This window comes from Pseudomonas sp. R3.Fl, from assembly GCF_023516765.1.
Classification (GTDB): Bacteria; Pseudomonadota; Gammaproteobacteria; order Pseudomonadales; family Pseudomonadaceae; genus Pseudomonas; species Pseudomonas citronellolis.
Genome location: NZ_JAMGSO010000001.1, coordinates 3,202,138 through 3,314,506, shown reverse-complemented (window position 1 = coordinate 3,314,506; position 112,369 = coordinate 3,202,138). Strand labels below are relative to the sequence as shown.

96 protein-coding genes, 1 tRNA gene and 2 pseudogenes (2 of these 99 running past the window's edge) are annotated in these 112,369 nt (G+C 68.2%); 53 read left to right on the top strand and 46 right to left on the bottom strand.

The annotated features are described in order from the left end of the window. A protein-coding gene (locus M8R19_RS14600; protein WP_074978175.1) for a CYTH domain-containing protein crosses the window boundary here: on the bottom strand, positions 1-957 show its 5' portion. Its footprint begins 405 nt before the window's first position; only the first 957 of its 1,362 coding nucleotides appear in the window; the start codon lies at positions 955-957; the stop codon falls past the left edge of the window. Positions 958-1,131: 174 nt separating this feature from the next. On the opposite strand from M8R19_RS14600, the gene argE reads away from it, so the two are divergent. Then, on the top strand, positions 1,132-2,271 hold the full coding sequence (gene argE, locus M8R19_RS14595) for an acetylornithine deacetylase (RefSeq protein ID WP_074978173.1): 1,140 nt from the start codon (positions 1,132-1,134) through the stop codon (positions 2,269-2,271). A gap of 122 nt (positions 2,272-2,393) precedes the next feature. Beyond that, positions 2,394-3,692 carry an amino-acid N-acetyltransferase gene (argA, locus tag M8R19_RS14590; RefSeq protein WP_069862634.1) on the top strand — a complete coding sequence of 433 codons (1,299 nt, stop codon included), beginning with the start codon at positions 2,394-2,396 and terminating at the stop codon, positions 3,690-3,692. A 523-nt stretch (positions 3,693-4,215) separates the two neighbouring features. Here the strand turns inward: argA and gshA are convergent. From gshA to M8R19_RS14575, 3 genes are all read right to left on the bottom strand, one after another. After that, the gene (gshA, locus tag M8R19_RS14585; protein ID WP_249918147.1) at positions 4,216-5,799 is read right to left on the bottom strand and encodes a glutamate--cysteine ligase; all 1,584 of its coding nucleotides are present in this window, start codon (positions 5,797-5,799) and stop codon (positions 4,216-4,218) included. A 163-nt stretch (positions 5,800-5,962) separates the two neighbouring features. Continuing rightward, the gene (locus tag M8R19_RS14580; protein ID WP_074978168.1) at positions 5,963-6,352 is read right to left on the bottom strand and encodes a PaaI family thioesterase; all 390 of its coding nucleotides are present in this window, start codon (positions 6,350-6,352) and stop codon (positions 5,963-5,965) included. Between the two features lie 9 nt (positions 6,353-6,361). After that, entirely contained in the window at positions 6,362-8,698 is a 2,337-nt protein-coding gene (locus tag M8R19_RS14575; RefSeq protein WP_249918146.1) for a Tex family protein, read from the bottom strand. 234 nt (positions 8,699-8,932) lie between these two features. On the opposite strand from M8R19_RS14575, the gene ompR reads away from it, so the two are divergent. Then, the gene (gene ompR / locus M8R19_RS14570) at positions 8,933-9,676 is read left to right on the top strand and encodes an osmolarity response regulator transcription factor OmpR (protein WP_109935050.1); all 744 of its coding nucleotides are present in this window, start codon (positions 8,933-8,935) and stop codon (positions 9,674-9,676) included. Between the two features lie 99 nt (positions 9,677-9,775). Next, on the top strand, positions 9,776-11,095 hold the full coding sequence (locus M8R19_RS14565; protein WP_074978160.1) for an ATP-binding protein: 1,320 nt from the start codon (positions 9,776-9,778) through the stop codon (positions 11,093-11,095). 246 nt (positions 11,096-11,341) lie between these two features. Here the strand turns inward: M8R19_RS14565 and M8R19_RS14560 are convergent, their stop codons facing one another. The 3 genes from M8R19_RS14560 to rimB form a co-directional block, all read right to left on the bottom strand. Next, positions 11,342-12,268, bottom strand: coding sequence for a S66 peptidase family protein (locus tag M8R19_RS14560; protein ID WP_249918145.1), 927 nt, complete (start codon positions 12,266-12,268; stop codon positions 11,342-11,344). Positions 12,269-12,421: 153 nt separating this feature from the next. Continuing rightward, positions 12,422-13,327 (bottom strand): 30S ribosomal protein S6--L-glutamate ligase, encoded by a 906-nt coding sequence (gene rimK / locus M8R19_RS14555; RefSeq protein ID WP_074978154.1) that lies wholly within the window; start codon positions 13,325-13,327, stop codon positions 12,422-12,424. Then, positions 13,324-13,800 carry a retropepsin-like aspartic endopeptidase RimB gene (gene rimB / locus M8R19_RS14550; RefSeq protein WP_261747173.1) on the bottom strand — a complete coding sequence of 159 codons (477 nt, stop codon included), beginning with the start codon at positions 13,798-13,800 and terminating at the stop codon, positions 13,324-13,326. The genes rimK and rimB overlap by 4 nt, the downstream gene beginning before the upstream one ends. A 118-nt stretch (positions 13,801-13,918) precedes the next feature. Between rimB and hslR the strand changes: the two genes are divergently transcribed. After that, complete coding sequence (gene hslR / locus M8R19_RS14545; protein WP_249918144.1) at positions 13,919-14,314, top strand: ribosome-associated heat shock protein Hsp15; 396 nt, start codon at positions 13,919-13,921, stop codon at positions 14,312-14,314. A 38-nt stretch (positions 14,315-14,352) separates the two neighbouring features. Here hslR and M8R19_RS14540 read toward each other — a convergent pair whose 3' ends face one another. After that, positions 14,353-15,153: a phosphatase PAP2 family protein gene (locus M8R19_RS14540; protein ID WP_249918143.1), complete on the bottom strand. Its 801-nt coding sequence runs from the start codon at positions 15,151-15,153 to the stop codon at positions 14,353-14,355. A 108-nt stretch (positions 15,154-15,261) separates the two neighbouring features. On the opposite strand from M8R19_RS14540, the gene hslO reads away from it, so the two are divergent. The 5 genes from hslO (at position 15,262) to M8R19_RS14515 (ending at position 22,575) form a co-directional block, all read left to right on the top strand. Beyond that, a complete protein-coding gene (gene hslO, locus M8R19_RS14535; protein WP_009614970.1) occupies positions 15,262-16,155 on the top strand; it encodes an Hsp33 family molecular chaperone HslO in 894 nt (297 codons plus the stop codon). Between the two features lie 168 nt (positions 16,156-16,323). Beyond that, entirely contained in the window at positions 16,324-17,865 is a 1,542-nt protein-coding gene (locus tag M8R19_RS14530; protein ID WP_249918142.1) for a phosphoenolpyruvate carboxykinase, read from the top strand. Positions 17,866-18,323: 458 nt separating this feature from the next. Next, positions 18,324-20,258: a RecQ family ATP-dependent DNA helicase gene (locus M8R19_RS14525; RefSeq protein ID WP_249918141.1), complete on the top strand. Its 1,935-nt coding sequence runs from the start codon at positions 18,324-18,326 to the stop codon at positions 20,256-20,258. Between the two features lie 125 nt (positions 20,259-20,383). Further along, positions 20,384-21,877, top strand: coding sequence for a flavin-containing monooxygenase (locus M8R19_RS14520; RefSeq protein WP_249918140.1), 1,494 nt, complete (start codon positions 20,384-20,386; stop codon positions 21,875-21,877). 95 nt (positions 21,878-21,972) lie between these two features. Beyond that, positions 21,973-22,575: a nitroreductase family protein gene (locus M8R19_RS14515; protein WP_249918139.1), complete on the top strand. Its 603-nt coding sequence runs from the start codon at positions 21,973-21,975 to the stop codon at positions 22,573-22,575. Between the two features lie 339 nt (positions 22,576-22,914). On the opposite strand, the gene M8R19_RS14510 is transcribed toward M8R19_RS14515, so the two are convergent. After that, on the bottom strand, positions 22,915-23,817 hold the full coding sequence (locus tag M8R19_RS14510) for a LysR family transcriptional regulator (RefSeq protein ID WP_249918138.1): 903 nt from the start codon (positions 23,815-23,817) through the stop codon (positions 22,915-22,917). A gap of 109 nt (positions 23,818-23,926) precedes the next feature. On the opposite strand from M8R19_RS14510, the gene M8R19_RS14505 reads away from it, so the two are divergent. From M8R19_RS14505 to M8R19_RS14495, 3 genes are all read left to right on the top strand, one after another. Then, positions 23,927-25,168, top strand: coding sequence for a 3-hydroxyacyl-CoA dehydrogenase (locus tag M8R19_RS14505; RefSeq protein ID WP_249918137.1), 1,242 nt, complete (start codon positions 23,927-23,929; stop codon positions 25,166-25,168). Further along, positions 25,165-26,955 carry an acyl-CoA dehydrogenase C-terminal domain-containing protein gene (locus M8R19_RS14500; protein WP_249918136.1) on the top strand — a complete coding sequence of 597 codons (1,791 nt, stop codon included), beginning with the start codon at positions 25,165-25,167 and terminating at the stop codon, positions 26,953-26,955. The genes M8R19_RS14505 and M8R19_RS14500 overlap by 4 nt, the downstream gene beginning before the upstream one ends. Positions 26,956-27,048: 93 nt before the next feature. Further along, a complete protein-coding gene (locus M8R19_RS14495; protein ID WP_249918135.1) occupies positions 27,049-27,999 on the top strand; it encodes an adenosine deaminase in 951 nt (316 codons plus the stop codon). Positions 28,000-28,138: 139 nt separating this feature from the next. On the opposite strand, the gene M8R19_RS14490 is transcribed toward M8R19_RS14495, so the two are convergent. Then, entirely contained in the window at positions 28,139-29,029 is an 891-nt protein-coding gene (locus M8R19_RS14490) for a LysR substrate-binding domain-containing protein (protein WP_249918134.1), read from the bottom strand. Positions 29,030-29,136: 107 nt separating this feature from the next. On the opposite strand from M8R19_RS14490, the gene M8R19_RS14485 reads away from it, so the two are divergent. Beyond that, the gene (locus M8R19_RS14485) at positions 29,137-30,066 is read left to right on the top strand and encodes an AEC family transporter (protein WP_249918133.1); all 930 of its coding nucleotides are present in this window, start codon (positions 29,137-29,139) and stop codon (positions 30,064-30,066) included. A 228-nt stretch (positions 30,067-30,294) separates the two neighbouring features. Here M8R19_RS14485 and M8R19_RS14480 read toward each other — a convergent pair whose 3' ends face one another. The 6 genes from M8R19_RS14480 to M8R19_RS14455 form a co-directional block, all read right to left on the bottom strand. Beyond that, entirely contained in the window at positions 30,295-31,827 is a 1,533-nt protein-coding gene (locus tag M8R19_RS14480) for an APC family permease (RefSeq protein ID WP_249918132.1), read from the bottom strand. 109 nt (positions 31,828-31,936) lie between these two features. Next, the gene (locus M8R19_RS14475; RefSeq protein WP_249918131.1) at positions 31,937-32,953 is read right to left on the bottom strand and encodes a heme-dependent oxidative N-demethylase family protein; all 1,017 of its coding nucleotides are present in this window, start codon (positions 32,951-32,953) and stop codon (positions 31,937-31,939) included. A gap of 14 nt (positions 32,954-32,967) precedes the next feature. Further along, positions 32,968-33,936, bottom strand: a complete 969-nt coding sequence (locus M8R19_RS14470; protein WP_116424662.1) for a PDR/VanB family oxidoreductase — start codon at positions 33,934-33,936, stop codon at positions 32,968-32,970. After that, positions 33,933-34,529 (bottom strand): dimethylamine monooxygenase subunit DmmA family protein, encoded by a 597-nt coding sequence (locus M8R19_RS14465; RefSeq protein WP_116424663.1) that lies wholly within the window; start codon positions 34,527-34,529, stop codon positions 33,933-33,935. The genes M8R19_RS14470 and M8R19_RS14465 overlap by 4 nt, the downstream gene beginning before the upstream one ends. Before the next feature lie 587 nt (positions 34,530-35,116). Then, complete coding sequence (locus tag M8R19_RS14460) at positions 35,117-36,541, bottom strand: sigma-54 interaction domain-containing protein (protein WP_249918130.1); 1,425 nt, start codon at positions 36,539-36,541, stop codon at positions 35,117-35,119. Further along, positions 36,538-37,668, bottom strand: coding sequence for a PAS domain-containing protein (locus M8R19_RS14455; protein WP_043269731.1), 1,131 nt, complete (start codon positions 37,666-37,668; stop codon positions 36,538-36,540). The genes M8R19_RS14460 and M8R19_RS14455 overlap by 4 nt, the downstream gene beginning before the upstream one ends. Before the next feature lie 282 nt (positions 37,669-37,950). Between M8R19_RS14455 and M8R19_RS14450 the strand changes: the two genes are divergently transcribed. Further along, positions 37,951-39,600, top strand: a complete 1,650-nt coding sequence (locus tag M8R19_RS14450; RefSeq protein ID WP_074978104.1) for a SulP family inorganic anion transporter — start codon at positions 37,951-37,953, stop codon at positions 39,598-39,600. 243 nt (positions 39,601-39,843) lie between these two features. Here M8R19_RS14450 and M8R19_RS14445 read toward each other — a convergent pair whose 3' ends face one another. Together M8R19_RS14445 and M8R19_RS14440 are read right to left on the bottom strand one after the other, a co-directional pair. Further along, positions 39,844-40,026: a ribbon-helix-helix protein gene (locus M8R19_RS14445; protein ID WP_009615001.1), complete on the bottom strand. Its 183-nt coding sequence runs from the start codon at positions 40,024-40,026 to the stop codon at positions 39,844-39,846. Between the two features lie 93 nt (positions 40,027-40,119). After that, positions 40,120-40,557: a CBS domain-containing protein gene (locus tag M8R19_RS14440; RefSeq protein WP_009615003.1), complete on the bottom strand. Its 438-nt coding sequence runs from the start codon at positions 40,555-40,557 to the stop codon at positions 40,120-40,122. Positions 40,558-40,793: 236 nt separating this feature from the next. Here M8R19_RS14440 and M8R19_RS14435 point away from each other — a divergent pair, with 236 nt between their 5' ends. Next, entirely contained in the window at positions 40,794-40,973 is a 180-nt protein-coding gene (locus tag M8R19_RS14435) for a hypothetical protein (protein ID WP_074978099.1), read from the top strand. A gap of 13 nt (positions 40,974-40,986) precedes the next feature. Here the strand turns inward: M8R19_RS14435 and M8R19_RS14430 are convergent, their stop codons facing one another. Further along, positions 40,987-41,715 (bottom strand): hypothetical protein, encoded by a 729-nt coding sequence (locus M8R19_RS14430; protein WP_249918129.1) that lies wholly within the window; start codon positions 41,713-41,715, stop codon positions 40,987-40,989. 283 nt (positions 41,716-41,998) lie between these two features. On the opposite strand from M8R19_RS14430, the gene sfnG reads away from it, so the two are divergent. The 6 genes from sfnG (at position 41,999) to M8R19_RS14400 (ending at position 48,510) form a co-directional block, all read left to right on the top strand. Further along, positions 41,999-43,090, top strand: a complete 1,092-nt coding sequence (sfnG, locus tag M8R19_RS14425) for a dimethylsulfone monooxygenase SfnG (RefSeq protein WP_058487773.1) — start codon at positions 41,999-42,001, stop codon at positions 43,088-43,090. 192 nt (positions 43,091-43,282) lie between these two features. Continuing rightward, positions 43,283-44,497 carry an SfnB family sulfur acquisition oxidoreductase gene (locus M8R19_RS14420; protein ID WP_249918128.1) on the top strand — a complete coding sequence of 405 codons (1,215 nt, stop codon included), beginning with the start codon at positions 43,283-43,285 and terminating at the stop codon, positions 44,495-44,497. Positions 44,498-44,506: 9 nt separating this feature from the next. Continuing rightward, positions 44,507-45,880: an LLM class flavin-dependent oxidoreductase gene (locus M8R19_RS14415; RefSeq protein WP_043314490.1), complete on the top strand. Its 1,374-nt coding sequence runs from the start codon at positions 44,507-44,509 to the stop codon at positions 45,878-45,880. Beyond that, positions 45,877-46,542 carry a methionine ABC transporter permease gene (locus tag M8R19_RS14410; RefSeq protein WP_009615009.1) on the top strand — a complete coding sequence of 222 codons (666 nt, stop codon included), beginning with the start codon at positions 45,877-45,879 and terminating at the stop codon, positions 46,540-46,542. The genes M8R19_RS14415 and M8R19_RS14410 overlap by 4 nt, the downstream gene beginning before the upstream one ends. Before the next feature lie 100 nt (positions 46,543-46,642). Beyond that, positions 46,643-47,413 (top strand): MetQ/NlpA family ABC transporter substrate-binding protein, encoded by a 771-nt coding sequence (locus M8R19_RS14405; protein WP_249918127.1) that lies wholly within the window; start codon positions 46,643-46,645, stop codon positions 47,411-47,413. Positions 47,414-47,466: 53 nt separating this feature from the next. Continuing rightward, positions 47,467-48,510 carry a methionine ABC transporter ATP-binding protein gene (locus M8R19_RS14400; RefSeq protein ID WP_249918126.1) on the top strand — a complete coding sequence of 348 codons (1,044 nt, stop codon included), beginning with the start codon at positions 47,467-47,469 and terminating at the stop codon, positions 48,508-48,510. Between the two features lie 6 nt (positions 48,511-48,516). Here M8R19_RS14400 and M8R19_RS14395 read toward each other — a convergent pair whose 3' ends face one another. The 5 genes and pseudogenes from M8R19_RS14395 to M8R19_RS14375 all read right to left on the bottom strand — a co-directional run bounded on the left by M8R19_RS14395 (position 48,517) and on the right by M8R19_RS14375 (position 53,056). Further along, positions 48,517-49,644, bottom strand: a complete 1,128-nt coding sequence (locus M8R19_RS14395; RefSeq protein ID WP_043269709.1) for a sigma-54 interaction domain-containing protein — start codon at positions 49,642-49,644, stop codon at positions 48,517-48,519. 9 nt (positions 49,645-49,653) lie between these two features. Further along, positions 49,654-50,841: an acyl-CoA dehydrogenase family protein gene (locus M8R19_RS14390; protein ID WP_074978086.1), complete on the bottom strand. Its 1,188-nt coding sequence runs from the start codon at positions 50,839-50,841 to the stop codon at positions 49,654-49,656. Positions 50,842-50,852: 11 nt separating this feature from the next. After that, complete coding sequence (gene msuE / locus M8R19_RS14385) at positions 50,853-51,413, bottom strand: FMN reductase (protein ID WP_069862595.1); 561 nt, start codon at positions 51,411-51,413, stop codon at positions 50,853-50,855. A 280-nt stretch (positions 51,414-51,693) separates the two neighbouring features. After that, a pseudogene (locus tag M8R19_RS14380) lies at positions 51,694-51,876 on the bottom strand (helix-turn-helix transcriptional regulator); the annotation flags it as partial. A 136-nt stretch (positions 51,877-52,012) separates the two neighbouring features. After that, on the bottom strand, positions 52,013-53,056 hold the full coding sequence (locus M8R19_RS14375; protein WP_249918125.1) for an LLM class flavin-dependent oxidoreductase: 1,044 nt from the start codon (positions 53,054-53,056) through the stop codon (positions 52,013-52,015). Between M8R19_RS14375 and M8R19_RS33440 the strand changes: the two are divergent. Further along, positions 53,031-54,347 (top strand): annotated as a pseudogene (locus tag M8R19_RS33440) (cache domain-containing protein); the annotation flags it as partial. The gene M8R19_RS14375 and the pseudogene M8R19_RS33440 overlap by 26 nt on opposite strands. A gap of 129 nt (positions 54,348-54,476) precedes the next feature. Continuing rightward, positions 54,477-55,205, top strand: a complete 729-nt coding sequence (locus tag M8R19_RS33435) for a methyl-accepting chemotaxis protein (protein WP_370686638.1) — start codon at positions 54,477-54,479, stop codon at positions 55,203-55,205. A 538-nt stretch (positions 55,206-55,743) separates the two neighbouring features. On the opposite strand, the gene M8R19_RS14365 is transcribed toward M8R19_RS33435, so the two are convergent. Beyond that, a complete protein-coding gene (locus tag M8R19_RS14365) occupies positions 55,744-56,229 on the bottom strand; it encodes a flavin reductase family protein (protein WP_074978078.1) in 486 nt (161 codons plus the stop codon). Positions 56,230-56,794: 565 nt separating this feature from the next. Here M8R19_RS14365 and M8R19_RS14360 point away from each other — a divergent pair. Further along, a complete protein-coding gene (locus M8R19_RS14360) occupies positions 56,795-58,201 on the top strand; it encodes a purine-cytosine permease family protein (protein WP_249918123.1) in 1,407 nt (468 codons plus the stop codon). Positions 58,202-58,927: 726 nt separating this feature from the next. On the opposite strand, the gene M8R19_RS14355 is transcribed toward M8R19_RS14360, so the two are convergent. The 5 genes from M8R19_RS14355 to ribBA all read right to left on the bottom strand — a co-directional run bounded on the left by M8R19_RS14355 (position 58,928) and on the right by ribBA (position 64,340). After that, positions 58,928-60,067 carry an ABC transporter ATP-binding protein gene (locus tag M8R19_RS14355; protein ID WP_249918122.1) on the bottom strand — a complete coding sequence of 380 codons (1,140 nt, stop codon included), beginning with the start codon at positions 60,065-60,067 and terminating at the stop codon, positions 58,928-58,930. Positions 60,068-60,084: 17 nt separating this feature from the next. Further along, positions 60,085-60,894: an ABC transporter permease gene (locus tag M8R19_RS14350; protein WP_043316323.1), complete on the bottom strand. Its 810-nt coding sequence runs from the start codon at positions 60,892-60,894 to the stop codon at positions 60,085-60,087. 6 nt (positions 60,895-60,900) lie between these two features. Then, positions 60,901-61,848, bottom strand: a complete 948-nt coding sequence (locus M8R19_RS14345; RefSeq protein ID WP_116424685.1) for an ABC transporter permease — start codon at positions 61,846-61,848, stop codon at positions 60,901-60,903. After that, the gene (locus M8R19_RS14340) at positions 61,833-62,858 is read right to left on the bottom strand and encodes an ABC transporter substrate-binding protein (protein ID WP_249918121.1); all 1,026 of its coding nucleotides are present in this window, start codon (positions 62,856-62,858) and stop codon (positions 61,833-61,835) included. Before M8R19_RS14340 ends, M8R19_RS14345 begins: the two co-directional genes overlap by 16 nt. Before the next feature lie 351 nt (positions 62,859-63,209). Further along, complete coding sequence (gene ribBA, locus M8R19_RS14335) at positions 63,210-64,340, bottom strand: bifunctional 3,4-dihydroxy-2-butanone-4-phosphate synthase/GTP cyclohydrolase II (protein WP_249918120.1); 1,131 nt, start codon at positions 64,338-64,340, stop codon at positions 63,210-63,212. Positions 64,341-64,417: 77 nt separating this feature from the next. Here ribBA and M8R19_RS14330 point away from each other — a divergent pair, with 77 nt between their 5' ends. Further along, positions 64,418-64,711 (top strand): DUF1330 domain-containing protein, encoded by a 294-nt coding sequence (locus M8R19_RS14330; RefSeq protein WP_009615027.1) that lies wholly within the window; start codon positions 64,418-64,420, stop codon positions 64,709-64,711. A 318-nt stretch (positions 64,712-65,029) separates the two neighbouring features. Here the strand turns inward: M8R19_RS14330 and M8R19_RS14325 are convergent, their stop codons facing one another. The 7 genes from M8R19_RS14325 to M8R19_RS14295 form a co-directional block, all read right to left on the bottom strand. Continuing rightward, positions 65,030-65,593 carry an NUDIX hydrolase gene (locus M8R19_RS14325; protein ID WP_074978065.1) on the bottom strand — a complete coding sequence of 188 codons (564 nt, stop codon included), beginning with the start codon at positions 65,591-65,593 and terminating at the stop codon, positions 65,030-65,032. A gap of 4 nt (positions 65,594-65,597) precedes the next feature. Then, positions 65,598-66,350: a GntR family transcriptional regulator gene (locus M8R19_RS14320; protein WP_089391079.1), complete on the bottom strand. Its 753-nt coding sequence runs from the start codon at positions 66,348-66,350 to the stop codon at positions 65,598-65,600. Between the two features lie 41 nt (positions 66,351-66,391). After that, the gene (locus M8R19_RS14315; RefSeq protein ID WP_249918119.1) at positions 66,392-66,781 is read right to left on the bottom strand and encodes a carboxymuconolactone decarboxylase family protein; all 390 of its coding nucleotides are present in this window, start codon (positions 66,779-66,781) and stop codon (positions 66,392-66,394) included. Between the two features lie 192 nt (positions 66,782-66,973). Further along, a complete protein-coding gene (locus M8R19_RS14310; protein WP_009615031.1) occupies positions 66,974-67,459 on the bottom strand; it encodes a flavin reductase family protein in 486 nt (161 codons plus the stop codon). A 10-nt stretch (positions 67,460-67,469) separates the two neighbouring features. After that, a complete protein-coding gene (locus tag M8R19_RS14305) occupies positions 67,470-68,951 on the bottom strand; it encodes an aldehyde dehydrogenase (protein WP_064581662.1) in 1,482 nt (493 codons plus the stop codon). Next, positions 68,948-69,781, bottom strand: coding sequence for an alpha/beta fold hydrolase (locus M8R19_RS14300; RefSeq protein WP_009615033.1), 834 nt, complete (start codon positions 69,779-69,781; stop codon positions 68,948-68,950). The genes M8R19_RS14305 and M8R19_RS14300 overlap by 4 nt, the downstream gene beginning before the upstream one ends. Before the next feature lie 26 nt (positions 69,782-69,807). Beyond that, positions 69,808-70,398: an amino acid synthesis family protein gene (locus tag M8R19_RS14295; RefSeq protein ID WP_043316353.1), complete on the bottom strand. Its 591-nt coding sequence runs from the start codon at positions 70,396-70,398 to the stop codon at positions 69,808-69,810. Between the two features lie 222 nt (positions 70,399-70,620). Between M8R19_RS14295 and yecR the strand changes: the two genes are divergently transcribed. Next, positions 70,621-71,112, top strand: coding sequence for a YecR family lipoprotein (gene yecR / locus M8R19_RS14290; protein WP_249918118.1), 492 nt, complete (start codon positions 70,621-70,623; stop codon positions 71,110-71,112). Between the two features lie 82 nt (positions 71,113-71,194). Here yecR and M8R19_RS14285 read toward each other — a convergent pair whose 3' ends face one another. Both M8R19_RS14285 and M8R19_RS14280 read right to left on the bottom strand, forming a co-directional pair. Then, a complete protein-coding gene (locus tag M8R19_RS14285; protein WP_249918117.1) occupies positions 71,195-72,697 on the bottom strand; it encodes a Fic family protein in 1,503 nt (500 codons plus the stop codon). 289 nt (positions 72,698-72,986) lie between these two features. After that, positions 72,987-73,063, bottom strand: a tRNA-Arg gene (locus M8R19_RS14280). Positions 73,064-73,672: 609 nt separating this feature from the next. Here M8R19_RS14280 and gabD point away from each other — a divergent pair. The 3 genes from gabD (at position 73,673) to M8R19_RS14265 (ending at position 78,054) form a co-directional block, all read left to right on the top strand. Next, positions 73,673-75,124 carry an NADP-dependent succinate-semialdehyde dehydrogenase gene (gene gabD, locus M8R19_RS14275; protein ID WP_009615037.1) on the top strand — a complete coding sequence of 484 codons (1,452 nt, stop codon included), beginning with the start codon at positions 73,673-73,675 and terminating at the stop codon, positions 75,122-75,124. Positions 75,125-75,320: 196 nt separating this feature from the next. Next, positions 75,321-76,601: a 4-aminobutyrate--2-oxoglutarate transaminase gene (gabT, locus tag M8R19_RS14270; protein ID WP_009615038.1), complete on the top strand. Its 1,281-nt coding sequence runs from the start codon at positions 75,321-75,323 to the stop codon at positions 76,599-76,601. Between the two features lie 223 nt (positions 76,602-76,824). After that, entirely contained in the window at positions 76,825-78,054 is a 1,230-nt protein-coding gene (locus M8R19_RS14265) for an HDOD domain-containing protein (RefSeq protein WP_249918116.1), read from the top strand. A 487-nt stretch (positions 78,055-78,541) separates the two neighbouring features. Here the strand turns inward: M8R19_RS14265 and argH are convergent, their stop codons facing one another. After that, positions 78,542-79,936: an argininosuccinate lyase gene (gene argH, locus M8R19_RS14260; protein ID WP_074978056.1), complete on the bottom strand. Its 1,395-nt coding sequence runs from the start codon at positions 79,934-79,936 to the stop codon at positions 78,542-78,544. 231 nt (positions 79,937-80,167) lie between these two features. On the opposite strand from argH, the gene M8R19_RS14255 reads away from it, so the two are divergent. The 6 genes from M8R19_RS14255 to M8R19_RS14230 all read left to right on the top strand — a co-directional run bounded on the left by M8R19_RS14255 (position 80,168) and on the right by M8R19_RS14230 (position 86,337). Further along, complete coding sequence (locus tag M8R19_RS14255) at positions 80,168-81,238, top strand: sensor histidine kinase (protein ID WP_009615041.1); 1,071 nt, start codon at positions 80,168-80,170, stop codon at positions 81,236-81,238. 4 nt (positions 81,239-81,242) lie between these two features. After that, complete coding sequence (algR, locus tag M8R19_RS14250; protein WP_074978054.1) at positions 81,243-81,989, top strand: alginate biosynthesis regulator AlgR; 747 nt, start codon at positions 81,243-81,245, stop codon at positions 81,987-81,989. 272 nt (positions 81,990-82,261) lie between these two features. Then, positions 82,262-83,203 carry a hydroxymethylbilane synthase gene (gene hemC / locus M8R19_RS14245; protein ID WP_074978052.1) on the top strand — a complete coding sequence of 314 codons (942 nt, stop codon included), beginning with the start codon at positions 82,262-82,264 and terminating at the stop codon, positions 83,201-83,203. Continuing rightward, positions 83,200-83,964, top strand: a complete 765-nt coding sequence (locus tag M8R19_RS14240; protein WP_249918115.1) for a uroporphyrinogen-III synthase — start codon at positions 83,200-83,202, stop codon at positions 83,962-83,964. Before hemC ends, M8R19_RS14240 begins: the two co-directional genes overlap by 4 nt. Positions 83,965-83,986: 22 nt before the next feature. Then, positions 83,987-85,102, top strand: a complete 1,116-nt coding sequence (locus M8R19_RS14235; protein WP_249918114.1) for a uroporphyrinogen-III C-methyltransferase — start codon at positions 83,987-83,989, stop codon at positions 85,100-85,102. Then, positions 85,099-86,337, top strand: a complete 1,239-nt coding sequence (locus tag M8R19_RS14230; protein ID WP_074978045.1) for a heme biosynthesis HemY N-terminal domain-containing protein — start codon at positions 85,099-85,101, stop codon at positions 86,335-86,337. Before M8R19_RS14235 ends, M8R19_RS14230 begins: the two co-directional genes overlap by 4 nt. 62 nt (positions 86,338-86,399) lie before the next feature. Here the strand turns inward: M8R19_RS14230 and M8R19_RS14225 are convergent, their stop codons facing one another. Then, a complete protein-coding gene (locus M8R19_RS14225) occupies positions 86,400-87,488 on the bottom strand; it encodes a PQQ-dependent sugar dehydrogenase (protein WP_074978041.1) in 1,089 nt (362 codons plus the stop codon). Positions 87,489-87,602: 114 nt separating this feature from the next. Between M8R19_RS14225 and M8R19_RS14220 the strand changes: the two genes are divergently transcribed. From M8R19_RS14220 to M8R19_RS14210, 3 genes are all read left to right on the top strand, one after another. Next, positions 87,603-88,085, top strand: a complete 483-nt coding sequence (locus tag M8R19_RS14220; protein WP_074978039.1) for a disulfide bond formation protein B — start codon at positions 87,603-87,605, stop codon at positions 88,083-88,085. A gap of 246 nt (positions 88,086-88,331) precedes the next feature. Further along, positions 88,332-88,799 (top strand): Rsd/AlgQ family anti-sigma factor, encoded by a 468-nt coding sequence (locus M8R19_RS14215; protein ID WP_074978036.1) that lies wholly within the window; start codon positions 88,332-88,334, stop codon positions 88,797-88,799. A 324-nt stretch (positions 88,800-89,123) separates the two neighbouring features. Beyond that, complete coding sequence (locus M8R19_RS14210) at positions 89,124-90,395, top strand: AlgP family protein (protein WP_249918113.1); 1,272 nt, start codon at positions 89,124-89,126, stop codon at positions 90,393-90,395. On the opposite strand, the gene M8R19_RS14205 is transcribed toward M8R19_RS14210, so the two are convergent. Beyond that, a complete protein-coding gene (locus M8R19_RS14205; protein WP_074978031.1) occupies positions 90,392-90,865 on the bottom strand; it encodes a TIGR02444 family protein in 474 nt (157 codons plus the stop codon). The genes M8R19_RS14210 and M8R19_RS14205 overlap by 4 nt on opposite strands. A 47-nt stretch (positions 90,866-90,912) precedes the next feature. Between M8R19_RS14205 and M8R19_RS14200 the strand changes: the two genes are divergently transcribed. The 6 genes from M8R19_RS14200 to M8R19_RS14175 all read left to right on the top strand — a co-directional run bounded on the left by M8R19_RS14200 (position 90,913) and on the right by M8R19_RS14175 (position 97,674). Continuing rightward, positions 90,913-92,826 (top strand): ATP-binding cassette domain-containing protein, encoded by a 1,914-nt coding sequence (locus M8R19_RS14200; RefSeq protein ID WP_249918112.1) that lies wholly within the window; start codon positions 90,913-90,915, stop codon positions 92,824-92,826. Next, on the top strand, positions 92,826-93,386 hold the full coding sequence (locus M8R19_RS14195) for a mechanosensitive ion channel family protein (protein ID WP_249918111.1): 561 nt from the start codon (positions 92,826-92,828) through the stop codon (positions 93,384-93,386). Before M8R19_RS14200 ends, M8R19_RS14195 begins: the two co-directional genes overlap by 1 nt. 39 nt (positions 93,387-93,425) lie before the next feature. After that, positions 93,426-94,184 (top strand): TerC family protein, encoded by a 759-nt coding sequence (locus M8R19_RS14190; RefSeq protein ID WP_074978023.1) that lies wholly within the window; start codon positions 93,426-93,428, stop codon positions 94,182-94,184. Positions 94,185-94,550: 366 nt separating this feature from the next. After that, on the top strand, positions 94,551-95,180 hold the full coding sequence (locus M8R19_RS14185) for a LysE family transporter (RefSeq protein ID WP_249918110.1): 630 nt from the start codon (positions 94,551-94,553) through the stop codon (positions 95,178-95,180). A gap of 77 nt (positions 95,181-95,257) precedes the next feature. Beyond that, positions 95,258-97,153, top strand: coding sequence for a cytochrome c/FTR1 family iron permease (locus M8R19_RS14180; RefSeq protein WP_249918109.1), 1,896 nt, complete (start codon positions 95,258-95,260; stop codon positions 97,151-97,153). 68 nt (positions 97,154-97,221) lie between these two features. Further along, positions 97,222-97,674, top strand: a complete 453-nt coding sequence (locus tag M8R19_RS14175; protein ID WP_249918108.1) for a YaiI/YqxD family protein — start codon at positions 97,222-97,224, stop codon at positions 97,672-97,674. A gap of 330 nt (positions 97,675-98,004) precedes the next feature. Here M8R19_RS14175 and elbB read toward each other — a convergent pair whose 3' ends face one another. Beyond that, complete coding sequence (gene elbB, locus M8R19_RS14170; RefSeq protein WP_249918107.1) at positions 98,005-98,658, bottom strand: isoprenoid biosynthesis glyoxalase ElbB; 654 nt, start codon at positions 98,656-98,658, stop codon at positions 98,005-98,007. 139 nt (positions 98,659-98,797) lie between these two features. Between elbB and M8R19_RS14165 the strand changes: the two genes are divergently transcribed. Continuing rightward, positions 98,798-100,036: a sterol desaturase family protein gene (locus M8R19_RS14165; protein WP_249918106.1), complete on the top strand. Its 1,239-nt coding sequence runs from the start codon at positions 98,798-98,800 to the stop codon at positions 100,034-100,036. Here the strand turns inward: M8R19_RS14165 and M8R19_RS14160 are convergent, their stop codons facing one another. After that, complete coding sequence (locus M8R19_RS14160) at positions 100,037-100,600, bottom strand: DedA family protein (RefSeq protein WP_099049022.1); 564 nt, start codon at positions 100,598-100,600, stop codon at positions 100,037-100,039. A gap of 244 nt (positions 100,601-100,844) precedes the next feature. Here M8R19_RS14160 and hemB point away from each other — a divergent pair, with 244 nt between their 5' ends. Together hemB and ppk1 are read left to right on the top strand one after the other, a co-directional pair. Then, on the top strand, positions 100,845-101,858 hold the full coding sequence (gene hemB / locus M8R19_RS14155; RefSeq protein WP_249918105.1) for a porphobilinogen synthase: 1,014 nt from the start codon (positions 100,845-100,847) through the stop codon (positions 101,856-101,858). A gap of 22 nt (positions 101,859-101,880) precedes the next feature. Further along, positions 101,881-104,091, top strand: coding sequence for a polyphosphate kinase 1 (gene ppk1, locus M8R19_RS14150; RefSeq protein ID WP_074978012.1), 2,211 nt, complete (start codon positions 101,881-101,883; stop codon positions 104,089-104,091). Positions 104,092-104,456: 365 nt separating this feature from the next. Here ppk1 and ppx read toward each other — a convergent pair whose 3' ends face one another. Next, positions 104,457-105,959, bottom strand: coding sequence for an exopolyphosphatase (ppx, locus tag M8R19_RS14145; RefSeq protein ID WP_058487743.1), 1,503 nt, complete (start codon positions 105,957-105,959; stop codon positions 104,457-104,459). A gap of 194 nt (positions 105,960-106,153) precedes the next feature. Between ppx and trxA the strand changes: the two genes are divergently transcribed. The 4 genes from trxA to M8R19_RS14125 all read left to right on the top strand — a co-directional run bounded on the left by trxA (position 106,154) and on the right by M8R19_RS14125 (position 110,621). Next, entirely contained in the window at positions 106,154-106,480 is a 327-nt protein-coding gene (trxA, locus tag M8R19_RS14140; RefSeq protein WP_009615069.1) for a thioredoxin TrxA, read from the top strand. Positions 106,481-106,726: 246 nt separating this feature from the next. Next, entirely contained in the window at positions 106,727-107,989 is a 1,263-nt protein-coding gene (gene rho, locus M8R19_RS14135; RefSeq protein WP_009615070.1) for a transcription termination factor Rho, read from the top strand. Positions 107,990-108,094: 105 nt separating this feature from the next. Beyond that, entirely contained in the window at positions 108,095-109,561 is a 1,467-nt protein-coding gene (gene ubiD, locus M8R19_RS14130) for a 4-hydroxy-3-polyprenylbenzoate decarboxylase (protein WP_249918104.1), read from the top strand. A 91-nt stretch (positions 109,562-109,652) separates the two neighbouring features. Beyond that, complete coding sequence (locus M8R19_RS14125) at positions 109,653-110,621, top strand: CDP-6-deoxy-delta-3,4-glucoseen reductase (RefSeq protein ID WP_024128814.1); 969 nt, start codon at positions 109,653-109,655, stop codon at positions 110,619-110,621. A gap of 397 nt (positions 110,622-111,018) precedes the next feature. Here the strand turns inward: M8R19_RS14125 and M8R19_RS14120 are convergent, their stop codons facing one another. Continuing rightward, positions 111,019-111,918, bottom strand: a complete 900-nt coding sequence (locus M8R19_RS14120; protein WP_249918103.1) for a LysR substrate-binding domain-containing protein — start codon at positions 111,916-111,918, stop codon at positions 111,019-111,021. A gap of 218 nt (positions 111,919-112,136) precedes the next feature. Between M8R19_RS14120 and M8R19_RS14115 the strand changes: the two genes are divergently transcribed. Continuing rightward, positions 112,137-112,369, top strand: the 5' end (the start) of a protein-coding gene (locus tag M8R19_RS14115; protein ID WP_249918102.1) for an ABC transporter ATP-binding protein. It continues 886 nt past the right edge of the window; 233 of the gene's 1,119 nt are visible here — the first part of the coding sequence; it begins with the start codon at positions 112,137-112,139; its stop codon lies off the right edge, out of view.

The following is a 112,369-nucleotide window of genomic DNA, read 5'->3' as shown; positions in this document are numbered from 1 at the left end:
TTCGGCGCGGAAGGCTTCCGGCGCCTGCTGGCGCGCGGTTTCGTCGGCCTCGCCCTGTTCGATGCGCGGGCGCCAGTCGCCGATCAGCGCGTCCAGCGCGGTGCGCAGCTCGCGGCTGCTGGCGCGCGGCGCGGCCTGGCCGAGGCTGCCGAGCAGGGCGCGCAGGTCCACCAGCTGCTGCAGCCATTCTTGCAGCAGGCGCCAGTGGCCGTTGAAGCGGTACTGCTCGGCCAGGCGCTGGCTGCTGCCCAGCAGCGACCAGGCGATGGCGGCGAAGGCGCCGTCCAGCGGGGTTTCCGCCAGCAGCTTCTGGGTGTCCGGGTGCACCGTGTAGCTGGCCGGGTCGAACAGCCGGTAGCCGCGTTCGGCCTTGCTGATGTCGCAGGGCATCAGCGGCAGGTCGGCGGCCAGCTCCGCGGCCAGTTCCAGCAGCGCCGCGGGCTCGCCCTGGCGCAGTTCCAGCTCCAGCTCGCAGATTTCCTCTTCCTGCTGGTCGGCGACGACCTTGCCCAGGTCGAGGGCGGCTTCGATCGCCACCTTGGTCTTGCCGCGGCCCCAGGCGATCTCGGCGCGCTGGCGGGTGAAATCGGTGCTGAAGATCGGCTGCAGCTGCTGCTTGTCGAGGTCGGCCAGGGCCGCCGGCCAGCAGCTGTCGTCGAGCTTGCCCAGGTCCAGCTCGGGCTTGTCCAGGTACCAGTCCCACTCGTTGCGCTCGGACAGCCCGGCGACGCTGTGGCCGCGGCTCTTCAGCGTCTGAATGTACTGCTCGCCGTCGCGGCGCAGGCGCAGCGCGACCTTGGCCCGGGCCAGGTCGCGGCCGGGGGTGTCGTAGTACTGGTTGTACAGCTCGCTCTGCTGCCAGCCGGACTTGTTGCGCTTCTTCAGCAGCGGGTGGTCGCGCAGCGCCTCGAGGGTCTCGCGGCTGGCGCGCAGCTTGATTTCGGTTTCTTTCTGCATGGCGGAGTCCGGGAAGGAAAGGGTAGACGGGCCCGCAGGGCCTGGCGCGGGGGCGTTCGTCGAAGCCCGTTAGTGTACAGGACAGCACCCCGTCGGCGCTGTTCCGGCGAAGGATGGCGGTTCAACTGACGGCCATCCTGGGCCATGATGGGCACAACGCTTCCGGAGACGCCCATGCCCCTGCCGAGCCTGAAAGACCGTTTCGCCCAGTTGCTCGCCCTGCCGTCGGTGAGCTGTACCCAGCCCGCCCTGGACCAGTCCAACCGCCCGGTGGTGGAGCTGCTGGCCACCTGGCTGGGCGACCTGGGTTTCGCCTGTGAACTGCAGGAGATCGCCCCGGGCAAGTTCAACCTGCTGGCGAGCCTGGGCAGCGGCCCTGGCGGCCTGGTGCTGGCCGGGCACACCGACACCGTGCCCTACGACGAGTCGCTGTGGAAAAGCGACCCGCTGCGCCTGGACGAGCGCGACGGCCGCTGGTACGGCCTGGGCAGCTGCGACATGAAGGGCTTCTTCGCCATCGCCATCGAGGCGTTGCTGCCGCTGCTGGAGAAGCCCCTGCGCCAGCCGCTGCTGATCCTCGCCACCTGCGACGAGGAAAGCTCCATGGCCGGCGCCCGCGCTCTGGCCGAAGCCGGCCGGCCCCTGGCGCGCGCCGCGGTGATCGGCGAGCCCACCGGGCTGCGGCCGATCCGCCTGCACAAGGGGGTGATGATGGAGCGCATCGACATCCTCGGGCAGAGCGGCCATTCCTCCGACCCGAGCCTCGGCCACAGCGCCCTGGAGGCCATGCACGCGGCCATCGGCGAGCTGCTGGCGCTGCGCGCGCAGTGGCAGAAGGAATTCAACAACCCGCAGTTCGGCGTACCGCAGCCGACGCTGAACCTGGGCTGCATCCACGGCGGCGACAACCCCAACCGCATCTGTGGCCAGTGCGCCCTGGAGTTCGACCTGCGGCCGCTGCCGGGGATGGACCCGCAGGCCCTGCGCCGGGCCATCGGCGAGCGCCTGCGGCCCCTGGCCGAGCGCTTCGCGGTGCGCCTGGACTACCAGCCGCTGTTCCCCGCCGTGCCGCCCTTCGAGCAGGCCGCGGACAGCGAGCTGGTGCGCCTGGCCGAGCGCCTCAGCGGGCATTCGGCGGAAGCGGTAGCCTTTGGCACCGAAGCACCGTATCTTCAGCAGCTTGGTTGCCAGACTCTGGTCCTGGGCCCCGGCGACATCGCCTGCGCCCACCAGCCGGACGAACATCTGGAACTCGCTCGCATCCCGCCGACCGTGGAACTGCTGCGCGGCTTGATCCAGCATTACTGCCTGTAACCGCCCTGAAGAGGAGAAACCCGTCGATGTGCATGCGACGACGATAACCGCCGCTCCCGCCGCCCTTGCCGGCCATTCGCACTCGACAACCCTTCATCGCCCGCTCACAGGCCATCTGGACAATGCAAGACTACGTCACCTGGTTACGTCACGCTTCTCCCTACATCAACGCCCACCGGGACTGCACCTTCGTGGTCATGCTGCCCGGCGAGGGCGTGGAAGACCCGAACTTTGGCAACATCGTCCATGACCTGGTGCTGCTGCACAGCCTGGGCGTGCGCCTGGTGCTGGTCCACGGCTCGCGCCCGCAGATCGAGGCGCGCCTGGCCCAGCGCGGCCTGGCGCCGCGCTTCCACCGCGACCTGCGGGTGACCGACGCGCCCACCCTGGAATGTGTGATCGACGCCGTGGGCAGCCTGCGCATCGCCATCGAGGCGCGGCTGTCCATGGACATGGCCGCCTCGCCCATGCAGGGCGCGCGCCTGCGCGTGGCGGCGGGCAACCTGGTCACGGCGCGGCCGATCGGCGTGGTCGAGGGCATCGACTACCACCACACCGGCGAGGTGCGGCGCATCGACCGCAAGGGCATCGGCCGCCTGCTCGACGAGCGCTCCATCGTGCTGCTCTCGCCGCTGGGCTACTCGCCCACCGGGGAAATCTTCAACCTCGCCTGCGAGGACGTGGCCATGCGCGCGGCCATCGAGCTGGACGCCGACAAGCTGATCCTGTTCGGCGGCGAGCGCGGCCTGCTCGACGAGGACGGCAAGCTGGTCCGCGAACTGCGCCCGCAACAGGTGCCGACGCACCTGCAGCGCCTGGGCAACAGCTACCAGGCCGAACTGCTCGACGCCGCCGCCCAGGCCTGCCGCGCCGGGGTGCGGCGCAGCCACATCGTCAGCTATACCGAGGATGGCGCGCTGCTCAGCGAGCTGTTCACCCGCACCGGCAACGGCACCCTGGTGGCCCAGGAGCAGTTCGAGCAACTGCGCGAGGCGGGCATCGAGGACGTCGGCGGCCTGCTGGAGCTGATCCGCCCGCTGGAAGAGCAGGGCATCCTGGTGCGCCGTTCGCGCGAGGTGCTGGAGCGCGAGATCGAGCAGTTCAGCATCGTCGAGCGCGAGGGGCTGATCATCGCCTGCGCGGCGCTGTACCCGATCGCCGATTCCGACGCCGCCGAGCTGGCCTGCCTGGCGGTGAACCCGGAATACCGCCACGGCGGGCGCGGCGACCAGTTGCTGGAACGCATCGAGAAGCGCGCCCGGGCCCTGGGCGTGAAGACCCTCTACGTGCTCACCACCCGCACCGCCCACTGGTTCCGCGAGCGCGGCTTCCAGCCCAGCAGCGTCGAACGCCTGCCGGCGGCGCGGGCGTCGCTGTACAACTACCAGCGCAATTCGCAGGTGTTCGAGAAGAGCCTGTAGTTCAGCGCCCTCTGCCTTTCGTAGGAGCGAGCTTGCTCGCGAATGAACCCCGCTGCGGAATCCGTTCGCGAGCAAGCTCGCTCCTACAGGGGAATGGCGCAGGTGGGGCAGCGTAGGAGCGGATCTTATCCGCGAACCGCGCCGGGGCATCCGGCTATCGCGGACAAGGTCCGCTCCTACGGGGGAGGAATACCGTGCCTCCCGGCAACCTGTAGGAGCGGGCCCTGCCCGCGAATCGCGCGCAGGGCGCGCTCCTACAGGGAATGACGCGGGTGGGGCGGCGTAGGAGCGGATCTTATCCGCGAATCGCGCCGGGGCGTCCGGCTATCGCGGACAAGGTCCGCTCCTACGGGGGAGGAATACCGTGCTTCCCGGCACAACCTGTAGGAGCGCGCCCTGCGCGCGATTCGCGGGCAGGGCCCGCTCCTACAGGGAATGACGCGGGTGGGGGGGTAGGAGCGGATCTTATCCGCGAATCGCGCCGGAGCGTCCGGCTATCGCGGGCAAGGTCCGCTCCGGGGGCTTAAACGCCGATCACCCCGAGGATGCTCGCCTGGTAGGCCGCCACGAAGGTGTCGAAATCCCCTTCCGGCTGGCGTTCCAGTTCCTCTTGTTCGGCCAGGGAGATCTTCGCCATGGCCTCGAAGGCTTCCTGCTCGATGGCCGGCAGCGGTTGGGCGAGGGTTTCCGCGTGTTCGCGGCTCTTGCGCAGGGCGAAGGCGGTGAAGCTTTCGCCGCGCTCGCGCATTTCCGCCAGGACCTGCGCGGACGGCGTGCGCTCCGGATCGGCCACCTTCTCGCGCTGCTGCGCCAGGCTCTGCGCATGGGCGTCGCCGCCGGTGGCGCGGTCGAGCAGTTCGGCGATGGGCGCGATGCGTTCCAGCAGTTCGCTGGCCCAGACCTGCAACGGCACGGTCTGCCCGCCACGCTGCAGGTGCAGCCCCGGACGGCGGCCTTCCTTGACCACCTTGAGGAAGTTGCTGGTGGCCGCGCCGCACTCGCCGTCGGCCAGCAGCGGGCTGTCCTGCAGCGCGCAGTAGAGCAGGAAGGCGTCGAGGAAGCGGCCCTCGGCGGCGTCGATGCCCAGCGGCAGGAAGGGGTTGATGTCCAGGCAGCGCGCCTCGACGTACTGCACGCCGCGCGACTCCAGGGCCTGGATCGGCCGCTCGCCGCTGTAGGTCACGCGTTTCGGGCGGATGCTGGAGTAGTACTCGTTCTCGATCTGCAGCACGTTGGTGTTCAGCTGCACCCACTCGCCGTCCTGCTTGGTGCCGACCTTCTGGTAGGGCGGGTAGGGCGTGCCCACTGCGCTGCGCAGGCTCTCGACGTAGCTGTCGAGGTCGTTGTAGCAGGGCGTCAGGCCGGCCTGGGCGTTGTTCTGGTAGCCCAGGTCGCTCATCCGCAGGCTGGTGGCCCAGGGCAGGTACAGGGTGTGCTCGTCGAACTGCTGCAGCTGGTGCGGGCGGCCGCGCAGGAAACCGGCGTCCAGCGCCGGCGAGGCGCCGAACAGGTACATCAGCAGCCAGCTGTAGCGGCGGAAGTTGCGGATCAGGGCGATGTAGTGCGCCGACTGGAAGTCGCGCAGCGCCATGCCGCCGTCCTCGTGGCGCTGCAGCAACTGCCACAGCCCCTCGGGCAGCGAGAAGTTGTAGTGGATGCCGGCGATGCACTGCATGGTCTTGCCGTAGCGCAGCGCCAGGCCCTTGCGGTAGACGTACTTGAGGCGGCCGATGTTGGAGCTGCCGTAGCGCGCGATCGGGATGCTCTCTTCGTCGGGCAGCTCGCAGGGCATCGACGGGCTCCACAGCAGCTCGCCGTCCAGGCGCTGGCTGGCGAAGCGGTGGATGCTCTCCAGGGACGCCAGGGTCTGCTCGACGCCGGTGCTGGTGGGGGTGATGAACTCCAGCAGCGCCTCGGAATAGTCAGTGGTGATCTGCGGGTTGGTCAGGGCCGAGCCCAGGGCCTTGGGGTGCGGGCTCAGGGCCAGGCGGCCGTTGCCGTCGACGCGCAGGCACTCGCGCTCGATGCCGTGCAGACACTGGCTGAGCAGGGGCAGGTGGGCAGCGTCGCCGAGCAGCGCCAGGCGGCGGGAGAGTAGGTCGCTCAATTTGATGTCCTTCACGCGGCAGTCGCCCCACTATGGGGGTGGACCGGGCGGTCTACAAGGGGGAGGGCGGCCGGCTTTGTCGCCTGGCGGGCTGCGACTCACCGGAGCCCGCGTGGCACGCGGGCTGCCGATGGTCAGGATAGAGCAGGAAAGGGGCGACGGCTTACAGCTGGGCGAAGGTGCCTTGTCCCTTGGCGACCAGCTTGTCGCCCTGGAACACGTCCGCCTCCACCACCAGCGAGCGGCGCCCGGCGTGCAGGACCTTGGCCACGCAGCGCACCTCGCCTTCGGCGACGGCGCGGATGTAGTTGATCTTGCATTCCAGGGTGACGCTCTGGCGGTCGAAGCCATGGGCGCTGGAGCAGGCCAGGCCCATGGTTACGTCCATCAGCGAGAAGATCGCCCCGCCGTGCATCACGTTGCCGCGGTTGCGCAGGTGCTCGGCCATCTTCAGGCTCACTTCGGCCTCGCCATCGCCCAGGCGCACCGGCTCAAGGCCGATGTTCTCGCTGAAGGCGCTGATCATGACGTCGCGGCTGGGCATCTCGCTCATGGGGCTTCCCTACTTCTTCTTCAGTTGCTTGGCATTGGCGAACAGCGCGGCCATGGCGTTGTTCGCCGGGGCCTTCTCCTGCTGCCGCGGGGCGCTGCGCTCGCCACGCTGGCCGCCGTTGCCACGGCCGCCGCCGCGCGGGCCCTCGACCTTCTCGCCGGGGGTGTCGCCCATGCGCATGGACAGGCCGACGCGGTTGCGCGGGATGTCCACTTCCATGACCTTGACCTTGACGATGTCGCCGGCCTTGACCACTTCGTACGGGTCCTTGACGAACTTCTCCGACAGCGCCGAGATGTGCACCAGGCCGTCCTGGTGCACGCCGATGTCGACGAAGGCGCCGAAGTTGGTGACGTTGGTCACCACGCCTTCGAGCACCATGCCCGGCTTGAGGTCCTTGAGGCTCTCGACGCCGTCCTGGAACTCGGCGGTCTTGAACTCCGGGCGCGGGTCGCGGCCGGGCTTGTCGAGTTCCTTGAGGATGTCGGTGACGGTGGGCAGGCCGAACTGCTCGTCGGTGAACTTCTTCGGGTCCAGGCGCTTGAGGAAGGCCGAATCGCCGATCAGCGAGCGGATGTCGCGGCCGGTGTCGGCGGCGATGCGTTGCACCAGCGGGTAGGTCTCCGGGTGCACCGCCGAGGCGTCCAGCGGGTTGTCGCCGTTCATCACGCGGAGGAAGCCGGCGGCCTGCTCGAAGGTCTTCTCGCCCAGGCGGCTGACCTTCTTCAGGTCGTCGCGGGACTTGAACGCGCCGTTGGCGTCGCGGTGCGCCACGATGTTCTGCGCCAGGGTGCTGTTGAGGCCGGAGATGCGCGCCAGCAGGGCGGCGGAGGCGGTGTTCACGTCCACGCCCACGGCGTTCACGCAGTCTTCCACCACCGCGTCCAGGCTGCGCGCCAGTTGCAGCTGGGACACGTCATGCTGGTACTGGCCGACGCCGATGGACTTGGGCTCGATCTTCACCAGCTCGGCCAGCGGGTCCTGCAGGCGGCGGGCGATGGAGACGGCGCCACGCAGCGACACATCGAGGTCGGGGAATTCCCGGGCGGCCAGCTCGGAGGCCGAGTACACCGAGGCGCCGGCCTCGCTGACCATGATCTTGGTGCACTTGAGCGCCGGGTATTTCTTGATCAGTTCGGCGGCCAGCTTGTCGGTCTCGCGGCTGGCGGTGCCGTTGCCGATGGCGATCAGTTCCACCTGGTGCTTGGCGCACAGCGCGGCGAGCACGGCGATGGTCTGGTCCCACTGGTTCTTCGGCGCGTGGGGGTAGACGGTGGCGGTGTCCAGCAGCTTGCCGGTGGCGTCGACCACCGCGACCTTGACGCCGGTGCGCAGGCCCGGGTCCAGGCCCAGGGTGGCGCGCGGGCCGGCCGGGGCGGCCAGCAGCAGGTCGTGCAGGTTGCGGGCGAAGACGTTGATCGCCTCGAGATCGGCGCCTTCGCGCAGCTCGCCCAGCAGGTCGGTCTCCAGGTGGGTGTAGAGCTTGACCTTCCAGGTCCAGCGCACCACTTCGCCCAGCCACTTGTCGGCGGCGCGGCCCTGGTTGGAAATGCCGAAGCGCTCGCCGATCATCACTTCGCACGGGTGGCTGGTGCCCGGCAGTTCCTCGCCGACCTTCAGCGTCACGCTCAGCACGCCTTCGTTGCGCCCGCGGAAGATCGCCAGGGCGCGGTGCGAGGGCGCGCCCTTGAAGGGCTCGTCGTGCTCGAAGTAGTCGCTGAACTTGGCGCCTTCGGTTTCTTTGCCCGGCACCAGGCGGGCGGTCAGGGTGGCGTTGTCCTTGAGGAACACGCGCAGGCGGTCGAGCAGGGTGGCGTCCTCGGCGAAGCGCTCCATGAGGATGTACTTGGCGCCTTCGAGCACGGCCTTGATGTCGGCGAAGCCCTTCTCGGCATCGACGAAGCGCGCGGCTTCGGTTTCCGGGGCCAGGTTCGGGTCGGCGAACAGCGCGTCGGCCAGCTCGCCCAGGCCGGCTTCCAGGGCGATCTGGCCCTTGGTGCGGCGCTTCTGCTTGTACGGCAGGTAGAGGTCTTCCAGGCGCGTCTTGGTGTCGGCCAGCTTGATCTCGCGGGCCAGCTCGGGGGTCAGCTTGCCCTGCTCCTCGATGCTGGCGAGGATGCTGGCGCGGCGCTCGTCCAGCTCGCGCAGGTAGCGCAGGCGCTCTTCCAGCAGGCGCAGCTGGGTGTCGTCGAGGCTGCCGGTCACTTCTTTGCGGTAACGGGCGATGAAGGGGACAGTGCTGCCTTCGTCCAGCAGGGCCACGGCGGCGGCCACCTGCTGCGGTTGAACACGGCCGGAGGGCAGTGCGGAGAGCTCTTCGGCGATACGGGTGTTGATGCTGTCCATGAATCCACCTGGTGAAACCAACGAGAATACGGGGTGTGGCGCTAGCGCCGGCCGGCTCGCTCGGGCGTCCGGCAGGCGTCTATGACAACGCCCCGCCGCAAAAGCGCCGCATTATACCCAGGCAAAATCGCGCGAGAGGGCGGTCGGTCGGGGAAAAATCTGCTAACAATGGACAATCCGTGGCCAACCGAGGCTGGGCGATAATTGCCGGCCTGACCCGAACCTGGAGTTTCTATGTCGAACCCGTCCACCCTGCCCGAAGGTGAAAAGATCCTCATCGTCGACGACGACGCCCGCCTGCGCCGCCTGCTGGAGCGCTTCCTCGACGAGCAGGGCTACCGCGTGCGCGCCGTGGAGAACACCGAGCAGATGGACCGCCTGCTGGCCCGCGAGCTGTTCCAGCTGGTGGTGCTCGACCTGATGATGCCTGGCGAAGACGGCCTCTCGGCGTGCAAGCGCCTGCGCGAGGCGAACAACCAGATCCCGATCATCATGCTCACCGCCAAGGGCGACGAGTCCAGCCGCATCCAGGGCCTGGAGCTGGGCGCCGACGACTACCTGGCCAAGCCGTTCAACCCGCGCGAGCTGCTGGCGCGGATCAAGGCCGTGCTGCGCCGCCAGGCGCCGCTGGTGCCGGGCGCCCCGGCCGGCGAGGACGAGGTGGTCACCTTCGGCGACTACGAGCTGTACCTGGCTACCCGCGAGCTGAAGAAGAACGGCGGCGAGGTGCACATGCTCACCACTGGCGAGTTCGCCGTGCTCAAGGCGCTGGTGCAGCACGCCCGCGAGCCGCTGACCCGCGACAAGCTGATGAACCTGGCCCGCGGCCGCGAGTGGGACGCCCTGGAGCGCTCCATCGACGTGCAGATCTCGCGCCTGCGCCGGCTGATCGAGCCCGACCCGTCCAAGCCGCGCTACATCCAGACGGTGTGGGGCGTGGGCTACGTGTTCGTGCCGGACGGTAATGCCCGCAAATGATCCTCCTGTAGGCGCGAGCCCGCTCGCGAACCGACTCCGCAACGGGGCGGGTTCGCGAGCAAGCTCGCTCCTACGTTCCGTGCTCTGTGGTAGTTCATCTTGAAAACCCCGCCCTGGTTCCCGCAAAGCTTCTTCGCCCGCACCCTCTGGCTGGTGCTCATCGTCGTGCTCTTCTCCAAGGCGCTGACGCTGGTCTACCTGCTGATGAACGAGGACATGCTGGTCGACCGCCAGTACAGCCACGGCGCGGCGCTGACCGTGCGCGCCTACTGGGCCGCCGACGAGCGTTCGCGCGAGGCCATCGCCAGGTCCGCCGGGCTGGCCTGGGTGCCCCACGAGAACGGCCAGCCGGAAGAACAGCACTGGCCCTACAGCGGCATCTTCCAGCGGCAGATGCGCACCGAACTGGGCCCGGACACCGAGACGCGCCTGCGCATCCACCACCCGTCCATGCTCTGGGTCCACGCGCCCAACCTGGGCGACGGCTGGCTGGGCGTGCCGCTCTACCCGCACCCGCTGCGCGGCCAGCAGATCTGGAGCGTGCTCGGCTGGTTCCTCGGCATCGGCCTGCTGTCCACCGCCGCGGCCTGGATCTTCGTGCGCCTGCTCGGCCAGCCGCTCAAGCGCCTGGTGGTGGCCTCGCGGGAGTTCGGCAAGGGCCGCAGCGTGCGCCTGCCGCTGGGGCAGGACACACCCAGCGAGATGGCCGAGGTGTACCGCGCCTTCAACCAGATGGCCGACGACGTCGAGCAGGCGGCGCGCGAACGCGAGCTGATGCTGGCCGGGGTGTCCCACGACCTGCGCACGCCGCTGACGCGCCTGCGCCTGTCCCTGGAGCTGATGCCCGAGACCGAGCGCGAAATGGTCGAGGACATGGTCCGCGACATCGAGGACATGGACCAGATCCTCGACCAGTTCCTCGCCTTCATCCGCGACGGCCGCGACGAGCCGGTGGAGGCGGGCGACCTCAACGAACTGACCCGCGAGGTGGTGGCGCCCTACAACCAGGGCGAGGAGCACGTGCGCCTGAGCCTGCAGCCGCTGCCGCCGTTCCCGCTGCGCCGGGTATCGATGAAGCGCCTGCTCGGCAACCTGATCGGCAACGCCCTCAACCACGGCGGCGGCAACGTCGAGGTGGCCAGCCACCTGGCCGGCGGCGACGGCGCGCCCTACGTGGTGCTGAGCGTGCTCGACCGCGGCGCCGGCATCGACCCGCAGGAGCTGGACAGCATCTTCAACCCCTTCATCCGCGGCGACAAAGCCCGCGGCGGCAAGGGCACCGGCCTGGGCCTGGCCATCGTCAAGCGCATCGCCGCGCAACACGGCGGCAGCGTGGAACTGCGCAACCGCGAGGGCGGTGGGGTGGAGGCCAGGGTGTGTTTGCCGCTGGGGTTGATGTTGCCGCGGGGGGCTTCCTGAGCGGCGGTATCCCCGACGGGTGTAGGAGCGGGCCCTGCCCGCGATTCGCGCGCAGGGCGCGCTCCTACAGGGTGGCTGCTACGTAGGGCTTGGGGCTAGCCTGGGACGGCGGTGCACTGGATGGGCTCCGCACCCTCTCCCCGGCCCTCGGCTGCGCGCCCCGCCCTGAAGGGAGAGGGGGCTCTAGAATTCAGCACCAGAGTCTCGAGCAAGCACCGTCCGCGATCGGTTGGCCAGACGCAGGCACTACCACTCCAACCCCTTCACCCCCAACCGCCCCACCTTCCCATAAGGCCAAGCTCTATTCTGCGCCCCATGCCCACTCGGCAGCCCGTGGTACAGCGGAACCCCCAGCGGCTTCAGGTACTCCACGAAAATCTCTTCCAGGCTATGCGCCACGTTCTTGCGCGGGCAATCGGTGAAGGTGCCCAGCACCACCGCGCCCAGGCTCTCCGCATCGATGCTGTTGAGCAACTGCCAAAGGCTGCGCTCCAGCCGGTAGTAAGGCTCGCCCACATCCTCCAGCACCAGGATGGCGCCGGCAGGAGCATGCTGCGCGGCTACCGTGCCGGCGGTGCTGGCCAGGGCAGTGAGGTTGCCGCCGATCAGCTCGCCCTCGACGGCGCCTTTCGGGCCGCTCAGGTGAGTGCAAGGCAGATGGCGGTCCTCGCCAGCCAGCAAGCGGCTGACAGAAGCCAGCGAGGCCAGGCGCTCGCGCTGTTCGCTGGGGGCGCTCAGCGGCTGCAGGCCGAGGGCGCTGGCCACCGGGCCGTGGATCGCCGGTAGGCCGTGGCGGTGGAAGGCGCTGAGCAGGATGGAGATGTCCGAGAAGCCTATCAGCGGCCGCGGCGAGGCCGCCCGCAGCCGCGCCCAGTCCAGCCCGGGCACCAGCTGGGCGCAGCCGTAGCCGCCGCGCAGGCACCAGACGGCGCTCACGTCCGGCAGCTCGAAGGCCCGGTGGAAGTCCTCCAGGCGCTGTTCGGCGCTGCCGGCCAGGTAGCGGTAGCGGGCTTCGGCGTGCTCGCCCAGGTGGTAGTCGATGCCCAGTACCTCCAGCTGGCGCAGGGTGGCCTCGAAGACCTCCTCGGCGATGGAGGAGGCCGGGGCGACCAGGGCGACGCGGCCTTCGAAGGGCGACCAGGTCAGGTCGGAGGAGCGGGGGGATTTGGGCATGGGGTTATTCGTGAGCGGGCGGGAGATTGATGTGCTTCATGGTGATCCTGCGTAGACATCCCTGTCGGGGCATCGTGCCCGTCGGCACCCCCAGCCCGGCCATCCATGGCCGGTCGTTCGTCGGCGCGACGCATGCGTCGCGTACGTGCCTCCTCACCCTTTACCTTTAGTCCGCACCATATGCGGCCCGGCATTCTTCTCCAGGTACTCGATGATCACCCCGGCGACGTCCTTGCCGGTGGTGGTCTCGATGCCTTCCAGGCCCGGCGAGGAGTTCACTTCCATCACCAGCGCGCCGTGGTGCGAGCGCAGGATGTCCACGCCGGCCACCTTCAGGCCCATGATCCGCGCCGCGCGGATCGCGGTCATGCGCTCCTCGGGGGTGATCTTGATCAGGCTGGCGCTGCCGCCGCGGTGCAGGTTGGAGCGGAACTCGCCGGGCGCGGCCTGGCGCTTCATCGAGGCGATCACCTTGTCGCCGACCACGAAGCAGCGGATGTCGGCGCCGCCGGCTTCCTTTATGTACTCCTGCACCATGATGTTGTGCTTCAGCCCCATGAAGGCCTCCAGCACCGACTCGGCGGCCTTCTGCGTCTCGGCCAGCACCACGCCGACGCCCTGGGTGCCTTCCAGCAGCTTGATCACCAGGGGCGCGCCGCCGACCATCTGGATCAGGTCCGGCACGTCGTCCGGGGAGTGGGCGAAGCCGGTGATCGGCAGGCCGATGCCCTTGCGCGAGAGCAGCTGCAGCGAGCGCAGCTTGTCGCGAGAGCGGGCGATGGCCACCGACTCGTTGAGCGGGAACACGCCCATCATCTCGAACTGCCGCAGCACCGCGCAGCCGTAGAAGGTGACCGAGGCGCCGATGCGCGGGATCACCGCGTCGAAGCCTTCCAGCGGCTGGCCGCGGTAGTGGATCTGCGGCTTGTGGCTGGCGATGTTCATGTAGGCACGCAGGGTGTCTATCACCACCATTTCATGCCCGCGTTGTTGCCCGGCCTCCACCAGCCGACGGGTGGAATACAGGCGCGGGTTGCGCGACAGCACGGCGATTTTCATTGAGCACCTGAAAGGGCGGGGGTAACCATGATGAGGGGTTTGTCCTGGACGTACGTCAGCGCCGGGTTGACCACCAACTGGCCCTGGACCAGGGCCTTGGAACCCAGCAGCACGCGGTAGCGCATGGTCTTGCGGCAGGCCAGGGTGAATTCCACCGCCCAGGCGTGGTCGCCCAGGGCCAGGGTGGTGCGGATCACGTAGCGCGTCTGGGCCTGGCCGTTGGAGCTCTTGATGGTCTTCATCGTCACCAGCGGCGCCTCGCAGCGGTGGCGGCGCTGCACCTGGGTGCCCAGGTGGGCGGTGAAGCGCACCCAGTCGCGGCCGTCACGCTGGAAGGTGGCGATGTCGCTGGCGTGCAGGCTGGAGGTGCTGGCGCCGGTGTCGATCTTCGCGCGCAGGCCGACGATGCCCAGGTCGGGAAGGGCGATCCATTCGCGCAGGCCGATCACTGACAGGTGGTCGAAGGTCTTCAAAAGGAGCCATCCCAGGGTTTTGCGGCATTCTAGCAGGGCCATCGGCGCCCGCCAGGGGCCTGCCGGGAACGCCGGGCCGAGGGTAGACTGGCCAGGTTGCAGAAGTGTGGACGAGGCCGTGAGCGAGAAAGACGACGACAGGGTACGCCTGGACAAATGGCTGTGGGCGGCGCGTTTCTACAAGACCCGCGGCCTGGCCAAGGCGGCCATCGAGGGCGGCAAGGTGCATTGCCGGGGCGAGCGCTGCAAGCCGAGCAAGGAACCGAAGGTCGGCGAGGAATACGTGCTGCGCACCGGGTTCGACGAGCGCACCGTGGTGGTCAAGGCGCTGTCGGGCGTGCGCCGCGGCGCGCCGGAGGCGCAGCTGCTCTACGAGGAAACCGCCGAGAGCGTGAAGCGCCGCGAGGACGCGGCGGCCATGCGCAAGGCCGGCGCCCTGGGCGTGCAGACCGACGGCCGGCCGAGCAAGAAGCAGCGCCGCCAGCTGCTGCACTTCCTCGACGACCGGGAATAACGGAAACCCCCGCCGTGGCTGGGGTTCCGGAGGGCGCCTCAGGCGGCGATCACGCTCAGGCGGTTGAGCAGCGGCACCTTCGCCAGCAGGGCGAACAGCGGCTCGGTCAGGCGCACCAGGCCGGCGCTGGCCCAGGCGGCGAACGGGGTGAAGCAGCTCCAGGCCACGGCCAGCAGGGCCATCTGCACGCCGCCTATATAGTCGTCCTGGCCCCAGTGGGCGCCGGCCACCAGGCGCGGCAGCATGAACAGCAGGGCCAGGGCCCAGACCACCAGCCACTGCACGGCATTGCGGGCGAACAGGCTGAGGAACAGCGCCCACACCAGCAGCACCGAGGCGTGGTCGCCGGGGAAGCTGCGCGCCGACTCGTCCTTCACCTCGAAGAGGGTGTCCTGCCAGCCGCGGAAGAAGTCTTCCAGGCGCACGGCGTCCGGGGCGATGGCCGAGATGCTGGCGTGCTGCCAGCCCAGGTGGTGGGCGATCTTGGCATAGAGGGTGCGGACGATCATCAGCACCACCATGGTCACCACCATGCCGAAGGTCGCGGCGCGCACCTGGCCGGCCTTGAAGATCCAGTCGCCGCGGATCAGCAGCAGGAGCAGGATGACGCCGACCAGGAGGTCGAACGGCCGGGTGCTGGCCACCGCCCAGACGTTGCGCCAGGCCTCGTTGGTCGCCAGCGGCGCGTTGAGGGCGTGGAACAGGCTGAAGTCGAAGAAGTCGATGGCGGCGCGGGTCGGCGTCCACAGCCAGAGCAGCAGCAGGACCAGGGCCAGCGCATGGCAGGCGATGAACGGGCGCCACGACCAGGTGGCTTGGAACGGCGAAGCTTTCTCCATAGAATCGATTCCCCCTTACTGAACCGGGCGGCTGTCGCAAAGCGCGCTTTATAGGCCTTTGCCATCAGCTTGTCATGTATTTGTGCCTTAGCCAGCGTTGTGCCCAGCATGTCCCAGATCGATCAAAGTCAGCGTTTCCTCTTCGACAACACCGACGTTCGCGGTGAAATGGTCGCGCTCGAACGCAGTTTCGCCGAAGTGCTGGCCAAGCACCCCTACCCGCAGCCGGTGGCGCAGCTGCTGGGCGAGATGCTCGCCGCCGCGGCGCTGCTGTGCGGCACCCTGAAGTTCGACGGCCTGCTGGTGTTGCAGGCGCGCTCCAGCGGCGCCGTGCCGCTGCTCATGGTGGAATGCTCCAGCGACCGCGAAGTGCGCGGCCTGGCCCGCTACGACGCCGAGGCCATCCGCGACAGCGCCGGCCTGCTCGACCTGATGCCCGACGGCGTGCTGACCATGACCGTGGACCCGAAGAACGGCCAGCGCTACCAGGGCATAGTGCCGCTGGAGGGCGCCTGCCTGGCGGACTGCCTGTCGTCCTACTTCGCCACTTCCGAGCAGTTGCCCACGCGCTTCTGGCTGGGCGCCGACGGCCGCCACGCCCGCGGCCTGCTGCTGCAGCAACTGCCCGCCGACCGCCTGAAGGACGCCGAGGACCGCGAGGCCAGCTGGCAGCACCTGACCACCCTGGCCGACACCCTCAACGTCGAGGAGCTGCTGGGCCTGGACAACGAGACCCTGCTGCACCGCCTGTACCACGAGGAAGCGGTGCGCCTGTTCGAGCCGCAGCCGCTGGTGTTCCGCTGCAGCTGCTCGCGCGAGCGCTCGGCCAACGCCCTGGTCAGCCTCGGCAAGGAAGACGCCGAGCGCCTGCTGGGCGAGCTGGGCGGCGAGATCACCGTCGACTGCCAGTTCTGCAACCAGCGCTACGCCTTCGACGGCAGCGACATCGCCCAGCTGTTCGCCGGCGGCGGCAGCGCGGCGCCGTCACAAACCCGCCATTGATCGGCGCTATCGGGGCGATAGCCGAACCATTGACGCCCTCGCCGGATCAGAGGCTGCACGAGAACCGTTCTTTTCTGGCATAATCCCGCGACTTTTTTCCGCTGTAGTGGAAATTAGAAGTCACTACGCAATGTTTGGAGGACTCGGCTCCGGCCGATGGGGACCCACATGACGCAAGCCAACAAAGCCGTGTACACCGATATCAGCGTTGCCCAACTGGTCGAGGAAGCCATTCGCCGCGGCGAAGGTCGCCTGGCCGACAACGGCTCGCTGGTGGTGGAAACCGGCCACCGCACCGGCCGCTCGCCTGCCGACCGCTTCATCGTCGAAGAGCCCGGCAGCAAGGACTCCATCGCCTGGGGCGCGATCAACCGCCCGTTCCCGGCCGACAAGTTCGACGCCCTCTGGGAGCGCGTCCAGGCCTTCAACGGCGCCCAGGACCACTTCGTTTCCCACGTGCATGTAGGTTCGGCCGCCGATCACTACCTGCCGGTCAAGATGACCACCGCCACCGCCTGGCAGAACCTGTTCGGCCGTCAGCTGTTCATCAACCCGGAAACCTACAACCCGGCCGGCCGCGACGAGTGGCAGGTGCTGAACGTGGCCAACTTCGAATGCGTGCCCGAGCGTGACGGCACCAACTCCGACGGCTGCGTCATCCTCAACTTCGCCCAGAAGAAAGTGCTGATCGCCGGCATGCGCTACGCCGGTGAAATGAAGAAAGCCATGTTCTCGGTGCAGAACTACCTGCTGCCGGAAAAGGACGTGCTGCCGATGCACTGCGCCGCCAACATCGGCGAAGCGGGCGACGTGACCCTGTTCTTCGGCCTGTCCGGCACCGGCAAGACCACCCTGTCGGCCGACGAGAGCCGTTACCTGATCGGTGACGACGAGCACGGCTGGGGCGAAGGCGTCGTCTTCAACATCGAAGGCGGCTGCTACGCCAAGTGCATCGACCTGTCCGAGAAGAACGAGCCGGTCATCTGGAAGGCCATCAAGTTCGGCGCCGTGCTGGAGAACGTGGTCCTCGACGAGGAGCGCACCCCGGACTACGCCGACGACCGCCTGACCCAGAACTCCCGCGCGGCCTACCCGCTGGAGCACGTCGAGAAGCGTTCGGAAGCCAACCTGGGCGGCGAGCCCAACGCGGTGATCTTCCTGACCTGCGACCTGACCGGCGTACTGCCGCCGGTGTCGATCCTGAACAACGAGCAGGCGGCCTACCACTTCCTGTCCGGCTACACCGCGCTGGTCGGTTCCACCGAGATGGGTTCGGGCGGCGGCATCAAGTCGACCTTCTCCACCTGCTTCGGCGCGCCCTTCTTCCCGCGCCCGGCCGGCGTCTACGCCGAGCTGCTGATCAAGCGCATCAAGGCCTTCGGCTCCAAGGTGTACCTGGTCAACACCGGCTGGACCGGCGGTGGCTACGGCGTCGGCAAGCGCTTCAACATCCCGACCACCCGTGGCGTGATCGCCGCCATCCAGAGCGGCGCTCTGGTCGGCGCCGAGACCGAGCACCTGGACATCATCAACCTGGACGTGCCCAAGGCCGTCCCGGGCGTCGAGACCAACCTGCTCAACCCGCGCAACACCTGGGCTGACCAGGCCGCCTACGACGAAGCCGCCAAGGGCCTGGCCGGCAAGTTCATCGAGAACTTCAAGAAGTTCGAAGTGAGCGAAGCCATCAAGAACGCTGGCCCGCAGCTGTAAGCGCGCCCGTTCGCCGAAAGAGCCGCCTCCGGGCGGCTTTTTCATTGGCCGACCCCTGTAGGAGCTTGTCCGCGATAGCCGGGCGTATTGGCGCGCTTCGCGGATAAGATCCGCTCCTACGCCGCCCCACCCACGCCATTCCCCTGTAGGAGCGCGCCCTGCGCGCGAATCGCGGGCAGGGCCCGCTCCTACAGGTTGCCGGGGAGCACGGTATTCCTCCCTCGTAGGATGGGTTGAGCGAAGCGATACCCATCGCCACGACCGCATGGGTTTCGCAAGCTCAACCCATCCTACGAAAAGCACCTCGGCGCAGCCGGTAAGACAGTACTCCTACGGGGCTACCTTAGGAGCGTACTTTCCTCTGAACCGGAATCGGGTCGTTCGCGAGCAAGCTCGCTCCTACAATGGCTACCCCTAGCATGGCGTTTCCACCCATGACCGGTAAGGGAGATACCCGCATGCACGATACCCTCGAACGCGTCTTCGGTTTCCGCCAGTTCCGCCCCGGCCAGGAGGCGGCGGTCAGCGCCGTGCTGGGCGGGCGCTCGGCGGCGGCGATCTTCCCCACCGGCTCGGGCAAATCGCTGTGCTACCAGTTGCCGGCGCTGCTGCTGCCGCACCTGACCCTGGTGGTGTCGCCGCTGATCGCGCTGATGCAGGACCAGTTGGCCTTCCTCGCCCGCCACGGCATCGCCGCCGCCAGCATCGACTCGGCGCAGAGCCGCGAGCAGGTGGCGCAGACCATGGCCCGCGCCCGCAGCGGCGAGCTGAAGGTGCTGATGATTTCCGTGGAACGCCTGAAGAACGAACGCTTCCGCAACTTCATCGGCGAAGTGCCGATCTCCCTGCTGGTGGTCGACGAGGCCCACTGCATCTCCGAATGGGGCCACAACTTCCGCCCCGACTACCTGAAGCTGCCGGCCTACCAGAAGCAGTTCCGCATCCCCCAGGTGCTGCTGCTGACCGCCACCGCGACGCCGGCGGTGATCGCCGACATGCGCGCCAAGTTCGCCATCGCCGAGGCCGACGTGGTCACCACCGGCTTCTACCGCGCCAACCTCGACCTGCAGGTGGAGCCGGTGGCCGGCGCCGCCAAGCGTGCGCGCCTGGTGGAATGGCTGGGCGCGCGGGCCGGGCAGCCGAGCATCGTCTACGTGACCCAGCAGAAGACCGCCGAGGACATCGCCGCGCACCTTTCCGAGCGCGGCACCCCGGCCCGCGCCTACCACGCCGGCATGGACCACGCCGAACGAGAGGCCATCCAGCAGCGCTTCATGGGCGGCGCGCTGAACTGCATAGTCGCGACCATCGCCTTCGGCATGGGCATCGACAAGAGCGACATCCGCAACGTGGTGCACTTCGACCTGCCCAAGTCGGTGGAGAACTACAGCCAGGAGATCGGCCGCGCCGGCCGCGACGGCCAGCCCTCGGAGTGCCTGGTGCTGGCCAACCGCGACAGCCTCAGCGTGCTGGAGAACTTCGTCTACGGCGACACCCCCGAGCGCGAGGGCATCCGCAGCGTGCTGGCGGAAATCGCCGCGGCGCCCAACGGCCAGTGGGAGCTGATGCTGACCGCGCTGTCGGACCAGTCGAACATCCGCCAACTGCCGCTCAAGACGCTGCTGGTGCAACTGGAGCTGCGCGGCATCATCGCCCCGCGCTTCGCCTACTTCGCCGAATACCGCTTCAAGAACCTGATCGAGCCCGCGGCGCTGCTGGGCCACTTCGAGGGCGAGCGACGGCAGTTCGTCGAGGCCATCCTCGACACCTCGGCGCGGGCGCGCACCTGGTCGACCCTCGATTTCGACGCCCTCTACCAGCGCCACGGCGCCGAGCGCGCGCGGGTGGTGAAGGCCCTGGACTACTTCCAGGAGCGCGGCTGGATCGAGCTGGAAAGCAAGCAGATGACCGAGGTCTATGCGGTGCGCGAGGCGGGCTTCGACATGGATGCGCTCAGCGACGAGCTGTACGCCTACTTCAAGCGCCACGAGGCCAGCGAGATCGCGCGCATCGGCGCCATGCTGGAACTGTTCGCCAGCGACCAGTGCCTGAGCCGGCGCCTGGCCCGCTACTTCGGCGACGAGCGGGCGCCGGAGCACTGCGGGCACTGCTCGGTCTGCGCCGGCCGCGTCGCCCACCTGCCGGAGCCGCCGGCCCTGCCGCCGCTGGATGGGCAGACGTTGCACAGCCGCTGCGCCGCCTTCCTCGACAAGTACCAGGGCGCCCGCGGCATGCCGCCCAGCGCCGACTGCGTGACGCGCTTCCTCTGCGGCATCAGCGTGCCGGCCTTCACCCGCCTGCGGGCGCGCACGCTGCCGGGCTACGCGGCGCTGGAGGACTACCCCTACGCCCAGGTGCGCGCCTGGGTGATGGCGCAGCTGGCGCAAGGGTAACGCCGCGGCGGCTCCACCCATCCTAGGGTGGGGCGCCGGCCGGTGGTGGCCCTTGTAGGGTACGGGGGAGGAATTTCCTCCTAGACTCAGCAAGGCGTTGCCCGCCACCCGGCCGAGGAGCCCCCATGTCTGTCGAGCACCTGGATGTCCTGATCGTCGGCGCCGGCCTGTCCGGTATCGGCGCCGCCTACCACCTGATGAAGCACTGCCCGGGCAAGACCTTCGCCCTGCTCGAGGGCCGCGAGGCCATGGGCGGCACCTGGGACCTGTTCCGCTACCCGGGCATCCGTTCCGACTCGGACATGTACACCTTGGGCTACAACTTCAAGCCCTGGACCGACGCCAAGGCCATCGCCGACGGCCCCTCGATCCGCCACTACATCGAGGAGACCGCGCAGGAAAACGGCATCGACCGCAAGATCCGCTACCGCCACCGCGTGCTCAAGGCCGACTGGAACAGCGACAGTGCGCGCTGGCAGCTGACCGTGCAGCGCGGCGACGAGCCGGAACCGGTGCGCATGAGCGCGCAGTTCCTGCTGATGTGCACCGGCTACTACCGCTACGAGGCCGGCTACACCCCGGAATTCAAGGGCAGCGACAGTTTCCGCGGGCAGATCATCCACCCGCAGCTGTGGCCGGAAGGCTTCGACTACGCGGACAAGAGCGTGGTGGTCATCGGCAGCGGCGCCACCGCCGTGACCCTGGTGCCCTCGCTGACCGACAAGGCGCGCCACGTCACCATGCTGCAGCGCTCGCCGTCCTACGTGATCAGCCTGCCGCAGAAGGACCCGATATCGAACTTCCTGCGCCGCTTCCTCCCCGAGACCTGGGTGTACCGCCAGGCGCGGGCGCGCAACGTGACCATGCAGATGGTCTTCTTCCTGTTCGCCAAGACCTTCCCCAACCTGGCGCGCAAGGCCCTGCTGGGGCTGGCCAGGCACCAGTTGGGCAAGGACTTCGACATGCGCCACTTCAGCCCGCGCTACAAGCCGTGGGACGAGCGCGTGTGCTGCGTGCCCGACGGCGACCTGTTCAAGGCGCTGCGCAAGGGCAAGGCCTCGGTGGTCACCGAGCACATCGACGGCTTCTGCGAGAAGGGCATCCGCCTGAAGTCCGGGCAGGTGCTGGAGGCCGACGTCATCGTCACCGCCACCGGCCTGGACCTGGTGATGTTCGGCGGCGCCGAGCTGGCGGTGGACGGCAAGCCGTTCCAGGTCAACCAGAGCATGGGCTACCGCGGCATCATGCTGCGCGATTTGCCCAACTTGGCCGCGGTGGTTGGCTACACCAACGCCAGCTGGACGCTCAAGGCGGACCTTTCCAGCGAGTACTTTTGCCGCCTGATCAACCACATGGACGCCATCGGCATGCGCCAGTGCACGCCGCGCGCCGGCGCCGGCCAGGTGAAGGAGGAGCCCTTCCTCAACCTCAACTCCGGCTACATCCAGCGCGCCGCCGACAGGATGCCCAAGCAGGGCGACCGCACGCCCTGGAAGCTCTACCAGAATTACGCCCTGGACCTGGCACTGCTGCGCCACGGCAAGGTGGAGGACGGCTACCTGACCTTCACCTCGCCGCGCGTTCAGCAGGATGACGAGGCCTCGTTGCAGGCGGTGTAGCGATTCGATGATTCCTATCGGGAAAACCGCCTGAAGCCTGCGCCCGGGCGGTTTACCATGGCGGACATTTTTCGCCGTCAACGAAAGGAGTCCCCATGCATATCGACGAAGCCATCCGCAGCCGCCGCGCGGTCAAGGGCTACGACCCGGCCTTCACCCTCAGCCGCGAAGAGAAGGACGAGCTGCTGCAGCTGGCCATGCTCGCGCCCTCGGCCTTCAACCTGCAGCACGTGCGCCTGGTCGAGGTCAGCGATGCGCAGCTGCGCGCGCATATCCGCGAAGTGGCCTGGGGCCAGGCCCAGGTGACCGACGCCTCGATGCTGGTGGTGGTCTGCGCCCAGCTCGACAGCTGGGAAAAGAACGCCCGCCGCGTCTGGGAAGGCGCGCCCCAGGAAGTGCAGGACTACATGGCCGGCGCCATCGACGCCTACTACCGCGGCAAGCCCCAGGTGCAGCGCGACGAGACCATGCGCAGCTGCGGCCTGATGGCCCAGACACTGATGCTCGCCGCCCGCGGCAAGGGCCTGGATTCGTGCCCCATGGACGGCTTCAATTTCGACGCCGTGGCCAAATTGATCAACCTGCCGGAGAACCACGTGATCGGCCTGATGGTCGCCGTCGGCAAGCAGGCCGTGGCGCCCAAGCCGCGGGTGGGCAAGCTGGCGTTGGACGAGGTGGTGATTCGCGATCGGTTCTGAGGTTTGCCGATGGCCAATGAACGCGCCCTTGGGCTGTACGTGCCACCGGGGCGTCCGGTGTGGCCGGTGATCCAATCGCGGACAAAGTCCGCTCCTACGCCCGAGCTCCCCTGTAACCGTAGGAGCGGACTCCGTCCGCGATTCGGCGGATAACGCCATAGGCGTTATGCGAACCTCCGAGGGCTGGGGGGAGGGTTGCGGACTCCCCCATGCACTGCTGCCAGACCTGCCCCCTGAACCACACCCGTAGGATGGGTTGAGCGAAGCGATACCCATCACCGTGACCGCATGGGTTTCGCAAGCTCAACCCATCCTACGAAAAGCATCTCGGCGCAGGCCCTACGCCCTCGGCGCCGCCTCCAGCATCCGCCCCACCAGCCACTGCAAGGCCAGGTCGCGCTCGCGCTGGGCCAGGTACACCAGCTCCAGGTGGAACTGCCCGACGTCGAAGGGCAGCTCCAGCACCTGCAGCGGCAGCAGCCTGGCGAAGTATTCGGCCAGGCGCGTCGGCAGCACCGTCAGCAGGTCGGTGCCGGCCACCAGTTGCGCGGCCTGCAGGTAGTTGGGGGTGACGTAGGCGATCTGCCGCTTCAGGCCCTGGCTGGCCAGCCACTGGTCGACCATGCCCTTGGTCTGCCCGCCGGACACCCACAGGTGACGCTCGTTCAGGAAGCCGTCGAGGTCCAGCGGGCCGTTCACCCGCGGATGCCCGCGGCGCGCCAGCAGGCGCAGCGTCTCGCTGGCCCAGGGGCGGCGGCCGAAGCGCGCCGGGATGTCCTCGAAGCGGCCCAGCACCAGGTCCAGGTGGCCCTTGTCCAGCGCCTCCACCGGCAGGCTCGGGGCCAGGTGGCGCACGTCCAGGGCCACGCCCGGCGCCTCCGTGCCCAGGCGCTGCAGCAGCGCCGGCATGCACAGCAGCTCGGCGTAGTCGGTCAGCGCCAGGGTGAAGCGCTGGCGGCTGCGCGCCGGGTCGAAGCGCTCGGTGCCGCTGAGGCTGTGGAGGATGCGCTGCAGCGACTCGCGGATCGGCGCCTCCAGCTCCAGCGCCCGCGGCGTGGGCTGCATGCTGCGGCCGATGCGCACCAGCAGCGGGTCGTCGAGCAGCTCGCGCAGGCGGCCCAGGGCGTTGCTCACCGCCGGCTGGCTCAGGGCCAGGCGCTCGGCGGCGCGGGAGACGCTGCGCTCGCGCAACAAGGCGTCGAAGACACGCAGCAGGTTCAGGTCGAAGGTATTTATATTCATCAGCTAAATACTGCGCATCACAAGACTAAATTTCAAAAATAATCCGATCTTCCCTAAGGTGACTGTCACTTTTTTGCTCGAACGCCCGTTTGATAACAAGAGGAAGACCATGAGCCAGATTCCCCCGATTCGCAGCGCCGCGGTGATAGGCGCCGGCACCATGGGCCGCGGCATCGTCATGTGCCTGGCCAACGCCGGCGTGCAGGTGCAGTGGCTGGACAACAATCCGCAGATGCTGCTGCAGGCCCAGGGCGCGGTGGCCGACACCTACGCCCACAACGTGCGCCAGGGGCGGATCGACGAGATGGAGGCGGCGGCCCGGCGGGCGCGCATCTCGCCTGTGGACAACTACACAGCGATCCGCGAGGCGGACCTGGTGATCGAGGCGGTCTACGAGAACCTGGAACTCAAGCAGGCGATCTTCCGCGAGCTGGACGCGGCGCTGAAGCCCGCGGCGATCCTCGCCAGCAACACCTCCTACCTTGACGTCGACGCCATCGCCGCCGTGACCCAGCGCCCGTCGCAGGTGCTGGGCCTGCACTTCTTCAGCCCGGCGCACATCATGAAGCTGCTGGAGATCGTGCGCGGCGCGGAAACCGCGCCCGCCGTGCTGGAAGCCGCCCTGGAGCTGGGCCGGCGCATGGGCAAGGTCAGCGTGGTGGCCGGCAACTGCCACGGCTTCATCGGCAACCGCATGCTGGAGAAGTACGTGCAGGAGTCGCGCCGGCTGATCCTCGAAGGCTCGCTGCCCTACCAGGTGGATGCCGCGCTGCAGGGCTTCGGCTTCGCCATGGGCCCGTTCCGCATGTTCGACGTGGTCGGCATCGACCTCGAATGGCGCGCCCGCGAGCTGGCCGGCAAGGGCCAGGACGCGCCCACCGTGCAGGTGGACAACCGCCTGTGCGAGATGGGCCGCTTCGGCCAGAAGAGCGGCAACGGCTTCTACCACTACGAACCCGGCAGCCGCCAGGCCGAGCACGACCCCGAGGTCGACGCCCTGGTGCTGCGCGAATCCGAACGCCTGGGCTACGCGCGCCGCGACATCGGCCCGGAGGAAATCCTCGAGCGCTGCCTGCTGGCGCTGGTCAACGAAGGCGCGAAGATCCTCGACGAAGGCATCGCCAGCCGCAGCGCCGACATCGACACCGTCTACCTCAACGGCTACGGCTTCCCCGCCGACAAGGGCGGTCCCATGGCCTGGGCCGACGCCCAGGGCCTGCCGACCCTCCTCGCGCGCCTGCGCGACCTCGCCGGGCAGCACGGTGCGCACTGGCAGCCGGCCGCGCTGATCGAGCGCCTGGCCGCCAGCGGCGGGCGCTTCGCCGACATCCAGCAGGAGCACCAGGCATGAGCTACCAGGCCCCCCTGCGCGACATGCGCTTCGTCCTCCACGAACTCTTCGACGCGACCGGCCACTGCGCGCTGCTGGGCAACGGCCTGGACCGCGAGCTGATCGACGGCGTGCTGGAAGAGGGCGCGCGCTACACCGGCGAGGTGGTGGCGCCGCTGAACCGCAACAGCGACGAGCAGGGCGCGACCCTGCACGACGGCGCGGTGACCACCCCGGACGGCTTCCGCGAGGCCTACAAGCAGTACTGCGACAACGGCTGGGCGAGCATGACCGGCCCGGTCGAGTTCGGCGGCCAGGGCTTCCCGCAGCTGGTGGCGGCGAACTTCCACGAGATGCTGATGGCCGCGTCGCTGTCCTTCCGCGTCTATTCCGGGCTCACCGAGGGCGCCGTGCTGGCGCTGTACAAGCACGGCAGCGCCGAGTTGCAGCGCGACTACCTGGCGAAGATGGTCAGCGGCGTGTGGACCGGCACCATGTGCCTCACCGAGCCCCAGGCCGGCACCGACCTGGCGCTGCTGCGCACCCGCGCCGAGCCCCGGGCCGACGGCAGCTACGCGGTCAGCGGCAGCAAGATTTTCATCAGCGGCGGCGAGCAGGACCTGTCGGAGAACATCGTCCACCTGGTGCTGGCGCGCCTGCCGGACGCCCCGGCCGGGGTGAAGGGCATCAGCCTGTTCCTCGTGCCGAAATTCATCGCCAACCCGGACGGCACGCCCGGCGCACGCAACGCGCTGAGCTGCGGCGCCCTCGAGCACAAGATGGGCATCAAGGGCGCCTCCACCTGCGTGATGAACTTCGACGGCGCCAGCGGCTGGCTGCTGGGCGAGGCCAACCAGGGCCTGGCCTGCATGTTCACCATGATGAACGACGCGCGCTTCCAGGTCGGCCTGCAGGGCCTGGGCATCGCCGAGCGCAGCTTCCAGGGCGCCTTGAGCTACGCCCGCGAGCGCCTGCAATCGCGCGCCCTGACCGGTCCCGCGCAGCCGCAGAAAGCCGCCGACCCGATCATCGTGCACCCCGACGTGCGGCGCATGCTGCTGACGCAGAAGACCCTCACCGAGGGCAGCCGCATGCTCGCCGCGCTCTGCGCCCGCGAGCTGGACCTGGAGCACGGCCACCCCGAGGCCGAGGGCCGCAAGGCCGCGGCGAAGCGCGCGGCGCTGCTGATCCCGCTGGTGAAGTCCTTCTTCACCGACATGGGCCAGGAAGTGGCCAGCCTTGGCGTGCAGGTCTACGGCGGCCACGGCTACATCCGTGAATGGGGCATGGAGCAACTGATGCGCGACAGCCGCATCACGCAGATCTACGAAGGCACCAACGGCATCCAGGCGCTGGACCTGATCCGCCGCAAGCTGCTGGGCGACGGCGGCGCCGAGATGGCCGCGCTGCAGGCCGACCTGGCGGAAACCTGCGCCGCGCTGGCCGCCCACGCCGAGCTGGAACCCATGGCCGCGGTGGTGCGCGAGCGCATCCAGGAATGGCGCGGGCTGACCGCCGACGTGCTGGCCGCCACCCGCCGCGATGCGCAGGAGATCGGCGCCATGTCGGTGGACTACCTGCAGTACAGCGCCTACGTGCTGCTCGCCGGGCTCTGGCTGCGCGCTGCCGGTACCGCCCAGGCAGCGCTGGACGCCGGCAGCGGCGAGGGCGACTTCTACCGCGCCAAGCTGGCCAGCGCCGACTTCTACCTGCGGCGCATCCTGCCGCGCGCCAGCATGTACCGCGAGGCCCTGCTGGGCGGCGCCGGCTGCCTGATGGCGCTGGACGAGGCGCACTTCGCCTTCTGACGGCCAGGCGGCCGCCCCGGTTCGCCCGGGGTGGCCGCCATGGCGGGCCGGGTTAAACTTGCATCGATTCAGTCCGATGACGAGAAACCACCCATGTACGAATGGCTCAACGCCCTGCCCAAGGCCGAACTGCACCTGCACCTGGAAGGGACCCTGGAGCCCGAGCTGCTGTTCGCCCTGGCCGAACGCAACCGGGTGAAGCTGCCCTGGGCCGACGTCGAGACCCTGCGCAAGGCCTACGCCTTCAGCAACCTGCAGGAATTCCTCGACCTCTACTACGCCGGCGCCGACGTGCTGCGCAGCGAGCAGGACTTCTACGACCTGACCTGGGCCTACCTGCTCAAGTGCAAGGCGCAGAACGTCATCCACGTCGAACCCTTCTTCGACCCGCAGACCCACACCGACCGCGGCATCTCCTTCGAGGTGGTGTTGCGCGGCATCCAGGGCGCGCTGAAGGACGGCGAGCAGCAGCTGGGCATCAGCCACGGCCTGATCCTCAGCTTCCTGCGCCACCTGTCCGAGGAAGAAGCCTTCAAGACCCTGGAACAGGCCATGCCCTTCCGCGACGCCTTCGTCGCCGTGGGCCTGGACAGCTCCGAAGTGGGCCACCCGCCGAGCAAGTTCCAGCGCGTGTTCGACCGCGCCCGCGCCGAGGGCCTGCTGACCGTGGCCCACGCCGGCGAGGAAGGCCCGCCGGAATACATCTGGGAAGCCCTGGACCTGCTCAAGGTCGAACGCATCGACCACGGCGTGCGCGCCATCGAGGACGAGCGGCTGATGCAGCGCATCATCGACGAGCAGATCCCGCTGACCGTCTGCCCGTTGTCCAACACCAAGCTGTGCGTGTTCGAGCACATGGGCCAGCACAACATCCTGGCGATGCTGGAGCGCGGGGTGAAGGTGACGGTGAACTCGGATGATCCGGCTTACTTCGGGGGGTATGTGACCGAGAACTTCCAGGCGTTGTACGAGCACCTGGGGATGACGAAGGAGCAGGCGCAGCGGTTGGCGCAGAACAGCCTGGATGCGCGGTTGGTGAAATGAGTGAGCGGCGGATAACGCCCTGGGCGTTATCCGCCCTACGCTCTTCGTAGGAGCGGATTTATCCGCGATTGGTGCGGTGGATCGGCCATCGCGGACGGAGTCCGCTCCTACGTCCGTGCTTTCCTGGAACCGTTCGCGGTTATCCGTCGTCGGGTGTTGGCACCCCCGCGCAGCGCAGGAAGGCCGCCAGGCACGGGTTGTCGTTGTGCGGGCTCCAGGCCACGCCGTAGTCCACCAGCGGCGAGCCTTCCAGGCTGCGGAAGGCGGCGCCGGGCAGCTGCATCTTGCGCATCGAGTCCGGCACCAGGGCCACGCCCAGGCCCTCGGCCACCAGGTTGACGATGGTCTGCTGCAGGTGCGGCTCCAGCTGGATGCGTGGTTCGAATCCACTGTCCCGGCAGCATTGCATCACCGCTTCGTGCAGCGCCGGCGCGGTGCTGTGGGGGAAGCTGATGAACGATTCCCCCGCCAGGTCCCCGACCGCCACCTGGGCGTTCGCGGCTAGCGGATGCTTGCCAGGCAGCACCGCGCACAGCGGCTCGCGCAATAGCGTGCGGTATTGCAGTTGGCCGCTCCCGCGGGCCGGGAAGGTCAGGGCGACGTCGGCCTCGCCGGCTTCCAGCGCCGGGCCGAGGTCGCGCGGCAGCACTTCGTTGAGCACCACCTTCACCTGTGGATAAGCGTCGCTGTAGCGCTTGAGCAGGGTCGGCAGCAGCGTCCAGGCGGCGACCATGGTGAAGCTCAGGCGCAGTTCGCCGCGCTCGCCGCGGGCGCTGGCCTGGGCCGAGCGCACCGCCAGGTCGAGGCCGGCCAGCAGGCTCTTGCAGTGCTGCTGGAACTCGCGGCCGGCGGCGGTCAGCTCCACCGAGCGCGAGTGGCGGGCGAACAGCGGGGTGCCCAGCTCGGCCTCCAGCGCGGCTATCTGCCGGCTCAGCGGCGGCTGGGTCAGGTGCAGGGCCTCGGCGGCGCGGCCGAAGTGCAGGTGTTCGGCGAGGGCGAGGAAGTAGCGCAGTTGGCGCAGTTCGATCATCGATGCGTTTCCGGAATCGATCGGGCTCGTAACAAGCATTGGACGGTATCGATGCGGCAATCCTATGCTCGCCAGCCTTCCTATAACAACGCCTTGCCGAGCTTGCCATGCACACCGTGATCGCCGTCGTCCTGCCCATCTTCGCGCTGATCCTGGCCGGCTGGCTGGCGCGCCGCAGCAACCGCCTGGGCGAAGGCGCGGCGTCGGAGATCAACAAGCTGGTGGTCTGGCTGTGCCTGCCGGCGCTGCTGTTCAAGGTCACCGCCACCTCCACCTGGGCGGAAATCTGGCAGCCGGGCTTCCTCGCCGCCTTCACCGCCGGCTGCCTGCTGGTGTTCGTCGCCACCCTGGCCTGGCGTATGTGGCAGGGCCGCGAGCTGCCGGCGGCGAGCATCGACGGGCTCAGCGCCTCCTATGCCAATACCGGCTACATGGGCATCCCGCTGTGCCTGCTGGTGTTCGGCCAGGACGGCCTGGAGCCGGCGCTGATCGCCTCGTTGCTGGTGGTCTGCGTGCTGTTCGCCGTCGCCGTGGTGTGCATCGAGGTCGGCCTGCAGAGCGAGAAGCACGTCGGCCGCGCGGTGCTGGTGGTGAGCCGCGCGCTGCTGAAGAACCCGCTGGTGGTCTCGCCGATCATCGGTGGCCTGTGGGCCGCCAGCGGCCTGGGGCTGGCCGAGCCGGTGATGCATTTCCTCGACCTGCTGGCGGCGGCCACCACGCCTTGCGCGCTGATCTCACTCGGCCTGTTCCTGGCGCAAAAGCAGGAGGGCCCGCAGGTGGGTGCCTGGCCGCTGGTATTGGTCAAATTGGTGGGGCAGCCGCTGCTGACCGGGGTGCTGGCCTACAAGGTGTTCGCCCTGCCGCCGTTGTGGGCGGATTCGGCGCTGCTGCTCAGTGCGCTGCCGACCGGCACCGGGCCGTACATGCTGGCGGAGTACTACAAGCGCGAGGCGCCGGTGGTGTCGCGCAGCATTCTGTTGTCGACGCTGGGGTCGTTGGTGACCTTGTCGTTGTGCCTGTTGTGGATTGCGCGTTGAGCGGGGTGGTTTTTTAGGTTCCCGCGTTCGCGGGAATGACGGGATCGAGGGTCGTGTTTCCAGGTGTCATTCCCGCGAACGCGGGAACCCAGTAAAAAAACCGGGCCTGCCAAGCGCAGGGCTGGCAGGCCCGTTCGCAAACCGCTTGGCGCCGGCGCGGGGAGGGGACCCCGCGTGGCGCCGGACGCGCCCCTCAGGCGTATGGCCCGAATTGCGTCAGGGTTGCGATCAAGCCGGTTCGGCAAGCGCGCCAGTCGCGCGCACGGATCGTTGGCGGCCGGAAATCCGGTGGGCGTCGCCGGCCGGCGCGGTGCCCTTGTCGTAGGGCCTGGCCAGCAGCATGTAGAGCACGCCCGCGCCCAGCACCACGGCGGTGGTGAGGATCATCGAGTAGTTGATGTACCAGGGCGCGTCGGGGCTGCGCGGCCAGACCATGTTGGCGATGGCGCCGGCGCCGTAGACCAGCGCGGCGACGTTCACCAGCGTGCCCCAGGGGCCCAGGCTGAACTGCCCGCCGGGCACCCAGCCCTTGGCGCGGGCGATCAGCGCGGCGACCACGATCAGTTGGAAGGCGACGTAGATGCCGATGGCGGCGAAGCCGACGATGGTGGCGGTGGCGTCGGCCATGAACAGGCCCAGGCAGACGATCGCCGCCGGCACCACGCCGCTGACGATCAGCGCGGCGGACGGCACGTGGTTGGCCGACAGGCGCTGCAGCGCGCGGCTGCCGACGATCATCTCGTCACGGGCGTAGGCGAACAGCAGGCGGCTGGCGGCGGCCTGCAGGCTGAGCACGCAGGACACGAAGGACACCAGCACCACCGCCATCACCAGGCGCGAGCCCAGCGGGCCGAAGGCGTTGGCCAGGATGGTGGCGACCGGGTCGGTGTCTTCCCCGGCGAGCACCTTGTGCATGTCCGGCACCGAGAGGATCAGCGCGAGGCAGGCGAACATCGCGGCGGCGCCGCCGATGTAGATGGTCATGCGCATGGCCTTGGGGATGCGCTTGCCGGGGTTGGGGGTTTCCTCGGCGACGTCGCCGCAGGCCTCGAAGCCGTAGTACTGGAACAGCCCGGCCAGGGAGGCGGCGAGGAACGCCGGCAGGTAGGAACCCTGCGCCGCGCCGAGGCCGAAGGTGTCGAACAGCACGCTGAACGGCTGGTGGCGCTCGAAGATCAGCAGGTAGCCGCCGACCAGGATGGCGCCGACCAGCTCGCAGAGGAAGCCGAACATGGCCACCCGCGCCAGCAGCTTGGTGCCCACCAGGTTGAGACCGGTGGAAACCAGGATCAGCGCCAGGGCGATGTAGATGCTGACGTCCGCGTCCGGCGCGAAGCCCAGCAGCGCCGCCAGGTAGGGCCCGGCGCCGACCGAGACGCCGGCGATGGTGGCGCACAGCGCCCAGGCGTACACCCAGCCGACCATCCACGCCCAGCGCTTGCCCACCAGGCGCCGCGCCCAGGGGTAGACGCCGCCGGAGATCGGGAACTGCGAGACCACCTCGCCGAACACCAGGCACACCAGCAGCTGGCCGAGGCCGATCAGCAGGTACGACCAGAACATCGGCGGGCCGCCGGCGGCCAGGCACAGGCCGAACAGGGTGTAGACGCCGACGACCGGCGACAGGTAGGTGAAGCCCAGGGAGAAGTTCTCCCACAGGCTCATGCTGCGCTCGAAGTTCGAGCTGTAGCCGAGCGCGGCGAGCTGCTCGGCATCGGAATCGGTTACGCCAGCGGCACGCTTGGCAGGGGACCCACTCATCGTTGTTTCCTCTCAGGGGGTAATGGGCAGTGGCGGATTGTCTGCGGCGGAGCTTGCGCATCCGCCGCTGCCCTCTACGGGCTCATTGTCGTTATGGAAAGCGCGGTGCTTATTTGCCGTCGTCGTACTGCGAGAGCCACTCCACCGCCGCGTCGCGGTAGCGGGTGAAGCCCTTGTAGTCCACCAGTTCCTGGTTGAGGGACTTGAGCACGCGGTGCATGCGCTTGGCCCAGGCCGGGTTGGTGGCGATGTCTTCCAGGTTCAGCAGGTAGGTGCGGATCGGGAACACGATGGCGTTGCTGCGCGGCAGGCGGTGCAGCGGTTGCAGCTCGATGCGCAGGTAGACCAGCTTGCCGGCGTTCTCGGCGGTCACCTGGGTGCGGTCCGGGGCCCACTCGGGCAGGCTCTCGGCGGACACGTCCAGGCGCGGGTTGACGGTCAGCGACCAGTTCAGGCGGCGCACCGGGTGGCCGTTGCGCAGGCGCAGGAGGAACTTCAGCGCGCGGTCGAGCATGCCGGTTTCCTTCACCAGCGGCACCGGGCCGTGGTACTCGTGCCAGGCCATGCCCAGGTTGAAGCGCAGCGAGTAGTCGGCGCGCTGGGTGGCGATGCCGGCGCCCCAGTACAGGGTGCCGTCGCGCTCTTCCTGCAGCACCCAGTCGCCCTGGGCCTGGCGGGTGATGTATTCCATCGGCTCGTAGGGCAGGGTGGCCGGGTCGCCGAAGGTGAAGGTGTCGTCGATGCCCAGCAGCTTGTTGGTCCAGTGCCAGCGGGTGCCGTCGCGCTCCAGGGCGAAGTACTCCGGGTAGTCCTTGGCGTAGGACTCCATGATCAGCTCCAGCAGGTCCCACTGCGCCTCCATCATGTGCGGCGCCGAGACGTAGTGCATGCCCGGGTCCTTCTCCAGGGTGATGGCGCGGTCGCGGCATTCGCTGATGTAGTGCTCGTCGATGTCGAACACCGCGCGGAAGGCGCCGTCGCCGACGGAAACGTGGGGTTCCAGGTTCATCGAGTACATGTACTCGTCGTCCGGGAAGGGGAAGGGCGCGCGAGCGATGCACGCGGGGCTGTTGGCGTAGGTGTAGTCGTCGCGGTAGGTTTCGTCGGGGCGGAATTGGATGGTCATGGTCGTTCTCCGGCTCAGCAGTCGATGACCAGCCGCGAGCACTTGGCGCGCGACACGCAGGGCATGATTTTCTTGTTGGCGGCCTTGTCCTCGTCGGACAGCCAGTCGTCGGTGTGGAGGATTTCGCCGTCCAGCTCCAGGACGTTGGTCTCGCACATGCCGCAGGCGCCGCCGCGGCACAGGTAGGGAATCTCGTGGCCGGCGGCCTCGGCGGCCTCCAGCAGGCTCTGGTCGGGCGACACCTCGATGGTCGCGCCGCTGCGCGCCAGGGTGACCTTGAACGGCTCGCCGGAACTGCCCTGTTCGAGGAAGCGCTCGTAGTGGATGTGGCTGTCGGTCCAGCCGTGGGCGTGGGCCGCGTCTATGGTGGCCTGGATCATGCCCTCGGGGCCGCAGACGTACACGTCGCTGCCCAGCGGGCGGTCGGCCAGCACGGCGGAGATGTTCAGGCGCTCGCCACGGTCGTCGCGGTACAGGCGCACGGCGTCGCCGTATTCGCGCGCCAGCTCCTCGCCGAGGCGCGAGTGTTCCGCGCCGCGCACCGCCAGGTGCACTTCGAACGGGGTGCCGCGCAGGCGCAGCTCGGCCAGCTGCGAGCACACCGGGGTGATGCCCACGCCGCCGGCGATGAACAGGTGCAGGCGCGCGTGCTTGCTCAGCGGGAACAGGTTCACCGGGCGGAGGATTTCCAGCACGTCGCCTTCCTTCACCGCATCGTGCATGCGCCTGGAGCCGCCGCGGCCGTCTTCCACGCGGCGCACGGCGATCTGGTAGGCGCTGGCGTCGTAGGGCGAGCTCATTAGCGAGTAGGCGTTGCGGTAGGTGCCGCCGTCGTGGGGGATCAGCACCACCACGTTGCTGCCGCCGGAGAAGGGCGTGAGCTGGCCGCCGTCGCGCGGGACCAGGGTGAAGCGCTTGATCTCCGGGGTCACCTGCTCGATGCGGGCGACGCGGACGTTGAGGGTTCCAGTGGACTGGCTCATGTGTCGAGCTCCTCGGCTGCCGGCAGCTCGCCGGGGACTTCGGCGTCGGCCTTGACCGCCTGGAAGGCGGCGAGGCGGCGCGAGTAGTGGTCGCGGACCACCAGGGTGCGGGCGCAGTGCGGGCAGGCGAAAACGCGCTGGGTGACGTTCTCGGTGTAGCCGTCGCAGTGCACGCACCAGACGCGGCGCACGAAGGAGCCGCAGTGCTCGCGCAGCACCTCGTCCCGGTTCAGGTTGATCGCGTCGGCCGCCTGCATGGCGGTGCCGATGAAGCTTTCCGAGCCGGCCAGGTACAGGCGGGTGCCCATGCGCGACTGGCCGAGCAGGGCGTGCAGCTCGTCGACCAGCGCGCGGTTGCTCGGGTAGACGCTCAGCTCGACGTCGGCGATGTCGCGCAGCGCGGCCAGGTGGTCCTGCCCGGAGAAGGATTCGGTGGAATAGAGCACGCGGATGGGCGCGCTGCGCGGCATTTCGGCCAGCAGCCGGAGCATGGCGCTGCCGCCGCTGCCTTGCCCGGCGACTATGTGGTTGCTGCCGGCGAGCGGGCGCAGGTCGTCGTAGACCGGCCTGCTCTTGATACCTGTGATGAGCATTGTTGTTGTGCCTCCAGAACTGCCGGCAACCCCGGTCGGGGATGCCTGGCGCGATTCGAGGACCCGTGCACGGTCACGGGTCGATGGAGGTGGAGCACAGGGTGTGCCAAGAAATTAAGTTGTTGAAAATGAAGGGTTTGTTGTTTTGGAGGGGAGGGAATGTAAGCAGAAATGACAAGGGGGATAGGCAGAAATGCAGCGTTGGTGGGGGTGGTTATCCTGGGGCGGCGGTGTGTTGGTTGGGGGCCGCCCCTCTCCCCAGCCCTCGGCTGCGCGCCCCGCCCTGAAGGGAGAGGGGGCTAGTCCGTGCCGAGAGGAAGAGTGGTTTCAGCTGGAAACCACTGGAGCTGCCGGCTGACGCCAGAATACCCAACCCTGCCCAACGGTCCCCTCTCCCTTCAGGGAGAGGGTTAGGGAGAGGGAACGGAGGTCAGCGCAATGCCAATGCACCCGGCAAACGCCATTCGCAGGCAGGGCCCCTACGTTGCAGGTGAGCACGGCTTCTCGTAGGAGCGAGCTTGCTCGCGAACCGCATGGCACCGCGTTTGTTCGCGAGCAAGCTCGCTCCTACAAGAGCAGCCTGGCGCTCAATCCCGCTGCAACTTCCGAATCAACGTCCCGACATCGATCCCCAGGTGCTGCGCCGCCTTGCGCTTGCTGCCGCACAGGCGCACGGCCTGGAGGATCACCTGGCGCTCGAAGCGCTGCACCTGCGCCTTGAGCGGTTCGTCGGCGCTGGCGAAGGGCAGCAGTTCTTCCTCCCCGGCGGACATGGCCTGGCCCAGCAGCTCCGGTGGCAGGTGCTGTTCTTCGGCGACGTCGTCGGCCAGCACCGCCAGGCGTTCGAAGATGTTCACCAGCTCGCGGATGTTGCCCGGGAAGTCATGGCCCAGCAGGCGCTGGCGGCAGGCCGTGGACAGCCGCAGGGGCGGCTGGCGGTCGCGGTTGATGCGGGCCAGGAGGATGTCCATCAGCACCGGCAGGTCGTCGCGGTGGGCGCGCAGCGGCGGGATGTCCACCGGCAGCACGGCCAGGCGGTAGTAGAGGTCGGCGCGGAACAGGCCGGCGGACACCTGCGCCTTGAGGTCCTTGTTGGTGGCGGCGATCACCTGCACCTGGACCTTCTTCGCCAGCGGCGAACCCACCGGCTGGATGGTGCCGTCGTCGAGGAACTTGAGCAGCTTGGCCTGCACCTGCAGGGGGATCTCGCCGATCTCGTCGAGGAACAGCGTGCCGCCGGCGGCGCTCTCGATGTAGCCACGCTTGCCTTGCTGCAGCGCGCCGGTGAAGGCGCCGCGCTCGTAGCCGAACATCTCCGACTCGAACAGCGTCTCGGGGATGCTCGCGCAGTTCACGTCGACGAAGGGCCGGTCGCCCCAGCCGGCGGCGCGGTGGATGTGCCGGGCGATGGCGGTCTTGCCCACGCCCGGCTCGCCGAGCAGCAGCAGGCGGGCGCGGCGACGGAAGGCGCGCACGCCCATGTCGGCGATGTCCGAGAGCAGCGGCGACATGTGCAGCGCGTTGTCCTGCGGGTCGCCCAGGCTCGCTGGGCTGTCCGCCAGCGACGGCGCCGGGGCGCTGCGGCCGGCGCTTTCGCGCGCTTCGTATTCGCGCTGGATCAGCAGCGTGTAGGGCTTCTCGTAGGCGCCGGCGGGCACGCTCTGCAGGCGGGTGAGAAACAGCCGGCCGTCGCGCGAGCGCGTCAGCGCGCTCTTGCCGCCGCGGCGCACGGCCTGCAGGAAGTCGTCGAACTGCAGCGCCGAGCGCTGGTAGAAATCGCTGTCGCTCAGGCCCAGCACGTCTTGGCGCGCCACGCGGTTGATGCGCTCGGCGGCCAGGTTGAGGAAGCGCACCCGGGAGTCGCCGTCGCAGACGATCAGCGCCTCGCCGAAGCCGTCGAGCAGGGCGTGCAACGCCGGCGCCTCCAGCAGCGCGGCGAGCATCTCGGCGCTGACGTTGACCGACGAGCGCATGCCCATGCGCATCGGCGCGAAGAAGCCCTCGCCGCTCATGGGTGCAGCTCTGCCGGCCGGCGCTCGACGCCGTCCGGGCGCAGCACCACCACGCGCCAGGCCTGGTCCTCGCGGATCAGGATGCGCGAGCAGTGGCTGTCGAAGGCGCGGTAGCGGCCGTACTGGTCGGGCAGCTCCAGGCGCTGCCAGGTGCGCTCGGGCAGCGGCAGGCGGTCGAGGGTGGCGGCCACGCCGGCGGCGCGGGTGATGCCGAACACCTGCTCGAAGGCGGCGTTGCGCCATTGCGGCTGGGCGGCTTCGTCGATCACCAGCACCGCGTCGGGCACCGCGTCGAACACCCGGCGCAGGGCCTCGATGCGCTGCTCGGCGTCGTGTTGCATGCGCAGCTCCTGGCTGACGTCGCGCAGGCTGCCCCACATGCGCAGCAGGCGGCCGTTGTGGATGCTGGCGCGCACGTCGTTCTCCACGTAGGCCGGCGAGCCGTCGTGGCGGCGGTCCACCGAGAGCGCGCCGTCGACGTGGAAGTCGGCCTCGATCAGCCGCCGCACGAATTCCTCGTTGGCCGGGCTGCGCGGCCAGTACAGGCGCACCGGCTGCTGGCCGAAGTCGACGTCGGCGGGCATCTCGTAGATGGCCGCCATGGCGCGGTTGCACATGCGCCAGTAGGAGCGGTTCTCGAACACCTGGCGGACGATCTCGTCGGGCGTCTGGCGCACGTCCACCGGCTCGGCGAACTCGATGCACCAGTAGGCCACCTTGGCGCTGTAGAGCATCTGGCTCATGACTTCGTTGGCGTTCTGCAGCTCGCCCAGGCGCCGGCTGATGCCGCCCAGGGGCATCTTCACCAGGTGCAGGCGCGCCGGCTCGCCGTCGCGCCACTGCAGCACGCCGCTGGCCAGCACCGGCAGCAGGCCGCCATTGTGGCGGATGAGGGTCAGCTCCAGGTCCTGCACCCGTTCGTCGGCCGGCGGGTTGGCGAAGAGCTGCTGCAGGGCGCGCACCGAGTCGGCGGTGTAGACCTGTTCCATGCCCTGGCCGTGGAGCGCGCCGGGCGGGTAGCCGAGCTGGTCGCTCTGCTCGGCGGAGACGTCGAGGAAGCGGCCATCCGCGGCGATGCTGTCGGCCAGCAGCAGGCCACGGTCGAGCAGCAGGCGTAGCGGGTCCATCTGGGATTCTCCATGGGGGATGACGGGGCCGGCGCGGTGGCGCGGGCCAGTCGTCTACCCAGGCAGGTTGCATGCCAGGACGGAGCGCCCGTGACATGGGGGCCGGCGGCCTGGCGCCGTGGCGACTGTATGCAGAAATGCAGCGCCGTTTGCGTTTGCGCAGCGTCTTCGCAGAAGGGTAGCGCCTCCCCGGGGAAGGCGTAAGACAGGACTTTGGCCTAGTACACGTCGATTAACATGGCATGTTAATCTGATGCGCATTCTTCCGCGGAGGAGTGGACGATGATCGCCGTACGTGACGCCTGGGCGGCCGGGCTTCTGAAGTTGCAGAACTGGCCACGCAACCTGCTGGCCGGGGTCATCGTCGGGGTGGTCGCGCTGCCCCTGGCCATGGCCTTCGCCATCGCCTCCGGGGTCAAGCCCGAGCAGGGCCTGTACACGGCCATAGTGGCGGGCATCGCGGTGTCGCTGTTCGGCGGCAGCCGGGTGCAGATCGCCGGGCCCACCGGCGCCTTCATCGTCATCCTCGCCGGCATCACCGCGCGCTACGGCGTCGACGGCCTGCAACTGGCCACGCTGATGGCCGGGGTCATCCTCCTGCTGCTGGGCATCACCCGCCTGGGCAGCGTCATCAAGTACATCCCCGACCCGGTCATCGTCGGCTTCACCGCCGGCATCGGGGTGATCATCTGGGTCGGCCAGTGGAAGGACTTCTTCGGCCTGCCGGCGGTGGGCGGCGAGCACTTCCACCAGAAGCTCTGGCACCTGTTGCAGGCGCTGCCGCAGCTGCACCCGGCGACCACCCTGCTGGCCCTCTTAGGCCTGGCCGCGGTGCTCTACGGCCCGCGCCTGCCGTACCTGGGGCGGGTGCCGGGGCCGTTGCTGGCGATGGTGCTGGTCAGCGTGCTGCAGGCGCTGTTCCAGTTCGATGGCGTGGCCACCATCGGCAGCGCCTTCGGCGGCATCCCCCGCGGCCTGCCGGTGCCGAGCCTGCCGGAGATCAGCCTGCCGCGGATGCTGGAACTGATCGGCCCGGCCTTCGCCATCGCCATGCTCGGGGCCATCGAGTCGCTGCTCTCGGCAGTGGTCGCCGACGGCATGGCCGGCACCCGCCACGACTCCAACCAGGAGCTGGTCGGCCAGGGCATCGCCAACCTGCTGGCGCCGCTGTTCGGCGGCTTCGCCGCCACCGGCGCCATCGCCCGCACCGCCACCAACATCCGCAACGGCGGCAACAGCCCGATCGCCGGGGTGGCCCACGCGGCGACCCTGGTGCTGATCATCCTGTTCCTCGCCCCGCTGGCCTCGAGCATCCCGCTGTGCGCGCTGGCGGCGATCCTCTTCGTGGTGGCCTGGAACATGAGCGAGGCCCGCCACTTCGTGCGCATGCTGCGCCGTGCGCCCAGGGCCGACGTGGCCATCCTGCTGATCACCTTCGGCCTGACGGTGTTCAGCGACCTGGTGATAGCGGTGAACATCGGGGTGATCCTGGCGATGCTGCTGTTCATGCGGCGCATGGCCTCCTCGGTGGAAGTGCTGCAGCAGGGCAGCGCCGAGCTGCGGGGCGAACTGCAGGGCGCGCTGCCGCCGGGCGTGCTGGTCTACACCATCGAGGGGCCGTTGTTCTTCGGTGCTGCGGAAACCTTCGAGCGTGCCCTGGCGCAGACCCGCAGCGATCCGCAGTTGCTGGTGATCCGCCTGAGGCGGGTGCCGTTCATGGACATCACCGGGATGCAGACGCTGGAGGAGATGATCCAGCAACTGCGCAAGCGCGGGGTGACGGTGAAGCTCTGCGAGGCCAACCAGCGGGTGCGGCACAAGCTGGTGCGGGCGGGGATCATCGAGGCGGTGGGTAGGCGGAATTACCATGCCAGTTTTGCCATGGCGCTGGCGGCCTGCGAGGGGCGGGAGGAGGAGGGGGTTTCTTCGTAGGGAGGATTCGGCGCCGCCTGGGAGCAATCGCGGACGGAGTCCGCTCCTACGCCCGTGCCTCCCTGGGACCGGTCTCGCCAGCGCTTTTCGTAGGATGGGTTGAGCCTGCGAAACCCATGCAGTTGCGGTGATGGGTATCGCTTCGCTCAACACCATCCTACGAAAAGCCATGCTTCCTGGAACCGTAGGAGCGGACTCCGTCCGCGATCGAGCCGGCAGGCTGCTCCAGACTGGCCGCGGCCCTCAATCCTGCCCCCCCACCTTCGGCTGCGTGGCATAGCTCACCCCGTGGCTCTCCAGGTAATCGCGGATCAGCTGGCGAACCACCTGGGACGGTGTCAGGTCCTGGCTGGCGCAGAGTTCCTCGAAGGCCTTCTTCTTCACCGGGTCGATCAGGACGGTCAGGCGGGCGGTGCGGTTTTCCATGGGTTCTACTTGTTCGGTTCGCGGATGTTAATCAAATTCTAATGCCCCATCCGCGCCCCTGTCATGGCGCCGTCCGCCGCAGCCGCCGCTGGCTCACTGTTCGCCGCGGATGTACTGCTCCAGCTGCTGGATCAGCTGGGCCTGCTCGGCGATGGCTTCCTTGACCAGGTCGCCGATGGACAACAGCCCCACCAGCTGGCCGTTCTCCACCACCGGCAGGTGGCGCAGGTGGCGCTCGGTCATGATGCTCATGCAGGTGTCGACGTTCTGCTGCGAATCCACCGTGACCACCGGCGAGCTCATGATGGCGCTGACCGGGGTGCCCACCGAGCTGCGGCCCTGGAGGATCATCTTGCGCGCGTAGTCGCGTTCGCTGACCACGCCCACCACCTGGCCGTTGTCCACCACCGGCAGGGCGCCGACGTTCTTCACCGCCATCACCCGCAGGGCGTCGAGCACCATCTCGTGCGGGCCTATGGTGTGCACCTGCTGGCTCTGCTTGGCGTGGAGGAGCTGTGCGACGGTCTTCATGCTGGATGTCCTTCTGCTGTTGTGCGCAGGGCCGATGCCCCGGTGTGGCCACAGGATCGGCAAGCGAGGCTTCCCGCACAATGCTGGAAACGGCATCGCCCCCATAGGAAAACGTCATGACCTTCCTTCTGACTTATAGCCAAATGCGCCGCGCCGCGCGACCGCCGAGGCTTTGCGCGGGCCCGGCGAGGCCGTAGCATTGAGGCTCGCCGCACCCCGCCTGCCGAGACCGCACCATGCACGACGACGACATCGACCTCCCCGAGCCGGAGCACGAGCATCTGCTCGACCATGAGTGGGACGAGGATTCCCCGGAGGATTTCGAGCACGACGCCACCGGCCTGCGCGACGAGCCCGAGGACGATCAGGACGACTGGGACGACGAGGACAGCGACGCCCACTGGCACGACGACTGAGGCGCGCCGGCGCTCACTGCGAAGTGATGCGCCGGTACTCGTTCTGGTACTGGTCGAACGGCAGGTTGCTGCGCTGCAGCTTCTGCAGCTGGCGCTCCTGGTTCTCCACTGCCACCACCGGCTTGGCCGCCGCCTCCCGGCTGGCCACCGACTGGCCGGGCGCCGGGGCCGGCGCGGGGCGGGCCGGTTGCTCGGCCGGCGTGCTGGCCGGCATCGGCGCCTCCGGTAGCGGGTCGCGCTTGGCGATGCGCTGGGCGCTTTCGACTTCCTCGATGATCGCCTTGGAAATGTCCTTGAGCTGGCCTTCCAGCGCCGCCGGCTCGGCGGATTCGCTCTCGTAGCGGCGCGAGCCCATCAGCCGGCCGCTGGGGCCGTCGGTGAAGCGCACGTTGACGCGCAGGCTGCCCTTGCCCAGGCCGTCGCCGTCGGCCTGCTGGCGCAAGCGGTCGACTTCCACCACCAGCAGCGTCGCTGGCAGCGCGGTGATGGTCACCGCGCCGGCCTGCTCGCCCAGCTGGTAGTCGGACGAGGCCGCGCGGTCCGCCAGGATGCGCCGCCAGGTGCTGGTCAGCCGCGTCCAGCCCGGCGTCGCGGTCACGCTGGCATCGCCCTGGAAGTTCACCAGCAGGCGGTTGCGGGTGTCGGCATAGGTGCTGATGGGGGAGAGCGCGTCGGCGCGCTTCACATCCGCCGCGCAGCCGGCCAGGCCGGCCACGAGGAGCAGTACGAAACAGGTACGCACGATGGCCTCCTTGGAAAATGCACGGGCCGGGAGGTGCAAGTCTAGTCGGTGCTTTGGCGCTTGCAGGGCGCGGCGGCACATTTCCGTCGCCCGGCTGTTCACCTGGCAACAGCGCATCAGCAGCTTGCCCGGCGGCGGACAGGACGATAACCCGGCGCCTGTTGCAAGTTCATGATCCGCAAGGCTTTCCGGCACTGGCACGGTTGCTGCTCCGGCCCAGGTGGAAGCCGCGTGGCGCCTGGCCGCGCGGCATGCAATCGCGCCACTCCCGGAGAGCAGAACCATGAGCCAGCAACCCATCCGCTTCGCCTACTGGGTGCCCAACGTCAGCGGCGGCCTCGTCGTCAGCAACATCGAGCAGCGCACCAGTTGGGACTTCGACTACAACCGCCGGCTGGCGCAGAGCGCCGAGAAGGCCGGTTTCGACTACGCCCTGTCGCAGATCCGCTTCACCGCCGGCTACGGCGCCGAGTACCAGCACGAGTCGGTGGCCATCAGCCACGCGCTGCTGGCGGCGACCGAGAAGCTCAAGGTCATCGCCGCCATCCTCCCCGGCCCGTGGAACCCGGCGCTGGCGGCCAAGCAACTGGCGACCATCGACCAACTGACCGGCGGCCGCATCGCGGTGAACATCGTCTCCGGCTGGTTCAAGGGCGAGTTCCACGCCATCGGCGAGCCCTGGCTGGAGCACGATGAGCGCTACCGCCGCTCCGAGGAATTCATCCGCGCGCTCAAGGGCATCTGGACCCAGGACAACTTCACCTTCAACGGCGACTTCTACCGCTTCCGCGACTACAGCCTCAAGCCCAAACCGCTGCAGCGCCCGCACCCGGAAATCTTCCAGGGCGGCAGCTCGCGGGCCGCGCGCGACATGGCCGCGCGGGTGTCGGACTGGTACTTCACCAACGGCAACACGGTGGAAGGCATCAAGGCCCAGGTCGACGACATCCGCGCCAAGGCCGCGGCCAACGGCCACGCGGTGAAGATCGGGGTGAACGCCTTCATCATCGCCCGCGACAGCGAGGCCGAGGCCCGCGCGGTGCTGCAGGAGATCATCGACAAGGCCAACCCCGAGGCGGTCAACGCCTTCGGCCACGAGGTGAAGAACGCCGGCGCCGCCAGCCCGGAAGGCGAGGGCAACTGGGCGAAGTCCAGCTTCGAGGACCTGGTGCAGTACAACGACGGCTTCAAGACCAACCTGATCGGCACCCCGCGGCAGATCGCCGAACGCATCCTCGCGCTCAAGGCGGTGGGCGTGGACCTGGTGCTCTCCGGCTTCCTGCACTTCCAGGAGGAGGTGGAGTACTTCGGCGAGAAGGTCCTGCCGCTGGTGCGCGAGCTGGAGGCCGAGGCGCAGCGCAAGGCTGTTGCCTGACGGGCAACTGTTGGCTGCCGGACAGTGCTTCAACAAACAGTGTCCGGCCAGCGACTCGGCTGTCTTTGCTATCCAGTAAGTAGTTGATTTATAGGAATAAAATTTCGGGCATGGATCGTGCTCAACCAGGACAGGGCCCGCTGCCGGGAGGTCCCGGCCCCACACGGGCCACTGTTCGCCACGAGGAAGACCATGTCCGTTTCTGCTGCCTATCCGATCAACCGCCCCGCCGCGCGGATCATCCGCGACGACGCCGAGGCCATCCGCGTCGCCCACGAGGTCGCCGAGCTGCTGCTGGCCGGCGCTTCCGAGCGCGACCTCAACCGCTTGGTGCCGGTGGAGATCGTCGACGCCTTCTCCAACAGCGGCCTGTGGGGCATCACGGTGCCGCGCGAATACGGCGGCGCCGAGGTGTCCCACGCCACCCTGGCCCAGGTCATCGCCATCGTCTCGGCGGCCGACCCGTCCCTGGGGCAGATCCCGCAGAACCACTACTGCCTGCTGGAGGACATCCGCCTGCAGGGCAGCGAGGAGCAGAAGCGGCACTTCTTCGCCCTGGTGCTGGAAGGCCACCGCTTCGCCAACGCGCTGTCGGAAACCGGCGGCAAGAACGTGCAGGACATCCGCACCCGCCTGGTCGCCGAGGGCGACGGCTACCGCATCGACGGCCGCAAGGGTTACTGCACCGGCTCGCTCTACGCCCACTGGCTGGGCGTGCTGGCGCTGGACGAGCAGGACCGCGCGCAGCTGGCCTTCGTCCCGCGGGAAAGCGCCGGGCTGACGGTGGTGGACGACTGGGACAGCATCGGCCAGCGCACCACCTCCAGCGGCACCGTCTTGCTGGAGGGCCTGCGCGTGCCTGCCTTCCACCTGTTCCCCAGCTACCGCTCCTACGAGAGCCCGACCCTGGCCGGGCCCTTCGCCCAGATCACCACCGCCGCCATCGATGCCGGCATCGCCCGCGCCGCGCTGCGCGACACCATCGCCTTCGTCCGCGAGCAGGCGCGCCCGTGGATCGACGCCGGGGTGGAGAAGGCCAGCGAGGACCCGCTGACGATCATCCAGGTCGGCGCCCTGGACATCCGCCTGGAGGCCGCCGAGGCCCTGCTCGAACGCGCCGGCCGCGTGCTCGACGCCGGCAAGGCGGCGCCCGACGAGGACAAGGTGGCCGCCGCCTCCCTGGCCGTGGCGCGGGCCAAGGTGCTGACCACCGAGATTGCCATCGAGGCGTCGAACAAGCTGTTCGAACTCGGCGGCACCCGCTCCACCCTGCGCAAGCACAACCTCGACCGCCACTGGCGCAACGCCCGCGTGCACACCCTGCACGACCCGGTGCGCTGGAAGTACCACCTGGTCGGCAACTGGCTGCTCAACGGCAAGCGCCCGCCGCGCCACGACTGGAACTGAGGGGGCGCCATGAGCAAGCAGATACGCCTCAACGCCTTCGCCATGAACACCGTCGGCCACCTCTCGCCCGGCCTCTGGCGCCACCCGCGCGACCAGGCGCGGCGCTACACCGACATCCACTACTGGGTCGAGCTGGCCAAGACCCTGGAACGCGGCAAGCTCGACGGCCTGTTCATCGCCGACGTGCTGGGCGTCTACGACGTCTACGGCGGCAATGCCGACGCCGCGCTGCGCAGCGGCGCCCAGGTGCCGGTGAACGACCCGCTGCAACTGGTCCCGGCAATGGCCGCGGCCACCCGCCACCTGGGCTTCGGCGTGACCGCCTCGGTGTCCTTCGAGCACCCGTTCCCCTTCGCCCGGCGCATGTCCACCCTCGACCACCTGACCGGCGGCCGCGCCGGCTGGAACATCGTCACCTCGTACCTGGCCAGCGGCGCGCGCAACCTCGGCCAGCAGCGCCAGCTGTCCCACGACCAGCGCTACGCCCTGGCCGACGAGTACCTGCAGGTCTGCTACAAGCTGTGGGAAACCAGCTGGGAAGACGACGCCGTGGTCGCCGACCGCGACAGCGGCGTCTATGCCGAACCGTCCAAGGTCCACGGCATCCGCCACGAAGGCGAATACTTCCAGGTGCCCGGCTTCCACCTCTGCGAACCCTCGCCGCAGCGCACCCCGGTGCTCTACCAGGCCGGCGCCTCCAGCCGTGGCCGGGCCTTCGCCGCGGCCAACGCCGAGTGCGTGTTCGTCGCGGCGCCGAGCAAGGCGGTGCTGAAGAAGCAGGTGGCCGACCTGCGCGAAGCGGTGCGCGCCGCCGGGCGCGAGCCGGGCGATGTGCTGGTGCTGGAACAGCTCACGGTGATAGTCGCGCCGACCGACGCCGAGGCCCTGGCGCGCCTGGCCGAGTACCGCGAGTACGCCAGCGCCAGCGGCGCCCTGACGCTGATGTCCGGCTGGACCGGCATCGACTTCGCCGAATACGCCCCCGGCCAGGTGCTGCGCGAGGTGCCCAGCGACGCCATCCAGTCGGCGGTGGAAGCCTTCACCCGCGCCGACCCGACGCGCACCTGGACCACCGCCGAGATCGCCGACTACTGCGCCATCGGCGGCGACGGCCCGGTGCTGGTGGGCTCGCCGCGGACCGTGGCCGACCAACTGCAGGAGTGGGTGGCGGAAACCGACGTCGACGGCTTCAACCTGGCCGGCGTGGTCATGCCGGAAACCTTCGAGGCGGTGGTCGACCTGCTGGTGCCGGAGCTGCAGGCCCGCGGCCTGTTCAAGCGCGACTACGCCGAGGGCACCCTGCGCCACAAGCTGTTCGGCGCCGGCGACCGCCTGGCCGCGCCACACCCGGTCGCCGCCCTGCGCGAGGAGGCCCGGCGATGAACGAGTGGCTGGCCAACGTCGACTGGAGCGAGATCGCCCAGGCCTGCCTGGACACCCTGAGCATGCTCGGCGCGGCCCTGGGCTGCACCGTGCTGCTGGGGCTGCCGCTGGGCGTGCTGCTGTACCTCACCGGCCAGCGCCAGCTGCTCGACTCGCCGCGCCTGTACCGGGTGCTCTCGGTGCTGGCCAACGTGCTGCGCTCGATGCCCTTCATCATCCTGCTGATCGTGCTGATCCCCGCCACCGAGCTGCTCACCGGCACCTCGCTGGGCGTGCGCGGCGCCATCCCGCCGTTGGTGGTGGGCTGCACGCCGTTCTTCGCGCGGCTGGTGGAAAGCTCGCTGCGCGAGGTCGACCGCGGGCTGGTGGAGGCGGTGCAGGCGATGGGCGCGAGCACCCGGCAGATCGTCTTCCACACCCTGCTGCCGGAAGCGCGCACCGGGCTGATCGCCGCCATCACCGTGACCGCCATCGTGCTGGTCGACTACACGGCCATGGCCGGGGTGGTCGGCGGCGGTGGCCTGGGCGACCTGGCCATCCGCTTCGGCTACCAGCGCTTCCAGACCGACGTCATGGTGGTCACCGTGCTGCTGCTGATCCTGCTGGTGCAGGCCCTGCAGATGAGCGGCGACCGCCTGGTGCGCCACTACACCCGGCGCTGAACCCAAACACCCGCTCGCGGCGGCCGGGAAAACGCCGCCGCTGGCCCCACGTCCAACCCACGACGGCCATTCCAAGAAACCACTGATCGGAGCAAACAGCATGAAGAAAGTCCTGGCCGCCCTGGCTGCCGTAATAGCCATCAACGCCCACGCCAACGAGCACCTGGTGGTCGGCGCCACCCCGGTGCCCCACGCGGAAATCCTCGAATTCGTCAAACCGGCCCTGGCCAAGGAGGGCGTGGACCTGGAAGTGAAGGTCTTCAACGACTTCATCCAGCCCAACCTGCAGCTGGCGAAGAAGAACCTCGACGCCAACTACTACCAGTACCGCCCGTTCCTCGACGACTTCAACAAGACCCGCCACACCAACCTGGTGCCGGTGGTGGGCGTGCACATCGAGCCCTTCGGCGCCTACTCGGCCAAGTACAAGAGCCTGGCCGAGCTGCCCGATGGCGCCAGCGTGGCCATCCCCAACGACCCGGTGAACACCGGCCGCGCCCTGGTGCTGCTGGCCGAGGCCGGGCTGATCAAGCTAAAGGACCCGGCGAATCCGCAGTCCACCGAGCGCGACATCGTCGACAACCCCAAACACCTGAAGATCCGCGAGCTGGAAGGCGCCATGCTGGCGCGCTCGGTGAAGCAGGTCGACCTGGCCTTCGTCTTCGCCAACTACGCGCTGGAAGCCGGCATCGACATCAAGAGCGCGCTGATCGTCGAGAAGGGCAAGGACCTCTACGTCGAGTTCCTGGTGGCGCGTCCGGACAACATCCAGGACCCGGGCATCCAGAAGCTGGCCAAGGCGCTCAACTCGCCGGAAGTGCGCAACTTCATCCTGACCCGCTACAAGGGCGAGATCGCCCCCGGCTTCTGATGTGACCCGGCGCGGCGCCCAGGACGGGCGCCGCGCCCGGCAGGAACGCACCCATGGTCAACTTCAACCATTCGCAGCCCCTGGCGGCTGCCACCCACATCCGCCTGCGCGGCCTGGCCAAGCACTACCTGGCCGGCGGCCGGGAAGTGCAGGCGCTGCACGGCATCGATCTGGAGATCCGCCGCGGCGAGGTGTTCGGCATCATCGGCCGCAGCGGCGCCGGCAAGTCCTCGCTGCTGCGCTCGCTCAACCGCCTGGAGCGGCCCAGCGCCGGCCAGGTGCTGGTCGACGGCGAGGACATCGGCGCCTTCGACGACGCGCGCCTGGCGCAACTGCGCCGGCGCACCGGGATGATCTTCCAGCACTTCAACCTGATGGCTTCGCGCAGCGTCGGCGACAACGTCGCGCTGCCCCTGGTGCTGGCCGGCGTGCCGCGCGCCGAGCGCGAGCGGCGGGTGGCCGAACTGCTGCAACTGGTGGGCCTGGCGGACAAGCGCGAGGCCTACCCGGCGCAGCTTTCCGGCGGGCAGAAGCAGCGCGTCGGCATCGCCCGCGCGCTGGTGCTGCAACCGGACCTGCTGCTGTGCGACGAAGCCACCTCGGCGCTGGACCCGGAAAGCACCCAGTCGATCCTCGCGCTGCTGCGCGACATCAACCGCCGCCTGGGCCTGACCATCGTCCTCATCACCCACGAGATGGAAGTCATCCGCGACCTCTGCGACCGCGTGGTGGTGCTGGAGCGCGGCCGGGTGGTGGAGCAGGGCGAGGTCTGGGAAGTGTTCGGCGACCCGCGCCACGAAGTGACGCGCAGCCTGCTCGGCACGCTGCATCACGATATTGGCGGCGAAGCGGCGGGCGAGGGCCTGCTGCTGGACCTGCACTACAGCGGCGCCAGCGCCCGCGAGCCGGAGCCGGCCGCCATCGGCCGCGAACTGGGCTACGAGGTGCGCCTGGTGCAGGCCAGCCTGGAGCGCATCCAGGGCCGCTCCCTGGGCAGCCTGCGGCTGCGCGTGGCGGCGCCGGCGGCGGAGCGCGAGGCGGTGGTGGCGCGCGCGAAGGCGCTGGCCGACCGGGTCAGCCTGGTGGGCAGTGCCTGACGGGACTCAGATGGACAGCCGCACCACGCGGTTGTCCAGCGCCTGCTCCGGGCCGCGGCGCTTGTTCACCACCAGCTCGCCGATGGCGATCAGCCGCGTGCGGGTGACGTTGCGCGACAGGCCCAGCAGGTTGGCGGTGTGCACCTGGTTGTGGTGGCAGAAGCGGTAGGCGGCGCGCAGCAGGCTTTCCTCGACGCGTTCGTAGAGCGCCCCGGCGGATTCCTCGAACAGCCGGCGGAAGGCGCGCTGCAGCAGTTCCTCGGCGGACTCGCCGCCATTGGCCGCGGGGCTGCCGGCATGGCCGGCGGGGGCTTCCTCCTGGCGTTCCAGGCGCAGGTTGGACAGGCGCAGGTCGTCCTCGCGCACCAGGCCGTCGCGGCAGGTCAGCAGGCTGTGGTGGATGACGTTCTCCAGCTCGCGGATGTTGCCCGGCCAGCCGTAGCCCACCAGCTTGCGCTCGGCCTCGGCGCTGAGCTGCACCTGGCCGTAGCCCAGGCGCTCGCTGTAGCTGCGGATGAAGTGGCGGGTCAGCGGCAGGATGTCGCCGGGGCGCTCGCGCAGCGGGTGCAACTGCAGGGTGACGACGTTGAGGCGGTAGTACAGGTCCTCGCGGAAGTGCCCGGCGTTGATCGCCCGCTCCAGCTGCACGTTGGTGGCCGCCAGCACCCGCACGTTGATCGGGATGCTCTTGCGCGAGCCCAGGCGCACCACCTCGCGCTCCTGCAGCACGCGCAGCAGCTTGACCTGGATGGGCATCGGCAGGTCGCCGATCTCGTCGAGGAACAGGGTGCCGCCGTCGGCCTCTTCGAACCAGCCGGCCTTGGCGCTGAGGGCGCCGGTGAAGGCGCCCTTCTCGTGGCCGAACAGCTCCGCCTCCACCAGGGATTCGGAGAAGGCCCCGCAGTTCACCGCGACGAAGGGCCCGTTGCGCCGCCCACTGAGGTTGTGGATGTGCCGCGCCACCAGCTCCTTGCCCGTGCCGGTTTCGCCGATGATCAGGACGCTGGCCTCGCTGGGGGCGACCTGTTGCAGATGGGCGAGCAGCGCCTGCGATTTCGGGTCTTCGAAGACCTGTGCGGTCGCCCGGATCGAGGTGGCCAGTGCGGGGGAAGGGGGTAGCGTCAGCAGTTGCATGTCTCTGCCTCAGGAATAGAAGGTGGGTGTCGGCCGCGTACCGTTGAGCGCCCAGTCCCCCAGCTCGTGGAGCTTGTAGTCCAGCGGGTCGTGCAGGGACTGGGTGCGCAGGTTGCGCCAGAAGCGGTCCAGGCGCAGCGAGGCGTGGGTGGCGCGGGCGCCGGTGACCTCGAACAGGCGGTTGCAGATGTCCAGGCCGGCGCGGCTGGCGGCGACCTTGGCGGTGGCGATGGCCACCGCCAGCTGCGCGCGCTCCTCGGCGCCCAGGGCGTGTTCCTTGCGCCAGGCCTCGTCCAGCAGCGCGGCGGCGCGCTGCACCAGCAGGCGCACGCTCTCCAGGCCGACCCAGAACTCGCCGTAGTGGCGCAGCACGTACGGGTCCTCGCCGACGCTGCGGGCGCTGGAGCGGAACCACGGGCGGCTTTCCTTGAGGCTGTACTGCCGCGCCTCCTCGAAGGCGCCCTCGGCCACGCCGAGGAACAGGTTGGCGAACAGCAGCTGGGCGATCAGCGGGCGCAGGCAGGCGAAGGGCGTGCTCAGCGGGCCCGGGTCCAGCAGCAGCTCGGATTCCTCCACGCGCACCCGTTCGAAGGTGGCGCTGCCGCTGTCGGTCTGGCGCTGGCCCATGTTGTCCCAGTCGCCGTGCAGGGTGATGCCGGTGCGGCCGCTGGGGATAGCGGCGATCAGCAGCTTGCCGCCGGCGCTTTCGTCCACCGCCGAGGCGATGAGCATTTCCGAGTCGCTGGCGCCGGAGCAGAAGCTCTTCTTGCCGGAGAACTCGCGCCAGCCGTCGAACTTCTTCACCACGGTGCGGGTGTCCAGCGGGTTCAGGGCGTTGCCCCAGAACCAGTGCTTGCGCGCGGTCTGCTCGAACCACGGCTGCCATTGCTCGGGGCGGGCGAACAGGCGCACGGTGGCCAGCATCAGGTGCTGGAAGCCGAACACGTGGGCGATGGAGCTGTCGACGCGGGCGAACTCGCGGGTCACTTCCAGGGCCTCGCTCCAGCTGGCACCCAGGCCGCCGTACTGTTTGGGTATGACCAGGCCGAGCAGGCCGCTGCGGCGCAGGGCGTCGCGCTCGGCCTTCGGCGTGCCGCCGAGCCGGTCGCGCTCGACGGCGCTTTCGGCGAATTCCGCCGCCAGCTGGCGGGCCAGTTGCAGCGGGCTGAGGATGGAGGCTTGTGCCGGCGAATTCATCGGGCGGCTCCTCAGGCGATGCGGCGCAGCGCGCGGTGGTCGCCGAATAGCGGCAGGGCGCGCTCCACGGCCAGGCGGATGCGCGCCTGGAGCAGTTCGCAGCTGATGCGGTAGTCCTTGAAGTCGGCCTCGCTGGCATACACGCCCAGGGGCAGGGTCAGCGACTGGAAGAAGCTGAACAGCGGGCGCAGCTGGTGATCGATGACCAGCGCGTGGCGCTGGCTGCCGCCGGTGGCGGCGAGCAGCACCGGGGTGCCGATCAGGGCGTCCTGGCCGATCAGGTCGAACAGGTGCTTGAGCTGCCCGGGGTAGGAGCCGCGGTACACCGGCGAGGCCACCAGCAGCAGGTCGGCGCCCTCGATGGCGCGCAGCTGTGCCTCCACTGCCTCCGGCAGCTCGGCGCGGCTCAGGGCGCCGCCCACCGGGCGGGCGATGTCGGCCAGCTCGATGAGCTGGACCTCGGCGTCCAGGTGGCGGCCGATCTCGGCGAGGATGGCCTCGGTGAGGACCAGGGTGCGCGAGGGGCGATAGGCGCCGCCGGATACGGCGACCACTTTCAAGGGGGCAGTCATGTTCGGTTTCCTGTGCTGTTGCCCTGCCGGCAGGGCGGGTTCAGGTCGGGTTTCGCAAGACCTGTGCCAGGACTCAAGTCATTGATTGGTATGGGTATTCATCAAGTGTTGCTGGGCGAACTGTTGGCTGGCGGCTAGTTGCTGCTGGGCAACTGTTGGCAGTGCAACAGTGGAGCGGCCGTCGATTCCTGCGCAGTTATAGAGGAATCGAGGTTGAGGTAAAAAAGAATAAATTCAGATTTTATTATTCTTTAATTGAATATAAGGGTTGCAGGCCGCGTCAGGCGGCGCCCTGGCCGCGGAACTCGCTGGGCGACAACTGCGTGTGCTTGCGGAAGAAGCGGCTGAAGTAGCCGACGTCGGAGAAGCCCAGGTCGTGGGCGATGGCCTTGATGCTCTGGCGCGAGTGGGCCAGCTCGCGCTTGGCCTCCAGCACCAGGCGCGCGTTGATCACCGCCATGGGGCGGCGCTGGCCGCCCTGGCGGTGTGCGCCCAGGGCCGCCGCGCGGCGCGAGCCGGTTCCTGGTGAGCCGGGCCTGAATGCACAACGCCGGTCAGGAAACTGACCGGCGTTGTCGTTGCGAAGCCTGGGCGGGTGCTCAGCGGAAGGCCGGCACCACGTGCTTGATGAACAGTTCCAGGGACTTCTTCTTCTGCTCGTAGGGCAGGCTGTTGTCGGCCCAGAAGCTGAACTCGTCTACGCCCAGTTCCTGGTAGTGGCGGATGCGCGCGATGATTTCCTCGGGGGTGCCGATCATGGTGTTCCTGCGGATGTTCTCCAGCTCGAACTCCGGGCGCTCCTTGAACTTCTCCTCGGGGCTGGGCGGCAGCAGGCCGTTGACCGGGACCTGCTTGTTGCCGAACCAGGCGTCGAAGGTGCGGTAGAAGCGCGAGATGGCCTGCGCGCCAACCTTCCAGCCTTCCGGGTCGTCGGCGCTGTGCACGTGGGTGTGGCGCAGCACCATCAGTTGCGGGCGCGGCACGCCGGGGTTGTTGGCCAGGGCCGCCTCGAACTTGTTCTTCAGGTCGACTACTTCCTCGTCGCCCTTCATCAGCGGGGTGACCATCACGTTGCAGCCGTTGGCCACGGCGAAGTTGTGCGAGTCCGGGTCGCGCGCGGCGATCCACATCGGCGGGGTGGGCTTCTGGATCGGCCGCGGCGAGGAGGTGGCGGTGGGGAACTTCCAGATCTCGCCGTCGTGGGCCACGTCGCCCTGCCACAGCGCGCGCACCACCGGGACCATCTCGCGCAGGTACTTGCCGCCCTCGGTGGCCGGCATGCCGTTGGCCATGCGGTCGAACTCGTACTGGTAGGCGCCGCGGGCCAGGCCCACTTCCATGCGGCCGTTGCTGATCACGTCGAGCAGGGCGCATTCGCCGGCCACGCGGATGGGGTGCCAGAAGGGCGCGATGATGGTGCCGGCGCCCAGGCGGATGGTTTCGGTGCGGGCGGCCAGGTAGGCCAGCAGCGGCATGGGGCTGGGCGAGATGGTGTATTCCATGGCGTGGTGCTCGCCGATCCACACGGTGCTGAAGCCGCCGGCCTCGGCCATCAGCGTCAGCTCGGTGAGTTCCTCGAACAGCTGGCGGTGGCTGGTTTGCTCGTCGTAGCGCTCCATGTGCACGAACAGGGAAAATTTCATATCGCTTACCTCGAACCTTTTTTGTATCCGGCGCTGGGCGGGCCGGCGGATGGGATGCGCCTGCGCGCACCGCTGCTTCGGGGAATGGGCGCGGTCATGGCGATTGGCCACAAACGTGCTGGGTGTCCGTGGTTTATTGGTATACCATAATACGGAATATCTGCAAGGCGTTTCTGCCCGGCGCCACCCCAAGGAGTTAAGGATGAACCTCAAACAGAAACTGATCCTGGCCTTCGCCGCCATTGCCAGCCTGCCGGTGCTGCTGGTCGCCGTGCTGGTGATCTTCAACCTGCGCGGCGAGGCGCGGGAAGGCTTCATCGACAGCAGCAGCCGGGAGATCCGCCAGGTGGAGAACGCCATGCAGCTGTTCTTCGACGGCATCGCCCAGAACGTCGAGTACCTGGCCGCGCACCCGCAGCTGCAGGCCATCGACGGCAGCCTCAAGCAGTACATCGGCGCCGACGCCGCGCAGCACCCGGTCGGGGCGCTGGACCGCCAGGTGTTCGACCTGTTCGCCGGCCTGGCCCACAGCCACCCGGACTACGCCTACGTGTCCCTGGGCACCCGCGACGGCGGCTACGCCTTCTGGCCGGGCGACGACAAGCTGGCCAGCTACGATCCGCGCAGCCGTCCCTGGTACCAGGCGGCCATGGCCCAGCCGGGCCGCACCCTGCGCACCCACGCCTACTACTGGGCGGCGGACAAGGTGGTGCTGGTCAGCAGCGTGCGCACCTTCGCCAACCGCCTCGGCGAGCAGGGCGGGGTGGTCAACATCGACGTCTCGCTCAAGCGCCTGACCGACATCGTCAAGGGCATCCGCCTGGGCGACAGCGGCTACCTGATGCTGATGGAAGGCGATGGCACCGTGCTGGTCGACCCGCACCAGCCGGAGCACAACTTCAAGAAGCTCGGCGAGCTGGGCGCCGGCTACGCCAGCCTGGCCAGCGCCGACAAGGGCCTGGTGGAGGTGGAGATCGACGGCGAGCGCTACCTGGCCAACGTCTGGCCGTCGGAGGGCCTGGGCTGGCGTTTCGTCGGCCTGATCAAGGAAAGCGAGGTGATGGCCGGGGCGACGCGCCTGACCTGGCTGGTCGGCCTGATTGCCGCGGTGATAGCGCTGGGCTTCGCCGGCGTGGGCGCCGTGTTCGCCGGCCTGGTGGTGCGGCCGGTGCGCGCGGTGGCCGATGGCCTGGAAGGCATCGCCCAGGGCGACGGCGACCTGACCGGGCGCCTGGCGGTGCGTGGCCGCGACGAGACGGCGCAGCTGGCCGGCTGGTTCAACCAGTTCCTCGAGGCCATCCGCCGCCTGGTGCAGCACATCGGCCAGGCCGCCTCCGGCATCCACCAGAGCGCCGGCAGCGCCAGCGGCACCTCCCAGGCCCTGGCCGAGGCCGCGGCGCGCCAGCGCGAGGCGGTGGACATGGTGTCCACGGCGTTCAACGAGATGGTCATGACCGCCAACGAGGTGGCGCGCTCCTGCAGCCAGGCGGCGACTTCCGCCGACAGCGGCCAGCGCCAGGCCCACGACGGCCAGCAGCAGATCGACGAGGCGGTGGACAGCGTCGGCCGCCTGAGCGAGGAAATCGCCGGCTCGGCCAGCGCCATGCGCCAGCTGGAGCAGGACAGCAACGACATCCAGTCGATCCTCGGCACCATCCGCTCCATCGCCGAGCAGACCAACCTGCTGGCGCTCAACGCCGCCATCGAAGCGGCCCGCGCCGGCGACCAGGGCCGCGGCTTCGCCGTGGTGGCCGACGAGGTCCGCGCGCTGGCACGGCGCACCGCCGAATCCACCGGCGAGATCGACGCGCTGCTGGGCAACCTGGCCCGCCGCACCCACGACACCGGCCGGCAGATGCAATCCAGCCTGGAAGCCTCGCAGCGCACCGTCGGCTCCATCCGCGAGGCCCGCGCCTGCTTCGGCGCCATCCGCGAGTCGGTGGACGTGATCCGCGACATGAACGCGCAGATCGCCACGGCGGCGGAGGAACAGCACCAGGTGGCGGAAGAGATCAACCGGCACATCGCCCAGATCCACCGCGACGCCCAGGAAGTGGCAGGGCTGGCGGAGGCCACGCGGGGGGATGCGCAGACGTTGAATGGGCTGTCGGAGGAGTTGAATCGGTTGGTGTCGCGGTTCAGGACCTGATCGAGGTGGTGGGGCTGTTCGTGCCACCGGGCTGTTCGTGCCACCGGGGTGTCCGGTGTGGCCGGTGAGTCCAATCGCGGACAAAGTCCGCTCCTACGCCCGAGCTCCCCTGTAACCGTAGGAGCGGACTCTGTCCGCGATTTGGATTTCCAGAGAAATAGCCGAGCGCACCGGAACGCCCCTTCAGAAGGCCGAGCGAAACCGGCGCTCAGGAGGTCATGCGGCATGGATGCCGCGAGAGCCCCGATAGGCTGCAGGAACGTAGGCGAGGGAGTTGTTTGACAAAAGGGGGCTCGCCCGAGGGGGCGAAACAAGAAACATCAATAAACTCGGTGCGGCGCGCTACGCCAAGCCCCCAAGCCCCTGGGTTTCCGCGTTCGCGGGAATGACGAATTGGAAGGATGGCGCCTGACCGACACGCCGCTCAGGACAGCCCCCTCTCCCGCTTGCGGGAGAGGGTTGGGGAGAGGGCGCTCTTGAACCCAGCACCTACGCCCCGGGAAACACCGTTCGCGAGCAAGCTCGCTGGCAATCGGCGTCACGCCAAAGCCGGCAACGCCCCCATCTTCCCACGGCAATAAACCATCGGCTGCACCCGCTGCTCCGGCACCACCAGGTTCTTCACCGCGCCGACCATGATCGCGTGATCCCCACCCTCATACTCACGCCACAGCTCGCACTCGATCACCGCAGTCGCGCCCTCCAACAGCGGATTGCCCAGCTCGCTCAGCTGCCAGTCGATGCCCAGGGCCTTGTCCTTGCCCTTCTTGGCAAAGCTGTAGGCCTCGCGCTGCTGCTCGGCGGAGAGCAGGTGGATGGCGAACTGCTTGCGGCGGATCAGCACCGGGTAGGAGTCGGAGGTGTAGTTGGGGCAGAACAGCACCAGCGCCGGGTCCATCGACAGCGAGCTGAAGGCGCTGGCGGTCAGGCCCACCAGCTGGCCGTCCTCGTCCAGGGTGGTGATCACGGTCACGCCGGAGGGGAAGGAGCCCATGACTTGCTTGTAGAGGTTGGCGTTGATCATTGCGGTTACCTGCTGCCACGGGGGCTGGCGGTGGAGGAATTATTTTCGTCTGATGGTATACCGTATTATTGAAAGTTCAAGCCCCTGGATGACCGCCAGTCGGTTGCCGACGAACGTCGCGCTCGTGGCTGGAATCCGCATGTGGACTGGGCTCTAAGGCTTCGGCGGGGTGCCGGGAGGGATGCCAGGATAGACCATGGTCGGAGCCGTTGGCGGGGGAGGGGCTTGCCGGAATCTTGGAATACCATAATATGGTGTTCGCCTAAGCATGCCTGCCAGCCCTTTCCGGGGCTTGCTGCCGAAGGCAAATTTCATACGTGGCTTTCGTACAAAGAAGACAAGAAGATGCTGTCCATGATGTTCCCCCGCCGCGCCCCCGACCGGGCCTGGCTCGATGATTCCCCGAGGTTGCACCCGCCCCTGGACCACCGGTCCTGCGCCAGGCCGTCCGCGGCCTGATTCCTGCAACCCCGATTCCCGACTGTCCGCGCCCGCAGTGGATCGACGTCGGCCGCCCGGCCGGCCGATCCGCGCTCGCGCCCGGCCATCCGCAGCGAGCCAGAAGATGTCCCATACCGAGTCCACCCCGCTCATCGAGAACCACACCGTCGACTACGTGCCCCCGGCCGAGCGCCATGGCCGTGCGCGCGACCTGTTCACCCTGTGGTTCAGCACCAATATCGCGCCGCTGCCGGTGGTGACCGGCGCCATGGTGGTCCAGGTCTACCACCTGGACCTGCTCTGGGGGCTGGTGGCGATCTTCCTCGGGCACATGCTCGGCGGCGTCGGCATCGCCCTGGCCTCGGCCCAGGGGCCGCAGCTGGGCATTCCGCAGATGGTGCAGAGCCGCGGCCAGTTCGGCCGCTACGGCGCGCTGCTGATCGTATTCTTCACCGCGCTGATCTACCTGGGCTTCTTCATCTCCAACATCGTCCTGGCCGGCGAATCCATCCACAGCATCGCCCCGGCCGTGCCGCTGCCGGCGGGCATCCTGCTCGGCGCCCTGGGCGCCACCGCCATCGGCGTGATCGGCTACCGCTTCATCCACACCCTCAACCGCATCGGCACCTGGGTGATGGGCGGCGCGCTGCTGGTGGGCTTCGTGTGGATTTTCTGCCAGCAACTGCCGGCGGACTTCTTCAGCCGTGGCGGCTTCAACCTCTCCGGCTTCGTCGCCACCCTGTGCCTGGGCATCATCTGGCAGGTCAGCTTCTCGCCCTACACCTCGGACTACTCGCGCTACCTGCCGGCCAGCGTCGGCATCGCCAAGCCGTTCTTCGCCACCTTCTTCGGCGCGGTGCTGGGCACCAGCCTGTCGTTCAGCTTCGGCGCGGTGGCGGTGCTGGCCACGCCCGAAGGCACCGAGGCCATGGCCGCGGTGAAGCAGGCCACCGGCGTGTTCGGCCCGGCGCTGATGGTGCTGTTCCTGCTCAACATCATCAGCCACAACGCGCTGAACCTGTACGGCGCGGTGCTTTCCATCGTCACCTCGATCCAGACCTTCGCCGCCGCCTGGACGCCCAGCGTGCGCCTGCGCGTGGCGCTGTCCTCGGTGGTGCTGGCCGGTAGCTGCCTGGTGGCGCTGAGCGCTTCGGCGAACTTCATCTCGCAGTTCATCGGGCTGATCCTCACCCTGCTGCTGGTCCTGGTGCCCTGGGCCTGCATCAACCTGATCGACTTCTACCTGGTCAAGCGCGGGCGCTACGACATCGCCTCGATCTTCCGCGCCGACGGCGGCATCTACGGGCGCTTCAATCCGCACGCGATCATCGCCTACGCCATCGGCATCCTGGTGCAGTTGCCGTTCGCCAACACCGCGCTCTACGTCGGGCCCTACGCCAACTACCTGGAAGGCGCCGACCTGTCCTGGCTGGCCGGCCTGCTGGTGACCTGCCCGCTGTACTACTGCCTGGCCACCCGCGGCCGGGTCCGCGAAAGCCTGCAGCAGGGCCGCCTGGGCCTGGCCGACTGATTTCTCGTCCCACTCTCCGCCCCGCCCCGAGAGCAGCTCTGGCGGGGCTTTTTTTCGTCTGCGGGAAAGGGCGTGGGATTGGCGGGCAGGCATGGACGGGAGACTTGGCGTCAACCTGTAACTGCGCCGAGGTGCCCTTCGTAGGAGCGAGCTTGCTCGCGAACAAACGCCGTGCCATGCGGTTCGCCTGTAGGAGCGGGCCCTGCCCGCGATTCGCGCGCAGGGCGCGCTCCTGCATGGGAATGGCGGGGGTGGGGCAGCGTAGGAGCGGATCTTATCCGCGAGGCGCGCCGGTGGTTTCGGCTATCGCGGACAAGGTCCGCTCCTACGGGGGAGGAATTCCGTGCCGCCCGGCAATCTGTAGGAGCGGGCCCTGCCCGCGATTTCGCGCGTAGGGAATGGTGTGGGTGGGGAGCGTAGGAGCAGATCTTATCCGCGAAACGCGCCGGTGGTTTCGGCTATCGCGGACAAGGTCCGCTCCTACGGGGGAGGAATGCCGTGCCTCCCGGCAATCTGTAGGAGCGGGCCCTGCCCGCGATTTCGCGCGCAGGGAATGGCGTGGGTGGGGCGGCGTAGGAGCGGATCTTATCCGCGAAACGCGCCGGTGGTTCCGGCTATCGCGGACGGAGTCCGCTCCTACGGGGAAATGTGGCGCGGGTGGGGGGCGCAGGCAAAAAAAAGCCCCCGGCCGCCACAACGGTCGGGGGCGCAAGGGACTTCAAAGGGTCAGTGCGCGCCCTTCACCAGGTCGCTTTCGTTCCACTGGCTGTAGACGCAGGCGTCGGCCGCGGCCCAGCGCACGCGCACCGGGCTGCCCGGGTGCAGCGGCTGGCCGCCGGAGAGGGCCTTGAGGGTCAGCTGGGTGCCGCCCACGGTGGTCACGCTGCAGGTCTGGCTTTCGCCGAGGAACACCACTTCCTGCACGGTCGCGCCCACTTCGTTCCAGCCGGCCTGCAGGGGCTGCGCGGCGGCCTGTTCGGCGCTCAGGGCCAGGGCCTTTTCCGGGCGGATCATCAACACCAGGTCCTGGCCTTCGCGCAGGCCGCCGGTGGGGCGGATGGCCAGGCTGGCGCTCTCGAAGCGCGCCGCGGCATTGCCCTGGGCCTGCACGCGGAGGAAGTTGGAGTTGCCGAGGAAGGAGGCGACGAAGGTGTTCGGCGGGTTCTGGTAGAGGTCGTAGCCGCTGCCCAGGCCGACGATCTTGCCGTGGCTGAAGATGGCGATGCGCTGGGACAGGCGCATCGCCTCTTCCTGGTCGTGGGTGACGTAGACGATGGTGATGCCCAGCCGGCGGTGCAGGTGGCGCAGTTCGTCCTGCAGGTCTTCGCGCAGCTTCTTGTCCAGCGCGCCCAGGGGTTCGTCCATCAGCAGGATGCGCGGCTCGTAGACCAGCGCGCGGGCGATGGCCACGCGCTGCTGCTGGCCGCCGGAAAGCTGCGCCGGGCGGCGCTGGGCGAATTTCTCCAACTGCACCAGCTTGAGCATGGCGTCGACGCGGCGCTCGCGGGCGTCGCCCTTCTGCTTGCGGATGTCCAGCGGGAAGCCGATGTTGTCGCGCACCGACAGGTGCGGGAACAGCGAGTAGCGCTGGAACACCATGCCGATGTCGCGCTTGTGCGGCGGCACGTTCACCAGCGACTTGCCTTCCACCAGGATTTCGCCGCTGCTGGGCGTCTCGAAGCCGGCCAGCATCGACAGCGTGGTGCTCTTGCCCGAGCCGCTGGAGCCGAGGAAGGTGAGGAATTCCCCGTCGCGGATGTCGAGGTTGATGTTGTCCACGGCGGTGAAGTCGCCGTAGTGCTTGTTCAGGTTGCGCAGGCTGACCAGGGTCCCGCCCTGCGCGGTTTCTTGAATGACGGCACTCATTGTCTGACTCCTCGCGCTCAGGCGCTGACTTCATTGCGCCGGCGCAGCAGCGCGGCGGCGAGCATCACCAGGACCGACAGGCCGATCAGCAGCGTCGAGGCGACGGCGATCACCGGGGTCAGGTCCTGGCGCAGGGTGGTCCACATCTTCACCGGCAGGGTCTGCAGGGTCGGGCTGGCCATCATCACGCTGAGCACCACCTCGTCCCAGGACACCAGGAAGGCGAACAGGCCGCCGGCGACCATGCCCGGGCGGATGGCCGGGAAGGTCACCTTGAACACCGCCTGCAGGCGCGAGGCGCCGCAGATCACCGCGGCGTCCTCGGTGGACTGGTCGAACAGCTTCAGCGAGTTGATGATCGAGATGATGGTGAAGGGCAGGGCGACTATCACGTGGCTGACCACGAAGGCGAACAGCGTGCCGGTGTAGCCCAGCTTGAGGAACAGCGCGTACACCGCCACGGCGATGATCACCAGCGGCACGATCATCGGCAGGGTGAACAGGCCGTAGAGCAGCTCGCGGCCGGGGAATTTGCCGCGCACCAGGGCGAAGGCGGTGGGCAGGCCCAGGGCCACCGCGCAGATGGTGGTCAGCACCGCGACCTTGAGGCTGGCCAGGGCCGCGTCCATCCACTCGGGGTTGGCGAAGAACTGGACATACCACTTCAGCGTCCAGCCCGGCGGCGGGAACACCAGCCACTGCGAGGAGCCGAACGACAGCAGCACGATGAACACGATCGGCAGCAGCAGGAAGGCGGCGATCAGGCCGGTGGTGAGGTACAGCCCGCCGCGCAGGCGCGGGCCCATGGCATTGGGGGAGAGCAGCATGGCGGCTTACCTCGCGTTACTGGCGCCGACCGGGGATTCCGGCTGCACTTTCAGGTAGACGTAGAACAGCACCAGGGTGATCAGGATCAGCAACGCCGCGGCGGCGCTGGCCAGGCCCCAGTTGAGGAAGGACTGCACCTGCTGGACGATGAATTCCGGCAGCATCATGTTCTGTGCGCCGCCCAGTAGCGCCGGGGTCACGTAGTAGCCCAGGGACATGACGAACACCATCAGCCCGCCGGAGAACAGCCCCGGCCGGCACAGCGGCAGGAACACCTTGAAGAAGTTGCTCCAGGGGCTGGCGCCGCAGATCGAGCCGGCCTGCAGCACCATGGGGTCGATGGCCGCCATGGTCGCCTGCAGCGGCAGGACGATGAACGGGATCATGATGTAGCTCATGCCGATCACCACGCCGGTGAGGTTGTGCACCAGTTCCAGCGGCTGGTCGATGATGCCCAGGGCCATCAGCACCTTGTTGATCACCCCCGAGGCCTGCAGCAGCACCAGCCAGGAGTAGGTGCGGGCGAGCAGGCTGGTCCACATCGACAGCAGCACGATGTTCAGCAGCCAGCGGCCCCAGCCGCGTGGCACCAGGGTGATCGCCCAGGCCAGGGGGAAGCCCAGCAGCAGGCTGATCAGGGTGACCAGCGCGCCGACCGCGAAGGTGTTGAACAGCACCCGGGTGTAGGCCGAGTTGGCGAACAGCTGGGCGTAGTTGTCCAGGCCCGGGGTGGGCTCGAGCACGCCGCGCAGCAGCAGCCCCACTAGCGGGGCGAGGAAGAACAGGCCGAGGAACAGCAGAGCCGGCAGCAGCTTGGCCGAACCGCGCCAGGGCGACACGCCTTGCGGCTTCATCGGCGACCTCGTTTGCACCGCGTCGGCGGCGCGCGCGGCGCCGTCGACGGGAGTGGAGCGGCCGTGGGGAACGGCCGTCATTTTCACTTGACCAGCCATTCGTTCCACCGTGCCGCGATGGCCGGGCCGTTCTTGGCCCAGTACGCGTAGTCGAGGGTGATCTGATCCTTAGCGTAGGCGGTCGGCAGGTTGGGAGCGAGGTCGCCCTTGAGCTGGCCGACGCTGTCGAGGTTCACCGGGGCGTAGGCGGTGAGGTTGGCGAAGTCGGCCTGGCCCTTGGCGCTGGAGGCCTCGGCGAGGAACTTCATGGCCGCGTCCTTGTTCTTCGAGCCCTTGGGCACCACGAGGAAGTCGGCCATGACCAGGTTCTGCTTCCAGCTCACGCCCACCGGCGCGCCGTCCTGTTGCAGGGCGTAGATGCGGCCGTTCCAGAACTGCCCCATGGTCGCCTCGCCGGAGGCCAGCAGTTGCTGGGACTGGGCGCCGCCGCCCCACCAGACGATGTCCTTCTTGATGCTGTCGAGCTTCTTGAAGGCGCGGTCCAGGTCCAGCGGGTAGAGCTTGTCGGCGGGTACGCCGTCGGCCAGCAGGGCCAGCTCCAACACGCCGGGGCTCGGCCACTTGTACAGGGCGCGCTTGCCCGGGTAGGTCTTGGTGTCGAACAGCGCGGTCCAGTCCTGCGGGGCGTTGCCGCCGACCTTGCCCTGGTTGTAGCCGAGCACGAAGGAGAAGTAGAAGGAGCCGACGCCGTGGTCGGAGACGAAGCGCGGGTCGATGCGGTCGCGCTTGACCACGTTGAAGTCCAGCGGCTCCAGCAGGCCTTCGGCGGCGGCGCGCAGGGCGAAGTCCGCCTCCACGTCCACCACGTCCCACTGCACGTTGCCGCTTTCGACCATGGCCTTGAGCTTGCCGTAGTCGGTGGGGCCGTCCTGCACCACGCGGACGCCGCTGGCCTGGCTGAAGGGCTCGGCCCAGGCCTGCTTCTGGGCGTCCTGGGTGGTGCCGCCCCAGCTGACGAAGCTGATCGCGTCGGCGGCGCTGGCGGCGGTGCCGGCCAGGCCCAGGATGGCGGCGAGAGTCGCCGCGACTGCACGTTTCTTGAACACCATGTACATGCCCTCGTTGTTGTGTTTGTGCGCGGGCAGGCGGTCTGTGCCTGCCCATCAGGAGCAGTGGCCATCTGGGCCTGTCAGGGTCGGCCTTGTCCGGAGCGTTGTTCAGGCTGTCCCGTGTTCGGGGGCGCCGAGACAATCGTCGGCCTACGGAATGTCATATTATGGTATTCCAAACTTTCTGCAAGTCTCCTCCCCGTTCCAGGCCCCGTGGATTGCCGCTTGGCGCCGTCCCTGGCGGCTTTTCGGCTGCCGCCCGATGACGGCAATCAACTGATTTTTCTAGCCTTTATCCACATGTCCGGGCGCCGGCAAGCTGGCCGGCGGCCAGTATCGGCCGACCGGTGGTCAGGCCTCGGTTGCCGGCTTCCAGTCGTCGAAGGGCAGGCTTTCCACCACTTCCAGGCCATAGCCGGTGAGGCCGGCGTATTTCAGCGGCGGGCCGAGGTGGCGCAGCTGGCTTACGCCCAGGTCCTGGAGGATCTGCGCGCCGGTGCCGATCTCCGAATAGATGCGCGACTGCGAGCGGGTGAACGGCCGGCTCGGTTGGGTGAGTTGCGGCACGCGCTCCAGCAGCGCCTGGGACGACTCGTGGTTGGCCAGCACCACCACCACGCCGCGGCCTTCCTCGGCCACCCGTTGCAGCGCCGCCCACAGCGTCCAGTTGGGCGGCCCGGCGTACTCGGCGCCGACCAGGTCGCGCAGCGGGTCGATGACGTGCACGCGCACCAGGGTCGGCTCGGCGGGGTCGATCTCGCCCATCACCATGGCCATGTGCACGCCGCCCTCGATGCGGTCCTCGAAGGTCACCAGGCGGAAGCTGCCGTGCACCGTGGGCAGCTCGCGCTCGCCGATGCGCCGCACGGTGTGCTCGGTGCTCAGGCGGTAGTGGATGAGGTCGGCGATGGTGCCGATCTTGATCCCGTGCTGCGCGGCGAAGGCTTCCAGCTCGGGGCGGCGGGCCATGCTGCCGTCGTCGTTCATCACCTCGACTATCACCGCCGCCGGCGTCAGCCCGGCCAGGCGCGCCAGGTCGCAACCGGCCTCGGTGTGCCCGGCGCGGGTGAGCACGCCGCCCTCGCGGGCGCGCAGCGGGAAGATGTGCCCGGGCTGGACGATGTCCTCGGCGCTGGCGCCCGGCGCCACGGCAGCCTGCACGGTGCGCGCGCGGTCGGCGGCGGAGATGCCGGTGGTCACCCCGGTGGCCGCCTCGATGGAGACGGTGAAGGCGGTGGAGTAGGGGCTGCCGTTGTTCGGCACCATCTGTTCCAGCCCCAGGCGCTGGCAGTGTTCCTCGGTGAGGGTCAGGCAGATCAGCCCGCGCGCCTCGCGGGCCATGAAGTTGATGGCGTCGGGCGTGCAGAACTCGGCGGCCAGCAGCAGGTCGCCCTCGTTCTCGCGGTCCTCGTCGTCCACCAGCAGCACCATGCGGCCCTGGCGGAAGTCCTCGATGATTTCTTCGGTGGTATTGAACGGCATGACCGGCTCCGGGGTGTGGCAGTCAGAAAATTCTGGTATACCATCATACACAAAATATCCATCGCCAAGAGGTTGCCATGAAGGCCTACTGGATCGCCCACGTGGACGTCACAGACCCCGAGCAGTACAGCCAATACACACGCCGCGCGCCAGCGGCCTTCGCCCTGTACGGCGGCCGCATCCTCGCCCGCGGCGGCCGCTCCGAAGCCCTCGAAGGCCGCCCGACGCCGCAGCGCAGCGTGGTGATTGAGTTCGATTCCTATGAGCAGGCCGTGGCGTGCTACCGGTCGAAGGAGTACCAGGAGGCGTGGGCGCAGCGGCAGGGGGCGGCGAGGGCGGAGGTGATCATTGTCGAGGGCGTCGAGCCCTGAGGGTGGGGTTTTCGTAGGAGCGAGCTTGCTCGCGAACGGAGTTTCCCGGTGGCTCTGGTGTGCTGGATTGACTCCGCAACCCTCTCCCCAGCCCTCTCCCTGAAGGGAGAGGGGGCTAGTCCGTGCCGAGAGGAGGAGTGGTTTCAGTCGGTAGTCTCTGTGCTAGCCGGCTAACGCCGAAACACCCGAACACTCTGAACGGTCCCCTCTCCCTTCAGGGAGAGGGTTAGGGAGAGGGCGCTCTCAATCCCAGCGCCCAAATCCCCGGCAAGCACCGTTCGCGAGCAAGCTCGCTCCTACGAAAAGCAGAAAGCGCAATCAGCGAATGAAATGAATCTTCCCGCTATCGTCATTCCCCATGTAGATCCCATACACCCCCGCCTGCCGCTCCTCGATGTAGCGTTCGAGAATCTGCCGGATCGCCGGGTAGTAGATCTGTTCCCAGGGAATGTCCTCGGGCGCGAAGAAGCGCCGGTCCAGCGTCTCCGGCCCGTAGGCGTCGGCGATCTCCAGCGCCTGGGCGCGGAAGATGATGTAGACCTCGCTGATCTTCGGCACGCTGAAGATGGAGTAGGGCGAGAGGATTTCGGCGCGCACGCCGCTCTCTTCCCAGACCTCGCGCAGGGCCGCCTGCTCGGTGGTCTCGCCGCTTTCCATGAAGCCGGCCGGCAGCGTCCAGGTGCCGGGGCGCGGCGGGATGGCGCGCTGGCACAGCAGGTAGAGGCCGTCGCGCTCGATGATGCAGCCGGCGATGACCTTGGGGTTCTCGTAGTGGATGTAGCCGCAGGCGCCGCACAACAGCCGCTCGTGGGTGTCCCCCGGCGGCTGGCGGCGTTGCATCCGGTCACCACCGCACTGCGGGCAGAAGCGCGGGGCGGGCATGGCGTCAGCGGCCTATGCGCGGTTCTTTGAGGACGATGGGGGTGGCGATCTCGCGGACCTTGCCACCCTCTTCCTGCTTGGACTTCAGGTAGTCCAGCGCCACCTTGGCCGCCGCGCGCACGTGGTCCACCGAGGCCTGGTGCGCGGCCGCCGGATCGCCGCTCTTGATCGCCGCGACAATCTTCTCCATCTCCTGGTTGCTCGCCCCGCGGCGGTTGGCCTGGGACACCGAAGTGGCGCGCAGGTAGCTGATGCGCGCCTGCAGCTGGCGCAGCTGGGTGGCGGCGATGCGGTTGCCCGAGCCCTCCAGCAGCACGTCGTAGAAGCCCTGCACCGAATCCAGCACCTGCTGCAGGTCGCCTTCCTCCAGGGCCTTGCGGTTCTCCTCGAGGGCGCGTTCCAGGGCGCGGATGTCCTTGGCCTTGGCGTTGAGGGTGAACAGCTGGACGATCATCCCTTCGAGCACGCAGCGCAGCTCGTAGATGTCGCAGGCGTCTTCCAGGGTGATGATGGCCACCCGCGGGCCCTTGGCGTCGGCGAACTCCACCAGCCCCTCGGACTCCAGGTGGCGCAGGGCCTCGCGCACCGAGGTGCGGCTGACGCCCAGGCGGTCGCAGAGGTCGCGCTCGACCAGGCGGTCGCCGGGCAGCAGCTGGAAGTTGAGGATGGCGCCGCGCAGCTTGTCCAGCACAATCTCGCGCAGGGTCACGGGGTTGCGGTTGACCTTGAAGCTATCGTCGAGGGGCAAGCGTTTCATGTGGTCCGCTCTGGTAATGGCTGTCCGTAGGGTGAAGCGGCCTAGCCCTGGGTCTCGGCATCGGCCTCGGCGAAGGCCTCGCGGGCCAGGCGGAAGCTGTCGACCGCCGCCGGAACGCCGCAGTAGATGCCGACCTGGAGCAGGATTTCGCGGATCTGCTCGCGGCTGAGCCCGTTGCGCAGGGCGCCGCGGATGTGCAGCTTCAGTTCGTGCGGCCGGTTGAGGGCCGAAATCATCGCCAAGTTTATCATGCTGCGTTCTTTCAGCGACAAACCCTCGCGGCCCCAGACGTGGCCCCAGCAGTACTCGGTGACCAGCTCCTGCAGCGGCTTGCCGAAGTCGTCGGCCGCGGCCAGCGACTTGTTCACGTAGGCCTCGCCCAGCACCTGGGTGCGGATCGCCAGGCCCTTGTCGTACTTCTCGTTGCTCATCGCATGCTCCTGATTTTCATGTAGGAGCAACTGTCTGCCGGCTGCTCCGAGGGGCTTCTCGTAGGATGGGTCGGGCTTGCGAAACCCATGCGGCCGTGGTGATGGGTATCGCTTCGCTCAACGCCATCCTGCGTCAGTGTTTCTCCTGTACCTGTAGGAGCGAGCTTGCTCGCTCCCACGAGGACGGGACGATCAGGCCAGCTGCGGCAGGGCGCCGAGCTTGCCGCGGTGGTAGACCATGGGCGTCACCGCCTGCTCGGGCAGGATCAGGTTCTTCACCGCGCCGACGATGATCGCGTGGTCGCCGCCGTCGTACTCGCGCCACAGCTCGCACTCGATGATCGCCGTGGCCTTGGCCAGCAGCGGGTTGCCCAGTTCGCTCAGGTGCCAGTCGATGCCCTTGGCCTTGTCCTTGCCTTTACCGGCGAAGGCGTAGGCCTCGGCCTGCTGGTCGGCGCACAGCAGGTGGATGGCGAACTGCTTGCTGTCGCGCAGGATCGGGTAGGTGTCCGAGGCGTAGTTGGGGCAGAACAGCACCAGCGCCGGCTCGATGGACAGCGCGCTGAAGGCGCTGGCGGTGATGCCGACGATGCCGCCCTCGGCGTCCAGGGTGGTGACCACGGTCACCCCCGAGGGGAAGGAGCCCATGACTTCCTTGTAGATTCCGGGTTCGATCATGGTCTGTTCCTCAACGCATCACGAAGGGGTCGGGCATGGGCGCCTGCGAGAGGTTGATCCACACCGTCTTCAGTTCGGTGTAGGCCAGCACCGAGTCGATGCCGCTCTCGCGGCCGTAGCCGCTCTGGTGGAAGCCGCCGATCGGCGCCATGGCCGAGACCGCGCGGTAGGTGTTGACCCAGATGATCCCCGAGCGCACGTCGCGCGCCAGGCGGTGGGCGCGGCCCAGGTCGCGGGTCCAGATGCCGGCGGCCAGGCCGTACTGCGAGTCGTTGGCCAGGGCCAGCGCCTCGGCTTCGTCGTCGAAGGGGATGACCGAGGCCACCGGGCCGAACACTTCCTCCTGCATGATGCGCATGGAGTGGCTGTCGCAGGCGAACAGCGTCGGTTCGTAGTACCAGCCCTCGCCCTGGCCCTCGGGGCGCTTGCCGCCCATCAGCAGGCGCGCGCCCTCGGCCTTGGCCGCGGCCACCAGGCCTTCGACCACCGCCAGTTGCTGCGCGGTGGCCATGGGGCCCATCTCGCTGGCGTCTTCCTGCGGGTTGCCGATGCGGATGCGCTGGGCGCGTGCGATCAGGCGGGCGACGAACTCGTCGTAGATTTCGCGCTGCACCAGCAGGCGCGAGCCGGCCACGCAGCTCTGCCCGGTGGCGGCGTAGATGCCGGCCACCACGCCGTTGATGGCGCTGTCCAGGTCGGCGTCGGCGAAGATGATGTTCGGCGACTTGCCGCCCAGCTCCAGGGACAGCTTGGCGAAGTTCTCCGCGCTGCTGCGCACCACGTGGCGGGCGGTGGCGGCGCCGCCGGTGAAGGCGATCTTGCGCACCAGCGGGTGGCGCGTCAGGGCCGCGCCGGTGCTCGGGCCGAAGCCGGTGACCACGTTCACCACGCCGGCCGGGAAGCCGGCTTCCAGGGCCAGGCGGGCCAGTTCGAGTATGGTCGCCGAGGCGTGTTCGGAGGGCTTGAGCACGATGGTGTTGCCGGCGGCCAGGGCCGGGGCCAGCTTGATCGCGGTGAGGTACAGCGGGCTGTTCCAGGGGATGATCCCGGCCACCACGCCCAGCGGCTCGTGCACGGTGTAGGCGAACATGTCCGGCTTGTCGATCGGCAGGGTGCCGCCTTCGAGCTTGTCGGCCAGGCCCGCGGTGTAGTGGAAGAACTCCGGCAGGTAGCCGACCTGGCCGCGGGTCTCGCGGATCAGCTTGCCGTTGTCGCGGCTCTCCAGCTGGGCCAGGTGCTCCCTGTTCTCGGCGATCAGGTCGCCCAGGCGGCGCAGCAGCTTGCCGCGGGCGGTGGCGCTGAGCTTGCGCCAGGCCGGATCGTCGAAGGCCTTCTGCGCGGCCTGCACGGCGCGCTCGACGTCTTCCTCGGCGGCATCGGGCAGCAGCGCCCAGGGCTGCGCGCTGGACGGGTCGAGGCTTTCGAAGGTCTTGCCGGAAAGCGCATCGAGCCATTGGCCGTCGATGCACATCTGGAAGCGGGCGAGTGTCATGCGACTATCCCCTTGGTCTGGTTCGGCAGGCTCAGGGCCTGGTGCAGGAAGTCCAGCAGCACCTGGTTGACCAGGCGCGGCGACTCCACCGGCATCATGTGGCGCTGTTCATCGAGTATGGCCACCTGCGCGCCGGGAATGCGCGCGGCCAACTGCCGGGCCATCTCCGGGGTCGAGCCGGGGTCCAGCTCGCCGGTGGCGACCAGGGTCGGCGCCTGGATGCTGCCCAGGTCGTCGGCGCGGTACATGTCCTGGGTGGCGAACAATTCGTAGGTGGTCAGGTAGCCCTGCGGGTCGTTGCTCGCCAGGGTCTGGCGGATGGCCGCGATCTGCGCCGGGTTGGCGGCCTGGTACTCGCGGCTGAACCAGCGCGACAGGGCCGCCTCGGCGTTGGCGTCGGGACCGTGTTCGGCGGCCTGGCGGGTGCGCTCGATGACGCCGGCGCGCTGTTCGGCGCTGCGGTTGAACACACTGTTGAGGATCACCAGCCCCTGCAGCCGCTGCGGATGGTGCAGGGCGAAGGCGCGCGCCACCAGGCCGCCCATGGAGAAGCCGATGACCGTGGCCTGCGGGATCTGCAGGTGGTCGAGCAACTCGCGCAGCTGCGCGGCGTAGCCGACCAGCCCGGTGCCCGCTTCGGGGCGCGGGCTGGCGCCGTGGCCGAGCATGTCGTAGGCGATGACCCGGTAGTGCGGGGCCAGGCCGACGATCTGCCCGCCCCACATTTCCTTGTTCAGGCCCACGCCGTGGATCAGTACCACGGGCTGGCCCTGGCCGGTCGCCAGGTAACTGGTGCCGGCCGGTGTGTGTTCAGCGGTGAGCCGAATCATGGAACGCTCCTGCACTGGCCGCGGGATCACTGGGCCTGCTCGGCGGCCAGCTCTTCCAGGTCGATGTAGCGGTTGCCGATGCGCGGGTGCAGGCGGCCGCCGTCGGCGGCGCCCAGGACCACGATGATCTCGTCGGCGCGCGGCGCGTCCTCGATCTGCATCTCCAGGGTGATGTAGTGCGAACGTAGGCCCTCGTCGTCCTTGTGCATCATCGGGACCTGGATCGAGGTGCCCGGGCCGCCGCGCTTGTTGGTGAAGCTCAGGTAGCTCTTGGCGTCCACCGCCTTGCGGTAGTGGTTGCCGAAGCGCAGGGTGTGGATCACCGCCGAGGCGTGCTCGATCTCGCCATCGGCGCCGACCACGGCGGCCTTGCCATAGGCCTCGATCTTGTCGGCGCCACCGATCAGCGCGGTCAGGCGCTCGACCATCAGCGCGCCCAGCTCGGAGCAGTTGGCCTTGATCTCCGGCTTGAGATCCTCGACGAAGCCGCGGCCCGCCCAGGGGTTCTTGATCACCACGGCCAGTCCGGCCATGGATACCGGTTTCTCGGCAGCCTTGCCGCCCTCGATGAAGGTTTCCTCGACGTAGCTGACGATCTTGCGGATTTCGAAGCTCATGGGCACTCCTTGGGTGTCTCTGTGCGATTTGGTCTGATGGTATACCATAATATTGGAAGTGCAAGAGGCAGGGTGGCAAAGGCGGTGGGGTCTGGCGACGGATGGTTGAGGAGGGGCTGCTGGAAAGAAGGGATGCTCGGAGCGGGACTCGAATCGGCAAGCGGGATGACGGGGGATTCGAGGTGGTGGCAGAATGCCGCCAACTATGACAAGGAGGTCGCCATGCGCCCGCTTTCCCTCGCCATCCTCGTACTGGCCATTGCTGCAAGCAGTGGATGTGCCGTCAAGAAGAACTTCTACGCTACCGGCGGCAGCCGTGCCGACGGGACGGTCGACATGGCCTATGACTTCCGCCAGTTCGAGCAGCCTGTGATCAGCATGGACCAGGCGCAGGGGCTTGCCCAGCGCAAATGTGCGGTGTGGGGCTATCGGGATGCGGAAGCGTTCGGCGGCAAGACGCAGAATTGCAATCAGTGGGATGGCTGGGGCAATTGCGCGGCCGGGCAGGTGGTCATCAAGTACCAATGCATCGGCAATCTGGATGCCCAGGTCAGCCAGACAGCTCCGCTGCAGGCGCCTGCAGCGTCCAGCCAGGCCAGTGGCTCGCTGAACAAGGACCAGTGGCAGCAACAGCAGCTCAACAAGCTCAATACGGAAACAGGCCTGAGCTACGAGGAATACCAGCGCCGCTATCGGCAGATCATGGGGCAGTAAGCCTTTCGTTCACTTCGAGCAGTCAGGCGCGCTACGGTTCTCGCTTCTCTGATTCAGTGCTGCCTGGCGAGTGTTCGGCAGGCTAGCTGGCACTCAGCCTGGCTGTCTGCTCAGCCAGCACTTCCCGTGCACGCTCCTCGATAAAGTCGAACACTTCTTCCGGGACGCTGTACTGAAACTGCTTGCGGCGATTGCGCGAGACGGTGCCGTTGTTGCTCAGGCACATCATCACCAGTTGCGCCAGGTCGCTGCCACGGACGTCGAAGCGTGCGTCGACGGCCTTGAACACCTGATCGTAGGCGTGGAGGAACTCGGTTTCTTCATGCAGTTCGACTTCCAGCGCCTGCCTGGCCATCTCCAGCGTGAAGGCCATGCACGCCGTAGCGTCCCAGTAGCGGTAGATCCCCTCATTTCCTGTGAACTCGAAGCTCAGGTCGTTCGCATCGAGCCACAGCACCCGCCAGAATTCGCGTGCCGGGCGCGAGAAGCTTTGCAGGGCCTCGAGATAATGCTGTTCCTCGCGCTTCATCGCCACGGAGACGGGCAGCAGCAGGCCGTGGCTCATGGCGCCGCTTCGGCATAGCGCCTGATGGATCAGGAAGCGGGACAGGCGTCCGTTGCCATCCATGAACGGGTGCAGGAAGACGAAGCCGAACGAGGTGATGCCGGCGGCGACCAGCGGATCGATCTGCAGGGGCGCTTCGTTGGCGAACTGCATCAGTTCGTCCATCAGCTCCCGGCATAGCTCGGGAGGTGGGGGAACATAGGTCACACCTGCAGCGCCGCGCAGGCCATTGTTCAGGTGATTCTGTTCGTGGCGGAAGGCGACCGCCCGATCGAGGGGATTGCTGATCGTGCTGTTCTGCAGCGCGACCAGGTAGTCCTCGGTCAGCGGCTGGCGCTCATGGGCCTGCCGCAGCAGCTGGACGAAGCGCTCGGCCTTGTCCGCACTGGGGGCTTCACGTTCGATGGCGAAGGAGTCGTGGGTTTCGTGCAGGTAGGCCCAGCTCAGGGCCCTGTCCATCATTCCTGCGGGCAGCGAGCCGATGAACTCACGTGACTTGCCGAGGATGTCCAGTGCCAATAGCGCCTCGATCCTGGCTGTCCGCTCGACCGTAGCGCAATAACGGAGGGTGCCGAGGCCGTTGAAATCCACCCGCCAACGGGCATCGCGCCGGGCAGGGCCGGTGATGTAGCGGGCCGGATCGAACAGCGGGGTCGCTGCCCCCTTCGGGCTCCCGTCATGGGGCAGCCGAGTTCCACTGAAAGCTTCCCAGAGGAAGCAGGCCTTGCGGATATAGGCGCCGCTCGGGGCCTTGCGAAGCTCTGCCAGCATGGTGGCGGCAGGGATCAGTGGCAATGCCTGGGCCAGCACGCCCAGGTTGATCCCCTCGTGCTTCAGGGCGAACAGGACATGGGCGCAGCAGTCGCTTGCCGGTGGGGCAAGGCGTTGCGGTACGGCGAGTTCGCGGCCCAGCGGCTCGATCCGCGTGACAGGCCTGATCGCCGCCGGACGCTGGATCGGGAAGACCTTCAGCTTCAGTGTCTCGACCAGAAAGGCATAGCCGATGAATTGGCTTTCCATTCGGTGCTCCTGGCTAGAGATTTTTGAATTGGACCAACATTATTTGAAATAGCGGCGTCTGAATAGACAAAATTTTACAGGCGCTGGTAAGAGAGGTTTCAGGCAGCTTTGGCTATCTGCATGCGGCAGGAAAGATGAGGGTAGCCTTGCCAATGTCGGTTCCGGTACCCGAGATAGCATGAAGCCCGCATAGCGCTGAACCCCACTGGAGTCGGGACCGTTCTGATCACATGGGGAGGAGGCGGGAAACGAAAAAGGCCCAGGTTTTCACCTGAGCCTTTTATGTAGATGGCGCATCCGGCGGGATTCGAACCCACGACCCCTGCCTTCGGAGGGCAGTACTCTATCCAGCTGAGCTACGGATGCGCATGGCCGCGGCTGGCGCGGCAGGCGGCAATCATACGCATCTGATCGGCTTGCGTCCATCGTTCGGGCGTGGCCCTGGTTAATTCGAAATCGGTCTGCCGCCCGTCGGCCGGGGCTGGCCTGGAGGCGCCGGGTGGCATGTACTTTCGTTGGTTTTTTCGAACGACCCCTTGCCCTTTGGGGGATGGGGCCCTAGGATGCGTTTGACATTTCAAACGCCCACCACAACAACAGGAGACAGGGGAATTGGCGTCACAGTACCCGGCCTCGTGCCAGTGGGATGACCGACTTCCGTACTGCCTGGCGAATGCGCGCGATGCCGTGCAGCAACCGATTCCTGCAGTGGTGGCGTTTCCGCAGCGTATCCCGTCCATGGACCTCCCGGTTGATCCGACCGGCTACGGCTACCGCCGTGGTCCGTTTTCGCGCGCCCGTGCGCGACGATCGGTGACCCTGCGCTAGCGCCGGTGCCGTCCACCTGGCGGGCGGCGCGGCGGGACGATGGAACGGGTGGGGCGAGCGCCCCTCCAATGCTTCCCGGACAACAAGAGCAGGCGGGGTAGTCGAGGTAGACCCGCTGCTTATGGCTTTCCTCGAAGGAGACTGGTCATGCAACTCAATGATGCCAAGCTGTTCCGCCAACAGGCCTACATCGACGGTTCCTGGGTGGACGCCGACAGCGGTCAGACCATCAAGGTCAACAACCCGGCCACCAACGAGATCATCGGCAGCGTGCCGAAGATGGGCGCCGCCGAAACCCGCCGCGCCATCGAGGCGGCCGACAAGGCCCTGCCGGCCTGGCGCGCGCTGACCGCCAAGGAGCGCGCCAACAAGCTGCGCCGCTGGTTCGAGCTGATGATCGAGAACCAGGACGACCTGGCCCGCCTGATGACCATCGAGCAGGGCAAGCCGCTGGCCGAAGCCAAGGGCGAGATCGCCTATGCCGCCTCCTTCCTCGAGTGGTTCGGCGAAGAAGCCAAGCGCATCTATGGCGACACCATCCCCGGCCACCAGCCGGACAAGCGCATCATCGTTATCAAGCAGCCGATCGGCGTTACCGCGGCCATCACTCCGTGGAACTTCCCCTCGGCGATGATCACCCGTAAAGCCGGCCCGGCCCTGGCCGCCGGCTGCACCATGGTGCTCAAGCCCGCTTCGCAGACCCCGTATTCCGCCCTGGCCCTGGCCGAACTGGCCGAGCGCGCCGGCATTCCGAAAGGCGTGTTCAGCGTGGTTACCGGCAGCGCCGGCGAAGTCGGCGGCGAGCTGACCAGCAACCCGATCGTGCGCAAGCTGACCTTCACCGGCTCTACCGAAATCGGTCGCCAGCTGATGGCCGAATGCGCCAAGGACATCAAGAAGGTGTCCCTGGAACTGGGCGGCAACGCACCCTTCATCGTCTTCGATGACGCCGACCTGGATGCCGCCGTCGAAGGCGCGCTGATCTCCAAGTACCGCAACAACGGCCAGACCTGCGTCTGCGCCAACCGCCTGTACGTGCAGGACGGCGTGTACGACGCCTTCGTCGAGAAGCTGAAGGCCGCTGTGGCCAAGCTGAACATCGGCAACGGCCTGGAGAGCGGCGTGACCACCGGCCCGCTGATCGATTCCAAGGCCGTGGCCAAGGTCGAAGAACACATCGCCGACGCCGTGGGCAAGGGCGCCAAGGTCGTCGCCGGCGGCAAGCCGCACGCCCTGGGCGGCACCTTCTTCGAGCCGACCATCCTGGTCGACGTGCCGAAGAACGCGCTCGTTTCCAAGGACGAGACCTTCGGCCCGCTGGCCCCGGTGTTCCGCTTCAAGGACGAGGCTGACGTCATCGCCATGTCCAACGACACCGAGTTCGGCCTGGCCTCCTACTTCTACGCCCGCGACCTGGGCCGCGTATTCCGCGTGGCCGAGGCCCTGGAGTACGGTATGGTGGGCATCAACACCGGCCTGATCTCCAACGAGGTCGCGCCGTTCGGCGGCATCAAGGCCTCGGGCCTGGGCCGCGAAGGTTCGAAGTACGGCATCGAGGACTACCTCGAGGTCAAGTACCTCTGCCTGGGCGGCATCTGATTTCCCGTGGGCGCGGGGGTGGCAGGCAAGAGCCGGCAGCCACCCCCGCGCCGGCGTTTTCCGGTGGTGGCACCGGACAACCCACCCGGCGGGCCGCAAGTGCCGCGACAGTCGATCATCGTATGCTGTCGCGAGTGGCTTCTCCCCGTCTTCATCCTTTGACCCGGCCGACCGATGAGCGGCCACTGAGGAAGCTATGAGCAAAACCAACGAATCCCTGCTGCAACGCCGTCAGGCCGCCGTTCCGCGCGGCGTGGGCCAGATCCACCCGGTCGTCGCCGAGCGCGCCGAGAACGCCACCGTGTGGGACGTCGAGGGCCGCGAGTACATCGACTTCGCCGGCGGCATTGCCGTTCTGAACACCGGCCACCTGCACCCGAAAGTGGTCGCCGCCGTTCAGGAGCAACTGACCAAGCTGTCCCACACCTGCTTCCAGGTGCTGGCCTACGAGCCCTACATCGAGCTGGCCGAAGAGATCGCCAAGCGCGTGCCGGGCAACTTCCCGAAGAAGACCCTGCTGGTCACCTCCGGTTCCGAAGCGGTCGAGAACGCCGTGAAGATCGCCCGTGCCGCCACCGGCCGCGCCGGCGTGATCGCCTTCACCGGCGCCTACCACGGCCGCACCATGATGACCCTGGGCCTGACCGGCAAGGTGGTTCCGTACTCCGCCGGCATGGGCCTGATGCCGGGCGGCATCTTCCGCGCCCTGGCTCCGTGCGAACTGCACGGCATCAGCGAAGACGAGTCGATCGCCAGCATCGAGCGCATCTTCAAGAACGACGCCCAGCCGCGTGACATCGCCGCCATCATCATCGAGCCGGTACAGGGCGAGGGTGGCTTCTACGTCAACTCCAAGCCGTTCATGCAGCGCCTGCGCGCCCTGTGCGACGAGCACGGCATCCTGCTGATCGCCGACGAAGTGCAGACCGGCGCTGGCCGTACCGGCACCTTCTTCGCCACCGAGCAACTGGGCATCGTCCCGGACCTGACCACCTTCGCCAAGTCCGTCGGCGGCGGCTTCCCGATCTCCGGCGTCGTCGGCAAGGCCGAGATCATGGACGCCATCGCCCCCGGTGGCCTGGGCGGCACCTATGCCGGCAGCCCGATCGCCTGCGCCGCGGCCCTGGCCGTGCTGAAGGTGTTCGACGAAGAGAAACTGCTGGAGCGTTCGCAAGCCGTTGGCGAAACCCTGAAGGCCGGCCTGCGCGAGATCCAGGCCAAGCACAAGGTGATCGGCGACGTCCGTGGCCTGGGTTCGATGGTCGCCATCGAGCTGTTCGAAGGCGGCGACGTGAACAAGCCGGCGGCCGAGCTGGTCAGCAAGATCGTCGTGCGTGCTCGCGAGAAGGGCCTGATCCTGCTCTCCTGCGGCACCTACTACAACGTGATCCGCTTCCTGATGCCGGTGACCATCCCGGACGCCCAGCTGAAGCAAGGCCTGGCCATCCTGGCCGAGTGCTTCGACGAACTGGCCTGATCGGCTCGTTCGGCAGTACCGGAAGAGGCCCGCGCAAGCGGGCCTTTTCTTTTTCCGGGGTTCCGCTCCGGCTGCGGCGCCGTGACGCATCTACCCCCTTGGTCGAATCGGAGAGCGGCGCCGCATCAGCTATCCTGTCCTGCGCGCGATGTCGTCCGGGCCGCCCTCTGGCAGGCGCCTTGCGACTCGGTTAAGGTGCGCGCGCACCTGCGAGAGGATCTCCATGACAGCACTCAGCGCCGCGCCGACCGTTCTGGTCGCCGCCGCCGACCCCTGGAACCGCGAACTGCTTGGCCAACTGGTGCTGAGCGTGCGTTGCGACGCGGCCATCGAATACTGCGAGGACGGTGACCAGGCCATCGATGCCTGCCGCTTGCGCGCCTTCGCCCTGGTGCTGGCCGAGCAGGAACTGGCCGGCACCGACGGCATCGACCTGCTCCGCCACCTGCGCCGCAGCCGCCGCGGGGCGAGCGCGCCGGACTTCATCCTGATCAGCGCCAAGGCCGATGGGGCCAGCGTGCGCGCGGTGCTGCCGCTGGCGCCCAGCGCCTACCTGGTCAAGCCGTTCAATGCCGAGGACCTGCGCCAGCGCCTGCGCAGCCTGCTGCTGGAGCCGGGGCAGGAAGTCAGCTGCGCCGTGCCCCGGGAGCCCACCGGCAGCCTGGCCGACTTCCTCGCCGAGGCCCGCGACGCCGCCGAGGGCGCGCCCCTGCTGGCGGAGGTCGGCGAGTCGGCGAGCCGTTGCCTGAACACCGAGGGCGTCAGCCTGGAGCAGCTGGAGGAAGAATTCGGCCGCGACCCGCAGATCACCGCCTGCCTGATCGCCGCGGCCAACAGCGCCGCGCGGCACGTCGGCATGCCCTGCCTGACCCTCGCCCAGGCGCTGGCCCGCCTTGGCCTGGCCCAGGCCTGCAACCTGGTGCTGGGGCTCAGCCTGGAGCATGCCGCGCAGCTTGCGGAGCCACGCCTGAAGGAGCGCGCCGCGGCGTTCTGGGCGCTTTCCCAGCGCACCGCGGATGCCGCCCAGGCCCTGGCCGAGAGCCTCGACGTCGACGCGCCGCGCTGCTACACCGCCGGCCTGCTGCATTGCCTGGGCGACCTCGCGGTGCTGCGCACCCTGGAGGAGTGGTGCCGGCGCGGCGGAGCGCTGGAAGACCAGGAGATCGACGACAGCCTCAAGGCCTTCGGCGCCAGTTTCGGCTCCACGCTGCGCGCGCGCTGGCGCCTGCCGCTGGAGCTGCGCGGGCTGGTCGCCGCGTGCTACGGCATGGGCAGCGGGGTGTTCTCGCGCAAGGCGCTGGTGCTCAACCTGGCGGCCAGGGCGGCACGTTTGCCGGCTTCCCAGGCCGGGCAGTTGAAGGAAGAGAAGGCGCTGCGGATGCTTGGGCTGGGGCCGGTGGAATTGCAGTTGCTGCAGAAGTTCTGTGGTGCCGAGGAGCCAAGCGCTTCGTAGGATCAACCGTTTTGCTGCTCTTCGTAGGAGCGAGCTTGCTCGCGAATGAGTCCCGCAGCGGAGTGTGTTCGCGAGCAAGCTCGCTCCTACGAGAAGCCTTGCCCGCCGGTTGTGGTGGGAGCGGCTGTGCTGAAGCGACCTTCGTAGGAGCAACTGTCTTGCGCCGAGGTGCTCTTCGTAGGATGGGTTGAGCTTGCGAAACCCATGCGGTTGCGGTGATGGGTATCGCTTCGCTCAACACCATCCTACGAAAAGCCGTGCTTCCTGGAACGTAGGAACTTTTCCGCGATAGCCGGACGTTCCGGCGCGATTCGCGGATGAGATCCGCTCCTACGCCGCCCCACCTGCGCCATTCCCCTGTAGGAGCGCGCCCTGCGCGCGAAATCGCGGGCAGGGCCCCGCAAGGCATGGACCGCACGCGAACAATAAAAAACGCCGCTTCCCGTGAGGGGAAGCGGCGTTCCTTTGTGGCTGACGCGCTAACGCCTCAACGCTTGGCCAGCAGTTCCCGGCCGCGCGCCACGGCGGCGCGGACCTGGGCGGGGGCGGTGCCGCCGATGTGGTCGCGGGCGTTCACCGAGCCTTCCAGTGTCAGCACGGCGAAAACGTCGTCGTCGATCTGGTCGCTGAACTTGCGCAGTTCTTCCAGGCTCATCTCGGCCAGGTCCTTGCCGCTGTCCACGCCGTATTTCACCGCGTGGCCGACGATCTCGTGGCAGTCGCGGAAGGGCAGGCCCTTGCGCACCAGGTAGTCGGCAAGGTCGGTGGCGGTGGAGAAGCCGCGGCGGGCCGCCTCGCGCATGATCTCGCGCTTGGGCTTGATCGCCGGGACCATGTCGGCGAAGGCGCGCAGGCTGTCGCGCAGGGTATCGGCGGCGTCGAACAGCGGTTCCTTGTCTTCCTGGTTGTCCTTGTTGTACGCCAGCGGCTGGCCCTTCATCAGCGTCAGCAGGCCGGTGAGGTGGCCGAACACGCGGCCGGACTTGCCGCGCACCAGTTCCGGCACGTCGGGGTTCTTCTTCTGCGGCATGATCGAGGAGCCGGTGCAGAAGCGGTCGGGCAGGTCGATGAACTGGAACTGCGCGCTGGTCCACAGCACCAGCTCCTCGGAGAAGCGCGACAGGTGCATCATCGCCAGGGAGGCGGCGGCGCAGAATTCGATGGCGAAGTCACGGTCGGACACGCCGTCCAGCGAGTTGCCGGAGATCGCTTCGAATCCCAGCAGTTCGCAGGTGATTTCCCGCTGGATCGGATAGGTGGTGCCGGCCAGCGCGGCGCTGCCCAGGGGCATGCGGTTGACGCGCTTGCGGCAGTCCACCAGGCGCTCGTAGTCGCGGCTGAGCATCTCGAACCAGGCCAGCAGGTGGTGGCCGAAGGTCACCGGCTGGGCAGTCTGCAGGTGGGTGAAGCCGGGCATGATGGTGTCGGCTTCCGCCTCGGCCAGGCCCAGCAGGCCCTGCTGCAGGCGGGTGATCTCTTTGATGATGATGTCGATCTCGTCGCGCAGCCACAGGCGGATGTCGGTGGCCACCTGGTCGTTGCGCGAACGGCCGGTGTGCAGCTTCTTGCCGGTGATGCCGATGCGGTCGGTCAGGCGCGCCTCGATGTTCATGTGCACGTCTTCCAGGTCGACGCGCCAGTCGAAGCTGCCGGCCTCGATCTCGGCCTGGATCTGCTTCAGGCCGTCGATGATGGCGTCGCGCTCGGCGTCGGTCAGCACGCCGGCCTTGGCCAGCATGGTCGCGTGGGCGATGGAACCCATGATGTCGTGGCGGTAGAGGCGCTTGTCGAAGTCGACGGAGGCGGTGAAGCGGGCGACGAAGGCGTCGACGGGCTCGCTGAAGCGGCCGCCCCAGGACTGGTTGGTCTTCTCTACGCTCATGGATCTCTCTCGCGGAAACGGGCAGGCGCGTTCGCTGCCTGCAGGAAGGGCAAAGTCCGACGATAATAGCAGGCTGAAGGTCAAAAACGGCGTGTGCTGCGACGGGTGTGGCGGGGGAAGGATCAGGGGCGCCCCGCCCGGGCGCGGCGCAGTCGACATTTCGGTGCTCGAATTCGCCCGGCAGGCTACGAGCCGCTTGCCGAGGCGTGGAGGCTTGCGGAAACTTCGTCGATGCCAAACCAAGCCAAGACCGGCGACCAGCCGGCAACCCAAGACGATTTCTTCATTCCCGAACTGTGCCAGAGCGAAGCGCTGTTCAGCCTGGTCCTGCTGGCCGAGCTGCTGGTGCTGGTACTGGTGCTGGCCGAGCCGATGACGCCCAGTTTCAACTGGGTGCGCCTGGCCCTGGCCTCGCTGTTCGTGCAGTGGATAGTGCTGCTCTCGGCCGGCCTGCTGTGCCGCCTGCGGCCGTTGCTGGCGCGCTGGCCGGCGTGGGGCGCGGGGCTGGCCAGCTGCCTGCTGGTGGTGCTGCTGACCCTCGGCTGCACCGCGGTGGCCGACTACTACGCCCTGGGCGGGCCGCTGTCGATCAAGGGCGAGGTCAACCTGTACCTGCGCCATGCCTTGATCGCCCTCATCATGTCGGCCTTGTTGCTACGCTACTTTTATCTGCAGAGCCAATGGCGCAGGCAGGAACAGGCCGAGCTGCGCGCGCGCATCGAATCGTTGCAGGCGCGCATCCGTCCGCACTTCCTGTTCAACAGCCTGAACAGCATCGCCAGCCTGATCGAGCTGGACCCGGGCAAGGCCGAGCAGGCGGTGCTGAATCTGTCGGACCTGTTCCGCGCCAGCCTGGCCAAGCCGGGGACTTTAATTTCCTGGGGGGAGGAACTGGAGTTGGCCAGGCGCTATCTTTCCATAGAGCAGTATCGCCTGGGCGACCGGCTGCAACTGGATTGGCAGGTGAGCGGCGTGCCCGATGGCGTGCCCATCCCGCAGCTGACCCTGCAGCCACTGTTGGAGAATTCATTGATCTACGGTATCCAGCCGCGCATCGAAGGCGGCCTGGTGAAGGTTGAGGCGGACTATCGTGACGGTGTGTTCCAGCTGTGCGTGAGCAACCCGTACGACGAGTCGACGCAGACGCTGCCCACGAAGGGGACCAAGCAGGCGCTGCAGAATATCGCAGCGCGAATTGCGGCACTTTTCGGGCCAAAAGCGAGTCTCAGCGTCGAACGCCGTGACGGACGGCACTACACCTGTCTACGCTATCCATGTGCGCGTCTCATGCAGGAAGCCTGAGCTTATGAATGTCCTGATCGTCGATGACGAACCCCTGGCGCGCGAGCGCCTGGCCCGGCTGGTGGGGCAACTGGACGGCTACCGCGTCCTCGAACCCTCCGCCAGCAACGGCGAAGAAGCGCTGGCGCTGATCGACAGCCTGAAGCCGGATATCGTCCTGCTGGATATCCGCATGCCCGGCCTGGACGGGCTCCAGGTCGCCGCCAAGCTGTGCGAGCGCGAAGCCCCCCCGGCGGTGATCTTCTGCACCGCCCACGATGAATTCGCCCTGGAGGCCTTCCAGGTCAGCGCGGTCGGCTACCTGGTCAAGCCGGTGCGCGCCGAGGACCTGGCCGAGGCCCTGAAGAAGGCTTCCAGGCCCAACCGCATCCAGCTGGCGGCGCTGACCAAGCCGCCGGCCGCCGGCGGCCCCGGCCCGCGCAGCCACATCAGCGCGCGGACGCGCAAGGGCATCGAGCTGATCCCCCTGGAGGACGTGATCTTCTTCATCGCCGACCACAAGTACGTGACCCTGCGCCACGCCGGCGGCGAGGTGCTGCTGGACGAGCCGCTGAAGGCCCTGGAGGACGAGTTCGGCGAGCGCTTCGTGCGCATCCACCGCAACGCCCTGGTCTCGCGCGAGCGCATCGAGCGCCTGCAGCGCACCCCGCTGGGGCATTTTCAGCTTTACCTCAAGGGCCTGGACGGCGACGCCCTGACCGTGAGCCGGCGCCACGTCGCCGGTGTGCGCCGGTTGATGCATAACCTTTGAGGGCGGCAGGCTGCAGGCTATAGGCGGCAGGCTAAGAGCATGCGGCGTAGGCGGCGGCTCTGCGGGCTTTTCGTAGGAGCGAGCTTGCTCGCGAACCGCATGGCACCGCGTTTGTTCGCGAGCAAGCTCGCTCCTGCGAGAGGCCGGACAGGGCCCGCCCGCGAAGCGCAATCCCAGGGATGGGCCGAAAGCCTGCTTTGGCGTCGCAGGGGGGAAAGCCTGGGCGCCGAAGCCTGTTATCATCCCCGGCAGTCCTTTGTCCGGAATTGCCCATGTCGTCCCGCGAAATCCGAATCGCCACCCGTCAGAGCGCTTTGGCCCTGTGGCAGGCCGAGTACGTCAAGACCCGCCTGGAGCAGGCCCATCCCGGCCTGCGCGTGAGCCTGCTGCCGATGACCAGCCGCGGCGACAAGCTGCTCGATGCGCCGCTGGCGAAGATCGGCGGCAAGGGCCTGTTCGTCAAGGAACTGGAGACCGCCTTGCTGGAAGGCGCGGCCGACATCGCCGTGCACTCCATGAAGGACGTGCCCATGGACTTCCCCGAGGGCCTGGGCCTGTACTGCATCTGCGAGCGCGAGGACCCGCGCGACGCCTTCGTCTCCAACACCTACGCCAGCCTCGCCGAGCTGCCCGCCGGCAGCGTGGTCGGCACCTCCAGCCTGCGCCGCCAGGCACAGCTGCTGGCCAGCCGCCCGGACCTGCAGATCCGCTTCCTGCGCGGGAACGTCAACACCCGACTGGCCAAGCTCGATGCCGGCGAATACGACGCCATCATCCTCGCCGCCGCCGGCCTGATCCGCCTCGGTTTCGAGGCGCGCATCCGCTCCAGCATCGGCGTCGAGGACAGCCTGCCAGCCGGCGGCCAGGGCGCCGTGGGCATCGAATGCCGCAGCGCCGATAGCGAGATTCACGCGCTGCTGGCGCCGCTGCACCACGCCGACACCGCGTTGCGGGTGACCGCCGAGCGCGCGCTGAACAAGCGCCTCAACGGCGGCTGCCAGGTGCCCATCGCCTGCTACGCCGTGCGCGAGGGCGAGCAGCTGTGGCTGCGCGGCCTGGTCGGCCAGCCCGACGGCTCGCAACTGCTGCGCGCCGAAGCCCGCGCGCCCCTGGCCGAGGCCGAGGCGCTGGGTGTGAAGGTCGCCGAAGACCTGCTGGAACAGGGCGCGGCCGACATCCTCGCCGCCGTCTATGGCGAGGCCGGCCCGCAGTGAGCCACTGGCGCCTGCTGCTGACGCGGCCGCAGGACGAGTGCGCGGCCCTGGCCGCCAGCCTTGCCGAGCATGGCGTGGCCAGCGCCAGCCTGCCGTTGCTGGCTATCGAGCCGCTGGAAGAAACCCCCGAGCAGCGCAGCCTGCTGCTCGACCTGGACCGCTACTGCGCCGTGGTGGTGGTCAGCAAGCCTGCTGCGCGCCTGGGCGTGGAGCGCATCGACCGCTACTGGCCGCAGCCGCCGGCGCGCCAGGACTGGTTCGCGGTCGGCGCGGCCACCGCGGCTATCCTCGATGACTACGGCCTGCGCGTGCATCACCCGGAGAATGGCGACGACAGCGAAGCACTGCTGGCGCTGCCGGCGCTGGCGCAGGCTCTGCAGGTGCCCGGGCCGCGGGCGCTGATCCTGCGTGGCGAAGGTGGCCGGGAATTCCTCGCCGAGCGCCTGCGCGGCCAAGGCGTGGCGGTGGATTATCTGGAACTCTACCGTCGCGTGCTGCCGGACTACCCGGCGGGCGAGCTGGCGCGGCGGGTGCGTGACGAAGCACTGAACGGCCTGGTGGTGAGCAGCGGCCAGGGCCTGGAGCACCTGCTGCGCGTGGCCGGGGAGGACTGGCCGCGGCTGGCCGGGCTACCCTTGTTCGTGCCCAGCCCGCGGGTCGCCGAACTGGCCCGGGACGCCGGTGCGCGACACGTGATCGATTGCCGCGGGGCGAATGCCGCGGCCCTGCTGGAGGCGCTCAGGGGCGCCGACGAAGAATAATTTCCGAGCGAAGGATGGACCTGTGAGCGAAGCCGTCACTCCCCAAGACACCCCGCAAGATACCCCCGTCGAGCCGACCCCGCCCGCTCCGGCCCGATCCGGCAACGGCCTGGCCCTGCTCGCACTGCTGGTCGGCGTCGCCGGCCTCGGCGTCGGTGGCTGGGGGCTGTGGCAGACGCAGCAGCTGCAGGCCCGCGACCAGGCGCGCGCGCAACAGCTGGAAGAAACCCGCGGCGAGGCGCAGAGCCTGCTCAACCACAACAGCGCGCTGGACAAGCGCCTGGACGCGCTGCCCAGCGCCGACGAGCTGGAGGCCCGCCGGCGCCTGGTGGTCGAACTGCAGGGCGACCAGCAGCAACTGGCCCAGCAGTTCAAGCAGGTTCTCGGGCAGAGCCGCCAGCAGTGGCGCCTGGCCGAGGCCGAGCACCTGATGCGCCTCGCCTCGCTGCGCCTTTCCGCGCTGCAGGACATCGACAGCGCCACCCAACTGGTGCAGGGCGCCGACGACATCCTCCGCGCGCAGAACGACCCGGGCGCCTTCGCCGCCCGCGCGCAACTGGCCAAGAGCCTCGAAGCCCTGCGCAGCCTGCCGCAGCCGGACCGCACCGGGCTGTTCCTGCAACTCGGCGCGCTGCGCGAGCAGGCCGCCCAGCTGCAACCGCTGGAGCCGAGCTTCAAGGAAGGCCCGGGCAAGGCCTCGACCACCGCCTGGGGCGACGGCAGCAGCACCCTGGACCAGTGGTGGGAACGCATCTCGCGCTACGTGCGCATCGACTTCAACGCCGGCCAGGACGTGCGCCCGCTGCTCTCCGGGCAACAGCTGACGCGCGTGCGCCTGGCCCTCAGCCTGGCCCTGGAGCAGGCGCAGTGGGCCGCGCTCAACGGGCGCCAGGAAGTCTACGAACAGGCCCTGAAGCAGGCCCGGCAGATCCTCGGCGACTTCTTCAACGCCGACCTCGCCGACAGCCGCGCCCTGGGCCTGCGCATCGACGAGCTGGCGCAGCAGCCGGTGGCTGTGCAGGTGCCCGACCTGACCCCGGCGCTGGGCGCCCTGCAGGCCTATGTGGTGCGCCGCGACCAGGCCGCCCTCGACCAGCAGCAGGCGCCCGCCGCGCCCCAGGCGGAGGGTAGCCAATGAGCCGCGTCTACCTGCTGGTCCTGGCCCTGGTGGTGGCCGCTACCCTGGTCGGCCTGGCCATCGCCGAGCAGTCGGGCTACGTGCTGATCGCCTATAAGAGCTTCCGCTACGAATCCAGCCTGTGGACCTTCCTCGCCCTGCTGGCGCTGGTCTGGCTGCTGTACCTGGCCATCCGCCTGGCGCTGCGCCTGCTCGGCGTGTCCGGGCGGGTGGTCAACCCCTGGTCGCGCTTCAACCGCCGCCGCCGCGCCGAAATGGCCGAGGAACACGGCCAGCGCGACCTCGCCGAAGGCCACTGGGCCCCGGCCCTGCGCCACCTGCGGCGCGCCGCCGAACTGAACGAGCACAGCCTGTCCAGCTACCTGGGCGCGGCCCGCGCGGCCAACGAGCTGGGGCGCTTCGACGAGTGCGACCAGTTGCTCGACCGCGCCCTCGAACGCCAGCCCGGCACGGAGCTGGCCGTGGGCCTGACGCGCGCGCAACTGCTGATCAACCGTGGCGCCTTCGAGCCGGCCCGCGCGGTGCTGGTGAAACTGCACGAGGAACACCCGCGCCACCCCACGGTGCTGCGCCTGCTCCAGCAGCTCTACGTCAGCCTGCAGGACTGGCGGCCGCTGCTGGCCCTGCTGCCGGAACTGCGCAAGGAGCGCGTGCTGGAGAACGCCCAGCTCAGCGACCTGGAGCGCCGCGCCTGGATCGCCGCCCTGGAAGTCGCCGGCGAGCAGGGCGTGGGGCAGGGCGAGACGGCCCTGCAGCCGCTCACCCAGACCTGGCAGAACCTGCCCGCCAACCTGCGCGCCCAGCCGCTGCTGGTCGCCGCCTATGCCCAGCAACTGCTGCGCCTGGGCGCGCCCGAGGAGGCGGAGAAGGTCCTGCGCCAGGCCCTCAAGGAAGGCTACGACGAGCGCCTGATGCTGCTCTACGGCAAGGCCCGCGGCGGCGACCCGGCGCGCCAGCTGCAGAACGCCGAGGCCTGGCTGAAGAAGTACCCCGACGACCCCGTGCTGCTCCTGTCCCTGGGCCGCCTGTGCCTGGCCGACAAGCTCTGGGGCAAGGCCCGCGACTACCTGGAGGCCAGCCTGGCCCGCCAGCACAGCGCCGAGACCTGCGCCGAGCTTGCGCGCCTGCTGGCGCACCTGGGGGAGACCGAGCGCAGCAACAGGCTGTTCCAGGAAGGCCTCGGCCTGTTCGGCGCGCCCGTAGGCAGTGCAGTCCAGCTGCCTGCGAAAGCGTAAGACGGTTCGGATGAAACGCGGCGCCCTCGGGCGCCGCTTTCGTTTTGGCTGACGGCTTTCGCCTACTTGCCGACGTAGCGGATGCGGTAGATCGCCCCGGCCATGTCGTCGCTCACCAGCAGCGAACCGTCCGCGGCCACCAGCACGTCGGCGGGGCGTCCCAGCACTTCCTCGCCGGGCTGCAGCCAGCCCTCGGCGAACAGGCTCTGGCGTTTCAGCGAGCCGTCCGCGTTCAGCTCGACGCGCACCACCCGGTAGCCGACCTTGCGGCTGCGGTTCCACGAGCCATGCTCGGCGATGAAGACGTTGCCGCGGTACTCGGCGGGGAACTGCTCGCCGCTGTAGAAACGCATGCCCAGCGCCGCCACGTGGGCACCGAGGCCGGCCACCGGCGCGACGAAGGCCGAGCAGGGGCGCTGGGCGAACTCCGGGTCGGCGATGTTCCCGGCGTGGCAGTCCGGGTAGCCGAAGTCGTCGCCGGCCTTGCTCACGCGGTTCAGTTCGTCATCGGGCTGGTCGTCGCCGAGCAGGTCGCGGCCGTTGTCGGTGAACCACAGCCGGCCCCGGGCATCCCAGTCGAAGCCCACGGTGTTGCGCACGCCATAGGCCACCACCTCGCGCTGGCTGCCGTCCGGCTGCATGCGTTGCAGGTTGGCGTAGCGCTCGCGGTCCGGGCGGCAGATGTTGCAGGGCGCGCCCACCGGCACGTAGAGCTTGCCGTCGGGGCCGAAGGCGATGAACTTCCAGCCGTGGTGCGTCTCGCCGGGGAACTGCGGCGGCAGTTCCTCGGGTTCTGGCTGCGCATCCAGGTGCGTCTCGATGTCGCGCAGCACGTAGAGGCGGCTGACAGCCGAGACGTACAGATCGCCCTGGTGGAAGGCCACGCCGCTGGGCATCTTCAGGCCGCTGGCGATCACCCGCGGGCGCTGTTCGCCGGGGCGCAGGGCGTACACCTTGCCGGCCTCGCGGCTGCCGACGAAGAGCGTGCCCTCGCTGCCCAGGGCCATGGCGCGGGCGTTGGGGACCTGGTCGCTGAGCACCTCGATGCGGAACCCTTCGGGCACCTTGAGCCGCTCCACGACCGAAGCGGCGAATGCGCCGGGGAGGGGGACGAACAGCAGCGCGGCGAGTAGGATCAGCTGTCGACGCATGGTAGGAATTCCCTGATGGCTGTCCGGCCCAGTCTAGCCCGCAGCCTTGAAAGGCCCGCGGAATTTCCTCTACCGTAGCGGCCTTTCCGAAAATGCCGTGCCACTGGAGCCGCCATGAACCTGGCCAGCCCGCGTTCCCTGTTCTTCCTCGCCTTCCTCGCCTGCGCCGCCATGCTTGGCGCCGGTTTCTACCTGCAGTACGTCGTTGGCCTGGAACCCTGCCCACTGTGCATCGTGCAGCGCATCTTCTTCGCCGGCGCCGGGCTGTTCTCGCTGATCGCCGCGCTGCATGGCCGCGGCCGGCGCATCTACTCGGTGCTGGTGCTGCTCTGCTCGCTGGGCGGCGCCGCTACCGCCGGCCGGCAGATCTGGCTGCAGACCCTGCCGCCGGACCAGCTGCCTTCCTGCCTGCCGCCGCTGGACTACATGATGCAGACCATGCCCTACGCGGACATCCTCTGGACCATGTTCCACGGCTCGGCCGACTGCGCCGAGGTGACCTGGACGCTGCTCAGCCTGAGCATCCCGGAGTGGAGCCTGCTGGCCTTCGTCGGCTTCGCCCTGTTCGCCGTCTTCCAGTTTCTGCGCCGCGGCTGATCGCCGCGCGGCGGCAGAACTGTCCTACGGCGCGAAGCCAGCGCCGCCGCGGGCTGCCGATTAAACGCTCGTATGAATTTTCCCGCGAAAGGTGTCTTGAAGCGGACATCCCGTGGGCATACTCTGGTCTTCCGCACCGCCGGGATTCCGCCATCAGAGCGGTAGAACGCCGGCGAGTGCCCGCATTCGACAGAGAATTGTCCCGCCGTGGAACCGCCGGGACAGGCCGAGGGAAGCGAGGACAAGATGCTCGAGAGCTGCCGCAATGCCCAGGAACGTTGGGGAGGCGTCCACCAGCTGATCGACCGCTGGTTGCGTGACCGCCAGGAACTCATCCAGGCCTTCGATTCGCTATCCGGGCCCCAGGCGCCCGCCGTCAACGGCGAGGGGCTGGAGAACTTCTGCCAGCGACTGCTGGACTACGTCTCCGCTGGCCACTTCGAGGTCTACGAACAGCTGATGGACGAGGCCAAGGCCTTTGGCGATGCGCGTGGCCTGGAACTGGCCAAGCAGATCTACCCGCGCCTGGAAGCCATCACCGCGTCCGCGCTGAACTTCAACGATCGCTGCGACAATGGCGATTGCCGCGAAGGCACCTGCCTCACCAGCGAGTTGAAGCTGCTGTGCCAACAGCTTCACGAGCGTTTCGAGCTGGAAGATTGCCTGATCGAGGTGCTGCACAACGCCCACGAACAGCGCACGGTCACCGCCTGATTTTGGCGGGCGGGAAAAGGGGCGCTGTCCTTGCGGACGCGCCCTTTTTTCATGCCTGCGAAAACCTCGTTGAGATGGCTGTAAGCCACGTACCACGTGGCTTACAGCCTTTCGGTAAGTTCCGCCTGACGGCCTCGTGGCGGCAGTCTGTGGCGTCGTTGGCGAGGGGGTCGCTGGAGATAGCGTGTCCGCGGGCTGCTCTCCGGCCTGTGGAAAAACGGCTGCAGATTGTGCCTGGCGCGGGTTTCAGCTTTATGGGGGCGTTGGCGAGAGGGCCTGCGCGGGTCTAGTATGGGCGCAACCACGTACGCCAGGAGGCACGTCATGTCGGCCAACAAGAAACCTGTCACCACCCCTTTGCATCTGCTGCAGCAACTTTCCAACAGTCTGATCGAGCATCTGGAGACCGCCTGCAAGCAGGCCCTGGTGGACTCCGAGAAACTGCACGCCAAGCTGGAAAAGCAACGTGCCAAAGCGCAGGACAAACTGCACAAGGCACGCACCAAACTGCAGGAAGCAGGCAAGGCCGGGAAGGCCAAGGCACAAGCCAAGGCCAAGGCCGGCATCGCAGAGCTGGAAGAGGTGCTGGAAACTCTGAAGAGCCGCCAGGCGGAAACCCGCACCTACATCGCCAACCTCAAGCGTGACGTCCAGGAAAGCCTGAAGCTGGCCCAGGGCGTGAGCAAGGTGAAGGAAGCGGTCGGTAAGTCGCTGTCCAGCCGCAAGCCCGTTGCCGCCGCCAAGCCCGTCGCCGCCAAGCCGGTGGTCAAGGCTGCCGCTGCCAAGCCTGCCGCCAAACCGGCCGCCAAGGCCGTTGCCGCCAAGCCGGCTGCCAAGCCTGCTGCTGCGAAGCCTGCCGCCAAACCGGCTGCCAAGCCTGCTGCTGCGAAGCCTGCCGCCAAACCGGCTGCCAAGGCTGCTGCCGCGAAGCCCGCCGCCAAGCCGGCTGCTAAAACTGCTGCTGCGAAGCCCGCCGCTAAACCGGCTGCCAAAGCTGCCGCTGCGAAGCCCGCCGCGAAGCCGGCTGCCAAAGCTGCTGCCGCGAAGCCCGCCGCCAAGCCGGCTGCCAAAGCTGCTGCTGCGAAGCCTGCCGCCAAACCGGCTGCCAAGGCTGCCGCCGCGAAGCCCGCCGCCAAACCGGCTGCCAAGCCCGCTGCTGCGAAGCCCGCCGCCAAACCGGCTGCCAAGCCCGCTGCTGCGAAGCCCGCCGCCAAACCGGCTGCCAAGCCTGCCGCTGCGAAGCCTGCTGCCAAACCGGCCGCCAAGCCTGCTGCTGCGAAGCCTGCCGCCAAACCGGCTGCCAAGCCCGCCGCTGTGAAGCCTGCTGCCAAACCGGCCGCCAAGCCTGCTGCTGCGAAGCCCGCCGCCAAACCGGCTGCCAAGCCTGCCGCTGCGAAGCCTGCTGCCAAACCGGCCGCCAAGCCCGCCGCTGCGAAGCCCGCGGCCAAGCCCGCCGTCGCCGCCAAGCCTGCAGCTCCGGCCGCTACCCCGGCTGCTCCCGCTGCCCCGGCCGCGTCGACCGCTCCGGTCGCCAGTGCCGCACCGGCTCCGGTAGCGCCGAGCGCTCCGACCGCCACTCCGAGCAGCGCTTCCTAAGACGCCGCTCGCGAAGCCGCCGCGGTGCGCAGCTGTTGCAGCGCACTGCGGCGAGCCTTCCCTGCCTCGCCGGCGCAGCCCTGCAGCCAGGCGTCCAGTTCGTCCCTTCCCGCTTCCGTCCAGTCCCGTCCCGCTTCCGCCAGCCGTTCCAGTTGCAGGCGTTCGGCGCGCAGCTCCAGCGTTTTCAGGGTTTCCCGCAATTTCTCCAGGTGGGCGTCGTTCCGTGCCGCGGTCTTCCACTGCTGGCGTAGCGTCCGCAGCGGCTTCACCACCTCGCGTTGCCAGTTGGCGGAGGCCTTCGCCAGGGTATCCAGGCGTTGTCCGGAGCAGGCCCGGCCACAGGCGGCGAACCAGGCCCCGGCCAGCAGCAGGCAGACGTCGGCGCCGGCTTCCTGCAAGTCCAGGCAGGCCGCCTCGACGCCCGGCTGCGCATAGAGGTCGAGGGCAAACGACCAGATATCTTCTGTCATAGGGCTCCCACAGCGGTTGCGCGGCGAAGCTGATAAACTCCGCCGCCATGATTCGACTACAAAATCTTACGCTACAGCGTGGCCCCCAGCGCTTGCTGGAAGGTGCCGAACTGACCTTGCATGCTGGCCAGAAAGTCGGCCTGATCGGCGCCAACGGCGCCGGCAAGTCGAGCCTGTTCGCCCTGCTGCGTGGCCAGCTCGGCCAGGACGCCGGCGACTACCGGATTCCCGCCGACTGGCGCATCGCGCACATGCGCCAGGAGGTGGACACCCTCGAGCGCCAGGCCGTGGACTACGTCCTCGACGGCGACGTGCGCCTGCGCGAGATCCAGGCGCAGCTGGCCGCCGCCGAGAACGCCCATGACGGCGCCGCCGTGGCGCGCCTGCACACCGAACTGGACAACGCCGACGGCTACACCGCCGACGCGCGGGCGCGCAAGCTGCTGGCCGGCCTGGGCTTCACCGCCGAGCAGATGGAGCGCCGCGTCGGCGACTTCTCCGGCGGCTGGCGGATGCGCCTGAACCTGGCCCAGGCACTGATGTGCCCGTCCGAGCTGCTGCTGCTCGACGAACCCACCAACCACCTCGACCTCGACGCCATCCTCTGGCTGGAGGAGTGGCTGAAGGGCTACCCGGGCACGCTCATCCTCATTTCCCACGACCGCGATTTCCTCGACGCCGTGGTCGACCACGTGGCGCACCTCGAACAGCGCAAGCTGACGCTCTACCGCGGCGGCTACTCGGCCTTCGAGCGCACCCGCGCCGAGCGCCTGGCGCAACAGCAGCAGGCCTACGAGAAGCAGCAGGCGCAGCGCGCCCACATGGAAAAGTACATCGCCCGCTTCCGCGCCCAAGCCACCAAGGCGAGCCAGGCACAGAGCCGCATCAAGGCCCTGGAACGCCTGGAGGAGCTGGCCCCGGCCCATGTCGACTCGCCCTTCGACTTCGTCTTCCGCGAGTCGGACAAGATTTCCAGCCCGCTGCTGGACCTGTCCGAGGCGCGCCTGGGCTACGGCGAGAAGACGGTGCTGGAGAAGGTCAAGCTGCAACTGGTGCCCGGCGCGCGCATCGGCCTGCTGGGCCCCAACGGCGCCGGCAAGTCGACCCTGATCAAGACCCTTTCCGGCGACCTGCCGCTACTGGCCGGGCACCTGGCGCGCGGCGAGAACCTCGCCATCGGCTACTTCGCCCAGCACCAGCTCGACTCGCTGGACGCCAAGGCCAGCCCGCTGCTGCACCTGCAGCGCATCGCCCCGGGCGAGCGCGAGCAGATCCTGCGCGACTTCCTCGGCGGCTTCGACTTCCGCGGCGCGCGCTGCGACGAGCCGGTGCTGAATTTCTCCGGCGGCGAGAAAGCGCGCCTGGCGCTGGCCCTGATCGCCTGGCAGAAGCCCAACCTGCTGCTGCTGGACGAGCCGACCAACCACCTCGACCTGGAGATGCGCCTGGCCCTGACCATGGCCCTGCAGGAATTCTCCGGGGCGGTGGTGGTGGTGTCCCACGACCGTCACCTGCTCAAGAGCACCACCGACCAGTTCCTGCTGGTGGCCGACGGCCGCGTGCAGGACTTCGACGGCGACCTCGACGACTATGCCCGCTGGCTGGTGGATTTCCGCGCGCGCCAGGCGCCGGTCGCCAATGCCGGCGCAGCGTCTGTCGAGAAGACCGACAAGCGCGCCCAGCGCCAGGCCGCCGCCGCATTGCGCCAGCAGCTGGCGCCGCACAAGCGCGAGGCGGACAAGTTGGAGAAGGAGCTGGGCGGCATCCACGACAAGCTCGCCGCGCTGGAGGAAAAGCTCGGCGACAGCGCCCTCTACGAGAACGCGCGCAAGGACGAACTGCGTGACCTACTGGCCCGGCAGGCGAGCCTGAAAGCCCGCGAGGCCGAGGTCGAGGAAGCCTGGCTGGTGGCCCTGGAAACCCTGGAGAACCTCCAGGCCCAGCTCGAAGGGGCCGAGTGATGGAAGACCTGCCGCTGCTCGTCGCCTGGAGCGATCCGTTGCTGCGCGGCCTGCAGATCATCCTCATCCTGCTGCTGGCCTGGGTGCTGCAGCGCATGGTGGCGCGCGGGCTGGACCGCCTGGCCCTGCGCTACCCGATCCCCCACGAACTGCTGCTGCCGCTGCGTGGCGGCCTGCGCTGGCTGATCATGGGCTCGGCGCTGATGATGGTGCTGGAGCGCCTGGGGGTTTCCGCCCAGGTGCTGTGGACCGCGCTGACCGGCTTCGTCGCGGTCGCCGCGGTGGCCTTCTTCGCCATCTGGAGCGTGCTCTCCAACCTGTTCTGCGCGGTGCTGATCTTCACCGTCGGGCCGTTCCGCCTGGGCGACCTGGTGGAGGTCATCGAGTCGGCCGACAAGCCCGGCGTGAAGGGCCGCGTCAGCGCCATCAACCTGCTCTACACCACCCTCGAGGAAACCTTCGAGGACGGCACCAGCGCCCTGCTGCAGGTGCCCAATAGCCTGTTCTTCCAGAAGGCCATCCGGCGCTGGAAAGGGCCCGGGCTGAGCAGCGGAAGATAACAACCACAACCCCTGTTCCCACACGGATACCCACGCACTATGGAATGGCTCGCTAGCCCTGAAATCTGGGTTGCCTTTCTGACCCTGACCGCCCTGGAGATCGTCCTGGGCATCGACAACATCATCTTCATCTCCATCCTGGTCAGCCGCCTGCCGGCGGCGCAGCAGCCCAAGGCGCGGTTCTTCGGCCTGGCGCTGGCGATGGGTACGCGGATTCTCCTGCTGCTGTCGATCACCTGGGTGATGCGCCTGACCGCCGACCTCTTCGAGGTGTTCGGCCAGGGCGTTTCCGGGCGCGACCTGATCCTGTTCTTCGGCGGCCTGTTCCTGCTGTTCAAGAGCACCATGGAGATCTACCACAGCCTGGAAGGCGCCGAGGAAGGCGGGCAGGGCAGCGCCAAGAGCCGCGGCTTCATGGCGGTGATCGTGCAGATCGCGATCATCGACATCATCTTCTCCCTGGACTCGGTGATCACCGCCGTGGGCCTGGTGCAGAACGTACCGGTGATGATCGCCGCCATCGTCATCTCGGTCGGCGTGATGATGCTCGCCGCCGGCACCATCAGCGACTTCATCGACAAGCACCCGTCGCTGAAGATGCTGGCGCTGTCGTTCCTCATCGTGGTCGGCACCGTGCTGGTGGCCGAGGCCTTCGAGGTCCACGTGCCCAAGGGCTACGTCTACTTCGCCATGGCCTTCTCGCTGGCGGTGGAAGCCCTCAACATCCGCCTGCGCGGCGCCCTGGCGCGCAAGCGCGGCGAAGAGCCGGTGAAACTGCGCAAGGACCTGCCGAGCTGATCGGCCGGCTCCGCGCCGGGCTTCCTCCACACCTGTAGGAGCGGGCCCTGCCCGCGATTCGCGCGCAGGGCGCGCTCCTACAGGGGAATGCCGGAGGTATCGGCGCGATTCGCGGATGAGATCCACTCCTACGTTGTTTTCTGGGTTATTCCCCTTCGGGCCAGCGCAAGCGCTGTTCGCGATGGAGCCGCGTCCCGCGTTCGCGGGAATGACGGGATTAAGATTCGTGTTTTCCGACGTCATTCCCGCGAACGCGGGAACCCAATAGACAGTCGCTCCTACGGACTTCGTCGGCGCCCTACACGGCAACGTGCGACTCGGGCACACTGGTTACCCGTAACAAGATTTTTCGCCACGAGGTCCACCATGCTCGCCAGTACCTGGTTCGCCTTCTTCATCGCCTGCTGGGTGATCAGCCTGTCGCCCGGCGCCGGGGCCATCGCCTCGATGTCCTGCGGCCTGCAGTACGGCTTCTGGCGCGGCTACTGGAACGCCCTGGGCCTGCAGATCGGCCTGGCCCTGCAGATCGCCGTGGTCGCCGCCGGCGTCGGCGCGCTGCTGGCCACCTCGGCGCTGGCCTTCAGCGTGATCAAGTGGTTCGGCGTGGTCTACCTGGCCTACCTCGCCTGGCGCCAGTGGAGCGCCGCCCCGCAGGTGATGCAGGCCGACGCCGAGCGCCCCATCGGCCGCCCGCTGAGCCTGGTGCTGCGCGGCTTCCTGGTCAACGCCAGCAACCCCAAGGCGGTGATCTTCATGCTCGCCGTGCTGCCGCAGTTCGTCGACCCGCACCGGCCGATGGCGATGCAGTACGTGATCATGGGCGCGACCATGATCTGCGTCGACCTGATCGTCATGGCCGGCTACACCGGGCTGGCCGCGCGGGTGCTGCGCGCGCTGCGCTCGCCGCGCCAGCAACGGCTGATGAACCGCACCTTCGCCAGCCTGTTCCTCGGCGCCGCCGCGCTGCTGGCCACCGTTCGCCGCGCCCCGGTGTGAAGCCGACGGGCGCCGCCTAGGCGCCCGAATGGTGGCGGAGTAGTATTGGCGCCCTCCATTCTCATTCGCCTTCCGCCATGCGCCTTCCAAAGCTTCTCATCTGGCTGCTGCCGCTGCTTTGCGGCGCCAGCCTCACGGCCCTGGCCGATGCGCCGGTCGACCCCTCCCAGGCCCTGCACCTGCTGAGCTACCTGGCTGCCGACTACCCGCCGACGGTGAACGCCGGGCAGGTGCTCGACGCCGCCGAATACAAGGAACAACTGGAGTTCGCCGGCCAGCTGCAGGCGCTGCTGCTGGCCTTGCCGGCGCGCCCCGAGCGGGCCGACCTGGAGCGCGAGGTGGCCGGCCTGCGCCGCGCCATCGAGCAGCGCCAGCCCGGCGCCCTGGTGGCGCAGCAGGCGCGGCACCTGGAAGCGCGCCTGGCGGACGTCTACCAGGTGGTGCAGACCCCCGCCATCACCCCCGACCCGGCCCGCGGCGCGCCCCTCTTCGCCCAGCAGTGCTCGATCTGCCACGGCGACACCGGCAAGGGCGACGGCCCGGCGGGCATCGGCCTGCAGCCGCCGCCGGCCGACCTCACGGCCCGCGCGCGCCTGGACCAGCTGAGCCTCTACGACCTGCGCACGGTGATCGGCCTGGGCGTCGCCGGCACCGACATGCCGGCCTTCGCCGACCAGCTGGACGAGCGCCAGCGCTGGGACCTGGCCGCCTACGTGGCTGGCCTGAGCGCCGCCGAGGCCCAGCCCGACGGCGCCCACGCCTACCCGCTGGCGAGCCTGGCCACCCAGACCCCGGCCGAAGTGGCCGCCCGTGACGGCGACGCCGCCGCGCAGAGCTTCCGCGCCCTGCGCGCCCACCCGCCGCTGGAGCACCGCGGCCCGGCGCAACTGATCGACTACACCGCCGCCACCCTGGACAAGAGCTTCGCCATCTACCGCCAGGGCGACCACGACCAGGCCTACGACCTCTCGGTCGCAGCCTACCTGGAAGGCTTCGAGCTGGTGGAAAGCTCGCTGGACAACGTCGACGCCACCCTGCGCAAGGCCACCGAGAAAGAGCTCATGGCCTACCGCCAGACGCTGCGCGACGGCCTGCCGGAAGCCCAGGTGGCGCAGCAGCTGGAGCGCGCCAAGGGCAAACTCGGCGAGGCCGCCAAGGCGCTGAGCGGCGACTCCCTGAGCAGCACCATCAGTTTCGTCTCGGCCCTGTTGATCCTGCTGCGCGAGGGCGTGGAAGCCATCCTGGTGCTCGCCGCCATCCTCGCCTTCCTGCGCAACACCGGGCAGGAAGCCGCCACCCGCGGCGTGCACGTCGGCTGGGGCCTGGCCTTCGTCGCCGGCTTCGCCACCTGGGCGCTGGCGGCCTACGTGATCGACATCGGCGGCGCCCAGCGCGAGCTGATGGAGGGCTTCACCTCGCTGTTCGCCTGCGTGATGGTGCTCTGGCTCGGCGTGTGGATGCACGACCGCCGCCACGCCGCGGCCTGGCAGGACTACATCCGCAGCAGCCTGGTGGGCGGCGGCGGGCGCTTCGGCTTCGCCGTGCTGGCGTTCTTCTCGGTGTACCGCGAGCTGTTCGAGGTCATCCTGTTCTACGAAACCCTCTGGCTGCAGGCCGGCCCGGCCGGGCACAGCGCGGTCATCGCCGGCGCCGGCTGCGCGGTGGTGCTGCTGATCGGCCTGGCCTGGGTGATCCTGCGCGGCTCGGCGAAACTGCCGCTGAAGCTGTTCTTCACCGTCAACGCCGCGCTGCTCTGCGCGCTCTCGGTGGTGTTCGCCGGGCACGGCGTGGTGGCCCTTCAGGAAGCCGGAGTGATCGGCACCCGCCCGGTGCCCTTCTTCGACTTCGACTGGCTGGGCATCAAGGCCGACGCCTACTCGCTGTCGGCCCAGGCCCTGGCGCTGCTGGCGGTGGCCGTGCTCTACGGGCGCAGCCTGCTGGCGGAGAAACGCAAGGCCGCGGCGCTGCCCTGAGGCGGCGCGCGGCAAACCCCGACGGCCAGTGCGATACTGGCCGTCGTCATTTTCGGGAAACGAGTCCGATGCGTATCTGGATCGATGCCGACGCCTGCCCGCGCGCGGCGAAGGAACTGGTGGCGAAGTTCGCCCTGAAGCGCAAGCTGGAAGTGGTGATGGTCGCCGGCCAGCCGGTGGCCAAGCCGCCGTTCGCCTGCGTCAGCCTGGTGGTGGTGCCTAGCGGCATGGACGCTGCCGACGACTACCTGGTGGAACAGGCCGAGCTGGGCGACCTGGTGATCTGCAGCGACGTGCCGCTGGCCGACCGCCTGGTGAAGAAGGGCGTGGACGCCCTGGACCCGCGCGGCCGCGAGTTCGACGCGAAGAACATGGGCGAGCGCCTGGCCATGCGCAACCTGCTCACCGACCTGCGCGACCAGGGGCAGATGGGCGGCGGCCAGGCGCCTTATGGCGACAAGGATCGGCAGGCTTTCGCCAATGCGCTGGATCGGTTGTTGACGCGGTTGAACAGGGGGTAGGGGCGGCAGGTGGGGTTCGTCGTGTCTTTGTAGGAGCGAGCTTGCTCGCGAACCGCACCTCCCGGTAACTCCGGCGCGTAGGCCCACCTCCCTTGCCCTCTCCCTAACCCTCTCCCTGAAGGGAGAGGGGACCGTTGGGCAGGGCTTGGTGTTCTGGAGTCAGCCGGCAGCGCCAGTGGTTTCAGGGTGGAGCCATTCCTTCTCTCGGCACGGACTGCCCCCTCTCCCTTCAGGGAGAGGGCTGGGGAGAGGGCGCTCTCAAACCCAACATCTGCAGCCCCCAGAAAACTCCGTTCGCGAGCAAGCTCGCTCCTACGACAAGCGGCTGCATCAGGCGAGCTCGAGCACCCGATCCACCAGCTTGTTGATCCCGCTGGCCGCCTCGGCGATGTTCTGCGCCAGCATGTAGGCCGGGGTTGTCACCAGCTTGTGGCGGCTGTCCTCGACTATCTCGTCCACCGGGCATTCGACGTGCTTGGCGCCCATGCGGGTCAGCGCGGCGGCGGTGTCGGCGTCGCAGCCGATGGTGCATTCGATGCCCGGGCCGTAGATGCGCTCGGCCATGGCCGGGGCGATGCAGATCAGGCCCACCGGCTTGTGCGCGGCGGCGAAGGCCTTGGCCAAGGCCAGCACGTCCGACTCGACCTCGCACTGGTCGCCCTCGAAGGCGAAGTTGGACAGGTTCTTCGCCGCGCCGAAGCCGCCGGGGACGATGAGCGCGTCGAAGTCCTCGACCTTCGCCTCGCGCACGTCCTTGATCTCGCCGCGGGCGATGCGCGCGGATTCCACCAGCACGTTGCGGCTCTCCGGCATTTCCTGTCCGGTGAGGTGGTTGACCACGTGGTGCTGGGCGATGTCCGGGGCGAAGCACTGCACCTGCGCGCCGCGCTGGGACAGGCGCAGCAGGGTGATCACGCTTTCGTGGATCTCGGCGCCGTCGTAGACGCCGCAGCCGGAGAGGATGACGGCAACTTTCTTGTGCATGCAGGTACTCCTGGTTCGGGGTTGGCCGGTGGCGACTTGCCTGTCGCCATATGCCGGCCGGGTTGTCACCGGCGGCCGTTGTAGCCGGGCGCCAGAGGACTAGGATCGGTATCCATAAGCATAACGATTCGGTCGCGCCATGAACTACATCCTCTTCGCGGTGCCGTTCTTCTTCCTGCTGATCGCGCTGGAACTGCTGGCCGACCGCTGGCGCGGCACTTCCACCTACCGCCTGAGCGACGCCCTGAACAGCCTCAGCGCCGGGGTGCTGTCCACCACCAGCGGCCTGCTGACCAAGGGCATCGGCCTGGTCACCTACGTGTTCGCCTGGCAGCACCTGGCGCTCTTCGAGCTTTCCGCGCAAAGCGCCTGGGTCTGGGTGTTCGCCTTCGTCTTCTACGACCTCTGCTACTACTGGAACCACCGCCTGGGGCACGAGCGCAGCATCCTCTGGGCGGCCCACGCGGTGCACCACCAGAGCGAGGAATACAACCTCAGCACGGCGCTGCGGCAGACCAGCACGGGCTTCCTGTTCGGCTGGATCTTCTACCTGCCGATGGCGCTGGCCGGGGTGCCGCCGCTGGTGTTCGTCAGCGTGGCGGCGCTGAACCTGCTCTACCAGTTCTGGGTGCACACTCGGCACATTCCCAAGCTCGGCTGGTTCGAATGGTTCTTCGTCAGCCCGTCGAACCACCGCGTGCACCATGCGCAGAACCCCGTCTACATGGACCGTAACTACGGTGGCGTGTTCATCCTCTGGGACCGCCTGTTCGGCACCTTCCAGGAAGAGCTGGACGAGGAGCCGGTGGTGTTCGGCGTGACCGTGCCGCTGGCCAGCTGGAACCCGCTGTGGGCCAACCTGCAGGTCTATGCCGCGCTGTGGAACGACGCACGGCGGGCGGGCAACTGGTGGGACAAGCTGCGCATCTGGTTCATGCGCACCGGCTGGCGCCCGGCCGACGTGGCGGCGCGCTATCCGCTGCAGAAGCCCGACCTGGCCGCCTTCCGCAAGTTCGAAGTACCGCTGTCCCGCGGCCGGCAGTGGTACGCGACCGTGCAGTTCGCCGGCTACGTGGTCGGCGGCACTTTGCTGTTGGGGCTGGGGGAGGGCTGGCCGCTGCCGGCGCTGCTGCTGGGCTGGGCGTGGATGGCCTGCGGCCTGTTCGTCATCGGCGCCTGGCTGGAGAACCGCGCCTGGGCGCCACGGCTGGAAGGGCTGCGCCTGCTGCTGAACCTGCCCTGGGTGGCGATCACCGCCGCAGCGGCCGGCCTGGCGTTGCCGGGGTGGGCGCTGGCGCTGCTGGGCGCCCATGCCGCCCTCAGCCTGTTGGCGCTGTGGGGCCTGCGCCACGAGGGGCGGCAGGCGCAGCCGGCCTGATCAGTTGCCGTTGCGGCTGTTCTTGATGCGCCGGTGCAGCCACAGCAGCAGGCCGATGGCGAGCAGGCCGCCGAGGACCATGAGTTCGTACTTCTTGATGTTGCCCAGCACGCCTTCGAGCACGCTGCCGAAGTAGTACGCCGCCGAGCCGAGCGCGCTGGCCCAGACGATGGCGCCCAGGCCGTTGAGCAGCAGGTAGCGGCCCGGCGGATAGCCGGACAGGCCGATGGCCACCGGCATCACCGTGCGCAGGCCGTAGACGAAGCGGAAGCTCAGTACCCACAGGTCCGGGCGCCGCCGCACGTGCTCCAGGGCGCGGTCGCCGAGCTTCTGCCAGCGCGGCTTGCGCGCCAGCAGCTTGCGCCCGTGGCGGCGGCCGAGGAAGTACCAGAGCTGGTCGCCCGCGTAGCTGCCGAGGAAGGCCACGGCGATCACGTATTCGAGCTGCATGTAGCCGCGGAAGGCAAGGAAGCCGGCCAGCACCAGAATGGTCTCGCCCTCGAAGAAGGTGCCGAGGAACAAGGCCACATAGCCGAAATCCTGCAGGAATTGTTGGAGCATTATCGAGGCAACGCAGCAAAATGAACGCGCAGCCTAACGCGGTTGTCGTCCGGGGGGAAGGCACCTGCTGGCGGCTTGCTGGCCTTTGCATGGCCCGGGCCGCCTACTTTGGTCGTATGCTGCGGCTTCGGGCCCCTGCGACCGGTTGCCGCGACCCTGGGTCACTGTTACCCCTTGTTACCAATCGGTCATAATCCCGGACTATAACTGTCACACTGTGCCTGTTGTCCGGGCCTTGGAGTACGCCGTGAGCTTCATTTCTGCCGAACGTGCCTTCCCCTTCACCCGCCTGCGCCGCAACCGCCGCGACGAGTTCTCCCGTCGCCTGGTGCGCGAGAACGTGCTGAGCGTCGACGACCTCATCCTTCCGGTGTTCGTCCTCGACGGCAAGAACCAGCGCGAGGCCATCGCCTCGATGCCGGGCGTCGAGCGCCTGTCCATCGACCTGCTGCTGCAGGAAGCCGAGCAACTGGTGGAACTGGGCATCCCGGCGCTGGCGCTGTTCCCGGTCACGCCGCTGGAGAAGAAGTCCCTCGACGGCGCCGAGGCCTACAACCCCGAGGGCATCGCCCAGCGCGCCACCCGCGCCCTGCGCGAGCGCTTCCCGGAGCTGGGCATCATCACCGACGTGGCCCTGGACCCGTTCACCAGCCACGGCCAGGACGGCATCCTCGACGAGAACGGCTACGTGATGAACGACGAGTCGGTGGACGTGCTGGTCAAGCAGGCGCTGTCCCACGCCGAGGCCGGCGCCCAGGTGGTGGCCCCGTCGGACATGATGGACGGCCGCGTCGGCGCCATCCGCGAGGCGCTGGAGTCCACCGGGCACACCAACGTGCGCATCATGGCCTATTCGGCCAAGTACGCCAGCGCCTACTACGGCCCGTTCCGCGACGCGGTCGGCTCCGCCGCCAACCTCGGCAAGGGCAGCAAGGCCACCTACCAGATGGACCCGGGCAACAGCGACGAGGCGCTGCACGAGATCGCCGCCGACCTCGCCGAAGGCGCCGACATGATCATGGTCAAGCCGGGCATGCCCTACCTGGACATCGTCCGCCGGGCCAAGGACGAATTCCGCGCGCCGACCTTCGTCTACCAGGTCAGCGGCGAATACGCGATGCACATGGCGGCCATCGAGAATGGCTGGCTCAGCGAGGCGGTGATTCTCGAATCGCTGCTGGCCTTCAAGCGCGCCGGCGCTGATGGCATCCTGACCTACTTCGCCAAACGTGCGGCAGAACAACTGAAAAGGGGGCGCTGACGCCCCCGCGACGAGACTTGCGATGAATACCGAAGGCCAGAACGCTACCGACCTGATCGAAACCGAAGTGACTGTCAGCGAGACCCTGGAGACCGTCGAGGTCCCCGTGGTCGCCGAACCCCCCGTGGAGGCGCCCGCCGCCCCGGCGGTGGCGGTGAACGTCGACGACAGCGCCCTCTACATTCATCGCGAGCTGTCGCAGCTGCAGTTCAACATCCGCGTGCTGGAGCAGGCGCTGGACGAGTCCTACCCGCTGCTCGAACGCCTGAAGTTCCTGCTGATCTTCTCCAGCAACCTCGACGAGTTCTTCGAGATCCGCGTCGCCGGCCTGAAGAAGCAGATCACCTTCGCCCGCGAGCAGGCCGGCGCCGACGGCCTGCTGCCGCACCAGGCCCTGGCGCGGATCAGCGAGCAGGTGCACGAGCAGGTCGGCCGCCAGTACGCCATCCTCAACGACATCCTGCTGCCGGAGCTGGCCAAGCACGGCGTGCGCTTCATCCGCCGGCGCTACTGGACGCCGAAGATCAAGGCCTGGGTGCGGCGCTTCTTCCGCGACGAGATCGCCCCGATCATCACCCCCATCGGCCTCGACCCGACCCACCCGTTCCCGCTGCTGGTGAACAAGAGCCTGAACTTCGTGGTCGAGCTGGAGGGGATGGACGCCTTCGGCCGCGACTCCGGCCTTGCGATCATCCCGGCGCCGCGCTCGCTGCCGCGGATCATCCGCCTGCCCGAGGACGTGGCCGGGGAGGGCGACAACTATGTGTTCCTCTCCTCGATGATCCACGCCCACGCCGACGACCTGTTCTCCGGCATGAAGGTCAAGGGCTGCTACCAGTTCCGCCTGACGCGTAACGCCGACCTCTCGGTGGACGCCGAGGACGTCGAGGACCTGGCCCGCGCGCTGCGCGGCGAGCTGTTCTCGCGGCGCTACGGCGACGCCGTGCGCCTGGAGGTGGTGGACACCTGCCCGGCGCACCTGTCCAACTACCTGCTCAAGCAGTTCGGCCTGGCCGAGAGCGAACTGTACAAGGTCAGCGGCCCGGTCAACCTGACCCGCCTGTTCAGCGTCACCGGCCTGGCCAGCCATCCGGAGCTGCAGTACCCGCCGTTCACCCCGACCATTCCGAAGCTGCTGCAGAAGAAGGAGAACATGTTCGGCGTGCTGGCCAAGCTGGACGTGCTGCTGATGCACCCCTTCGAGTCCTTCACCCCGGTGGTGGACCTGCTGCGCCAGGCGGCCAAGGACCCGAACGTGCTGGCCATCAAGCAGACCCTGTACCGCTCCGGGGCCAACTCGGAAATCGTCGACGCCCTGGTGGAAGCGGCGCGCAACGGCAAGGAGGTCACCGCGGTGATCGAGTTGCGCGCGCGCTTCGACGAGGAGTCCAACCTGCAGCTGGCCAGCCGCCTGCAGCAGGCCGGCGCGGTGGTGATCTACGGCGTGGTCGGCTTCAAGACCCACGCCAAGATGATGCTCATCCTCCGCCGCGAGGACGGCGAGCTGCGCCGCTACGCGCACCTGGGCACCGGCAACTACCACGCCGGCAACGCCCGCCTGTACACCGACTACAGCCTGCTCACCGCCGACGTGGCGCTGTGCGAGGACCTGCACAAGCTGTTCAACCAGCTGATCGGCATGGGCAAGACGCTGCGCATGAAGAAGCTGCTGCACGCGCCCTTCACGCTGAAGAAGAACCTGCTGGAGATGATCAACCGCGAGGCGGCCCAGGCCGCCGAAGGCAAGCCGGCGCACATCATGGCCAAGGTCAACTCGCTGACCGACCCGAAGGTCATCCGCGCGCTGTACAAGGCCAGCCAGGCGGGGGTGAAGATCGACCTGGTGGTGCGCGGCATGTGCTGCCTGCGCCCGGGCGTGCCGGGGGTGTCGCACAATATCCAGGTGCGCTCGATCATCGGCCGCTTCCTCGAGCACAGCCGCATCTACTACTTCCTCAACGGCGGCGACGAGAAGCTCTACCTCTCCAGCGCCGACTGGATGGAGCGCAACCTCGACATGCGCGTGGAGACCTGCTTCCCGGTGGAAGGCAAGAAGCTGGTGCAGCGGGTGAAGAAGGAGCTGGAGCTGTACCTGGCCGACAATACCCAGGCCTGGGTGCTGCAGCCCGATGGCAGCTACCAGCGCCTGAACCCCACCGGCAACCAGAACCCGCGCAACGCCCAGGCCATGCTGCTGGAGCGCCTGTGCACGCCGGTGATCAGCGCGCGCTGAGCCGCCCCGGCCCCGAAAAGCCCCGCCGCGCAAGCGCCGGGGCTTTTTCATGGGTTCATCACCCTTATAGGAGCGAGCTTGCTCGCGAACCCGGGTCCGCAGTGGGGGCGGTTCGCGAGCAAGCTCGCTCCTACGAAAAGCGATTGCGCGGCGAAGCAAGGCCTGGGGCGTTATGCTCCAGGTTGGTGTAGGAGCGGGCCCTGCCCGCGATTCGCGCGCAGGGCGCGCTCCTACAGGGGAATGGCGTGGGTGGGGTCGTGGCCGTCGTAGGATGGGTTGAGCGAAGCGATACCCATCACCAGCACCGCATGGGTTTCGCAGGCTCAACCCATCCTACGAAGAGCGCCTCGGCGCAGTCGGCTCCCTCAGCTCACGCTCAGCTGGTACCCCACGCGCTGCAGCCAGCCGGCTTCCTGTTCGAAGTCGGCCTGGGTCAGGGGGTTGGCTTCCAGCCAGCCCTTGGGGAAGCGCACTTCCAGGCTCTTCGAACCCACCTTGAGGGTGACGTCCGGCATTTCCTGGGTGCCGCGGATGTGGTGGAAGAGGATGGCGAAGCGCAGCACGATGCACAGGCGGATCAGCTTGTCGCCCTCCGGGCCCAGCTCGGCGAAGCGGTCCGCCGGGATGTTGCGGCGGTGGCCGCGCACCAGCAGCGCCAGCACCTGCTGGTCCTCGCGGGAGAAGCCGGCCAGGTCCGAGTGCTCGATCAGGTAGGCGCCGTGCTTGTGATAGTGGTAGTGGGCGATGTCCAGGCCCAGCTCGTGGGTGCGCGCGGCCCAGCCGAGCAGTTCGCGGTGCCAGTCGTCCTGCAGGCTCCAGGGCTCGGCCACCTGCTCCAGCGCCTGGAGGGCCTTGGCCTCGACGCGGGCGGCCTGGTCGAGGTCGACGTGGTAGCGCTCGATCAGCGCGCTGATGGTGCGCTCGCGCACGTCTTCATGGTGATGGCGGCCGAGCAGGTCGTAGAGCACGCCTTCGCGCAGGGCGCCTTCGGAGTGCTGCATCTGCTTGAGCTCCAGCGCGTCGAACAGCGCTTCGACGATGGCCAGGCCGGCCGGGAAGATCGGCCGGCGGTCCGGCTTGATGCCGTCCAGGTCGAGCTTGTCCACGTCGCCCAGTTTCAGCACCTTGCGCTTGAGCCAGGCCAGGCCGTCGGGGTTGATCTCGCCGTTGCCGTGGCCGCCGGCCTGGATCGCCAGGCCCACCGCGCGGATGGTGCCGGAGGCGCCGAGGGCCTCGTCCCAGCCCAGGCGGCGCAGGCTGTTCTCGATGCCCATCAGCTCCAGGCGCGCCGAGGTGTAGGCCTGGGCATAGCGGGCCGGGGTGATCTTGCCGTCCTTGAAATAGCGCTGGGTGTAGCTGACGCAGCCCATCTGCAGGCTCTCGCGCAGCTGCGACTCGAAGCGCTGGCCGATGATGAACTCGGTGCTGCCGCCGCCGATGTCGGCCACCAGGCGGCGCCCGGTGGTGTCCGGCAGGGTGTGCGAGACGCCCAGGTAGATCAGGCGCGCTTCCTCGCGGCCGGAGATGACTTCCACCGGGTGGCCGAGGATTTCCTCGGCGCGGCGGGTGAATTCGTTGCGGTTGCGTGCCTCGCGCAGGGCGTTGGTGCCGACCACCCGCACCGAGCCCGGCGGCATGCCGTTGATCAGCTGGGCGAAGCGCCGCAGGCAGTCCAGGCCGCGCTGCATGGCTTCTTCGTTGAGCAGGCGGTCCTCGCCGATGCCGGCGGCCAGCTGGACCTTCTCGCCGAGCCGCTCGAGGATGCGGATCTCGCCATGATCGGCCTTGGCCAAAACCATGTGGAAGCTGTTGGAACCCAGGTCCAGGGCGGCGATCAGCGGGAAGGTCTTGGCGGGGGTATGGGGCATGGTGCAAAGGTCCGTTTGTTAACCCCGACATCCTGCCACGATAGCCCTTCGGTGCCAACGAACGCCGGGCCGTCGATCGGTTTCGCCGCTGCCTGCGATAGCGACACTCAATCGCCTGCGCCTTTCGGAAGGCGGCCAAGGCGGGCTATGATGGGCCCACTTTTTTTCGCATCCGATTCCCACGGAGAGATTTCATGAGCGAACATATCGTCAGCGTTACCGATGCCAGCTTCGAGCAGGACGTGCTGAAGGCCGATGGTCCTGTGCTGGTGGACTACTGGGCCGAGTGGTGCGGTCCGTGCAAGATGATCGCGCCGGTACTGGACGAGATCGCCAAGGACTATCAGGGCAAGCTGAAAGTCTGCAAGCTGAACATCGACGAGAACCAGGAAACCCCGCCGAAGTACGGCGTGCGCGGTATCCCGACGCTGATGCTGTTCAAGGGCGGCAACGTCGAGGCCACCAAGGTCGGCGCCCTGTCCAAGTCGCAACTGGCGGCCTTCCTCGACAGCAACATCTGAGTCGCGACAGCCCCCGGAAAAGCCCCGCACGACGCGGGGCTTTTTTCATTCCGTCCCCTAGACGCCCCTTGGCGCGGGTGTTACATTCGGGCCTGCAACGTTGTTTTACGTTGTCCCCTGCAAGCCGTCGCCGACGCACTTCCTATTCGAATTTCCAAGCGATCCTGTCGTCACTCTGCGGCACGGCATTAACGAGCTCACATGCTTGTTTCCCCTTTCCTCATATCTATCTAACACCTCCTTCTTATGAATCTGACCGAACTCAAGCAAAAGCCGATTACCGAATTGCTGGAAATGTCCGATGCCATGGGCCTGGAAAACATGGCCCGTTCGCGCAAGCAGGACATCATCTTCGCGCTGCTGAAGAAGCATGCGAAGAGCGGCGAGGAAATCTCCGGTGACGGCGTGCTGGAGATTCTCCAGGACGGCTTCGGCTTCCTGCGCTCCGCCGACTCCTCGTACCTGGCCGGCCCGGACGACATCTACGTCTCGCCCAGCCAGATCCGCCGCTTCAACCTGCGCACCGGGGACACCATCGTCGGCAAGATTCGCCCGCCGAAGGAAGGTGAGCGTTACTTCGCCCTGCTCAAGGTCGATTCGATCAACTTCGATCGTCCGGAGAACGCGAAGAACAAGATCCTGTTCGAGAACCTGACCCCGCTGTTCCCGACCAAGCGCCTGACCATGGAAGCCGGCAACGGCTCCACCGAGGATCTCACCGGCCGGGTGATCGACCTCTGCTCGCCGATCGGCAAGGGCCAGCGCGGCCTGATCGTCGCACCGCCGAAAGCGGGCAAGACCATCATGCTGCAGAACATCGCGGCGAACATTGCCCGCAACAATCCCGAGTGCCACCTGATCGTCCTGCTGATCGACGAGCGCCCGGAAGAAGTGACCGAGATGCAGCGCACCGTGCGCGGCGAAGTGGTCGCCTCCACCTTCGACGAACCGCCGACCCGCCACGTGCAGGTCGCCGAGATGGTGATCGAGAAGGCCAAGCGCCTGGTCGAGCACAAGAAGGACGTGATCATCCTGCTCGACTCCATCACCCGCCTGGCGCGTGCCTACAACACCGTGATCCCCAGCTCCGGCAAGGTGCTCACCGGTGGTGTCGACGCCCACGCCCTGGAGAAGCCCAAGCGCTTCTTCGGCGCCGCGCGCAACATCGAGGAAGGCGGCTCGCTGACCATCCTCGCCACTGCGCTGATCGAGACCGGCTCGAAGATGGACGAGGTGATCTACGAGGAATTCAAGGGTACCGGTAACTCGGAACTCATCCTCGACCGTCGCATCTCCGAGAAGCGTGTGTTCCCGGCGATCAACATCAACCGCTCGGGCACCCGCCGCGAAGAGTTGCTGACCGGCGAGGAAGAGCTGCAGCGCATGTGGATCCTGCGCAAGATCCTGCACCCGATGGACGAGATCGCCGCCGTCGAGTTCCTGCTGGACAAGCTCAAGCAGACCAAGACCAACGACGAGTTCTTCGACTCGATGAAGCGCAGCAAGTAAGCGCCGTTGTCTGCCACGAGGCCGGGGAAACCCGGCCTTCGTGTTTCTGCGAAGTGGTGTTAAAGGCTAAACTGTCGCATCTTCGCCTACGCCATCGAGACTTCCATGCAGTATCGCGACCTGCGCGAGTTCATCGCCGCCCTGGAGCAGCGCGGCCAGCTCAAGCGCATCCAGGTGCCGGTGTCCCCGGTGCTGGAAATGACCGAGGTGTGCGACCGCACCCTGCGGGCCAAGGGCCCGGCCCTGCTGTTCGAGAAACCCACCGGCTTCGACATGCCCGTGCTCGGCAACCTGTTCGGCACCCCCGAGCGCGTGGCCCTGGGCATGGGCGCCGAGGACGTCTCCGAACTGCGCGAGATCGGCAAGCTGCTGGCCTTCCTCAAGGAGCCGGAGCCGCCCAAGGGCCTGAAGGACGCCTGGAGCAAGCTGCCGATCTTCAAGAAGGTCATCAGCATGGCGCCCAAGGTGCTCAAGGACGCGCCCTGCCAGGAAGTCATCGAAGAGGGCGAGGCGGTCGACCTGGGCAAGCTGCCGGTGCAGACCTGCTGGCCCGGCGACGTCGCGCCGCTGATCACCTGGGGCCTGACAGTCACCCGCGGGCCGAACAAGGAACGGCAGAACCTCGGCATCTACCGCCAGCAGGTGATCGGCCGCAACAAGGTCATCATGCGCTGGCTCAGCCACCGCGGCGGCGCCCTGGACTACCGCGAGTGGTGCCAGAAGCACCCGGACCAGCCCTACCCGGTGGCCGTGGCCCTGGGCGCGGACCCGGCGACCATCCTCGGCGCCGTGACGCCGGTGCCCGACACCCTCTCCGAATACGCTTTCGCCGGCCTGCTGCGCGGCCACCGCACCGAACTGGTGAAGTGCATCGGCAGCGACCTGCAGGTGCCGGCCAGCGCCGAGATCGTCCTGGAAGGGGTGATCCATCCCGGCGAGATGGCCGACGAGGGCCCCTACGGCGACCACACCGGCTACTACAACGAGGTGGACCGCTTCCCGGTGTTCACCGTCGAGCGCATCACCCGCCGCCAGAAGCCGATCTACCACAGCACCTACACCGGCCGCCCGCCGGATGAGCCGGCGATCCTCGGGGTGGCGCTGAACGAAGTCTTCGTGCCCATCCTGCAGAAGCAGTTCCCGGAGATCACCGACTTCTACCTGCCGCCCGAAGGCTGCTCGTACCGCATGGCGGTGGTGACCATGAAGAAGCAGTACCCCGGCCACGCCAAGCGCGTCATGCTGGGTGTGTGGTCGTTCCTGCGACAGTTCATGTACACCAAGTTCGTCATAGTCACGGACGATGACATCAACGCGCGGGACTGGAACGACGTGATCTGGGCGATAACCACGCGCATGGACCCCAAGCGCGACACGGTGATGATCGACAACACGCCGATCGACTACCTCGACTTCGCCTCGCCGGTCTCCGGCCTGGGCTCGAAGATGGGCCTGGATGCCACCCACAAGTGGCCCGGCGAGACCAGCCGCGAATGGGGCCGCGCCATCGTCAAGGACGAGGCGGTGAGCCGTCGCGTCGACGAAATCTGGGCCAGCCTGGGGATCGATTGATGCACAGCGCCCTTCGTAGGAGCGAGCTTGCTCGCGAACCCGCGCGGCTTCCCGTTCGCGAGCAAGCTCGCTGCTACAGGGAGGCGAAGCCATGCGTGTGACCCTGCAACCCTCCGGCGCCCAGCTCGAACTGCGCCCGGGCGAGCGCATCCTCGACGGCGCGCGGCGCCTGGGCTACGACTGCCCGCAGAGCTGCCGCAACGGCAACTGCCACGTCTGCGCCGCGCTGCTGGTGGAAGGCAGCGTGCGCCAGGACGGCGAGGTGCGCGACCATGGCGAACTCTTCACCTGCCTGGCCGAGCCCCTGGAAGACTGCGTGCTGCACTGGGACGGCGTGCTCGCCCCCGGCGAGCTGCCGCTGCGCAAGCTGGCCTGCCAGTTGACCCTCTGCGAGGCGGTGGGCGGCGACGTCTGGCGCGTGCGCCTGCGCGCCCCGGCCGGCAAGCCGCCGCGCTACCACGCCGGGCAATACCTGCTGATCGAGCGCGAGGACGGCAACCACTCGGCCTTCTCCCTGGCCTCGGCGCCCCACGAGGGCCGCGACCTGGAACTGCACATCCTGGCGCGGGAGAACAGCGCCATCGAATTGCTCGGGCAACTGCAGCGCGAGCGCATCGCCCGCGTGCAGTTGCCCTTCGGCGACGCCCACCTGGCCGAGCTGCCCGAAGGCCCGCTGGTGCTGATCGCTGCCGGCACCGGCATGGCGCAGATGCACAGCCTGATCGAGCACTGCCGCGCCCAGGGCTTCGCCCACCCGGTGCACCTGTACTGGGGCGTGCGCCGGCCCGAGGACTTCTACGCGCTGCCGCACTGGGACGAATGGAAGGGCCTGGCCAACCTGCACCTGCACAAGGTGGTCAGCGACCTGTGCGGCTGGCAGGGCCGCTGCGGCCTGCTGCACGAGGCGGTGTGCGAGGACTTCCCCGACCTGGGCAGCCTGACCGTCTACGCCAGCGGCTCGCCGGCGATGGTCTACGCCACCCTCGACGCCCTGGTGGCCGCCGGCATGGACGCCCACCAGATGCGCGCCGACGTCTTCGCCTACGCGCCGCGCGATTAAGGCACACCCCTGTAGGAGCGGGCCCTGCCCGCGATTCGCGCGCAGGGCGCGCTCCTACATGGGGCACGGTGCTGGCCGGCGAGGCTTCTCGTAGGAGCGAGCTTGCTCGCGAACCGCATGGCACCGCGTTTGTTCGCGAGCAAGCTCGCTCCTACAAAAAACAGTTCGGCGCGGCCTTCAGGGAAATACCGTCGTAGGATGGCGTTGAGCGAAGCGATACCCATCACCGCGGCAGCATGGGTTTCGCACAGGCTCAACCCATCCTACGGGACTGCTCCCTCATGGGCCGGGTTTCGGGCCCACCCATCGCGGACGGAGTCCGCTCCTACGACGGTGTTTCCCCGGAGCGTAGGAGCGGACTCCGTCCGCGATTTCCGAGGAGAGTAGGGCGGACGCCCTACGGCAACGCCGACGGAAACTCCGCGGCAAGGGTTTGCGCCAGCCAATCGCCGAACCACTCGATATCGGCGCTGCTCGGCCCCGGGGGGATCAGCAGTTGGTAGCTCTCCAGGCGCACCTGGTTAGGCAGCGGCCGCACCAGCGCGCCGGATTCCAGCTCCTTGCGCACCAGCACGTCGTTGGCCAGGGCGATGCCGGCGCCGGCTTCGGCCATGGACAGCGCGTGGTCGTTGCTGACGTAGAGCACGTCGGGGCTGACGCGGATGTCCAGTTGGTTGGCGGCGAACCAGGCGTTCCACCATTCGCCGTCGTGGACGTGGATCAGATCGTGGCGCGCCAGCTCCTCGGCGCTGCCCAGCGGGCCGTGGGCCGCCAGGTAGGCCGGCGAGCACACCGGGAACACCTGCGGGTGCAGCAGCGTGGCCTGGCTCTGCGGATACTGGCCGGGCATGCCGTAGGCGATGCCCAGGTCGGCGCTGTTGCCGTCCACCTCGGTGAAGGTCGGGTTCGGTTCGATCGCCACCTTCAGCCCCGGGCGCTGCTGGCGCAGGGTTTCCAGGTGCGGCATCAGCCAGCGCTTGGCGAAGGCCGGCACCACCAGGATCTTCAGCCAGCGCGCCGAGCCGCCGGGCACCAGTTCGAGGCTGGCCTCGGCGATCTGCTGCAGGGCCGTGGATATCTTCGCGTAGTAGCGCTGCCCGGCTGGCGTCAGGCTGACCCCGCGCGGCGTGCGCTCCAGCAGCTGAACGCCCAGCCAGTCCTCCAGCAGGCGCACGTGGCGGCCGATGGCCGGCTGGGTGACGTGCAGCGCCCTGGAGGCGGCGACGTAGCTGCCCAGGCGCGCGGCCGCTTCGAAGGCGCGCACGGCGTTGAGCGGCGGCAAGCGGGGGAGTGACATGAGGGTGGGCCTCGTGCGTTGTTAAATTATTTAATATCGAATGTAAGAAAATTGAGCTTTTTGCTCAACCGCAATCTGGCCACACTCGGCCCCAGCAGCCTCACCATAAAACCAGCCGGTCACCGGCACACGCTGCAGCGCTTTCCCCATTCCTGCCACAACAAATACAAGCCTCCGCGCGCACCGCGCCAGCGGGGGAGGGAACCGGAGGTACATCCATGAGTGCCCTGCACAGCCTGCAGACGGCCGCCGTCTCCATCCGTTCGGTGCGCAAGGTCTACGGCGACCCCGACAGCGGCCCGGTGGCGCTGAAGAGCGTCGACCTGGACATCCGCGACAACGAATTCTTCACCCTGCTCGGCCCCTCCGGCTGCGGCAAGACCACCCTGCTGCGGATGATCGCCGGCTTCGAGTTCCCCACCGCCGGGGAAATCCTCCTCTACGGCGAGAA

What these genes read in the sequence shown, in the direction of transcription:
- M8R19_RS14295 (WP_043316353.1), bottom strand. Translation starts at nt 70,398, where the DNA reads ATGAGCTTCGAAATCCGCAAGATCGTCAGCTACGTCGAGGAAACCTTC.
- M8R19_RS14310 (WP_009615031.1), bottom strand. Translation starts at nt 67,459, where the DNA reads ATGATCGAACCCGGAATCTACAAGGAAGTCATGGGCTCCTTCCCCTCG.
- M8R19_RS14390 (WP_074978086.1), bottom strand. Translation starts at nt 50,841, where the DNA reads ATGAATTCGCCGGCACAAGCCTCCATCCTCAGCCCGCTGCAACTGGCC.
- M8R19_RS14475 (WP_249918131.1), bottom strand. Translation starts at nt 32,953, where the DNA reads ATGACCATCCAATTCCGCCCCGACGAAACCTACCGCGACGACTACACC.
- M8R19_RS14440 (WP_009615003.1), bottom strand. Translation starts at nt 40,557, where the DNA reads ATGAAGACCGTCGCACAGCTCCTCCACGCCAAGCAGAGCCAGCAGGTG.
- M8R19_RS14190 (WP_074978023.1), top strand. Translation starts at nt 93,426, where the DNA reads ATGGAATGGCTCGCTAGCCCTGAAATCTGGGTTGCCTTTCTGACCCTG.
- M8R19_RS14455 (WP_043269731.1), bottom strand. Translation starts at nt 37,668, where the DNA reads ATGGACCCGCTACGCCTGCTGCTCGACCGTGGCCTGCTGCTGGCCGAC.
- M8R19_RS14365 (WP_074978078.1), bottom strand. Translation starts at nt 56,229, where the DNA reads ATGATCAACGCCAACCTCTACAAGCAAGTCATGGGCTCCTTCCCCTCC.
- M8R19_RS14530 (WP_249918142.1), top strand. Translation starts at nt 16,324, where the DNA reads ATGACGCAAGCCAACAAAGCCGTGTACACCGATATCAGCGTTGCCCAA.
- M8R19_RS14255 (WP_009615041.1), top strand. Translation starts at nt 80,168, where the DNA reads ATGCCAAACCAAGCCAAGACCGGCGACCAGCCGGCAACCCAAGACGAT.
- algR (WP_074978054.1), top strand. Translation starts at nt 81,243, where the DNA reads ATGAATGTCCTGATCGTCGATGACGAACCCCTGGCGCGCGAGCGCCTG.
- ompR (WP_109935050.1), top strand. Translation starts at nt 8,933, where the DNA reads ATGTCGAACCCGTCCACCCTGCCCGAAGGTGAAAAGATCCTCATCGTC.
- M8R19_RS14470 (WP_116424662.1), bottom strand. Translation starts at nt 33,936, where the DNA reads ATGAGCCAGTCCACTGGAACCCTCAACGTCCGCGTCGCCCGCATCGAG.
- ubiD (WP_249918104.1), top strand. Translation starts at nt 108,095, where the DNA reads ATGCAGTATCGCGACCTGCGCGAGTTCATCGCCGCCCTGGAGCAGCGC.
- M8R19_RS14560 (WP_249918145.1), bottom strand. Translation starts at nt 12,268, where the DNA reads ATGCCCAAATCCCCCCGCTCCTCCGACCTGACCTGGTCGCCCTTCGAA.
- M8R19_RS14180 (WP_249918109.1), top strand. Translation starts at nt 95,258, where the DNA reads ATGCGCCTTCCAAAGCTTCTCATCTGGCTGCTGCCGCTGCTTTGCGGC.
- M8R19_RS14205 (WP_074978031.1), bottom strand. Translation starts at nt 90,865, where the DNA reads ATGACAGAAGATATCTGGTCGTTTGCCCTCGACCTCTATGCGCAGCCG.
- M8R19_RS14315 (WP_249918119.1), bottom strand. Translation starts at nt 66,781, where the DNA reads ATGAGCAACGAGAAGTACGACAAGGGCCTGGCGATCCGCACCCAGGTG.
- M8R19_RS14330 (WP_009615027.1), top strand. Translation starts at nt 64,418, where the DNA reads ATGAAGGCCTACTGGATCGCCCACGTGGACGTCACAGACCCCGAGCAG.
- elbB (WP_249918107.1), bottom strand. Translation starts at nt 98,658, where the DNA reads ATGCACAAGAAAGTTGCCGTCATCCTCTCCGGCTGCGGCGTCTACGAC.
- M8R19_RS14175 (WP_249918108.1), top strand. Translation starts at nt 97,222, where the DNA reads ATGCGTATCTGGATCGATGCCGACGCCTGCCCGCGCGCGGCGAAGGAA.
- yecR (WP_249918118.1), top strand. Translation starts at nt 70,621, where the DNA reads ATGCGCCCGCTTTCCCTCGCCATCCTCGTACTGGCCATTGCTGCAAGC.
- M8R19_RS14580 (WP_074978168.1), bottom strand. Translation starts at nt 6,352, where the DNA reads ATGAGCGAGATGCCCAGCCGCGACGTCATGATCAGCGCCTTCAGCGAG.
- M8R19_RS14320 (WP_089391079.1), bottom strand. Translation starts at nt 66,350, where the DNA reads ATGAAACGCTTGCCCCTCGACGATAGCTTCAAGGTCAACCGCAACCCC.
- M8R19_RS14510 (WP_249918138.1), bottom strand. Translation starts at nt 23,817, where the DNA reads ATGAATATAAATACCTTCGACCTGAACCTGCTGCGTGTCTTCGACGCC.
- M8R19_RS14520 (WP_249918140.1), top strand. Translation starts at nt 20,384, where the DNA reads ATGTCTGTCGAGCACCTGGATGTCCTGATCGTCGGCGCCGGCCTGTCC.
- M8R19_RS14505 (WP_249918137.1), top strand. Translation starts at nt 23,927, where the DNA reads ATGAGCCAGATTCCCCCGATTCGCAGCGCCGCGGTGATAGGCGCCGGC.
- M8R19_RS14375 (WP_249918125.1), bottom strand. Translation starts at nt 53,056, where the DNA reads ATGAAATTTTCCCTGTTCGTGCACATGGAGCGCTACGACGAGCAAACC.
- M8R19_RS14395 (WP_043269709.1), bottom strand. Translation starts at nt 49,644, where the DNA reads ATGCAACTGCTGACGCTACCCCCTTCCCCCGCACTGGCCACCTCGATC.
- argH (WP_074978056.1), bottom strand. Translation starts at nt 79,936, where the DNA reads ATGAGCGTAGAGAAGACCAACCAGTCCTGGGGCGGCCGCTTCAGCGAG.
- M8R19_RS14460 (WP_249918130.1), bottom strand. Translation starts at nt 36,541, where the DNA reads ATGAGCGGCGAGGGCTTCTTCGCGCCGATGCGCATGGGCATGCGCTCG.
- hslO (WP_009614970.1), top strand. Translation starts at nt 15,262, where the DNA reads ATGTCCCAGATCGATCAAAGTCAGCGTTTCCTCTTCGACAACACCGAC.
- M8R19_RS14185 (WP_249918110.1), top strand. Translation starts at nt 94,551, where the DNA reads ATGCTCGCCAGTACCTGGTTCGCCTTCTTCATCGCCTGCTGGGTGATC.
- M8R19_RS14420 (WP_249918128.1), top strand. Translation starts at nt 43,283, where the DNA reads ATGTCCGTTTCTGCTGCCTATCCGATCAACCGCCCCGCCGCGCGGATC.
- M8R19_RS14265 (WP_249918116.1), top strand. Translation starts at nt 76,825, where the DNA reads ATGACAGCACTCAGCGCCGCGCCGACCGTTCTGGTCGCCGCCGCCGAC.
- sfnG (WP_058487773.1), top strand. Translation starts at nt 41,999, where the DNA reads ATGAGCCAGCAACCCATCCGCTTCGCCTACTGGGTGCCCAACGTCAGC.
- M8R19_RS14165 (WP_249918106.1), top strand. Translation starts at nt 98,798, where the DNA reads ATGAACTACATCCTCTTCGCGGTGCCGTTCTTCTTCCTGCTGATCGCG.
- gabD (WP_009615037.1), top strand. Translation starts at nt 73,673, where the DNA reads ATGCAACTCAATGATGCCAAGCTGTTCCGCCAACAGGCCTACATCGAC.
- msuE (WP_069862595.1), bottom strand. Translation starts at nt 51,413, where the DNA reads ATGACTGCCCCCTTGAAAGTGGTCGCCGTATCCGGCGGCGCCTATCGC.
- argE (WP_074978173.1), top strand. Translation starts at nt 1,132, where the DNA reads ATGCCCCTGCCGAGCCTGAAAGACCGTTTCGCCCAGTTGCTCGCCCTG.
- ppx (WP_058487743.1), bottom strand. Translation starts at nt 105,959, where the DNA reads ATGCCCCATACCCCCGCCAAGACCTTCCCGCTGATCGCCGCCCTGGAC.
- M8R19_RS14340 (WP_249918121.1), bottom strand. Translation starts at nt 62,858, where the DNA reads ATGGTGTTCAAGAAACGTGCAGTCGCGGCGACTCTCGCCGCCATCCTG.
- rho (WP_009615070.1), top strand. Translation starts at nt 106,727, where the DNA reads ATGAATCTGACCGAACTCAAGCAAAAGCCGATTACCGAATTGCTGGAA.
- M8R19_RS14285 (WP_249918117.1), bottom strand. Translation starts at nt 72,697, where the DNA reads ATGGAAAGCCAATTCATCGGCTATGCCTTTCTGGTCGAGACACTGAAG.
- M8R19_RS14220 (WP_074978039.1), top strand. Translation starts at nt 87,603, where the DNA reads ATGAACCTGGCCAGCCCGCGTTCCCTGTTCTTCCTCGCCTTCCTCGCC.
- M8R19_RS14405 (WP_249918127.1), top strand. Translation starts at nt 46,643, where the DNA reads ATGAAGAAAGTCCTGGCCGCCCTGGCTGCCGTAATAGCCATCAACGCC.
- M8R19_RS14465 (WP_116424663.1), bottom strand. Translation starts at nt 34,529, where the DNA reads ATGCTCATCACAGGTATCAAGAGCAGGCCGGTCTACGACGACCTGCGC.
- M8R19_RS14480 (WP_249918132.1), bottom strand. Translation starts at nt 31,827, where the DNA reads ATGAGTGGGTCCCCTGCCAAGCGTGCCGCTGGCGTAACCGATTCCGAT.
- M8R19_RS14540 (WP_249918143.1), bottom strand. Translation starts at nt 15,153, where the DNA reads ATGGAGAAAGCTTCGCCGTTCCAAGCCACCTGGTCGTGGCGCCCGTTC.
- trxA (WP_009615069.1), top strand. Translation starts at nt 106,154, where the DNA reads ATGAGCGAACATATCGTCAGCGTTACCGATGCCAGCTTCGAGCAGGAC.
- M8R19_RS14400 (WP_249918126.1), top strand. Translation starts at nt 47,467, where the DNA reads ATGGTCAACTTCAACCATTCGCAGCCCCTGGCGGCTGCCACCCACATC.
- gabT (WP_009615038.1), top strand. Translation starts at nt 75,321, where the DNA reads ATGAGCAAAACCAACGAATCCCTGCTGCAACGCCGTCAGGCCGCCGTT.
- M8R19_RS14500 (WP_249918136.1), top strand. Translation starts at nt 25,165, where the DNA reads ATGAGCTACCAGGCCCCCCTGCGCGACATGCGCTTCGTCCTCCACGAA.
- M8R19_RS14360 (WP_249918123.1), top strand. Translation starts at nt 56,795, where the DNA reads ATGTCCCATACCGAGTCCACCCCGCTCATCGAGAACCACACCGTCGAC.
- M8R19_RS14435 (WP_074978099.1), top strand. Translation starts at nt 40,794, where the DNA reads ATGCACGACGACGACATCGACCTCCCCGAGCCGGAGCACGAGCATCTG.
- M8R19_RS14515 (WP_249918139.1), top strand. Translation starts at nt 21,973, where the DNA reads ATGCATATCGACGAAGCCATCCGCAGCCGCCGCGCGGTCAAGGGCTAC.
- M8R19_RS14415 (WP_043314490.1), top strand. Translation starts at nt 44,507, where the DNA reads ATGAGCAAGCAGATACGCCTCAACGCCTTCGCCATGAACACCGTCGGC.
- ppk1 (WP_074978012.1), top strand. Translation starts at nt 101,881, where the DNA reads ATGAATACCGAAGGCCAGAACGCTACCGACCTGATCGAAACCGAAGTG.
- M8R19_RS14525 (WP_249918141.1), top strand. Translation starts at nt 18,324, where the DNA reads ATGCACGATACCCTCGAACGCGTCTTCGGTTTCCGCCAGTTCCGCCCC.
- M8R19_RS14410 (WP_009615009.1), top strand. Translation starts at nt 45,877, where the DNA reads ATGAACGAGTGGCTGGCCAACGTCGACTGGAGCGAGATCGCCCAGGCC.
- M8R19_RS14490 (WP_249918134.1), bottom strand. Translation starts at nt 29,029, where the DNA reads ATGATCGAACTGCGCCAACTGCGCTACTTCCTCGCCCTCGCCGAACAC.
- M8R19_RS14195 (WP_249918111.1), top strand. Translation starts at nt 92,826, where the DNA reads ATGGAAGACCTGCCGCTGCTCGTCGCCTGGAGCGATCCGTTGCTGCGC.
- M8R19_RS14325 (WP_074978065.1), bottom strand. Translation starts at nt 65,593, where the DNA reads ATGCCCGCCCCGCGCTTCTGCCCGCAGTGCGGTGGTGACCGGATGCAA.
- rimK (WP_074978154.1), bottom strand. Translation starts at nt 13,327, where the DNA reads ATGAAAATCGCCGTGCTGTCGCGCAACCCGCGCCTGTATTCCACCCGT.
- M8R19_RS14120 (WP_249918103.1), bottom strand. Translation starts at nt 111,918, where the DNA reads ATGTCACTCCCCCGCTTGCCGCCGCTCAACGCCGTGCGCGCCTTCGAA.
- M8R19_RS14215 (WP_074978036.1), top strand. Translation starts at nt 88,332, where the DNA reads ATGCTCGAGAGCTGCCGCAATGCCCAGGAACGTTGGGGAGGCGTCCAC.
- M8R19_RS33435 (WP_370686638.1), top strand. Translation starts at nt 54,477, where the DNA reads ATGGTGTCCACGGCGTTCAACGAGATGGTCATGACCGCCAACGAGGTG.
- M8R19_RS14125 (WP_024128814.1), top strand. Translation starts at nt 109,653, where the DNA reads ATGCGTGTGACCCTGCAACCCTCCGGCGCCCAGCTCGAACTGCGCCCG.
- M8R19_RS14355 (WP_249918122.1), bottom strand. Translation starts at nt 60,067, where the DNA reads ATGAGTGCCGTCATTCAAGAAACCGCGCAGGGCGGGACCCTGGTCAGC.
- M8R19_RS14445 (WP_009615001.1), bottom strand. Translation starts at nt 40,026, where the DNA reads ATGGAAAACCGCACCGCCCGCCTGACCGTCCTGATCGACCCGGTGAAG.
- argA (WP_069862634.1), top strand. Translation starts at nt 2,394, where the DNA reads ATGCAAGACTACGTCACCTGGTTACGTCACGCTTCTCCCTACATCAAC.
- M8R19_RS14575 (WP_249918146.1), bottom strand. Translation starts at nt 8,698, where the DNA reads ATGGACAGCATCAACACCCGTATCGCCGAAGAGCTCTCCGCACTGCCC.
- M8R19_RS14450 (WP_074978104.1), top strand. Translation starts at nt 37,951, where the DNA reads ATGATCGCCGTACGTGACGCCTGGGCGGCCGGGCTTCTGAAGTTGCAG.
- hemC (WP_074978052.1), top strand. Translation starts at nt 82,262, where the DNA reads ATGTCGTCCCGCGAAATCCGAATCGCCACCCGTCAGAGCGCTTTGGCC.
- M8R19_RS14485 (WP_249918133.1), top strand. Translation starts at nt 29,137, where the DNA reads ATGCACACCGTGATCGCCGTCGTCCTGCCCATCTTCGCGCTGATCCTG.
- M8R19_RS14225 (WP_074978041.1), bottom strand. Translation starts at nt 87,488, where the DNA reads ATGCGTCGACAGCTGATCCTACTCGCCGCGCTGCTGTTCGTCCCCCTC.
- M8R19_RS14230 (WP_074978045.1), top strand. Translation starts at nt 85,099, where the DNA reads ATGAGCCGCGTCTACCTGCTGGTCCTGGCCCTGGTGGTGGCCGCTACC.
- ribBA (WP_249918120.1), bottom strand. Translation starts at nt 64,340, where the DNA reads ATGCCGTTCAATACCACCGAAGAAATCATCGAGGACTTCCGCCAGGGC.
- M8R19_RS14495 (WP_249918135.1), top strand. Translation starts at nt 27,049, where the DNA reads ATGTACGAATGGCTCAACGCCCTGCCCAAGGCCGAACTGCACCTGCAC.
- M8R19_RS14200 (WP_249918112.1), top strand. Translation starts at nt 90,913, where the DNA reads ATGATTCGACTACAAAATCTTACGCTACAGCGTGGCCCCCAGCGCTTG.
- M8R19_RS14300 (WP_009615033.1), bottom strand. Translation starts at nt 69,781, where the DNA reads ATGATTCGGCTCACCGCTGAACACACACCGGCCGGCACCAGTTACCTG.
- M8R19_RS14305 (WP_064581662.1), bottom strand. Translation starts at nt 68,951, where the DNA reads ATGACACTCGCCCGCTTCCAGATGTGCATCGACGGCCAATGGCTCGAT.
- M8R19_RS14350 (WP_043316323.1), bottom strand. Translation starts at nt 60,894, where the DNA reads ATGCTGCTCTCCCCCAATGCCATGGGCCCGCGCCTGCGCGGCGGGCTG.
- M8R19_RS14210 (WP_249918113.1), top strand. Translation starts at nt 89,124, where the DNA reads ATGTCGGCCAACAAGAAACCTGTCACCACCCCTTTGCATCTGCTGCAG.
- M8R19_RS14345 (WP_116424685.1), bottom strand. Translation starts at nt 61,848, where the DNA reads ATGGCTGGTCAAGTGAAAATGACGGCCGTTCCCCACGGCCGCTCCACT.